We start from the raw sequence: 115,343 nt of genomic DNA on the forward strand, positions 1-115,343 counted from the left end.
GACCACTCGTCGTTAAAATCCGAACGGCTTCGCGTTTGAATTCTTCTGTAAATTCTCGCTGCTTCAATTCTAAGTCTCCTGTCAGTCTTGTCTAACAGAAGCCCTCCACTTTTGAAGGGGAAGTCCAATCATCACCCACCAGATCAGATATGCAGCTCCCTCCCGGAGCGGAGCCTCTCCCGAGATGGAGTGGCTGGCCGGATCAACGTCAGGCAGCTTGTCGCCGGTTACACCCCGCTCAAGGGCGCTGCGCAGCCGCGCACCGGCACTCTTGTCTGGGGGAATATTTCTTGTCATGCTTCACCTCTGCCTCCTAACCCCGCGATGGTGCGATTGTTCCGCAGATTTATGATCAAGCCCCGACCTGTCGCCCGCGCCGCGTCTGGCCCTGCAATATCTCAGGTGAGCAGCTCCGGTCTGCAGCTCGGGTCTCAAGCCTTGTGCAGGCGACGGAAGGAACACTGTGGCGCGTTGGCGGTTGGGCTCTCAAGACGCAATTTCAAAGGCCGCAGGCCACAGCTCCAACCTTGATTGAGAACGCATGGATATAGCCCTGATCATTGGTTACCTGGCTTCGATATGTTCGGTGACCAGTTTCATTCCCCAGGTGATCAAGGTCATTCGGACCGCCGATACCGAAGCCATTTCGACGCGCATGTATACGGTGACAGTTATCGGCTTCGCATTGTGGACAACATTCGGCTTTCTCCGCATGGAATGGCCAATCATTCTCACCAATACGGCCTGCTTTTTCCTCTCCGCCTATATTTTGCTGCGCAAATTGCGCGCGCCATAACAGCAGAGGACACAAGCTTGAGATGGGAAAGACAATCCACTCAACAAGCCGACCCGCATGCCGGTTGGTTTGGGAACCATTGATCGCCGTCCGAGTTGTCTTGGCATCGCCGACCAACCAGCTGCTGGGGTCCCTTGAAGATTGCAACCTACAATGTCAATGGTGTAAACGGTCGGTTTGACGGCTTGATGCGCTGGCTCGAAAAAGACCGGCCCGACATTGTCGGCCTTCAAGAGCTCAAGACGGCCAATGAGAAATTTCCTTCCGAAAAACTCGAAACTATTGGTTATGGTTCTGTCTGGCATGGGGAAAAGGGCTTCAACGGCGTCGCAATCCTTGCACGCGGCGCCACGCCGGTTTTGACACAGCTCGGACTGCCCGGTTCAACACCAGATCCGCATAGCCGCTATATCGAGGCAGCAGTGGCCGGCATTCTGATCGGCTGTCTCTACCTCCCCAATGGCAATCCCGTTCCCAGCCGCAACTTTGACTATAAGCTTGACTGGTACCGCCGTTTCAACGCTCATGCAGAAAAACTTTTGTCTCTGGCCATTCCAGCGGTTCTGCTCGGCGATTTCAACACCATTCCGACCGACCGCGATGTCTACGCGCCTGAGCGTTGGCGCGGCGACGCCCTGTTTCGCCCAGAGGTTCGCAAGGCCTATGCCGATCTCCTCGCCCAGGGCTGGACCGATGCGCTCCGCCATCTGCACCCCGAGGAGACCCTCTACAGCTTCTGGAAATATTGGCGCAGTTCATTCGAGCGCAATGCCGGTTTGCGGATCGACCATATCCTTGTCGATCCCACCCTCGCCAAAGGTCTCCGATCGGCTGAAGTCAGACGCGCGCCGCGCGGCTGGGACCATGCCAGTGATCATGCCCCGGTGATGATTGAGATCGACGACGCAATGCAAGCCAAACCGACGTGACCCCTGTCACGAAGGTGGCAAAGTCCGGAAGCGTTCAACGCCTGGCCCATTGCCGTTCTAACCCTGGCGCTTGCGCGAATACCCTGTCACTTTCAACGAAGCGAAGGCTGCCGCCGGGATCAAAACAGCCTGTCCATGCGTTGTGGTTCTATCCTGGGAGGAGACCATCATGAATGTTGCCAATCTGCAAATTGAAGGCCTGTGTCTGGCGATCGCCGCGCTCAACCGCGCGCTGATCAAAAAGGGGCTGCTATCGCGGACCGAAATCGAAAGCGCACTCCAAACCGCCGAAGCAACCGCCCGCAGCGATGATCGCTTCGTCGAAGACCTCACCCCCGCCCACCGCGATGCCGTGTGTTTTCCAATTCGTGTCCTGCAGATGGCGAACGGCTGTGACAGCGCGGTGCAACCCAGCTTTTCCGAGCTGGCGAAATCGGTCGGGGAAACAAAAAAGCCGTATAATGACATGTTATAATTGCCCAAGGTCAACCGGCGTTTGCGCGTCGATGATTGACTTTTGTGTCTGCGCTTTCCATCTATCCTAACCATGACCAAGTCCAAAAACTGCGATGGTGCGCAAAAGATCAAAAGCTGGACCTTGCCGGTCGAGGCGACGCTGGGCTCTGCCGTCCGTGCCAAAGGCATCTTGCAGCACATAAGGGCTAGGCTTCCGACCAGCCAGCGCAAATCGATCGAGCTTGAATCCGGCACCCTTTGCTTCTGCATGCCGGTTACCCCAGACAGCCTGTCAGCGGCAGCGATCCAAACCATTCAGCAATGCCTGGAGGATATTCGCAACCTGCCGATCATTCCACGGGAGATCGAGGATATTCTGTCAATCTCCGCAAGCGAACGGCATCGATGGCTGAAGGATGGTCGCCTGGTGAGTGCGGGGTTAAGGACGGTTAAGCTGCGCGGGCGGGCCAAAAAAATCAGCTTTCATGTCTATGAGCCCCGTTTCGTCGAGGATATTCTGGATCGAGGCGCACCGGACCTTTGGCGTGTGCAAGACCGGGAAACGGCTGCTGAAAACCGCAGGCGTGCCGCCGCAAAGGCAAAGCACGCCCGCGCCCTCGCCAAAAAGAGCGCTTCCGGCGAAAAGGCAGCCGCGTCAAGGCCCGCGCCACAATTGCGCGGTTGGGAGGAATTCGACGCTGACGGCTTCCTGAAATAGCCTTTTCAAGCCTTGTTGCCATCGCAGCTGCCCGGTCATGGTTTGCATGGCAAGCGGCGCGCCCTCGCCGGGCCTGCGGATGCATCGCGTTGCAGCCCCGCTGTTATCCGACAGGGATAAAGGCAGCGGCCTTTTAACAATTGCCCGCCTAATCCACGAAACATGCGGAGTAGTGACGGCAATAATGCCGGACCACGAACTCCGCCCGCACTGCGTTGATGAGAATATAGCTGGAAAGACCAGTATGGCCACTGTCCTGCAAATCTCTGATTTCGTTGGACAGCACCGCTGCATTGGCGATCATCTGGCTATGAAGCACACTCTCACTCCAATAAATATCGCCACGAAAATCCATCAGATCATCCATGAATACCCGTTTGAAATTCTCTTTGAAGCGTGGAAAAATGAAGTGATCGCTCAATCCGCTGCGGGCCAAAGTGAGCCGGTTGAGTAGACGGTTCTGCTTCAACTCCAGCGGAAGCATCTGTGCGAATTGTGCCAGCCGCGGATCGATGAACGGATTTTTTGGCCAGATACCCTGCCTTAGAAACTAAGGCGCGCGCACAAAGGCCGCCGATAAAGCGCTTTGGCTGACGCCGGTCTGCGGCAAGCGCCGCGTGGGGATCAGCTGATGAAAGAACAACGCCTGGAGCGTCTCTGTGGATTGTGCGGATATGGTCATGGTGGCATCGGATAATTCGGTCAATGTCAGTTCATCCCCGCCAATACCGGTGATCACCAGATCCGGCCTGCCATCCGGCAGCGCATTCAGACATTCCGCAATCCCCTCAGAATACAAATCGTCATAAACACAGATGCAATCGACCGCCTCGGCACAATGGTGTTGCAGCCGGGTAAAGGGTCTACAGACGCTCGAGGCGATGCAGCGATCCGTGCAATCGAGCTGCGACAGCAATTCCTCGCGCCTGATTTTCTGTTGATGTCCGGCATTGCCGCCATGCAGCAAAGCATAGGAAAGAAACGGCATGTCGGCAGCCTTCAGAGCAACGGCGACGCAGGAGGAATCCATTCCGCCGCTGAGTTCGAGGGCAGGCCGCGCTGCGTGCTGCAACACCGCACGACAGCTCAGATTGATCAGATCAGCAAAAAACGCAGTGACATGCGCCCCCGGTCTCAGAACCGATTGTTCCAGGCTGTCGCATTCCATCATTGATTCAATTTCAATCTGGGGCTGACCCAGATGCCAACTTGCAGCCTGACCGGCAAACAACTGTTTCACGCCGATAACGATGGTCTCCTGCGCAAGCTGCGGCCCATAAAGGATGAAGCAACGCAGTTCGCTTCTCGACAGCACCACCTCACCACGCGCCGCAACAACGCCATTATAATCCCAACCGACATTGAACCGATCGGCTTTTGCGGAAACATAAAGGGCGATTGTGGCGTGGGCCGTGCGGACCAGCGTCACCCGCTGCTTATCCGATATATAAATCAGCAGACCGTCGCCCGTGACATTCTGCGCAAAGGCGGAAAGGACTTGCTGTCGCGTCAGGGCTGACAGCACGGGGATGACCACCGATTGTTCCGCCACGATGAAGATCAAGCCGTGCTGGGTTGCAAGCATTGTCCGCTTGAGACAGCGATTATCGATGAGGGTGATACGGTTCAGCCCACATTGCCAGCCAGCCTGGGTTTCGATCCACCCCGCCATTGTTGGGTCCGATACAATCGATATTGCAATCATCGGGATCTCCACCACTACAGAGCTGCATGGAGCAGCCGTGCCGGACGCAGAGGCTATTCCTAGAAAACATAGCCCGCAGCGACGGTGCCGTCCGCCTTGCGTGCAGTTCGCGCTGGCCCCTTGCGCGGTGCTGACAAAAACACCGTTGTGAGAATGTCCATGTCAATTCTCCTTTTTTGTCCGATCGGTCGATGGGCTAATGGGCTGAGGGGCTGAGGGGCCGAATAAGGATGTCCTGCTTAGCTTCGATCATTGCGAGCACTGCCTTATTAACGCATGCTCAGCGTCAAGGATAAACCGCTAGTAATAGTGACCCAAGCTTGACGGGACAGCGCCGCATAAGGGGGGACGCACATGCCCCGGGCGTGCAATGTTCTCGGCAGAGCAAAACGGCTCATCGCGAAGAAAGCGCGATCGGCCCTGTCTTGATCGAACACGGTCTAATATATCCCCTCATTCATGGAGTTACATCAGACCAAAAGGGTGTGCTAGCCTTGTGCTGTGTGGCAGAGCCCACTCTTTCGAGTGGTTGTGCGCAACGTCGCTGGTGCATACCAGGGATGTCATTGACCGGGTTATTGCGAATCTGACTCCGAGCAGTGCATGTCGGTCGGCCTGAGACTGGTTCTCAGGTCGGCCGATGACTGGCGGGTGCGTCGGGACACCACCGGACGTCGGCTCTCTGCCGGGATACCCCCCACAACGTCTGCACTGGTAGCGCCGTGGTGGTCGGATGCAATCGCAGCCGGGATCACGACGCCTTGCATAGGTCCCGGGTTGTTATCCGCTCAGAACCCCGTCTCATCGTCGGAAACAGGTTGACGACCGAGCCTCTCTGTGGATGCATCCGGCATGAAACTGGGACCAACTGTGCGCAGGATGCGCTCTGGCATCGGCTGATAATCAGAAAACACAGGCGCCCCGATTGCATCGCTGGCCTGGGCGGGACGGGAGTCGGGGAGCGGTATATCGAGCTTTGCCAGCAGCTTTGACTGGTGGCGCATGATGAGCTGCGCACGGATTTTGGCCACATAGCCATTCCAGTTGCAGCGCTGAAACTCCCCGCCGCCATGATAGTCATAAGCCGCGGGAAGATCGGCATAGGATTGCCCGGTGGTGACAGACACCATGTCGGCGCTCTCATCCCTGTGATCATTGAGAACATAGACTGCCATAGCCTCCGTCTCGCAGATCATGCGGCATTGCGCCAGAGCAGTCTCCGTTCCCCCCTTCTGCCCATATTGCGAATTGGGGGTTGGGAAATAATAACCATCGGAAAGGCGGACGCAGAATTGCAGGGCGTTTTTCGGACCACGGCGCTTTTTTGGAGCCAGGGCAGCGGGTCGCACCGATGCTTGCTTCACCGCCGTTCTTGGCTGTGCAGCGCGCTGGACACTCCGCACCGTTGCGACGCGACCGCTGTCACGCACCCGCGCGCTTCTGCAATGGGTCTGCGTCGTTGCCCCGAGCTGCTGCTGAACTTCACTGATCTTCATCGCCACCTCGCGGCAGGCATTGAAAAATCCGCTCCGGTCTCCCGACTGGCAGCCGCGCGCACGTTCAATGGACCTCAAAGCAGACAATTGCCGCTGCAGCATCTTGAAGGCCGCGTCATTGGCCGAGTTCTCTTGACCACAGGCTGCGGCACTGACTGCCGATTGCAGCAGAACAAGCCCCAAACCGGCGAGGATGACGGTCGCTTTCAGCATCCATGTCTCACATTTCTGTCTCGTTGATCTGCGGGCCGGCGCGCCTGTCGCGAACGCGCTCCCGCAGCTTGCTCCGGCAAGCCCCAGGCAAAGAAGCGCAACGACCTGTGCTTTCTGCTCGCGCAACAAGACGACACGCTGCCCTGTTCGCAAAGGGGATCGAAACGATCCCGGTATTTGCCCGGCTTTCAATCATGCAGCAACAGCCGGGTGATGATCATGCAGGCGGCGATCTGAACAAGGCCACCGGCCAAGGCACCGTCCAGAAATGGACCGACGATCGACCCGACATCCCAGCCCGTCGCCACTTCGGTATTTCCGAGGATGTGGCTGATCAACTGCCCGCCCGCAACACCCCCGAAAGCCCCAGTCGCAGCATTGATGACGGCGCCTTTGTCAAACAGATGGACCAACTTGCCGGAGAGAGAACCTCCGGCCGCTCCACCCAGAAACTGGATAAGAATTGTCTCCATGCAAAGTCTCTCCACGAGCGCTTTCATCAAATAATGAAGACTGTTCACATGCCGAATAATTAAAAATAGCTTCTTTGTCGCCGAGAATGTCAATTATAGATCCATGAAAATACATTTTTGTTTTCATGACAAGACTTATTTTAGGCAAGTAAAGCTGCCTTTTATATTATATATAACTAATAATATTTTTCTCTAACAAGAATATATGGTTTTATTATTCTCTAATATTGCGCTGAATTGGCGTTGCATAACCCGGCCGCGCCGGCAGCCGCACGCCGGGGTACTTCCCGTCCAGACGGCCTGAAGTGCCTGCCAATAAAGGGATTGTCTGTTGCACGCGCTGCGAAGAGCCAGTCTCCCCAAACCCATCGGAAAACCGTGGCACGCGGACCCGGCCGGCACCAAAGCCGGTGCCGGGCCACCGGCCAAAGCAGCCTTGAGAAGCGATGAGCATCGCGCGCTGTCTTTCGAGATGGCACTCCAGCATCTGGTGTCTTGCTCTGCGCAGTGGCGCCCACACCGGCCAAATCGTCTGCAGCAAGGTTACGCAGCCGATCGACGGGCAGTGCCGACCGGGTAAGACTGTGAGCGAGCGGTGGCTAGGGCATGTTCTTCATCATCTCATGGCTCACCGGCATCATATTCGCATTGAGGTGATGCATCACCCAGAGTGAGCCCGCAAGCGCAATACCCACGATAATCAGCGTGAAGATCAGCGCCATCAATGTCCAGCCACCCTCCGAGCGTGGGCTCATATGCAGGAAATAGACCATGTGTACCACAATCTGCACCGCGCCGATGGCCATCACCAGCATCGCAGTCAATTGCTTGCTGGCGAAGACATCGCCCATTACCAACCAGAACGGGATCGCCGTCAAAATCACCGACAAGACAAAGCCGGTCATATAGCCACTGAAACTGGCATGGATCTCGCCGGTCGCTGTGCCATGCAGGTCGTGCACGCCCTGTTGCATGCCGTGCGGTTTGCCTTTTGTGCTCATCCCAGCACTCCCACCAGATAGACAAAGGAAAAGACACCAATCCAGATCACATCCAGGAAATGCCAGAACATGGAGAGACACATCAAGCGACGTCTATTTTCGACAATCAGCCCATGACGCCTCACCTGCAACATCAGGGTGAGCAGCCAGATGATACCAAACGTGACGTGCAGCCCATGGGTGCCGACCAGCGTGAAGAAGGACGACAGGAATGCAGACCGTCCCGGCCCCGCGCCCTCCGCGATGAGATGGCTGAATTCATACAGTTCAATGCCCAGAAAGATCGCCCCAAAAATGCCGGTAATGGCCATCCAGAACAATGTCGCGGTCTTCTCACCGCGCTGCATCTGCAGCATGGCGAAGCCAAAGGTAATCGATGACAACAGCAACATCGCGGTATTGATGGCCACCAGATTGAGATCAAACAAATCGGCAGGCGACGGGCCGGCCGCATAATTGCGGCCCAGCACTCCATAGGTGGCAAACAGAACCGCAAAGATCAGGCAGTCACTCATCAGATAAAGCCAGAAGCCCAGCATGGTGCTGTTTTCCGGATGATGATCTTCAACCAGATAGAATTGCGGCTTTTCGGCAGTGTCGAGACGGGTCTGGGTCATTGTGTCAACCTACCGGGCCAGAAGTTTGGAACGTGCGTCTTCGGTCACCGCCACAGTCTCGGCGGGGATGTAGAAGTCACGGTGATAGTTGAATGTGTGGCCAATCGCCGTCAGTAGCAAAGCCAGCAAGGACACCGCAGCCAGCCACCAGATGTGCCAGATCAGCGCGAAGGCAAGCACCACACTCAACCCCGCAAGGATCACACCCGCACCGGTATTGCGCGGCATGTGGATGGGGCGGAAGCCGGTTAACGGCCGCTGATACCCGCGGTTCTTCATGTCATACCAACTGTCATGGTCATGAACGACCGGCGTGAAAGCAAAATTATAGTCCGGTGGCGGGGATGCCGTCGACCATTCCAACGTGCGTCCACCCCAGGGGTCTCCAGTGACATCGCGCAATTCGTCGCGCTTGCGATAGCTCACCACCAACTGGATGAGAAAGGATGCGATGCCCAGCGCGATCAGACCGGCGCCGAAAGCCGCCACAATGAACCATATTTGCAGGGAGGAATCCTCAAACTGGCTGACGCGGCGGGTCACCCCCTTCAGTCCAAGCACATAAAGCGGCATGAAGGCAAAGAAGAAGCCGATCTGCCAGAACCAGAAACTCATCTTGCCCCAGAACGGGTCCAGCTTGTAGCCAAAGGCCTTCGGCCACCAATAGACCAGTCCGGCCATCAGGCCGAACACCACACCGCCAATAATCACATTGTGAAAATGGGCGATCAGGAACAGCGAATTATGCAGAACGAAGTCGGCAGGCGGAATGGCCAGCATCACACCCGTCATGCCGCCAATCACAAAGGTCACCATGAAACCGATCGTCCAGTACATGGGCACTTCGAAGCGGATGCGTCCGCGATACATTGTAAACAGCCAGTTGAACATCTTCGCCCCCGTTGGGATTGAGATGATCATCGTGGTGATTCCGAAGAAGGCGTTGACCGAAGCGCCCGAGCCCATGGTGAAGAAATGATGCAGCCAAACAATATAGGAGAGGATCATGATGACGCAGGTTGCGTAAACCATCGATGCGTAGCCAAACAGCCGCTTGCCACAGAAGGTGGCGACCACCTCCGAAAAAATGCCAAAGGCCGGCAGCACAAGAATATAGACCTCTGGATGGCCCCATATCCAGATGAGATTGATATACATCATTGGATTCCCACCAAGATCATTGGTGAAAAAATTGGTGCCGACATAACGATCGAGCGATAACAGGGCCAGCGTTGCCGTGAGGATCGGAAATGTCGCGACAATCAGAATATTGGTGCACAGCGCGGTCCAGGTGAAAATCGGCATCTTCATGAACGACATGCCCGGCGCCCGCATCTTGACGATGGTTGCGATCAGGTTGATCCCCGACAAGGTGGTACCAACCCCCGCCACCTGCAGGCCCCAGATGTAATAATCGACCCCAACGTCAGGACTGTAGTCAATTCCCGACAAGGGCGGATAAGCGAGCCAGCCGGTGCGCGCAAACTCACCGACAAAAAGCGACATCATGATCAACACTGCGCCGCCCGTGGTCATCCAGAAGGAAAAATTATTCAGAAACGGAAACGACACATCGCGCGCGCCGATCTGCAGCGGCACAACATAATTCATGAAACCGGTCACGAAAGGCATCGCCATGAAGAAAATCATGATCACGCCATGGGCCGTAAAGATCTGGTCATAGTGATGCGGCGGCAGGTAGCCTTCATAGCCGTTGAAGGCGATCGCCTGCTGGATGCGCATCATGATCGCATCGGCGAAGCCGCGCAGCAGCATGACCAGGGCGAGGATGATATACATGATGCCGATCTTCTTGTGATCGACACTGGTAAACCACTCATGCCACAGATAGCCCCATAGCCTGAAATAGCTGATCAGTGCCACCACTGCGATGCCACCAATCGCCACGCCGATGAAGGTGACCAGCAGGATCGGCTCATGATAGGGAATGGCCTCCAGCGTGAGCCGGCCGAAAATGATACTGCTAGCACTGTTATCGCCGATCATGATGGACATTCCCGAGGTTAACGTTGTCGGTCGCCGCGGTTTGACGCTCACATCCGTTCAAACAGCGCTTGGCATCGAATTGGTCATGAGCGCCCAGGTCGGAGTCTGATCCGATCCCGCTACTCCATGTTGTGCTGTTGGTGGCCTTGCGGTTGCGCCTGGCCAGGCAGCGTTTCAGCTTCGGTCGAATGGATCGGCAAATTCACAGGCAAGGGTTGCTTGCTATGGCGATTGTCATGTTCAAGCCTTGGCTTGTTGTCATGACTGTCAAGACCGCCGCCTCCCATCTGATCAATATGCATCATCTCGCTCATGCACATCTGACCGGGGCGGACACACATATTGAGAATTGCCTCGTAAAGCCCTTCCTCCACGGCAGAGAAATAGCGCACCGGCTCGCGGATGCTCGGCTTTTCCAGTTTGAGATAGCTATCCCGGTTGAGCATGGTACCGTTCTGCTTCACCTGGGCAATCCAGCTGTCAAAATCCGGTTGTTCAAGCCCGCGAAAGGCAAAACGCATATGCGAAAAACCCTCACCGCTGAAATTGGAGGAAAAGCCCTCAAAGGTGCCGGGCTTGTTGATGACCGCATGCAGCCGCGTCTGCATGCCGGGCATTGCATAGATCATGCCGGCCAGCGCCGGAATGTAGAAGGAATTCATCACCGACGACGCCGTGATCTTGAAGGCGATCGGCCGATCGACCGGCGCCGCCATCTCGTTGACCGTGGCAATGCCATAATCTGGATAAAAGAACAGCCACTTCCAGTCGAGCGCCACCACTTCGACGACCAGTGGTTCGGTTCCGGCGGCGACCGGGCGGGCGGGATCAATCCGGTCAATGGGTCTGTAGGGATCAAGCTTGTGCGTATTGACCCAGGTGATCGCCCCCAAAGCGATGATGATCAACAGGGGTGCCGTCCAGATCACCACTTCCAACGCTGTCGAATGATGCCATTCCGGATCATAGCGCGCGGCACTATTGGATTGCCGGTAGCGCCACGCAAAGTAGAATGTGAGGAAAATGACCGGAACAATGATAATCAGCATCAGGATCGTCGAGATGACAATCAGATCCCGTTGCTGCGCGGCGATGTCACCGGAGGGAGACATGACAACCATGTTGCAGCCCGCCAGCCCCAACCCCACAAGCAGGAGCAGCATCGACTTTCGTGTGAAACTCAAGAATGCGTCCATATTTCATCCGACCTACATTCTGTTCCTTTCCCCATGATAAGGCACAATTGGATTTCGGAAAGTCCAATTTTTCATTTTATACAGATTTCCTAGTAAACCGTGTTTTTGGGCAACTATATCTACTTTTATTTTCGTGTTTTCCTTGATATCGTCATTGCGTGCGACACCATAAGACCATTGATCCGTTTCTCCGGGAGAGTTTCATGAGTTCGTCAGCCACGCCGTCGTCAAAAGGTCTTGAACAAGACGCCCGCCGCATCCACAGCGACGGAAAGCCCCTTTCCCCTGGCAATGTCGCCATCGGTGTTGTCATCGGACGAACCTCCGAATTCTTCGATTTCTTCGTTTACGGCATTGGCTCAATCCTGGTATTTCCACGGCTGATCTTTCCTTTCGCACCCGATCCGGTTACAGCGACCCTGATGTCGTTTGCGGTTTTTTCCCTGGCCTTCATCGCGCGCCCGATCGGCTCCTTTGTCTTCATGTGGATCGATCGACAATATGGCCGTGGCACCAAGCTGACACTCGCCCTGCTGATCCTGGGCGGATCCACCGCCTCCATTGCCTTCCTGCCCGGCTTCGAAACCATCGGATATTGGGCCGTGCTGTTGCTGGCCCTGTTTCGATTGGGGCAGGGCTTTGCACTGGGCGGGGCCTGGGACGGCCTGGCGTCGCTGCTCAGCTTGAGCTCGCCGCCGCAAAAACGCGGCTTCTATGCCATGATCCCCCAACTGGGGGCACCAATCGGCTTTGCGCTCGCCAGCACGCTGTTCGCCTATTTCGTTCATAATCTCAGCGATGCCGACTTTCTCGCCTGGGGCTGGCGCTATCCGTTCTTCGTGGCCTTCGCCATCAATGTGGTCGCACTGTTCGCGCGCCTGCGGATCGTGGCAAGCAGCGAATTCGGCGCGGCAATGGAGGCGCAGGAATTGCAGCCGCGGCCGGTGTTTGAAATGCTCAGCAAACACAGTATCGACGTCATTCTGGGCGCGTTTGTCCCCCTGGCAAGCTTTGCCATGTTCCACCTTGTCACCATCTTCCCGTTGAGCTGGGTGGTCCTCACAGGCGCGCAACCCGCTGAACGCTTTCTGCTCGTTCAGATCGCCGGTGCGGCCCTTGGCATTGTCGGCATTGTGCTGTCAGGCTTCATCGCCGACCGCATCGGTCGGCGCAGGGAATTGATGCTGGGCGCCGTACTGATCGCCATTTTCAGCTTTTCCGCCCCCTTCCTTCTCGATGCAGGCAGCGCCGGGCAGGACGCCTATATTCTGATCGGATTTGGCGTTCTCGGACTGACCTTCGGGCAGTCCTCGGGCGCCGTCTCATCCCGTTTTACCCAGTATTATCGCTACACCGGCGCCGCTTTGACCTCAGATCTCGCCTGGCTGGTCGGCGCGGCATTCGCGCCCCTTGTCGCACTCGGTCTCGCCACCAGTCTCGGCATCGTCTTCATCGGCGGCTATCTGATATCGGGCGCAATCTGCACCTTGTTGGCGCTGAGCATGTCGCGCGTTCTCGATCGTAACGACTGACAAACCTTACGGGGCCGAGGCTCGCGCCTTTGTGCCCCGCCCCTGCGCCACACAGGGCCGTTCTGGCGGCGTCTGTTCTGGGTCCGACGATGCATGCAAGCGATCGGGCAAGGGTTGAGGACGGCGGCGCGGGTTCAATATCAATGCGGCCACCAGACCGATCACCAGACCCCAGAACGCGCCACCAATGCCTAGAAGCGTGATATTGGCCGCACAGGCAAGGAAGGTTATCAATGAAGCTTCGCGCGAGGCAGCGTCCGCCATCGCTCCTGCCAGACTCGTCGCAATAGCGCCGAGCAATGCAAGCCCGGCCAGCAGCGTGATGAAGCTCGGCGGCAATGCCATGAACAATCCTGCCAGGGTGACACCGAATATTCCAACCAGGACATAAAGGCTTCCCGCCGCTATCCCTGCAATCCATCGCTTGGCTGGATCTTCGTGGGCTTCACGCCCGGTGGCAATCGCCGCAGTGATGGCGGCAATATTGAAGGCATGCGCGCCAAATGGCGCCATGACAAGCGATCCAAGGCCGGTTACCGCCACAATGGGATTGGCACTGGTGGAAAAACCGTCATTGCGCAGCACCAGCATCCCAGGCATATATTGCCCGGTCAGCGTTATTACAAACAGCGGCAGGGCAATGGCGAGCGTTGCATTGAGGGTAAAGTGCGGCCAGGTCAACACCGGCACCGCAAATTCGAGCTGCAGTTTGGAGACATCGATCCGGCCTTCAAATGACAGCATCACCAGCCCAGCCAGCAACACCGCAACGATGGCGTAGCGCGGCAACAGCCGCTTGACGACCAAATAAACCATGATCAAGACCGCCGCCAGCAGAGGATCAACGCTCGCCGTCCCGAAGGCGCCGATGCCGAATTGCAGCAATATCCCGGCCAGCAAACCCGACGCGATGCCGGCGGGGATCAGACGAATGACCCTGTCAAAATAGCCTGACAGACCCAGCAGAACAAAAGCCAGGGCCGAGATCATGTAGGCGCCAACGGCTTCCCGATAGGAGGTGGTGGCAAGTGCTGTGACCAGGAATGCTGCAGCCGGCGTCGACCAGGCGGTGATGATCGGGACCCGGTAGCGCCAGCTCAGATATAGTCCGGTGAGACCGACACCCACCGATATCGACCATACCCAGGATGCGGTCAGTTCGGGTCCCAGATTTGCGGCCCGGGCCGCCTGAAAAACAAGAATGAAGGTCCCGCCATAATTGACGATCACCGAAATCAGGCCCGCGACAACCGGATGAATGATATCAGCTGCTTTAATGGATGCGGGTGATGGCTTGAACGACATGAACGGCTTTCTCCAGAAACGATGCGATGACTGGCTTGACATCTAGCCGATCATTGGCCTGATATTTCCAGCCAATATTGGCCGGAGACCCAGACCATTGTTCAAGCATTCACAACTGGAGTCGGTGAAAGCCTGGCTTCGTCATCCAACCCAGGCCAGCATGCCGCTCCACGGTCGCATCCAGCGCGCAATCCGTCAGCTCATCATCGATGGGCGTCTTGAGCGCGGCAAGCCATTGCCTGCCTCGCGCAGCCTGTCGCGCTCGCTCGGCGTGTCGCGGGACACGGTGGAATCAGCCTATGCCCAGCTGCACGCCGAAGGCTTCATCGACCGGCAGGTCGGTCGTGGCAGCTTCGTTGCCCAGACCCCGGAATTGAAATCGCGGCAATTGCGGCCGCGACCCCGTTCCGCCCGCAAGCCATCCGCGCAACTGAGCATGCGCGGCGCGGCGCTGTTCAAGCTTGACGCTGTCACTGAAATCGAAAAGCCAAGGCCTTTTGCGCCCGGTGTGCCGGACACGCGCAGCTTTCCGCTGGCGCTCTGGGAAAGACTGCATCGGCAGGTTATCAAGGAGCTTGGTGCTGATGCGCTCTGCCATGCCGATCCGCAAGGGGTGCAGCCGCTTCGCCAAGCCATTGCGGATTACCTCAATCTTGAACGGGGTGCCCGCACCACAGCCGCACAGGTGCTGATCCTGACATCGTCACAACAGGCATTGTCTTTGTGCGCCACCATGCTGTTTGACCCGGGCGAGCGCATCTATATAGAAAACCCCGTCTATCAGGGCGCTCGCAAGGCATTTGATGCAGCCGGGCTGATCTCGGTACCCGTGCCTTTAGACCAGCAGGGTATGACGCTTGCCGCTATCATCAGCGATCCCAAACCGGCGCGGGGTGTTTTTGTCACGCCATCCCATCAGTTTCCGACCGGCACAACGCTCCCACTGGAGCGGCGACTGCAACTGATCGACTGGGCGCAGCGTCACGACGCCTTCATCCTCGAAGATGACTATGACAGTGAATTTCATTATGCCGGAAAGCCCACCGCCTGTCTGCAGGGGCTCGATACCCATGACCGGACCCTTTATATCGGCACCTTCACCAAATCGCTGTTTCCCGGCCTGCGGATTGGCTATGCGGTGCTGCCACAGAGCCTGGTCAAGCCGATGACCGCCGCGCGCACATTGGGTGACGGTCACAACGCGTCCATCGCCCAATATACGCTGGCACGCTTCATCGAAGGCGGGTATTTCGGCATCCATATTCGCAGCATGCGACGGATCTATGCCCAAAGACTGGAAGCATTGCAGCAGCTGGTTCACAAGCATCTCTTCGAATTCGTCAGGCCACAGGTTCCTGCCGGCGGCTTGCAGATGCCCTGCATGCTGATCTGTGATCTGAACGAACAGACTGTCATCGAGGCGGCGGCGCGGTTCGGTATCGAGCTGGTCGGCCTGTCATCATTGCACGCGGATACAACCGACATGAAAGGCTTTCTGATCGGCTTTGCAGCCTATACGCCTGCCGAACTCGAAGCGGCGATCCACAAACTCGCGGCTCTTTTTCAATCCCTGACGACCAATCGGCATGCCAGCGCGACGGGCAATCCGTCACTGCAGCAACTGGGCGAGCAATCGAACCAGAGATCCGTTTCCCGATAAAGGTGGCGACCAGCGAGATGCCAAATGCGCCACAATTTCGCGAACAGGACTGCGCCGTCCTGCGAAACGCTTTCCACCGCAATGCCGCCACCCAGCTGTTTTATGCTATCAGACACCGATATGGATGTGCGAACAACGGATGGTGGACCATGCAAACGGCAAGACAGCAACTCTTTCCGGAATTCAAGATGCAGGATGTTCAGACCAATGCTGTTCGTTTTGCAGTGATGACCGCCGGGCACGGCCTGCCGATCCTGCTGCTGCACGGCTATCCGCAAACCATGGCTGCCTGGCACAGGATCGCGCCAGCACTTGCTTCCTCGCATCAGGTCATCATCGCAGATCTGCCCGGTTATGGTCGCAGCCGCATCACCGCTGATGCTGAAGGCGCGGGTTCAAAACGCCGCATGGCCGCAAGCCTAGTCGAGATGATGCACGCACTCGGCCACCAGCGTTTCGTGGTCTGCGGCCATGATCGCGGTGGACGCGTCGCCTATCGCATGGCACTCGATTATCCTGAACAGGTGGTTGGCCTGATCTCGCTGAGCGTCGTTCCGACCCCTGAAATGTGGGAGGGCGCCAGCAAATCCTTCGGCTTGGGTGCGTGGCACTGGTTCATGCTTGCCCAACCCGAGCCGCTGCCGGAAAAACTCCTGTCAGGCGATCCGCGCTTCATCATCGATGCAACCCTGACCAAGATGGCAGGCAGCCTCGATCAGTTGCATCCCCTTGCCCTTGACGATTATCGGCAGGCCTTTTCAGACGAAGCAGTGCGGCATGGCATATGCGAAGACTATCGTGCCGCGGCAGGGGTCGATGAAGCCGATGATCTGAACGATCGCGCCGCAGGACGGCGCATCACCGCGCCGGTGCTGGTCTTGTGGGAACAGGGTCAAACCTATGGCGGCGACAGGCAACCGCTCGCCATCTGGGCTGACTGGGCGACAGATGTCGTGGGGCAAGCACTCTGCGGCGGCCACTTGCTTCCAGAGCGCGCTTCCGAGGCCGTTCTTGCGCTGCTCAAACCATTCCTTGCCCGACTGGATCGCGCCTTTGCGCAAAATCACGGCAGTTGAGAAACCGCACCGAGGCTCTTATGGACACACACACCAAAAAAGCGCGATGAAAAAGCCGTAACAAAATTTTGTTTGCCGGGCCTTGCAGAGAAATCTAAACCAAGCGCAGGCCGAACAGCACAGGAGCGCCAGCATGGATTTATCCCCAACCCGTCGTCAGGCATTGATCGGACTGGGTGCAATCGGCGCCGGCATGGTGATGGGCGCGCCCGTCCGCGCCGCCACCCGCAATCTCGCCGTTCTGCATCTTGCAAGCCACGCCCCCAGCTATATCGCTTTTGAACGTGGCTATTTCAAAGATGCCGGGCTCGATATCGCGCTGAAATTCTTCGAAGCCGCCCAGCCAATGGCGGTGGCAATCGCATCGGGGGATGCGGATTTCGGCGTGACGGCAATGAGCGGTGGCCTGATCAGCCTGGCGGACAAGGGCGCAATCAAGGTGATCGGCGGAGCGCTTTCAGAAGAAAAGGGCATCACCGGCAATATCATCCTCGCCTCCAACAAGGCTTATCAGGCTGGCCTCACCGATCCCTCCAGGCTAGCCGGACACAGCTTCGGCATCACCACCGCTGGATCCTCGTTCCATTTCATGGCGCACAAGATTGCAAAAGCCAACAATATCGCGCTTTCCGCCATTCAGTTGCGGCCGCTGCAAAAGCTCGGCGCGGTGGTTGGCGCCCTGTCGACGGGGCAGATCGACGCCTGGGCAATCCAGCCCAATGTCGCACGAAAGCTGATCCGTGACGGTGCGGCCAAACAGATCGGCCTCGTCGCTGACTATGCGCCCGATTATCAGGTCACCACCGCTTTCACCTCCACCCGCAATGCCAGCGAGCAACGCGCCATGACCGAGGCTTTCGTCAAAGCCTATTCCAGAGCCATCGATGATTATAACGCTGCCTTTGTCGACAATCATGCCGACGACGCAGCCCGCGATGATATCGCGCGCATCGTTCATAAATATGTGGAAAGCGACAGCCCGTTTGAAACAGCAAGACAGAACCTGATCGACGGTGCCATGCGGATTAACAAGGGGCTTGCCCTTTCGCTCACCAGCTGCGTCGAACAACTCGACTGGTTCCGCGCCGAGGGCATGGTCAAGGAAGCGGTCACCCAGGAAAAGCTTTTCGACACGTCTTTCGTCAAAACAATCTAACCAAGTGATGCTGCCGCGCTGCACGCAACGGCCAAATGGCGGCAAAGCAACAAGGATCAGGCAGCAAGAGCCCGGCCGGGTCTGCGACCTGTCCTGTCTGGAGTTGAAATGGAACTGCAGCTTGAAAATATCAGCCATAGCTATGGCCCGGTTGACGTCCTCAAGGACATATCGCTGCGGATAGCCGAGGGTCAGATCGTCTGCGTGATCGGTCCTTCCGGTTGCGGGAAATCGACATTGCTGCGCTTTCTGGGCGGGCTGGAACGGCCAAGCTCTGGCAAGGTGCTGGCGCTCGGAACGCCGCCACCAGACTCGCTCAATCCGTTGACTTATGTCTTTCAGCATTTTGCTCTGCTGCCCTGGCGCAGCGTTGAAGGCAATATCCGCCTGGTGCTTGAAGACCACCCTTTGAGCCGTCAGGAAAGGGATCAGATTATCAGCAATGTGCTGGAGCGGACCCGGCTTCTCGACTTCCGCAAAGCTCTGCCCAAGCAACTTTCAGGCGGCATGCGCCAACGGGTGGCAATTGCCCGCGCACTGGCGGTGCGACCAGCCGTGATGCTGATGGATGAACCGCTGTCCGCCCTCGACAGCCAGACCCGCGAATTGCTGATGGACGATCTGGTCACATTGTGGAGCCGGCAACCCTTCACAGCGGTCTATGTCACCCATAACCTCAACGAAGCGGTGCGGCTCGGGCATCGTGTGGTTGTGCTGTCGCGGCGCCCCGGAACAATCCGGGACATCGTTGACATCGACATTCCGCTGGGCGAGCGCCAGCTCGGCGATCCCTTGCTGGAAGACACGCAGAAACAACTCTGGGAATTGATGCGGGCGGAGGCCAGAGCCGCAGATCAGGAGCTTACGCATGGTTGAAGTCACTGCGCTCGAACAACAAGCACCCCTTGTCCGCCCGGTGCCGTTTCGCGGCGGCGGTTTCGCCCCCAGGCCGGTCCGCCATATTGCGCTCACCCTGTTCATCGGCCTCATCGTGCTGGCCGAAGTCGGAACCCGGCTTGGCTTTATTTCCAATCTGACACTGCCCCGCCCCTCCGCTGTGTTCGAAACTTTCGTCCAGCTCTGGCAGACTGGCCTGTTATGGCAACATCTGTTGCCATCTCTGCGCCGCCTTGTCGTGGGCGCCAGCCTTGGCATTGCTGTCGGCATCGGCCTCGGGGTGATGATCGGTCTGTTCAGCTATGTCCGCGCCGGACTGGTGCCGCTCGTTGCGGCCTTGTTTCCGATCCCGAAAATCGCGTTGCTGCCGCTGTTTGTCATCTGGTTCGGTATCGACGAGATGTCAAAATATATGCTCATCGCCTTCGGAACCTTCACGCCGACTGTGGTCGCGACCTATGGCGCGGTCGATAATGTCGATCGATCCCTCATCCGCATGGGCCAGAGCTTCGGTCTTGGCTGGTGGTCGATCGTCCGCAAGATTGTGCTGCCCGGCGCCTTTCCCGCCATCCTGTCAGGATTGCGGGTCTCGATTTCCATCGCCATCATCTTGCTGGTCGCTGCTGAAATGCTGGGCGCGCAGTTCGGCATCGGCTCCTATATTCTGGAGGCCGGATCGCTCTACGACCTCGAAAAGCTCTTTGCCGGCGTTACCATCCTCTCGGTGCTGGGTCTAATCGTCAATGCCATTATCGGACAGATCGAAAGACATTTCCTGAGCTGGCGCGGTTGATCAATCTTCTCTGGGCCGCAATGAAAAGCCGATTGGCGCCCAGTGCGATGCTGCCCCCAAACAGACCGCAACCGACAGAGCTTTTGTGCAGGACGGCCGTGTCGGTTGCGATCCCTCATGCGACGTTGAGCACCGTTTCTGCGGCATGCGCCTGATAGCCCAGGGCTTCCGCCACCGCGCCGTTGGTAATCCGCCCTCTGTGGACATTGAGACCATTGCGCAGATGCTTGTCTTCCGCAAGCGCACGCAAACCCCGGTCAGCCAGCGCAAGCCCGTGATGCAAGGTGGCATTATTCAGAGCATGGGCGGCGGTGACTGGCACGGCGCCCGGCATATTGGCCACACAATAATGCAGGATCCCCTCCACCAGATAGGTGGGATCGGAATGGGTGGTTGGTCTGGCGGTTTCAAAACAACCACCCTGATCAATCGCCACGTCGACGATCACCGCGCCGGTTTTCATGCCCGACAACATATCATGGCTAACCAGTTTGGGCGCGGCAGCTCCCGGTATCAGCACAGCGCCGATCACCAGGTCGGCCGCAAAGACTTCATCTTCAATCGCCTGCAGACTGGCATAGCGCGTATGCACCCGTCCCTGCAGAACGTCATCGAGCTGGCGCAGACGCGGCAGAGAACGATCGAGGATGGTGACATCCGAGCCGAGCCCCACGGCCATCCGCGCCGCATGCAGTCCAACCACACCACCGCCAATAATCGTGGTCTTTGCCGGCAGCACACCCGGGACGCCACCCAGCAGAATGCCACGGCCGCCATTGGCTTTCTGCAACGCGGTCGCACCCGCCTGAATAGACAGACGGCCCGCCACTTCCGACATCGGCGCCAGCAGCGGCAGACCACCGCGATCATCGGTCACCGTCTCATAGGCGACGGCTGTCACACCGGATGCAAGCAGACCCTTGGTCTGCTCGGGATCTGGAGCCAGGTGGAGATAGGTGTAGAGGATCTGGCCTTCGCGCAGCTGCCGCCATTCCTCGGGCTGCGGCTCCTTCACCTTGACGATCATGTCGCATTTTGAGAAAATTTCTGGTGCTGAAGCAACGATCCGTGCCCCGGCCGCACTGTAACTGGCGTCATCGGCGCCGATGCCGGCACCCGCCATCGTTTCCACCAGCACATCATGGCCATGGGCCACGTAGTCACGCACTGCATCAGGCGTCAACCCAACACGATATTCATGGTTCTTGATTTCCTTCGGGCAACCGACACGCATAGACGTTCCTCTCTTCTTGCCCACTTTTCGCGGGTCATTATCGATCCCGAAATCAAAACATCTGCAGCACGCAATGTCCTTGCAAAGAGAATTTGCAACCAATGTTTTTCTGGTGGATTATTGCGCAAACAGCCCTTTATTTCGAAGGTTCTTCGAATGAGCACACTCGACCCGATCGATCTTGCCATCCTCAGGACATTGCAAGCCAATGCTCGCATCACCAATGCAGAGCTTGCGGAAAAAGTCGGCCTGTCGCCTTCGGCCTGTTCACGCCGGCTCGACATTCTGGAAAAGAACCAGATCATTGCCGGCTACCATGCCCGGCTATCGCAAAAAGCTCTCGACTGTCGGATGATCGCCATTGTCCATATTTCCCTGTCGGGCCAATTTGCCAAGACGCTTGCCGAGTTCGAGGCGGCGGTCAAACGTTGCCCCAATGTGCTGGTCTGTTATCTGATGTCGGGCGAATATGATTACATTCTGCGCGTCGCCGCACGCGATCTCGACGATTACCAACGCATTCACCGCGACTGGCTTTCCGCACTGCCGCATGTGGTCAAGATCAATTCAAGCTTCGCATTGCGGGAAATCATCGACCGGCCGAATGTCTGGCCAAACCAGAATTAACTGCGTCAAGCGGCTGCGAAGAGCCCGTCGCAAGCGACGAGCTCTCCCGATGCAGTTATTTCTTGTCGTTTTGACTGGTCTTGCCCGTCTGGCCACCGCCAGACTTCTTGTCTTCATTCTTGTGGCTCTGCTCGCCAGCCTTGACATGCTGTTCGTGGCTTCCGCCTTGCTTGCCGGATGCCTGTTTCTTGCTGTCCTGCTGATTGTTTGCCATGGTCATTTCTCCACACGTACCGGAATGGTACAGCGCCCTAACCAGGCCGGTCGGCAAAAGTTTCACCCTCCCTGTCAGCGTGTCATGCAGCGTACCAAAGTTTCCAAAACCAACAGCGCATCACTTCGTGCTGCCGCCCGCTTTCTGCAGGCGCAAAATCATGGCTTCTCGCCGAGCATCTCCAAGGCCGCCCTATAGCGCGCGCAGCGCTCCGCATCCTCCTGGTGAAGCCGCAGATTATCCCGTAAATCGGCGATCTTGACGGGTCGGGCAATTGGATTGGAGCAGGCGCGCTTGACAAAAGCCAGGTGGTCCTCGTCATCACGCCGGGTGATGGCATTGAGCGCCAATACAATATCATCGTCAAAGCCGAAGGAATAAATATCATTCAATGATGTCGCGGTATGCTCGATCATGTCATGCATGACAGCGAGAATCTGCGTCTCCCTTGTGGTTTGCGCCATCATCACCCGCAAACCATGCAATATATAGGGATCGCCATTGCGATCTTTTTGATCCATATGGGCGGCTGCGGCAACCGCGATCGCTGTTTCCAGATTGCTCACTTGTCTCTCCTGCGCGACAATGCGTTGCTGATGCACTCTTTGCTGCAGCCGTTACCACAAACCTGAGCAAAGATAAATTTGCCGGCGCATGCGACACTCTCTACAGACGGTTTCAAACAGAAGGTGACTCCTGCGTAAAACAGCGTATACTCCTTGCATCGTCACCAACCCGAATATGTAGGCGGTGGCGGCTGAGGGTTTCTTGTGCTCTTGCCTGCTAGCAAGGAGGAGCAGGAATGATACGCCCCGATGATGCATGCAGCGATCTTCAAAATAATCTGTTGGACAATCAGCGGCGCGACAATGATCTGCGCACGGTGCTTGCTCGACGAGCGCAACATTATTCCCCAGCGCCCCGCATGCAAAGACGCATTGTCGAAGCGACAATCGCCCGACTGATCGACGCCCCCGAACAATTATCAAAAGGTGACCCGGATCAGGTGTTGTTTGCAGTGTTGCACCAGGTTGCCGTCGATCTTCTCCATGTGCCGATCCCTTTGCTCCGCTTCCCAGACGCGCCCGTTGAAGCTGCGCAATAGCGACGGTCCAGCCGTCACCCACTTCGCCCGCGTCAGCATTGATCAAAGGTTGTCTGCAATAAACCAAAGTCAGACATGACCGGCCTGCGGCGGAATGATAAAAAGCGCGATCAAACCCAGGGGGAAAAAATGGGGCATGGTGCAGATCTTCACAAATCGGAACTTTTGAACGCGCTGCTCGCCGAAGCCAAAGATGCGGCAGCGGCACCCGATGCAGTCGGGCGCGCAAGCTGGCTCGACCGGATGTCGACGAGCTGTTTCGCCGCTTTGGCGGGTTGCTGTGTGCTCGCGACGCTCATTCTCATCACCACACTTGTGTGACAGAAATCTGTGACATCGCGCTTTGACAGCGGCCGTGCTCATCCTTTTGATTGTTCTGCTGAGCACCGTCCGAAAGCGTCAGAACAGGTGCGAGACCGCTTGCAACCGCATGGGCCAGTCGGTCCTGCCAGCCCAGTCGGTCCTGCCACCCCATTCAGCCCTGCCACCATCGCGCTTGAAAGCCTCGATCCCACCTATGCGTCCTGCGCGGGCAAGCACGCTTTTTCCAACACCCCATCGCCCCTTTGCTCAGCGACCCTTTAAAGCAATCCCGACCATGCGGGTTAACACGCGCGGAAACGTCGCCCTTTTGCACCGCGACCCGGATTGGTGCCAATGACAACTATTTATCCACCCTTATCGATGATAATGCATCCAGCAGTGCAGCAAGGGAACAACAGGTCGATGGGCATTTTCGCGGGTGGCAAAACAACTGTTCTGGTCGTCGAAGACGAAGCGCTGCTGCGTCTTGTGGCAGTCGGCGAACTGGAGGATGCCGGCATGACCACCGTGGAAGCGGAAAATGGCAGCCAGGCGTTGGACATCCTGTCCCGCAACCGCGAGGTTGATATTGTCTTTACCGACATCGATATGCCGGGCGCCATCAATGGCATCGCGTTGGCCAATATCGTGCGGGAAAACTATCCGCATATCGGCGTGATTGTCGTCTCCGGTCTCAGCAATATTGAGAATACCGCGCTGCATGAAGCCATTCCCTTCTTTTCCAAACCCTATGACATGGCGCGCATTATTCAGCACATGCAGGCCCTTGACCCGACGGCCCGACCTGAAGATGTGACCAAAACCGACCGCTGACCGCGATCGCTTGGCATGGGGCTGTGCCGTCGCTTCAACGCGGGCTTTCCCTGATCCGGCGATCCCGTTATAGCAAGACCACGGCAATTGAGGCGGGGGGGAAATGTCTCATTCAACCATCATGCAGGGCCAACCCAACCGGCTTTTTCTCGCCGTGGCCATTGCCATGCTTTTTGTGCTGGCGCCCGTCTCACAAGGCAGGACACACGATCTTCCCGCCTATCAAACGCTGGAAAGCCGCATGGTGTGTGCGCCCACGCAAGTCAGCCAGTCGCCCGGCCAACAGGGCGGCATTCTCCTTGAGCCCGGCAGTCCTGTCAGACTGGTTGACATCACATTCGGGCCTGATCGTCAGCCCTATTTCGTGGTGGATTATGCAACCGGCAAGGGCCTCCAGCGCGCCAATGGCTTTGTCGCTGTCGAAAAAACATCGAATTTCTGCGGGTTTTCACAGCGCTCCGACCATGGCCAGCGCCTTGTTGCACCGCCCAACACCTGTCATCTCGTCGCCGCCCAAACGCCATCGCTCACCGCTTTGAACAGCCAGGCGCAGGCGTTGAACAGCTTCCGTCCGTCGATGGCCGCCTATCTCACGACCGAGGGCCACTATGCGCTGTCGCTTGGCCTGCTCAATATCAAAGCCAGCAGCCGCATTCTGGCGCGCTCAAAGCGCCTGCCGGAAAACAGCCATTGCGCGACCGGCAGCCAATTCATCGCCTCGCTGGTGAAGACCAGCAGCGGATTCGCGCACATGCAACCATCGGGTCACGCCTCGCAAACACAGCAACTTGCCGCCGCACGCGCTCTCATGCAGGCATCGGCCTCGCCGCAAGATGGCAATGGCCTCAAGCAGGCCTGTGGCTTGGGACTGGGCGCGGCATGCAGTCTTTATGCGCAATCAATCTATGATGCGCCCGATCCCGATGGAGATCTGCCTGCGACAGTTACCCATTATGCTTTGCTTGGCTGCATGGGCGGCGACATGCTGGGCTGCAAGCTGGCGATCAACCGTTCCGAGAATAGCTTGGAAAATGCACAGTTTCGGGCGATCGAAGGCGGTACGGGCGATGCCGCCGATCTGGTCACACCCGAACTCGCCAAGCCTGGCTGTGATGCCGGTGATGCGGTGAGTTGCATAGTGCTGGCGCGTGGCACCGCAAGCAGCACCATCCCAACGACAGTCGAGGCAGCCTCCAGTTTTGCGGCCAATTACACCGCATGCAAGGCTGGCATCGCCTGGGTCTGTCGCGACCTCCTCGACAGTTTTGCCGCTGTCATAAGCGCACGCGGGCATGCAGCGTCAGCGACGCCGGACGAAAATTATGCGCTGGCTGCCCTTCTGGAGGAGAGCTGCGTACCAGGCCCTGCACAACCCGATAAAGTGCATTGCAAGCCTGCCTATTATAAATATCGTGATTTCTTACAGGCAACCGAGCCCAGCCGGCGCGAGGCTCCACGCCTGAGCAAGGCCAAAAGCCTGCTTGAACGCGGTTGCGCCAAGGGCGATCCATCGGCCTGCATCGCACAAACCCGGCTTGCAGCGCATTGGGCTTTGGAGGCCCGCAATGAAAGCGCTGCGCGCGCAATATCCCTGTGCGCAAAGCCGACCGAGCAAGACAGTGCCTGCACGGGACTGGGGTCGGCTCTCGATCCGGCACTCGCTGCGTCAGCGCCGGCGCAGTTTGACAGCTATCAGGCTCTTTCCGAGACCTGCCGCAGCGCTGCATCCGCCACGGGAGCCCAGGCCTGCGCGGCTGCCGCCTCCGCTGCTCTGTCTTCCCAAGGGGTGCAGCGCGCCCAACTCGAAGCCATGCTCGACAGCGCCTGCGGCGATGAAACAATCAACGGATGTGAAGCCTTGGCGTCGCTGCTGTTGCACAATTCGAACCAGCAATCCGCATCTCCGCTCATCCCCGACCGCAATGCCCGCGCGCTTTCTGCCCTTGAACAGGGCTGTCGTTTTGACAATGCGCCGGCAAGCACCTGTCTGTCACTGGCCCGGCTGCATGACCGCGACGGTGATATCGCCGCAGCAATGGATGTGTTTGCAAAAGGCTGCGCCGCCGCGATCGAGCAGAGCCGCGGCCGGCCCGAAACCGTCAACCTCTGCTTTGAGGCGACAAAATTTGCTTTGCAGCACAAGACGCAATATCCGGCAGCACTGCAATGGGCGGATTTTGCCTGCAGGGCCGCAGATCCGGGCCTCTCGCCCTATGCCTGCAAGCTGATCGGCAATATTTACGCTCTCGGCCTCGGCACCGATGTCGACACCCAGAAGGCAGCCATGGCCTACCAGACGGGCTGCTTTCATCCATTCGTGTCCACAACCGATGGCGAGGCCTGCATAAAATATGGCGATCTGCTGCTTGCAGCACAGCCACCGGTCCTGCTGGCCGATGACGCCGATGACCCCGATCAAAACCCGACAAGCCTGATAACCGAAGCCTCGCGCGCTTACGACATGGGCTGCATGGACAATATCGAGCAGGCCTGTGCGCTTAACCGCAGATTGCTCGCGGACTGGAGCCGGGGTCGTTATCCGCATGATCGCACCCGCTGCAGTGTCAAGGATGATGCCGGAACCACCCGATCCGCAAAGACCTGTCGCCGGTTTTCATTCTATCAGGCAGCGGCTGAACGCAAACAAAGCCGTCGTCAGCTGCCACTCGACGTCCATGTCTGGCCCGATGGCGATAAGACCGTCATCTATCAGGAAAATGGCCATTGGCTTCTCAACGAAGTCATCACTGAAGGTCCGCAGCTCAAAGCCAGCATGACGTGCTGGCGCAACCCGATTTCAAAACGCAGCTTTTGCGCAACGCCACTGTGACCCGCACCTCTCCCCTCCGTCACGCGCCCCCCACCTCCTGCTGACATTGTCAGGCGGATGTCAGCAGACAGTTACCAGGGCAAAGAGGGTGATTGACGAACAAAACAAGAACACTTAATCTCAGCTCATGGCTTTGATGACCCTGCAACGAAAACTTGAAATCCTGTCGGATGCGGCGAAATACGACGCGTCCTGTGCCTCCAGTGGTGGCGAAAAGCGCAATTCCTTGAAGGGGGGGCTTGGTTCATCCGGTGGATCCGGGATCTGCCACGCCTATGCGCCCGATGGGCGCTGCATTTCTCTGCTCAAGATCCTGATGACCAATTTCTGCATGTTCGATTGCGCTTATTGCATCAACCGGGTTTCCAGCAATGTCGAGCGCGCGCGTTTTTCCGTCGACGAGATTGTCACCCTGACGCTTGAATTCTATCGCAGGAACTATATCGAGGGCCTGTTTCTGTCCTCGGGCATTATCCGATCACCCGACCAGACAATGGCCGACATGGCGCTGATCGCCCGCAAACTGCGGACTCTGCATGGGTTCAAAGGCTATATTCATCTCAAGACCATTCCGGATGCGGCGCCTGAGCTTATTCGGGAGGCCGGGCTTTATGCAGACCGGCTGTCAATCAATGTCGAGTTGCCTCAGGATCAAAGCGTCCGGCAACTGGCGCCGGAAAAGCGCCCGGAAACCATTCGCGCCACCATGGCTCAGGTTCGGCTTGAAGGCGAGGCCGCTTCTGAAAAGACCATCACTGGACGCAAGCCGCCCAAATTCGCGCCCGCGGGACAAAGTACCCAGATGATCATTGGTGCGGACAGCTCCAACGATACCGTGATCCTCAACACTGCTGTGCGGCTTTATACCGGCTACAAGCTCCGCCGGGTCTATTACTCTGCCTTCAGCCCGATTCCCGACGCAACCAGGGCATTGCCTCTGATCAGGCCTCCGCTCGAACGCGAACATCGTCTCTATCAGGCCGACTGGCTGATGCGCTTTTACGGCTATGAGGCCGCGGAAATAACCGCGGGGACCCGCGACGGGTTTCTCGATCTGGACATTGATCCCAAACTCGCCTGGGCGCTACAAAATCGCGGCCAATTTCCGGTCGATATCAATAAAGGATCGCGGGAAATGCTGCTGCGGGTTCCGGGCTTTGGCGTTCGAACGGTCGATCGCATCATCAGCGCGCGACGCCTGCAACCGTTACGGATCGGCGATCTTGTGCGGATCGGAGCGCTGACACGCAAGGCCAAACCATTCATCACCGTCACCGACTGGACTCCGGGATTGATGCTCGACAGTGTGAATTTGCGGCAGCGTTTCATGCCTGCCCCCCAACAATTGAGTTTGCTTTGACGCCCGGCAAGAGAGAGGTTGAAACCGGCTGAATGTCTTTTTGTGCCACCATTGACGAGATTGGACCGATCGACAGCTGGCGAAAGGCGGCACGGCGCGCCATGTCGCATCGTATCCCGCCAGACAGCATGAACTGGAATCCCGCCAACGGTCTGTTTGACGGCGAAGCCTTGCCGCAACATGACGGTCCGCACACAACCCTTGCCTCCAAAGCGTTTCTTGACACCATGCGCAGCGTGATTTGGCACGCCGATCCCGAGCGCTTTCATCTGCTATACCAGGCCTTGTGGCGTCTGGTGCATCGCGACGGCGCGCCATTGTCTGCGGTGGATCCGCTCGGATATCGTCTGATCCGCATGAGCAAGACCGTACGGCGCGATCTGCACAAGATGCACGCTTTCCTGCGCTTTCGCGAAATCACGGCAACAACACAACGCCGGCGCTTCATCGCCTGGTTCGAACCCGACAACAATATCGTCGAGCCAGCCTCAGCATTCTTCGTGGCTCGCTTCTCCGACATGGACTGGACAATTTTGACCCCAAGCCGCAGCGCAGTGTTTGAAAATGGCGTGCTGGAATTTCGGGCCGGTGCGACAAGACCCAATTTGGCGCCGGATGATAGCGAGGCGCTCTGGAACGCCTATTTCACCAATATATTCAATCCCGCCAGAACCAACATCCGCGCGATGCTATCGGAAATGCCCAAAAAATACTGGCACAATATGCCCGAAACGAAACTGATCCCGACCATGCTCAAAGACGCGGAGGCGCGGACCACCAAAATGCGCGAAGCGCAAGCCACCACCCCGCGAAAGGGCGCTGAGCTGATCACACAACGCTATCGCGACCAGTTCCCGGCAGTCGCCGCCACAGCGGATACGCTCGACGATTTGCACCGCGCGATCCGCAATTGCCAGCGCTGCAGCCTTTGCGAACACGCCAGTCAGGCAGTCTGTGGCGCCGGAGGCCGGAATGCCGACATGATGATCGTCGGCGAGCAACCCGGCGACCAGGAGGACCTGAGCGGTCAACCCTTCGTTGGACCGGCCGGCCAGATCCTGCGCCGGCTGATGCAGAAAGCCGATATTGCAGACAAAACCGTGTTCCTGACCAATGCGGTCAAACATTTCAAGTTCACAGCACGGGGGAAAAGACGCCTGCATCAAACGCCAAACCGCGATGAAATCGACCATTGCCGATGGTGGCTCACCCAGGAAATAGCGCTGGTAAAACCCAGGCTTATTCTGGCACTCGGTGCATCGGCAGCTTTTGGGGTGAGCAACAGCTCTGTGCCGATCTCCCGTCGCCGCGGAACCATCGAACAGTTACAGGATGGAACCCGAGTTTTGTTTTCCTGGCATCCCTCCTATATTCTTCGACTGGCTGATCCCTCACGGCAGCAAAGCGCAGAACACGAATTGCTGGCAGACTTGTCACAGGCCAGAGATTTGACAGCAACGCTGGGCCGCGCCGCGTGACTGGCCGCGATTGCTTTGCTATCGCCCAGCGGGCAACCGCATGGCCTCTGCAATCATCTCTGCGTCCGCAGTGCTGATTTCAAACAGTCCAAAACGAAACGGGTCATCCCCAGTTTGACTGTGATCGGGTGAAGGAAAGCCGGTCAAGCATAGGCCTGATCGGCACCTGGCAGGCTGGTAACCAGTTCACATCTCGACGCCAGGGATGAAAACCCGGCGCCATCTCGAGCTGGTAGGGCTGATGATCACAAACATGGCCAATCGTCGTGAATGCCTGTAGGCTCTCATTGCCACCGAGACTTTGCTTCGGCGAATAGGTGGATGCGATCACCACAATGCAACCTCAGCAAAGGCGCCGCCTTGCCGTGACAGACCTGGATGAAGCCGAGCCTTTGCCCAACCATCGCATGCTCAGCCGAAACAGTGGCAATCCAATGCCGAGGGGCAATATTCATTTGTGATCTCCCAGCGCATAGACGCGCAGACGGTGACCGTCAGGGTCGAGCGCGACAAAGCTTCGGCCAAAATCCAGCGTCATGGGTGGCAAGGCAATCGTTACCCCTTTTGAACGCCACTCGACATGGAGCCTGTCGACCTCACCACCACACGCAACCTGGAACCCCAGCTCGCCTCCGCCAGCCCGGCTGACAGGAACCGGCTGCACAGAGGCTTGCGACCACAGGCCCAAACGCATGCCGGATGGCAATACAAACAGCGCAAAGCGAGGGCTGATCTGCTGGGCGGCACGATCAAAAAGACGGTTGTAAAATCGGGCACTTGTCCAAATATCGGCAACGTAAAGCAGAACAATGGGTGATCTCAACGCCGTCGCCAATTCAAACAAGGATGAAGCCGCAGCAGGACCACATGGTCTGCTCGCTGATTGCAACCCTGAATGGCCGGTCGATCCAGCTTGCTCATCACCATGGACTGCCTTCAGCAAGGATTATTGTTGCGATGATCATGCCCGTTCCTTCAGCCGGTTGGTTGACCTGTGTCGAGCTCTGACGTCAACCCCATGCCGCCGACTTGAACCGTGCGATGTAGGGATCCCGGTCAGAGAGCACAACCCCAACTCTTACCTCCCATTTATCCGGGGGTCTTTCAGAGGGGATTGATATTTCGAGACCGCACCGGGAACACAATGCCCGCCCCCGGGTTATACCCTGACAGAAAACAAGGAGGATTTGAGATGGATCACAGCAAACATGTAAGACTGACGGCGTCGGAACTCAATGCGGATGTGCTGGATGGCGCGACCGTCTATGGCGTCGATGACCATAAGATTGGGACGGTTGACCACCTGCATGGCATGGGTCCCGATGCTCAGGTCATCATTGATGTCGGCGGGTTTCTCGGCATTGGCGCCAAGCCTGTCTCGGTTCCCCTGAGCGGCTTCGATTTCATGCGCGATGATGATGGCAATGTTCATGCCGTGACCTCCTGGACCAAGGATCAGCTTAAGGAATTGCCTGAACATCGCGACTAGCATGCGCCCCTCGCGCAAAATGTCTCGCTTGACCGCCGGCGGCTGCCCGATCCGTTTGCAGCGCTTTTGCCGACCAGCGCTCCGGGGTGGGAGCGAGCAACGGGCTTTTCCTCTGGAAAAGGAGGGCGGTCGTCTCGCAAGCCGTCGCTGTCAGCATTCCGCGGTGCCGCCAAACGGCGACGGGCCCAAAATCACCGAAAGGATAAACTGTGACTGATATCACTGATGCCAATATCGTTATTCTCGCAACGGATGGTTACGAACGTTCGGAACTTCGGGTCCCTCTGGAAAAGCTGCGTGAAAGGGGGGCCAGGGTGAAGGTCGCCTCGCCGAAGACCGGTGCCATCAAGAGCTGGGACGATGGCGACTGGGGTGACAGCGTCGATGTCGACCTTGGCCTTGAAGAGATTGCGCTTGAAGATACGCATGCGCTGGTTTTGCCAGGGGGTCAGATCAACCCCGATACCTTGCGCGCCGATGAGGACGCAATGGCTGTGGTACGCGCCTTCCTGCAGTCAGGAAAGATCGTCGCTGCGATCTGCCACGCGCCCTGGTTGCTGATTGAGGCCGACGCCGTCAGGGGCCGCAAGGTTACGTCTTATGGTTCGATCAAAACCGACTTGAAGAACGCGGGCGGTCAATGGGTCGATGAAGCCGTGGTCGCCGATCAGGGCATTATCACATCGCGATCCCCCGATGATCTTGACGCCTTCGTCGACAAGATTGTCGAGGAAATCAGGGAAGGCCGCCACCCCCGTTAAGCCAAACCGCCACGCGCATGGCCGCCGGTCGCCCTGGCGGTCATTGGGCAGCAAGAACCGGAGCCCCGCATGCAAAGCAAGCTTTTATCCAACGATAGCGAGCGCGTCTTCATCCTGGTGATTGAACCGGGGGAGGAAGCTTTCGACGCGATCCGGCATTTTGCCGTCAAGCACGACATCAACGCCGCATCGGTCTCCGCCATCGGAGCGTTTCAAGAAACAATCCTGGCTTTCTTTGACCTTGAAACCCGACGCTATCAGGATATTCCGGTAACCGTGCAAAGCGAGGTTTTAAGCCTGATCGGTGATATCACCTTGAATGAAAAGGGCGAACCGCATCCCCATCTCCACGCGGTGCTGGGCCTTTCCGACGGACAGACACGGGGTGGACACTTCGTCAAAGGCTATGTCCGACCGACGTTGGAAGTCATCATTCGCGAAACACCGGCATCCCTGAGGCGCAGCTATAATCCCGATTTTGGTATCGCACTGATTGATATCGCTCGCTCGGATACGCCTGAGGACGAGCAAATGTTTCTGACCGGGCCACAGGTTTGATATCCGCCAATCGAGAGCGCGGCGCACTCTAAGGCCCGATGCGCTATTCACCGGCAGCCAAGTCTGGCTGTTCCAGAAACGGTCACATTGATCGCGATGAAGCCGCTGGTGAAACCGGTCCGTTGCGGGCAGCGGATGTGACAAGGAGTGACAGTCAAGTACCAACCTTTAAGATGAAATATTGCGAAGACTGGCTCCCCACCCCGTCCTGACCACAATCAGCAGGGAGAGGCTGCTGGTCCCACTTGATCTCATCAAATCGGATCGACGTGCGCATTCAAAGCGCCTTTTGGTCGCGAAAGCCGTTTCAGCCTGCGCGCAAGCGCTGCAAAATCCTCTGAAATCAAGCGCCTTCAATCCGGCTCGCTTGGCGTCCCTCTCCGCGCCGCTTTCTCTGGCTCTTTTCTTGCTCCTTTCTTACTCCTTTCTGGGCCTCCTTGTTGCTGCGATACGCCCGCCAGTTCATTGCTGCCAAACAGACCGGGAGACGCACTCGTCCAATCGAGCTTGATGCATCGAGCTCCCATTGCATGCGGCATGCGTTTCACTCTTCCCCTCTATTGTCGGCCTGCGGCCGCCTTTGATTTTTCTTCGCCCCTGACAGCAGCGATTGATCCCGTCAAGCGGTCCGTGAAGGGCTGCGGTTTTCCGCACCCTTGCCCAGCGGGTAAACCGCTGCGCAACCGTGAAAATCCTCACCCTTCCGCGCCACACCACTTGACTGGCTCAATCCCGGCCGCCGGGCGGGCTTTGCCCCCCCGCTCTGTCCCGGGGAATGTCAGGAGCCATTCCCGGCCAGACCGGCAGGCCTCGCCCAGCGGCCAGGGAAAATCTCAAGGAGAAAGATCATGAGCATTTACAACAAATGCGCCCGCTTCGACCAGAGTCATGCCCTGACAGAGGCGGAAATGCAGGCGCAGGCACCCTCGATCTTTGCAGTCACCGCGCATGCGAGCCGCTCGCAGCAGTTCCGCCCAATACCCACCATTGAAATATTACGCTGCCTTAAAAAGGAGGGGTTTGTGCCCGTCGGGGTCCGGCAATCCGCAAGCCGCAGCTTGGACAAGGCCCATTTCACCAAGCATCTCATTCGGTTGCGCCACGTCGATGACGGCAAGACCTATCATGTCGGTGACAATCTGTGCGAAATCCTGCTCAAAAATGCCAATGACGGTACCAGTCCCTATGAGCTGATGGCCGGTCTCTATCGCATTCGTTGCATGAACTCGCTTGTCACCCAGACCGGCACCATCGACGCCATCCGGGTCAGACATTCCGGTGACGCGGCGCAGAAAGTCATCGAGGGCACCTACCGGGTGCTCGAAGAGGCGGAAACAACCCTGCTGGCACCCCAGCAATGGTCGCAGATCCTTCTCAATCAGGACGAGAAAGACGTCTTGGCACACGGCGCCCACGCCTTGCGCTTTGCCGACAATGCCGGCGAAACACAGACACCGATCAAACCGCAACAATTGCTGCAGCCTCGACGCAGCAGCGATCAGGCCGACGATCTGTGGACCGTCTGGAATATCGTTCAGGAAAATAGCTTGAAAGGCGGCCTTCGCGGCCTGACGCTGGACAAATCCGGCTGCCAGCGCCGCATGAAATCCCGCGCCATTCACAACATCGACCAGGATATCAGGCTCAATAAAGCCCTCTGGCTACTGGGCGAAAAAATGGCAGAGCTCAAGGTCCATGCCTGACGCGCAGGAGACCGCCATTGCCGTCGAGGCAATGGCGGTCTTCACCCTTCGCATTGCTTTGCCAAGGTCACGCGTTGACTGTGACAGAATATGCCTCCACCCTCCGGTGAGCGCTCCGGATGCTCAAAAATGCCCTTCCCCACCCCAGCCCCGGCGATAGCATAGAGCCGCTATCGGCTGGACACCGGCAATGCCCGCAAATAGGTTGATATTCGATATCCTCAGTATCCGTAATCAGCTTGCTTCTGCCGCTCCGAGAGCCTTTGCCCGCGAGGAGAAAGTCAAACTTGTGTTGAGGCGCTGATAGAAAGGATTTCCAGTTCAAGCGGACCCATCTCGACAACATCGCCAACCGCCTTACCCATCAAGGCGATTGCAACCGGGGATCCATGCGACAGCGTGGATCGGGACGGATCGGCTTCATCTTCACCGACAATTCGGAAGCTCTGCTTGCGACCATCCGAGCGCTGAAAGGTGACCACATGCCCAAAGCCGACCACTGCCGGAGATGCCGGCGCTTCAACCAGCTCTGCCGTGTGGATGCGCTCGCTGTAATAGCGCACATCACGCAGCCAAATCGCTGACTGGCGCCGCCTTTCATTGATATCTTCAAGCAAGCTCGCAGCATCAAGACCGCGCTGCGCTGATGTGAGCGCTTCATGCAGCATTCGAAGCCCGGTCTTGGTTACCAGATTGATCCGGCCAGAAACCGGCCGCGGCGGCAGAATTGTCTCCGCGGCAGCTTCCGCACTTTCTTCTTTGACAAATGCAACGCTCAATCAGTCAGGCTCCGTGTTGAGGTATTGTTGAAGAGAATAACCCAAACACGCTTAAAAAGCTGCAGGAATTGTCAGTCGGTTTGCAGGATGGCTGTCTGCTTTTGCGATCGGCGCCCGCCATTGCGCTTAATTGGCACGACACAGGCACACAGCGGCTTTGGAACAAATTAAGAGGCCAGACCGTTTCCCTTGCAACTGGAGCGTTTCGCCATGGCGGGGCCGAAACAAGCAGCAGACGCTCACAAAGCGTCTGCCATGATTGAGCAGGAGGGATTTTCATGCTTCCAAATATCGATCAAACCACCGCAACAGCGCCTGAAAAACTCACCCGGGCGCAGCATAGCGCCTTGCGGGCTATCGCTTTCTTCCGCCGTCAGAGAAAGATCGGCAGCGACTGGCTTGTTGGCGACAAACGGCTGTCCCATCGCATCATCGGACGCCTGGAACAACTCGATCTCGTCGAGGAAAGTGTGATCCGTGGCGAGCCAATGCTGCAGCTCACCATTGTCGGTGAAGCGATGAAGGCCAAGCTGCTGCAGTAGACGCTCCTGTGACAGCCCGGAAGCATATCGTTGCTATATCTTGGCCTTTGCGTTGCCTTGGCAGGTCAGAAGCCAAGTAGCGCGGCTTACCGGCCTGACGCTGGCCAATCTTCTTACGCGCCGCTGTTTGAAAGCCCATGCCAAAGCATCAAGCCGACCGTGATATCCACCGCCGGGAGATCTTTGCGGGGGCGCCATTCAAACCCCGCTTTCGACCGCGCGTTCGCGCCCACGCCAACGGATAAACAGGCACACTCTGGAAACCGCTGCGCCGTGCGCTTATCTCAAGCCATGAGCAACCATCCCGATGAGAGTGGAAACCATGGCAATCGCCCAACACGCATGCCAAGACGAATCTTTAGAGATTGAAATCCTGCCGCCGGAACCGCGCACGGAGGCAACCGCCATTCTATGCGATTGTTGCCGGCAGAAAAGGCCGCCCCATTGCTTTGAGGAGGATAGTTGCGGTCTTTGTAATGACTGCCTCGACTGCGATAGTTTGCCGGCAGACGGCCTGTAGTCCGGACGCCGCATTGCGAGAATATCCCTCCCATGCGCCAGAATTTCGCTGCAAGCGATATGGCGAGGCCATGGCTTGCTCGTGTGCCGACAGTCTGACCTTGCCACGAAGACCGACTTCTTTGCGATGCTGGTCCTGCCCCGCCAATCAAGGGCCATTCTGACGCCCACCCAACCAATCAATTTTTCCTGCAAGATATTGGGCTAACCCGGGCCGTCAACGCGATGATAGTCTTTGGGATATTTTGCGTTCTGCAGGGAAGACATCGATGATGGTCCCCAAATATCTCCGACCGGTGTTTGATCGCGCCGCCTATGGGCCTTTGTCCAGGATGGAAAAGGCCATTCGCTTTGTCGTATTTGTGCCGATCATCTTTGTCCTGCAGCTACCAGCCATTTTATTGCTTCTCGCGTTTGGAGTTTCTTGTGGTATCGGCCCGTTAGAAATCCTTCTAGGTGAAACCAGAACACTAACTTGGCTCAAATTTGGGATGTTTGTGATTACACCCTCTATGTTTCTACTCGGAATATGGGTTAGGAAGTACTTCTTGCCGTTTAGATAGTGGGGAGAAAGAGTAACCGTATTACATTAATCTCTACGCCCGTTGTTAGGTTGGCCGAAAAGGCGTTGATTGGCACCGATAGCCCCCATTCCAGTATTTGATAGCGTCAAATGAGAGGTGCTTAACTGAGCTGCCGCGCCCAAACCGGTTCTCAGCGACGACTGGCTGTCCAGCTGATCGCCGATTTCTTCAAACCAGCGAAACACCCGCCCGGGAAAGCCGGCAATCAGCGAGAATGACAGTTCAATGATCGCAATATAGACAAAGACCATAAAAATTCCGACCACAAGAATGCCGGCATACCAGGCAAAGCCCACCCAGCTGTCAGCGACCAGGGATTGCGAGGAGGTCAGCGCGTAATACATGCCGGCATTCAGCAGATTTCCGGCAATCCGGAAGAGGATCATTCCCGCAACCAGCCCAAATACCATCAGCACCGGTGTCAGCAGCAGCGACAACAACAAGACATAGCCACGACGCGCATGCGCGCTGATAAAGCCCTGTCCCCCCATCGATAGATGCGCAATGGCCCATAAGGGCGCGGCAAAAATCGCCTCTATGATCACAATGATGAACGACAGGATTGCCAGGACCCAGATAATGGAGGGCATCAGCGGCAACACAAAGGACATGGTGCTGCCCAGTGCCATCAGCGCCAACAGTGCGGGACCGATAATCGTCCCCAGCGTGGTGGCGGCACCGCCAATGAATGGCGTTGCGCCAAAGCCGACGATCGCCACTGTCGTCACGGTTGCAAGCGTTGTTAGTTGAATTCCAAACAAAACAACCGCATTCATCGGGTCAATGATGGAAGAACTGGGCGCAAAAAAAGCAACGCTTTCCAGCAGTCCGCCGGCCGGCGGCAAGATATTGGCGAGATCGCCACCATTATCGGCAAAGGCCAGACGCTCGTTGGTAAAAGCCCGGATCCCGCTGCGGGACACCGATTCATTCCACCAGTCCACAGTTCCATTATAGGTCGCAGCAACCTGATTGAGGAATTTGCTCGCGTCGCCCTCCGGGGTTCCAAACCAGTAGGCATAATTGGCCGCATATTGCGATGCGATCGCCGCCATCACCGGTCCACGCGGATTTGACGCAGCGCCAATCGCTCCACCCGGCGTCGTCGTCGGCATCATCGCACCAACCGAATTGGCATCCGACGACAGCCGGGAAACCAGCTGATAATAAAATCCCGCTTGCGACCAGCCCCCATTTTTTACATTGATCGAGAGTTTCTGATCCGAACTGCTCATCGGCGTCAAGATCCTGATATCCTCTGTCTGTGCAAACGCGCCTTCCGCAAGCCGATCAAGCTGCCCCGGACCGATCAATTGGCGCAGCAACTGGCTCTGCGCATCGCGCCAGCGCTTCATATCCCATGCAAGATTGCGATAAGGGGGCAGTGGCTTGCGCGATGAAACCGCTTGCGCCAACTCGACAGCAACCGGTGCGAACTGGTCCGCCATCATCTCCACATTGCTTTGCATGCCGCTCAAAAATGTCGCGAACGACGCGCTGGTCTGCCTGTGCAGATTGTCCTTGTCAGCACTACCGGCTGCGGCCATCCGGCGAAACCCCATCGTTTCGGTGGGCAGGCTTATTTTTCCGCAGGCCCCCGATCGCGATAGCAGCCCGTAATCGAGGACCCGAACACCCGATTGCAGGCTCCATTGCCGCCCAACACCCTCCATTGCCACTCCGCCCTTTGTCACCTCCAGATTATAAACCGCCCGGCAGAGTTCCATGCGAAACAGCGCCTGGAGAAATTGTCCATCCGGGCCGTCAGTGTCTGCCGCCACCACAGGAATCTTCTGCTCGATGATCAGGTCAGCGGTCTGGTTCCAAAAATAGCTCGCCGCAGCCGTACCGACCTTGACACTATAGGCAGCAACATATTGCGCGCCATTGTAGCCACCCGGCATCACCGGTGCGAGGGCCGCTGCCGCAAGCAGAATGCGAATGGGAACCCAGGCGGTCGAATGACGGCTGCCAAGCACTTCACCCTCATTGGCCGTATCAACCGTGGCGGTCACGACATTATAAAGAAAAATCGCCAGACCGATGGTGAAAAACAACACATTGAAGTCGAGAATGAGCCTCGAAATCAACGTCTCCTGATTGGGTCCATCAAACAAGGGGCCAAAGATCATGTTCAGATAGGAATTGGTGCGCGCATCCCCCTGACCGCTCAGAATATCGGCGACATCGAGTTCGCCAGCAGCACAAGCGGTTGCAAAAGCCACGCCAGACGTCGATGCGATCACTTTCAATATCAGCACCTGCATCACTGGAGCTTCGCTTTCCCTCGGTGCCTGCGCGCATGGTCGAGAAAATCCCACAGTGAGCCGATCCGCCGCGCGCGAAGCTGCCATCGACGATAGCCGGCCCGAACGGCCAGAATCCCAAAACAACCCGCGAGAAACAAAAGACTGAACACGCCGCTCAGACTGCAGGAACCACCGACTGAGAACAGCACAAGCACGATCAGACACAGCGTGGCGCCGATCGAAAAAATCAGTTGTTCGCGCCGCCATTTGCAAACTGCCCGGTTCCATTCAGCCGCTCCCAGTTCACCCAGCAGCCGTCCGAACCGTTGTCGCCCGCCATCAGGGTCCTGCGCCCACAACCAGCCTTTTTGTGGCGGCTTCAACAGCATGAACGCACTGAGCCCATACCAGGCAGTCCGCAGCCCCGGATGGCTGCTACCAACCGCATCCGCGTAAAAGCGACTGCGCCAATGCAGATAGCGCCGCAACAGTGCCAATCTGGGTGCCTTTCTATTCTCCCGCATCATCATCCTCCCGATCAAGAAATGACGGAAATCTCTCAGCGACCACTGGCAGGCGCAAGGGGAATGCTTGTCGTCCCCATGTCGCGTGTATCGAGCAAGGTTGAAAGGATCGCAGCGATAGCAGCCGCGTTGCGCCGTTCAAGATCAAATCGCATCCACTCAATCTGCTGGGTGAGCACGGTTGCGAGCAACTGTTCACGTTGCACCGCATTCGGTGACATCTGCGCCATTTGCTGATGCCATTTTGCATTTGCAAAGCGGGAACGGACAAAAATATCGATCGCCTGGAGTTGCGATATCTGTTCACCGATCGCGTAAGGGTAACCCTGCGGCGTGGCCTTCCTCGCCCAGCGGACCAGCGCGTCGCTGCCGGTTGGCGTCACCAGATCGCCGAGATAGCTGATAATTGCATGGGCAGTCGAGCGACGGCTTGCATCGACCTGGCGTGCAGCAACTTGCGCGCGTCCAGCCGGCGTCCGTGCTTCCAGCAAGGTGATCGGCTTGGCTGGTATCGGATCGACGATATTGTTCACCAGCCGAATATGGGCTCCAGCTATGTCCTTTTTCGAGGTATCAAGCGTCATCGCATCCGTGAGCAACCGCACATCAGAGGTGGGATCGGCAAATCCGCCCGCCCCTTTGAACCGGTCGCGATCGGTGATAATCGCGTTCGCCACCGCCAAGCCGCCTTGTACGACAGGCTTGCCGATATCCTCATTGCCATAGGACCAGTTGCGGGACGCATTGGTGACATCCTTGCCGCTCAGACCGGCGCCGCGACCGCTCTGACCAAGACTGAAGATGCCCGAAAGGTCCAGGCATGCAGAGACTGCTGGATCATAGCGCCCACTTTCTGCAAGCCCGCGCGCGATCTGCTTCTCCCGGCTCACCGCATTGACTTGCGCGGCTTCCATGACGCGCTTTTGTGCTTCGGTGGCGCGCAATGAGTAACCACTCAACTGCGCTACCCCATCCAGGATCGTCTTCGCGATCGCCCCGCCGACCTCAGATGTGTGGCCGTTGACGGTCTCGACGCCCTGCTGGACGATGTTGCGAACCCGGCTGCAGTCGCATGCGGCCCTGGCAGGAGACGCCGCAAGCGCGACCACGACGACAAGAATTGCCAAACGACGGAGCAGCCCTGTCATTTTCCACCCCCATAAAGCTTGCGGTAAAGTTCATCGAGAATGCTCTGAGCGTCCTCGCGCGGTCCGGTGTCAGGATCATCCCGACCATAATGACTGATCCCGCCTGCAGGCGTGCTGTAATCAATGTCAGGGCCACCATCTGTCCCGCGACTGTCAAGTTTGAGGGCGTTGAGGCGCGGTGTGGGAAAAATATTCTTCAGTGGCTCGGTCAGCTTGCCGATCTCATTTTCCGCCATCCGGCACAGCTGGTTCTGCGCATCCGAAACAGCACTATTGAACAAACCACGCAAACTCGGCAGGCGAATAGCCGTGTCGAGATTGATATCCATCAAACGGTCAAGACAGCTCAGACCGGCAAGCGGCACCGGCATTTTCAGCGCCTGCTCGCGCCGCTTGACTTCGCCCTCAATACCATTGCGGATCGCCTGCATCAGTTCGTTTCTGGCAACCGGCAGACAGCCGTCCCCCGAATTTGCAAACAGGTCATCATAAGCATGCAGTTTGACCGGCATCAAATTGGCAGCAAGCAGCAGACAGACGAGCAGGCGACGCATCACAACGTTCCTTTCTCTCCCTGAAATGGCGGACGTTCTTCAATCAGCACCCGCCGTAGATTCCCGATGCCTGGAAAGCTGCTGGTTTGGGTGTAGGGGCTCGCCCCGCGCGCCTCAGCCAAGGCGCTATTGCCCGCGCCAACCGACATCCGCTTCATCAGATAGGCCTGCAATTGCGCGCTGGAATGAAACCCGTTGGCTGCCAGATATTCGCGTGGCAAGGAACCAGCGTCAAAGCCACTTGCAACCCAGGTGTTGAAACCCTCCACGCCCAGGAAATGCGCGGCCTGTAACATCCCGTCCTCTGTGATCACGAGACCATCCACCCGCTGTCCAACCAGGCTGCGCGCCCTATCACTCATCGCGGACCAGTTGCGGGTAGCCAGCTCGCCATTGGCGCGATCCTGCAGAGCGGCACCAGCCGGAGAATAGCGCAGGTCGCTCACCGAGCCAACACCGGCAGCCCTTGCCTTGTCGGTAAAAGAATAGTTCGCATAATCCGATTGGCTACCACGTCCTTGATAGCTGAGATAGCCAAGCCCTTCCCAGGTTCCAGCCGTGATCTGATACTTGCCCAGAGCCGAGGAGCCGTTTTGATTCATGACCGAATAGGAGTCTCCGCCCTCAAAGCGTGCCACCGCATCATTGTAGCTCGATCGTCCGAGCCTTGCACTGATGACGAGACAGAGCATGACAAGTGCCAATTTGCCTGGAAGCGCGCGCTTCATTGCCGTTCCCTCCCGGCAATAATTGGCCTTTGCGCGCTGATCGTGAAAACCGGCATTGTGTCGCCGATCCGGTATACAACAAGGCCGTTGACAGCGAGTGTTTCAATCATCGGATTGCCGCTTGCATCGCGTTCGAGCGCCGCACCGCTCTGACCTTCGATCGACTGAAATCGCCCGACGATTTGCGCAGTCTTATCAAGCACGAACACCGGACAAACCAGTTGACCGCAATAAGTCAGACTGGTGACGGATACGATTGCCCCGACGCCGTCATTGACCGGAAAATCGAGGACCGCATATCTGGTCTCCGCGTCACCGGCAGCAGACATTTCTGCCAAGGCCGTCTCGATGCTGGTTCTTTCCTGCGGCTTCATTGCTCGGTAATCAAAGCGATATTCGCGCAGCCCCGGCCTGTAGGCTCCGCCCACCCAGCTCCAAAGCCGCACACCATCATGAATGCCACGCAGCCCCTCCGGGCCGATCGGTCCCAAATGCAAAGCGCTTGCGCGACCACGCCACAATTCAAGCCAGTTTCGGTCGTCATGAAACAATACGGCATAAAGGCAATTCTGATCGCAGTTGCGGTCTTTTGACAGCTGAACTGCCATTTGCTCGAAACCGTCATCCGGCGCTTTAAGCCAAATCCTGCTGGCCTCGACCCAGCGAAACATGCCGCCATACATTTGACGCGCCACCGCTGTTGCCTGGGGATCACTTCCGTCAAACGGCACAGCTCCCTCAAGTTCAAGCCGCAACGGATGCCGCACCTCGCCGACAATCCTGTCGTCGCCGATCCGATCATCGCCGGGCCTTGCGGTTGTCGTCACTTCCATCGCGCACAACAATGCAGCGCAAAGCATCACCGATCTAGACATCGCGAAAACCCCTGATGATTTCGTCGGCAACGCTCCTGATGATGTTGTCACAGACCCGATGATCAATCGCCATGCCGCAGGCCTCCATCTCGGCTTTGCGCGCTTCGAAAAGCGGCGTTGCAGTGCCGTCAGGGAAACGTCTGGCCAGGATTTGCCGGGCTATTTTGGGTCCAAGGGCCGCATAGAGAAGCGCACGCAGCGCACTGTCATCCTGGGTGGTGGAAAGTGCCCAGGTTTCGATCGGGCCGATATCGTTGATCAGCGACTGGATATAGCGCCCGGATTTCAGTTTCATCACCGCCACAAAGGGCGCACCCTGACCGGGCACAGGACCATGCAACAGGCGGAGCGCATCGGTGACGGCATCTGTCAGATGATAGGTCTCAGCCAGCGCCCGCATGGCGTTCTCGGTGGGGACATTGCAGAAGAAGAAATTATTCGCCAGAGCCTGGATTTGCGGATCGAAATCCTCGATCAATTGCGAAGCGTAAACCTGCTGCACGCCGGTCTTTCGACCAATGCGGGCATCATTTTCGTTCTGCTTGCGAAAATGCTGCAAGCCACCTGTGCGATGATATTCATCGTAAGCCAGGCGCTTGTGCATCTGCGCATTGTCACTGACGCGGCCCAGATGATAGGCCCGCACTGCTTGCGGTATCCGCTCATCTTTCAAATCATCCGCATGAAGCCAAAAATCGGTCGTCAATGTATGGCGCGCCAGCATGTACATGACCGCCGATTGGCGCTGCGCATGCGCGCCCGACTGCACCGTCACCGCCTCAAGATCAAAGGCTGCAATCCGCGCATCCGCAACACTAAATCGCGTTGTGCCGGCAAGAAGTGGAAAATCACGACAGGCAGCCGTCACCATTCGCTGAAAGGCCACAACCACCGTCTCGCCGGTCGACTCCACATGCATGTCGCGAAAGGGTTCCTTGACCGTTTCGCGATTGGACATATTAATCAGATCCGCCAATACCGGCACAGCAAAGCGTTGCGCCAGGGTTGCTTCATGGTATTTTCCGTTCTCGAATAAATAATCGACAACCTCATACCAGCTCGTCGCCCTATCGGTGGTAAAGCCCAGATCCTTTAGCGTTCTGTCGACAACCTGACTGTCGCTGCGCGTATAGCGCTTCGGGTTCATCGCGTCGGAAAAATAATCATAGGCCTCCAGAATGGTGGCGCGCGCCAGCGTGGAAATTCCGTCATAAGGCGCGCTCCGGTCATCGCCCGTGCAACATAGACAAATCAGATTGGTGAGATATTCAAGTTCATAGGGAAATGGCCAGCGCATGCCCAGTTGCAGATCGAACGGATTGACGGCATGGCTTTGCTGGTTCTGCAGGCGCAGATGCATCACCTCATGGCGGCGTTTGGGTGGCAATGCCTCCTTGAGCAGACTGATAAATCCCTCGCTGGAAGGACCGATATCGATGATGGAAATGCGGGGAAGCAATCCGGCATGGCTGTCCGAGCGGCCCATCTGCGGTGAAAGCGCAATTGCGAGATTCATGACATTCGACAATGTGGACTTGCCGCTGCCTGGCTGACCGACAATGATATCGACCCACCCCAATTGCAGCGAGGATCCCGGCTGATAGGCCCATGCCTTGCCGTCATGGGTGCGAAAGCGGATGGCGCCGCGGCGCCAGGGGCTCGAGGGCCGGGCAAATGGTGCCAAGGCGAAGGCTTCGGTCAGATAGGCCGAGGCCGCTGGTGCCGTGGAACTGGGGGACAATGCCAAGGCCGAGGCGAGAACACATTCGACCGGATCTCCGACCTGCATGTCAGTCTGACAATTGCCCCAGCCATGAACGGTCTGACGCAGGTTCGCCACATCACAAAGTAACTGCCGTTCATCGCCAGGATCACTCCAGACAGCAAAACACGCCCGCCAGCGTATGACCGTTTCACCGTCGCCATGTCTTTGGCGTGCAGCCTCAAAGGCTCGCCGGATCCGGCCATTGGTAATCCGACTGGTGAAACTGAGAAGGTTGACGTAGTGCTCCTTGAACATCTGACCCTGGAAGCCACCACTGTCCAGCAGCATGGAAACCCGCCAGGACATCCGGCGATGCTGATCGCGCACCCGCGCGATGAGGTCATTGAAAGCGACAATCTGTTCTGGGCCAAGAACAATATCAAAGCCACAAAAGATCTTACTGCCGAATTCAAACACCCGATCGCTTCTGAGGCTTCCAGCTTCGGACATCAGTTGCGCCGAAAGCGGGGGCCACAACAGATGGCTGACGTCATTGCCCAGACACTGTTGGGCGGTACGCGGCATCCTGGCCCGCAAATGATCACCGGGCAGCACAGCCTGCCAATTGTTGGCAGCCGATAAGAACTCTGGATTCAAGATGCCCTTGATCTCGGCAAGCGCTGTGCGGACGCCGAGCAGTTCCAGGTCGAAATCGCAACGCCCGGTCTCCACCAGCAGAGACTGGACCAGCGCCTTGTGACGGGTCAGCAGCGCCTGCAAAGCCCGCACCGGAAATTGGGACTTAAGGGAAGACGGCAATGTCATATCCTCATTGCGCCTGATTTTTGCAGATAGGCTCGCTTCCTCGCGCGTTAACATGGTTGGCCGCGACCAAAGTGCAATATAGGCCCGCTCGCCGCTGAGCTTTGCGGGCAGCCGGGCCAGACGCTCGTCAAGCAGATCAGCAACATCGAGTTCAGCATCGCGCGCCAGCGCAGCGATCCCGCTCAACGTCGCCTGCAATTCATCGCGGGCCACTTCCGGCAGGTGGCCAAACCAGAATTGCAGCGTAAATCCACCCTGGGAGAATTGCGAAGCCAGCGCCAGACGCAACCGCATCATGGCGTCGGACAGCTCGCCGGTTCCTTTGATCGCCCGGCAGCCATCAAGACGGAACAGGCTGAGCAGCGAACCATCATCGCCAATCAGCACAGCATCGTCCTGTGCCGTCACAATACGACAATAATGGACAAGATTTTTGCGCAACAGGGATCCGCCGAGAAAACTCGCCAGACTATCGAGAATGCTGCGGAGGAGAGCGCTCATTTGATCGATCGTAACGTGCCGTCGACGGAGGCCGTTTCCGCTCCCGAACCAAAAAAGGTCGCTACCCCTACCCCGAGATAACTGGGAATGCCGATCAAGCCGGCGGCCACCACAAACGACATGATGGCTCTGCCGACACTGTTATGGGGATCATGCGGATTGCGCCGGTTTTGAAACAGCGTCCACAGACCGAAAATAGCCGCCAGGACACCGCAGAGGAAAGCGAGCGCGCCAATCAGATCCGCAATCGGGCCGATCGAATCCCGCCGCAGATTGGTGGCAATTTCACCAATGCCGCCCTGGCTCTGCTGCGCAAAAGCGGATACCGGCCAGATCAGCGCAAAGACAACAAATGAGAGCTTTGCGCTTTGTGCATTCTTGTTCATCGCCCTGTCCTATTCTCCGAGAAGTACGGTTTGAATGAGTTGAAGAAACGCCGGCATATTCATGGCGCAAATGCCTCCGAACAGATGCGTCAGACCTTTCGACAGCAGCCGTCGATAGGGAAAGAGAGCCGACAGGTTTGCGACGTAAAGGCCGCGGATGAAGGCGAGGAGTCCGATAAACTGGATAATCCTGACGATCGAAACCACGACACGGCGCCCCATTTCGCTTTGTGCAGGCTTGAGCAGCTGCGGCGCATAGGCAAAAACTTCGCTGGCTGCATAGGTCTGCCCCATGCCGAACAGCGTCAACAGGCCGGCAGAAATCACGCTTGAAAGCGAAGCGAATGCGATGGCGAGGATGAGGAGAAATATCGGCCCCTGCCATCCCGCTTGCGACCACCCATGCGGTGCCAGGCGCGGATCATTGACCGCTGCAAAACCGCGCAGCGCGCTGATCGCACAAACAAGACCGACACAATAGACGATCGCGACCACGAGCGACTGCAAAGGCGGCATCAGCGCGGCCAGTCGATCCATGAGTGAAACCAGTCCCTGCATCGATCATCCTCCCTGCACAGCCGGCTTGATCGCGGCTTTGGCGCCACCATCGGCGCTCGAGCGGATATTCTGGCTCTCACTCTGATCGGGCTCGGACGGCTTTGCCGCCGTCACAATCGTCAATTCCGCAGCGCTCCCATGTCGCGGGCGGGTGCGCGTCTGAGCCGCTTGATGCTCCGGTGCTGACGTGGCTCCTGCGCCGGGAGCAAAGGCCCGCGGGGTTGCTTGCAGGGCGAGCAAGGACTGCGACAAGAGCGCATTTTCTTCGCGGATCGCCTGCATATGCGCAATCACCCGGTTGAGAATCCCGTTCTCTGCCGTCAGCACCGCAAAGTCCCGGTGAAGTGCTGCGGTCGCAAGCGTGGTCTTGCGCAGCCGAACTTCAAGGCTGTCCAGCACGCCTTTTGGGACACCCAGTTCACGCGGATTCGCGGGGCGTTGCGCAACAATGTGCGGACGCGGCACAAAGACATTGCAGGCCACCGAGACAATCCCCGAGACCAGTATCGACATAAGCATCTGCCTTACAAAGCCAGCTTCCCTATCCCGTTGCTCCCAAACTATTGCCATTTTCGCCTCACCACCTATAAAAAATTGCCAGAATATATTTGAATAGTGCCGTTTGTTATTTGCTGTGTACTATATCTCACCATCGCTACATTCTAAACCTGTTTGCTATTTACTTATAGCTGTAGAATAAAATGAACAATAAATTGGTATTTGCTAATTACTTGCTATTTTCTATTTTTGGCGCCAGCGCTTGCTTGGCCCAGCAGGCCGGCTGCCGCAGCGCGGGCAATCCATTGTCGCCCTATGCACAAAAGCTGTTGCACGCCGATGGTAGGTGGTCAAAACGCCTGTTCACCTTGGAGGGCATCGACGTCTGGGTGACAATAGCTGACGATGAGAAAGCCATGATTGTGTTCACCACGCCGAACGGCCTGCTGATCCGCGGGAGTATTTTCGGCCCCGACGGGCAGGACATCGTGGCGGCTGTGGTGAGCCCGCAACAGCTCCAGCAATACCGCTCTGAAGCCGGTCTCAAAGACGTCCAAGCGCTGGATGCGGGACGCGGAAGCGATCCTCCTGCGCGAAACGACGGCCCGCCCCCTATGGCTCAAACCACCACAGCGCAAGCGGTGGTCCGCGCTGATGCGGATGATGCAGCCGTTCCGGTTTTCAAAACGCTCGCCCAATTGCGCAGCCAGGCTGATCACTACCTGATGTGGATCGAAGCCAACCGCTTTCGACCCAACGCGCCAGTGCTCTACATGTTTGCCGATCCGCTGTGTTCATACTGTTCCAGATCGCTGCTTATTCTCAAACCCTATCTTGAGCGCGGCGATATCGAATTGCGGCTGGTCCCGACCCCGATTCTCTCGCGGCTTTCCTTCGAGCTTACGGCCAGTTTCGTGCAGGAGCAAAATCCGGGCGACGCCTTCATCCGGCACGCAGCCGGGCCACCTGATCGTTTCAGACAAACCGTCATCCTGCCGCATGATCAAATGGAGAAGACAGTGATCAATGCTTTGGCACGCAACCTTCAATGGTTCCGCAGCAACGGACTGAAGGGGGTGCCCTTCTATCTATACAGATCCGATGCGGGTGATCAGGTCTTTTATGGCCAGATCGATGACAGTCAGATCCAAGCCATTCTGCGCGGCGATAAAGATCGTGAAGGGGGATCGGATTGAACAGTGATTACGGCAGAATTGAATCGGTGCTGCTGCGCGCGGAGGCCTATCGGTTCGCCTATTACCGGATGAGCATGATTGCCCTGGCTGTGACCGCGATCGCCGTCGTCAGCGTTGCAGCCACCGTGGTGCTGGCCGTAAGCCGTCCTTCCCCAGTCTATTTCGCCACCAATAGTGACGGCAGCCTTACCCGCCTCGTGCCGCTCGAACAGCCTGCACTGAGTCCTGCTGCGGTGGCGAATTTTGCCACTGAGGCCGCAACCCGGGCCCTGACCTATTCCTTCTCCAATTATCGTGCGGAATTTGAGGATATGAAACCCTATTTTGCGATCCCCGAAGGCTGGAATTCTTTTGTCGACGCCTTGAACCGCAGCGGGCAGATCGATCTGGTCAAAAAGCAGCGGCTCAACACCACCGCTATCGCCCAGCGCGCTGTGATCCTGCGCGAGGGGCTCGATCGCGCCGGATCCTATCAATGGATCGTGCAATTGCCGTTGCGTGTCACCTATCAGTCGGCAAGCCAGATTGCCGGACAGAACTTCATGGTCACACTGACCCTTCAACGCATGCCCACCCATCAATATCCAAGGGGCATCGCCGTCTTCAACTTCAATGCAGCCCCCGGAGCATGATCATGAGAGTGCTTTTCCTGCCCACATTTTTGCTCTCAGCAAGCATGCTGATACCCGCATTCTCACAGACAGACAGAGCCGTCCCCTTGGCGACTTTGCCACCGCAAGAGCCGCCTGAGGCTGCCGACACGCCACCGCAACGTGAGAGAAAACCAGATGCGGCCCGCTTCGGGCAGATCAGCGCAGATGACGCGCGCAGCCCGACATCCGCGCAGGAACCCCCGCCACCCATTGGCGGCACAAACCGGTTGCTGCATTCACTCGAAGAACTGGACCGCCCGCTGTCGCCGGAAGAAATCACCGCCTATGGCGCCGCACTGCAATCGCTGATGCCCATGCCACCCCAGATGATCCGTGATTTCCGCAAGCGCCTTGATGAAAGCCAGAAGGCCGCTTCCGAACCACCCTCAGGCAAACAACCACAGTTGATCAGCGACGCGATCCGCCTGTCATTAAGCCCAGAAAAGGCGGTTTCACGCATTGCCACCGCGCCTGACATGGCATCGGTCATCAGCTTCTATGATCGCACCGGGCAGGCGTGGCCGGTCGCCTCCTTTGTGGTCGGGCGCGCTGACATGTTTCAGGTCTATGCCTTGCAGGAAGGGTCAAACAAGCTGGCCATCAGTGCGCTGCAGGCACATGGCAGTTCAAATCTGATCGTTTCGCTGGTCGAGGAAAGTCGGCCAATCGTCTTTCATCTGCAGACATCGCAGGCAATCGTCTTGGAACGACGGGATATCACAATTGAAGCCTATGGACCCAACGCTATCCGCAACCCGACGACTGTCTCGGTGCAAGCGGCAGCCAGCAACGGCGTCATGATGGCCTTTGTTGAAGGTTCAGCCCTGCCAAAGGGTGCAGTCAAGCTGCGCAGCACCGATCCGGATATCGACATCTGGGACTATGGCGGCGACTACTATATTCGCACGCCGCATACCCTGATTTCGCCACCCTGGTTCGCGGTGCTCAGCGGTCCGGGCGACATCCATGCCTACCGCATCCACAAGACGCCTGTCGTGTTGATATCGCGCGGCGGTCAGATCACCAAAGTGAGGGTGGAAAATTGACCGAGCAGAATCCGGAGCCTGAAGAGGGTCACCAATCCGCGCAACCAGAGGGGCTCGGTCTTGAGGCGATGGTGATCAAGCGCCGACGACAAAGCCGGAATCGCTGGGTACTTTGTGTTGTCTGCAGCGTCGCAGTCATCGGCGCTATCAGCCTCACATTGTTCAAATCGTGGCACAACGCGCAACTTCAGACCTCGCATATCTCCCGCCCGCCCGGCCTGGATAGTACCCCGGCCGGACCCCAGCTGGTCGAAAGCCCGCGCTATAAGCACAGTCTCGATATCGTCAACCAGCGCGATGCAAAAGCAGCAGCCAGGCAAGGCGAGAGCTTCGTTGCCACGCCTGATGAAGCGCTGCGCGATGTTGATGAACAACCCGAACCGCAACCGGTTTTGCGCAAACCGGTCGCGCCCCCAAATGATCCCGCCCGGGACAAAGAACCACAAAATCAGTCTCAGACCGTCGCCGTCGCAAGACCAGCCCCCGCTGATTCTGCACGGATCCATCAACTGGCGAGCCTGATCGCGACAAAGGCCTCCCTCTATCAGAAAGGCTGGCAATCAAACGGATCCGCCAACATTATCATCCTCAATCAGGATCTGTATCAATCTCCTGCGCGCCGCCGACAACAGCGCAATAGTGATCAATCCGTCGGCGACGTCCAACACCCCTTCATGGCGGGGCAAACCTATATCAATGCCGGCCAGCTGAGTTTTGCGCGGGCCATCAACAGCACCGATTCCGATACCGCCGGCCCAGTGATTGCGGAGATTATCAAACAAGGTCCTTTATACAAGGCGCGACTGATCGGAGGTTTCAAAGAGAACGCGACAAACAACGCATTGGTGGTCGAATTTGAGCGCCTGGTCTTTGCAGATGGAACCCAAACACCCGTCTCCGCCTATGCCGTCGATGCATCAACAGCATCACTCGGCGTTAAGACGGATATCGAACACCGCTATTTCCTGCGTTATGCGCCGCTGATTGCGGCCTCCTTCATCGAGGGTCTGGGATCAACCCTTTCCAACAGCGGCAGTCGCGTGTTGTTCGGCCCGCGCTATGCCATCGAGACACAGGATCAACCACAGTTGCAACAGGGGCTTTATGCCGGTGCAGGCAAAGTGGGTCAGCGAATGGCACGGGATATCGAGGCGTTTGCGCCGAAGGGGCCGCTTGTCAAGCTTGAAGCCGGCAGCTTGATCGGTGTGCTGTTTCTTGAGACTGTGCCGCGATCTCAATCCGCACCCCGATCGCAAGCTGCGACTATGCCATGAACAGCAACGGCGATCTTTATGGCCAACCCATTGCGTGGCGCGAAACCATGCGCAATCCCTCTTTCTTCCTGCTCGACGCGCATTTTGTTTTCGTGCTGCCGTTGTTTCTGTTTCATATCCGGTGGTGGACATTGCTGGTGCTGCTTGTTGCCGTGCTGGCTTTCGTCGCCATGCGGGTCTTCCAATATCGCCCTTCAAGCGCAATGCGCGCGGCTCGCTCGGCTCTTGCCGGTCCTTTACGACCTGCGCAAAGCGGCTATCATGCCCGGATTGCGGTGGATTACGGCTTTGAGTATCGTTTCAAAACCAACAGCCGCCGTTCCAGACGCTAAGGCGGGCGCTTGGCGACCCTGCGCCTTTGGAAACCAGGATCAAAGGCACCGGATGGGGAGAGCGCCGCCTTGATGACCGCTTTTGATCCAGGAACAAATGCCGGCCTTCGCGGTTGTTGTGTGAGATGAGGCGCTGTGTCGACCAGGATTGCGGTCAATGGAAGTTGTTTCAGTTTCTTGCTGCGACCGGTGAAGGGAGCCGCGTCCCAATGGTCCTTTCCGGATCGCGTCACTGCTGCCAACCTTGATACGGCGCGAACAGCGTAATGAGGACAGTCATGGCTCGTGATAAACTGGCAACCTATAAACAAAAACGCGACTTTCAAAAAACCGGGGAGCCAACAGGCGCGGCCAGGATGAAAAGTTCTGGTAAGCAACGCTTCGTCATTCAGAAACATGCGGCGACACGGCTGCACTACGATCTGCGCCTCGAACTGGATGGCGTTTTTAAATCCTGGGCCGTCACCAAAGGACCCTCGCTCGATCCGGACGACAAGCGCCTGGCGGTCGAGGTTGAAGACCATCCGCTCGATTATGGGGATTTCGAAGGCACAATTCCAAAGGGTCAATATGGTGGTGGCACGGTGATGCTCTGGGACCGCGGCTACTGGACGCCCGATGATAAATTAAATGCGCGTGAGGCGCTTGCCAAAGGGGAACTGAAATTCACGCTTCAGGGCCAACGTCTCCACGGCAGTTTCGTGCTGGTGCGCATGAAGAAGGACCGCACCGGCTCCAAACGCACAAACTGGCTGTTGATCAAGCATCACGACCAGTTTTCCGTATCAGGCGATGGTGCTGCCGTTTTGGACGATAATGCCAGCTCCGTTGCCTCCGGCCGATCCATGGAGACGATCGCCGCAGGGAAAGGCAGAAAGCCGCGGCCCTTCATGGCCAAAAGCGAGCATGTTGCGGCAGATGCGGTGTGGGACAGTCGTCAGGGCCTTGCCGCCCAACAACGAGAGACATCCGCTCAAAGAAAGAGAATGCCAGCATCCACCAGGTCCAAGCAGGCAACCATGCCGACCTTCATCCCACCCCAATTATGCGAAACGCGTAACCGACCACCCGCAGGGAGCAACTGGATCCACGAAATCAAATTTGATGGCTACCGGATCCAGATGCGCGTCGACGATGGCAAGGTGACGTTAAGAACTCGAAAAGGCTTGGACTGGACGCAGAAATTCCCGGCCATCGCCGAAAGCGCTGCCCGGCTCCCCAGTGGCATCATCGATGGAGAAATCTGCGCGCTGGACGAAAGTGGAGCACCCGATTTTGCAGCCCTGCAAGCGGCCTTGTCCGAGGGTAAGACCGATGCTTTGGTATTCTTTGCGTTCGATCTGCTTTTCAAAGGCAGTGAGGACTTGCGGCAAATTCCGCTCAGCGACCGTAAGCAGCGTCTTGATCAACTTCTGGCGGGGGCCGACCAGGATCCGCTCATCCGCTATGTCGCGCATTTTAAAACCGGTGGTGATGCGGTGCTGCGCTCGGCCTGTCGTCTTTCGCTCGAAGGTATTGTGTCAAAACAAGCGGATGCGTGCTATGTCTCCGGTCGTTCCGACAGCTGGGTGAAGTCCAAATGTCGTGCAGGGCATGAGGTGGTCATTGGTGCTTATGCGACAAGCAACGGAAGGTTCCGCTCTTTGCTCGTGGGCGTCAATCGCGGCAAGCATTTCGTTTATGTCGGTCGGGTTGGCACCGGCTATAGCGCAAAACTCGTTGCGCAGATTCTGCCGAAACTGCGGACCCTTGAGAGCAAAAAATCGCCCTTTACGGGTCTCGGTGCCCCCAAAGGCGGTGCCGACATCATATGGCTCAAACCGCAGCTGGTTGCCGAGATCGAGTTCGCGGGCTGGACAACAGACGGACTTGTCCGTCAGGCTGCATTCAAAGGGTTACGCGAGGACAAGCCTGCGAAAGATGTGATCGCTGAAAGACCTGCATCGCCGGAAAAAGTCGGTCTCCCCGATGACGGCAAAGCCAGTCCGAATCAGAGCCTGACCGCGCAGGCGGGCCGAAAGCCCAGTGTCATGGGTGTGCTGATTTCCAACCCTGATAAGGCCCTGTGGCCGGATGCAGGCGATGAACGGCCGGTAACCAAGCTGGATCTCGCCAGCTATTATGAAGCGGTGGGACCGTGGCTCATCAATCACATCAAGGGCCGGCCTTGTTCGGTGGTCCGCGCACCCGATGGCTTGCAAGGCGAGCAATTCTTCCAGCGTCATGCCCTGCCCGGCACCTCGAACCTGATCGAGTTGCTGCATGTGTCTGGTGATAAAAAGCCCTATCTGGTGGTGGATCGCGTCGAAGGTCTCGCGGCGATTGCACAAATGGGCGGCGTCGAACTGCATCCGTGGAATTGTGCGCCGCATGAGCCGGAAATTCCCGGTCGCCTGGTCTTCGATCTCGACCCCGGACCGGATGTCGCTTTTTCGAGCGTTATCGACGCGGCCCGTGAAATGCGCGATCGCCTTCACGATCTCGGCCTGATCAGCTTTTGCAAAACCACCGGCGGGAAGGGTCTGCATGTGGTCACCCCGCTCGGCGGCGGAAAGGGCAAAAAACCGACCTGGGTGGAGGCCAAGGGCTTCGCCCACGAGGTTTGCCGGCTCATGGCCGAGGATCATCCACAACGCTACCTGATAAAGATGGCAAAAAGCCAGCGCACAGGTCGCATATTCCTCGACTATCTCCGCAATGATCGCATGGCAACGGCGGTCGCTCCCCTCTCACCGCGCATGCGAGACGGCGCGACCGTATCAATGCCGCTCACCTGGACACAGGTTAAGAGCGGTCTTGACCCCAAGCGCTTCACAATCCGCACCGTTCCAGCGCTGCTGGAAAAGACCACCGCCTGGGACGATTATGGTGACGGACAACGTCCACTGCGCGAAGCGATAAAAAGATTGGCACAATCGCCGAGGCAATCCGGGTAAGTAATCCCCAATAGCAAGCGCTGTGCGGGCAGGCGCCACATCCACAATCCTCAAATCTTTGCCCAGCAAACAATCCGCAAGAACGGGATGAATTCTGCTGAGTTTGGCGCTGCGCACGGGGGCGTGCGCGCTCTGCACTTCGCCTCTCTCAGCTTTTCCGCTATGCGGTCCGAGCGTGCCGATCTGCTTTTGGTCATTGACACCCAGTCGAAGTGTCGACTCCCAAATTGCGGATCCATGCGCACGCGCTTAATACCATGATCAGCTATGAAGGTCGCCTCATGCACCATTCCGGAACACCCGCAAAAGAAGCACTCTGAACAACAGAAGGCGCCTTCGACCATCCAGAGTGCGGCGCTTGAAGCAAGTGCGGGGAACGCCAAGCGTTGCGGCCATTATCCATTTCGCCGCCATTCTGCCAATCACAACTGCGAGGGAACCTATTAGCATATTTGGAAAAGCTGGTCCCGGTGCACGGACGACACCGGGACCAATGCTGGCCATCATGACGGGGATGGACCGGCATAAAGGAGACCTTGGTCTTTTCGTTTGGAGTCAACCGACCAAGGCCCCTGATAGAGAGATGTCGCGGCTCCCTATCAGTTTTTACATCGCCGCAGGAAGTTGCGTGTTCCATACGTTCTTCCTTTGGAGGGATAAGCCACTGGTTTGATAAGTTCAAACCTCTCTTTATTGGTCCCTAGAAATAAGCGGCTTGCCGCAACGGGCCCCCCGGTGGCAAGACTATCGTTCCGTTCGGCATTGCTGTCCTTTCCAGCACGATTGTCCGGCGAACTCACGTTGTTCCGACCAGCCATCGCAAAGAAGCCACGCCCAAGCGGCCTCGGATGTGTTTGCCCAACCCGACCCTTAAAATAGCTGACTTGGGAAGTAGCGAGCCGTCGCTGCCACCACCGACGGCTCGCCTGGCACCGGCTAAGCCGGTGCGACTTGCCGACGTTCAAGCGCCGGCAAACTCAAAACAACACGATTTCTGACGTGAACATGCAGCGTCAAAATTGATCCGCGAGAAAATACCCGCTACTTATTCTCCCGCATGTTGTCTTGCTCAGATTTTTCTCTTGAACTCGTACATCATCGTTCTGTGATAATAAAAACTCCTTGCCAAATTTCATTCGATCGATGATATTGACTTCATCAATCGTGCTTTGTTGTGTTCCTATTATTTATAGTTGGAATTACTGGAATTTGCAGGGGTTACATCATCCCTTTTTCTCGCATTTTTATCGCCTATACTTTTTACCTAGCAATTTATAGGAGATTTCTTGTATCGAGCACTTGTCGTTGAGGACCAGGATCTCATGCGCATGGCTTTGATGGCGGAACTCGAAGCCAATCGCGGGGATGGCTGCGCGCTTGGCGCGCAAACCTTCGAATTGGCCTGCGACCTGCTTGCCTGTCAGCATTTCGATCTTCTGGTTATCGATCCGGGGCTTCCCGGCTTTGATCCAACATCCGTTGAAGCTCGCCTCGCTGTTGTTAAGCAACTTATAGAAGGTTCGCCCCATGCAATCCACATCATTGTCACAGGCTCGGATAGTGCATGTGAGGCCGACGCATGCAGAGCGCTTGGCGCCGCCTTCTACCTGGCAAAAACCGGACTTTATAAAGGGACGCTTGCTCGCATCCTGCGGGAGGTTGACACGGTGGCAGATGCATTCTGTCTCCGGCTGTCCAAGGCAGTGATGACAACGCCGGACTTCCACTGCTCGCAGCTAACGGCACGAGAGCAGGACATCATCAACAGCCTGCTTGGTCGATCGGCAGGGGTTAAGAAAAAGCAGGTTTATAGCGAAATGGCGGAGCGTTTGGCCATCGATGCGGGAACCGTCGAGAAATATTACAAGCAGGCACGCAAAAAGCTCATCAAACTTAATCAGCTGCCAAAAGGAATATGACCAATGACGGTGTTGACAGTTCATGGTGTCAAAGTTCCCATCACGCCGCAGGAAGTATCCCATGTCATCTGGCAGTCCTTGAGCCATGGATCCTATGAGGCAAAAGAGGCAAAATGGGTATTCAAGGCCGTTCGGCCGCATGACCGCGTGCTTGAACTTGGTGCCGGGCTGGGGATCATCTCCACCCTCATCGCATCGATTGAGGGGGTCAAGCTCTGGGCGTTTGAGGCCAATCCTCACACCTGCGCCCTTGCAAAGCGCGTCATCGACGAAAATCACCGCAGCAATATCGTGTTGCAGCAAGGCATTCTCTCTGCAGGTGGCGTTCAGACGTTCGATTTTTACGTGCGCGGGGACTTGTGGATGTCCTCCACCGATATCAATCAAGGACCCTTCAATACAATATTGCAAATCGTCTCAGCCGATATTGATGAATTCATTGCCACGCACAAGGTCAATGTTGTGGTGATGGATATTGAAGGCGCCGAACGCGATCTGCTCGAAAATGCGCAACTGGCTGGCGTCGAACGTATCTTTCTCGAACTGCACGACCATTTATATGGTCTGGACGGGATCCTTCGGATGACACGCGCACTCGCTGCCAAAGGGTTCGCTTATGATCCACGCGGATCGTGCGGGGCATGCGTGCTTTTCGCGAAGGATGATGGTCCGCGCGTCTATGACGATGAGGATTTCGATGACCACGCGCAACGCTAGAGACGCCCTCCTGCTGACGCTCGTGATCTCAACTTTCACCGCCAGTTTCGCGCGCGCAGAATACCTCACCCAGGGGCTGCTAATATCGAACGATACCGGACTGGTAGTCCGTCAGACTAAGATTATGTTTGCAGGAAACACCCCTCATTACATGTAGAATAGAAATTGCGATGGACGCTCCTTGGCAAGAACCGTATCCTCCGGCAGACAAGAGCAGGAGCGCAAGCAGCACAGCCGGGAAAAGTTTGCTGACCACTTTGCCGGGTGGCAACCGTTCTTAACGCAGGTGACGGTGGCTGTTCCCCATCGTTGCTGTGGGCAGTTTGGCATCGCTCGTCGCTGCTGCTTGCAAGCCGAATTGTCACGATCGCTGACATGATCCTCTTATAATGCGGGATGAGAGTTTTGAGCATAGAATTCGAACGAGCCAACGACGACGATGGCACTATTCGGCAGCAGCTGTTGCAACTTCTCATCGCAGAGAACACACGAAATCAAGGCGAAGCCAAAATTGAACGTGAGATCATTCGCATCAAAGACAGCCTGAGCAATGTCACACTTGGCGGAATTTGGACGGAAATACTTTTCGACTGGATGTATGTCGAAGTTCTTTATGTACCAGAGGCTCTTCGCGGTAATGGGTTGGGTTCGCAATTGCTTGTTCAGGCGGAAGATAGCGCACGTTCCAAAGGCTGCGTCGGTATATGGCTCGAAACCTTTGACTTCCAGGCACCTGATTTCTACCGCAAGAACGGATGGGAATTATTTGCCACGCTGCCCCATTATCCAAGAGGCTCCAATCGCCGCTTTCTGCGCAAGCGGTTGGATGACCTGGATGGCGCACAACGATAAAAGGCAAAAACACGCAGTGGAACAGTGCTCAGTTGGTTGGGAAGCCAGATAATCGCCAAAGCAGCAATTTTCATCAAGGCAAGCTCTGGGGTGGTTTGCTCGATGATCGCCTAGGTCCAGGGTTCATTGCGGCTCGTCGTCACCAAAAACAAAATTAAGGTTATCTACGATTGTCTCCTCGCACACCGTTAAAATCGAAACAAAGAAATCACGTTACGTTTTAAATATTAGGAAAATACGTATATAAATAATAACTATCAAAGCTAATCGACTATCATATACAATTCAATATCAATTATTTTTGAGTGAGACAGGATTGATACTTCATATATATAGCAATTTTATATTTATAAGGAATAGAAATATGTTTAATATATATATGAGCCGACCCTGGGAATCGTGCAATACAGATAGTTTCATCGATCGGGTTTATTACTATGGCGGCTCTTCGCTATTCCTGGTCGGCATCCTGGCATCATTCGGTGCTGTGGTGTTTCTGATATTGTCTGTTATGGATTATGATATTCCGACGTTGAATGAGAGCAGCAATATCTATTTCCTGAAGGCAGTATTCTTCGCTGTCGTATGCTGGTCACTCTACAATCTCCTGCCTTTTTGCTAGGTCTGAAACTCCAATCAGTCAAGGAGCATCGAGTAATGCACTGCCTGACTGTAGCGGAACATGGCATAAATTCATTCCGCAGCATCCGTGGCTTATTGGTAATGTAGAAAACGATGGCTTTTTCGTCATCGCGATCATTCGACTTTTGCGTGGCCCTTTGCTGACTGCGCCATTCCTGCAACCAATGGATCCAGCCTTAGAACGATAGAAATAGCGCGAGCAGGGCTGCCTGAGGATCTTTCATAGCTGGGTTGATAGGTGTCCAATGGCCAAGACCAAATTTCGGTGGTCTGCTTCACTCCCAAGCTTTGCCCGGCAAATACTTCTCATTGCATTTGAAAACGCCATTGATGCCGAAGTTCGAGATCGTGCCTCCGCGGTGCTTGAAAGTATGGTTTTACGGTGTCGGCCGTAATTCGTATCTTGCTCACCCGGACGGCGAACGAGGGGGCATTACCGCTAGAACTTATATCAGGCAGCAAAGCGCACGATGCGTGGTTTCGCAGCAAGGTTCTTGAAGCGCTGACCGACACGGACGTCCCGGATGATAAAGTCACTACGCATTTCGAAAACGGCGAGCGCCAGCGCGCCTTAAAGGAGTGGAGCGTTTGCCGTAAAGCTCGCTTGAGCCGCGTTTGCGTTAGCAGATCGGGACGCTATCTTCACCTTTATCGAGGGGATAATTCCCCATCTGCAATCATGGTCGACGAACGCGGATCGCGGCAGCTGTTCGTAGCTTAATTGATTATCCGGTGAGTAGTCGTGCTGGCAGAAGTGCGGGGACGCGAGACTTGGTGATAAACGGTACCCCATACATCTCGGCTAATGCTGTAACACAATCGGCTGTTCGTATCCTCCGTGTTCTTTCATGGCGCACAGGAATGGCCATTGAAGTTGGACGAATACATATAGATTAATGGTTGTACTGAAGCGTTGAGCAGGCAAGCCACTATGAACAAAATTACAGATGCCAGCTCGAATTCATTCAAGGCGACAAATCCGATAGGGGCAAACACTTGACTCTTGCTCAAAAGAATTGTCGACCGCCGCCCCTCTGTTCTAATGAATCCCTAAAATTCTGAGTTTGCTGCTTGAAACTTTTGGAATCGCCCAATTGACTATCGCCTCTTGACGGGGACCACACAGGCGGCTGTAATTACGCGTAAACTCCCGTTCTCTCTCCCCCTTCCAGCAAACGCCGTTGCTTTCGCAGAAGGAAGAGTGGAAGACAAAGTTTTCCACTATGGTTCTCTGATGCCTTTGAACCACGTACTGTCTGACTGCTGAGATACTTCTTGAGAAGTATGCCGTAGGCCACAAGGAGCGTGAACAGAGCAAGCAAAGCAGACATAACAATCGCTGTTGTCAGCAGCCAATCTCTCTGAAATGGTGCGCCCGGAAATCCAGCATTGGCCCAGAGCGGCGCAGCTGACGATTTATAATAGGCAATGATCAGGCGGTGATCGACCATTTCAGAGCCGCGGATCTGGACGCCTTGGCCGATACGGAGTTCCTTCTCAATATAATTCTTCAGATTGCGACCAATCGCGAAGCCGTAATTGGATGCGCGAATAATACCGTCGCGATCAACAAGACCCAACACCATATCCGGTTGTTCTTCAAATCGCTTTAAGAACTTATAAAGATAATGCTCATTCACCAGAACAAGAATGAAACCGTCGAACTGGTGGTTCTCATCATAAATAGTCCCTGAATAGGTCATCGTCTGACCGATACAGCTCTTCGGGGTTTCAATTTCCGCATTTCCCGGATGATTGAAGAAGACCGCCGCAGCTTTGGGTTACCCCATATCGCAACAGGCGTGGCGTGTGTCAGAGTTCGATACTGCAATTTGAGCCGGAAATTTGTTCTATCACTCCCAAAATGCCTCAGACATTCTCCAAAGGCCGCATTATGCCGCCAGTGACTTGTATTTATTGGTGAAATCAAATCCATTTTGGAAGCGGTAGGTGCAAGTTTGAAAACAAACACCAGGAATTTTCAGCACCAGCCGAAGCTGGAACCCACAAAGACCTGACCAGCGATGAACGGACCTAAACCTTCCCTGCATCTGCATCTCACAGCTCCGGATTACCCACGCCACACGTCATTTGCCTTAACTTTGCGAATTTTACCTGAAAGCGGATCAGAAAGACATTGATTGAACTGCTTTTGATTGCGTTTGTTTTACTTTTCACAGAGACTATACAGTATAGAATCGCTGCAATTCATACCGAATAGCTTTTTAACACCGGGGCGAGGAGCATTCGTTGAGCAATCAATCTTTAAGCGCGACAGGCTATGTCGCGCGACCCGGCGTATGGGGCTGGATATTCTTCGACTGGGCGGCTCAGCCGTTTTTTACAGTTGTGATCACGTTCATCTTTGGTCCTTACTTCATTTCGCGCATGGCTGAGACCGCTGAAGCCGGGCAGATTGCCTGGGGTTACGGTTTTGCTGCCGCAGGCTTCGCTATCGCAATTCTTTCTCCTATTCTCGGTTCGATTGCCGATCAGACAGGGTCTCGCAAGCCGTGGATCGGGTTCTTTGCCGTACTAAAGATCGTCAGTCTGATGACGCTCTGGTTTGCAGTGCCTGGCGCAAACCTGTTCTGGGTTCTGCTTGCCTTCAGCATTGCAATGGTTTCGGCAGAGTTTTCCATCGTCTTCAACGATTCAATGATGCCGCGCCTGGTGCCGCGCGAAGAGATTGGCCGCGTTTCCAATCTGGCCTGGGGCCTTGGTTATCTCGGTGGTATGATCGTTTTGATCTTTGTGGTCTTCTGCCTCGCGGCTTCACCTTTAACCGGCAAAACGATTATCGGTATGAAACCCTTGTTCGGGCTTGATCCTGTGCAAGGGGAGGATGCCCGTATAACCGGGCCGATCTCCGCGCTCTGGTATCTGATATTTATTCTGCCGATGTTTCTTTTTACGCCTGATCAGGCGCGCGGAAAGCCCTTGCGACAGGCGCTGGGCAAAGGTTTGTCTGAGCTCAAAGCAACATTAAGCGAGGTTCGTAAACGCCCCGGGATCGCACGATTTCTCATCGCGCGGATGGTCTATCAGGATGGCGTCACCGCGCTTGTTGCTTTGGGCGCAGGCTACGCAGCCTCGCTGTTTCGATGGTCGATCACCGAGATCGGGCTTTTCGGCATGATCATCAATGTCATGGCGATCTTCAGCTGCCTTGTTGCCAGCCGCCTGGATCACCGTTTTGGCTCCAAGACACTTGTCATGATCTCGCTGATGTTGCTGATTTTCTCCTCTTTTGGGATAGTCTCGACCGAACGCGATTATCTGATGTTCGGCATCATGCCGCTTGATTATGCGCCGGCTCAAGGTCTGTTTGCTTCCTCTGCGGAACATGCTTTTCTGATTTACGGCATCATATTGGGTGCTGCCTTCGGCCCTGTGCAGGCATCCTCCCGGTCATGGTTTGCCCGTAGCATCAGGCCTGAAGAAGCAGGCCGCTATTTCGGTATCTATGCCTTGGCAGGGCGGGCAACGAGCTTTGTCGGCCCCTTCCTCGTGGCAACAGTGACCGCGATCACCCATTCAGCCGCAACGGGTATGTCGGTGCTGGTGCTGTTCTTTGCAATTGGCATTCTGCTTGCCGCAAGAACACCTTATCCAGCCGACAGCTAGCGTGGAAGCGACCAGGCTGGCGTATCCTGCAATTGTCAGAGACGAAGCTTGGTTTTTGTCGGGATTGCCGCATGAAAGCGTCCATCGGCAATTTGCACCGCAGCGCCCGCTGCAAAGGCGGCTGAAAGCCATAGCCTCGCAGGAGGCCTGCCGATCTCTGCCGCCAGCATTGACAGTCCTGGGTCATGCTGGCGTGGCAGAATGACGCTTCGATATTGCGCAGCACGAAAAGTCGGCAATCGATGTGCGCGCGTGTCGCCGGTATTGCCTGCTGCAAGCTTGCAGAGAGCAGAATCTTGCTGACTGTTGAAACGCAGCATCCCCTGCCGTTTACTCTTGTTGGCAAAGTTGTCGATGGAATGGACACTAGATCCGTCCGGCCCAGCTGCAACTGTGAGAGCGGGAGATTTTCCCCTGCGTTAACCGCATTCCTCGCGCAACAAAATCTCCCGCTCTCACAGTCCTTCGCTCCCGCTTCGGCTCTGGGTGCAGCGTGGCTTGCGGCCGGCTCCTTTGGTGTCCGTCGACAACGCCAAAAAGGAGTAAAGGCAATGTACGATCTCGTTAACTTCATCCAGATCAACCCTGACAACAACCGCATCACCGGCAATATCGCCACACTGTCCTTTGACATAGACGTTACCGGAGAGCCGCTGTTGAGCAGCAACCCAAAGGCGCCCACCTTCCGCCTCTATGGCCTGACACCACGCATGCGCCGCATTGACATCGGCGGAATCTGGACCAGGCAGAACTGCGAAGGCAATGATTATTTCACGCTCAGTGTCTGTACGGGGCTGGGTCGGTTTAACGCCAATCTTGGACGTTATCCAGGCCAGGACGACGAAACCCTCTATGCCGTCATCGCTTGGGCGTAACACACGAACCTCCTTGCCCCGTTCCAACGGGGCAAGGAGAACAGCTAACCAAGCCGCGGGGCATGCCTTGCCCGGCAGAAGGGGTTTCTCAATCCTGCCTGGATTTGCTCTGTTTTTCGCGCAGCTTGGCAATATAGGCTGCGATGTCCTGATCGTTATCGAGCGTGCCTTCGATCTTGAACTGCACCGTCCAGAGGGCCGGAGCACTAGCCTCTCTATAGGGCGCGGTGAAGCGCTTATCATGCGCTACGCAGACCTTGTAAAGATGATGACCCAGCCCGCAGACCAGACAGCGCACACCCTTGCTGTCGGTACCCAGCAATGTACTGAACTCAGTCGATTTGAATGGCGCTTCTTCATGTCGCTCCTCCACCCATTGCTGATTGCCCTGCAACCCAAATGGTTTTCGCTTCCACATAACATAGCTGGTTTTTCCAAAATAGCGCTCAAGGGTCAGTGCCGTCTCGCCATGATTGACCTGAACAATCAGTGTGGTCCCGACACTGGCCATCAGCGTTTTCAAGGCATCCTGGCCATATTTCTGCGATACTTGCGCCGCATCCTGCAGGCCGAGCACAACGCACACGCCTTTCGATCGCCCCATGGTGATAAATGTCTGAAACTGGTGAATATGTGGCAGCTGCGCCCATTCATCGAGGAAAAACCAGATCCGCCGCAAGTCATTGTCAGCGAGTGATTTGCTGTCCGTGACGGTGTTGATCGCGATGGCATAGAGCGCTGCAATCCAGGCATCGGATAAGGCCGAAAACTGCCCGTCATGCCGAATGATCACTGTTCCGAAACGCGTCTTGTCGCGCAACCAGTCGCGGATCGAGAACAATTGACGCCCCTCATAGCTTGGCCATGCACAGGCCAACATATTCAGCATGCCCATCTGGGCTTCAAGCGTACCGCGCGTCGACATCATCTGGCGGAAATCAGCCTCCAGAAACAGATTTGTTCCGCGACTGTATTTGAGAGCCGTCGCTAACAGACTGTCGTTGTCCTGTCGGGTTTCTTGCAACAGTTCGGCCCACGTCCATTGCTTGGGTCTGGTGGCCATCAGCTTGATGATACAAACAGACAGGATGGCTCGCGCACTATCAGAAAAAAAGCGATTGGTTGATTCAATGACAAGGCGATTGGCGAGCTCAATGGCTTCCTGAGCAACCTTCAGATCGGCCGCGATGTTCCAGACCGCTGAACGACAATCCTGCGGCGCCAGCAAAATAGGGTGATGCCTTTTCCCCTCAACCAGATTGGGCGGAACAATTCGTGTATAGTCACCCTTTTGATCAAAGATCAGAACCTTATCGTTGCGCGCTATCGCTGCGTGGATAAGCCGGGTCATCAAGATGGTCTTACCACCGCCAATCGCCCCAATGATGTTAAAATGACGGGTTTCGCGCGCCAGAGAAAGCGTCCATCCATTGAACATATGCAGTCCGGAAATCTTTGGATAGCGACTTTTTCTCTGCTCAGAATGTGCTGCCCGGAGCAGGTCACGCATCCGTCCGACGCTGAGGCCGCTCACGATGATATAGGATGGCAAGCGCAGGGCATGGTACCAGATTGCAAAACCGACAAGCCCAAGCAAGCAGAGCATCGGCATGGCGATCAGCAGCTGATAGTGAAGCATTCGCTGGGGTGCAGTACCGCCATGCGCAGCAATGGAGGCAACGCAGTCAGACACCGAAATGAGAAGATAGCACCGCATACTCTCAGCCAGGGGCAACCTTGCGCCAGACTGCGACCACTCTCTGAGCCAGTAGCCAAAGACGAAGGCCACCATTGCAGAGATCAGTAGAAAGCAACCGCATATCAGATAGGCTCCCCAGGGCGGATGCGGCGCTTTCTCAATCATCGTCAGACCCTTCTTTTGAAAGGATGTCTCCATCAAAGCTTGTTCGCAAGCGCTCAATCTTCCTTGGCCGTGCGGGTCATTCGTTCGAGATCTTCGTCGGTCACCGCCTCCAGCAGCCGCTCTTTCTTAGCACTGCAAGCCTGACTTTCTTGCGGATCAGCCGGTTTTCAAGCTGTGAAACCCTACCGATCGGCATCGGCCCGAAAGCGTCGCGCCAACTCGCTGAATGCTGCTTTGAAATCAGGCAATGGCAGGTCGGCCAGGCCCGCATCCAATGCGAGTTGTCCGATCAATTGTGCCTGTTTTTTCATGGCGGCTTCGAGCTCTGCGTTCAGATGCTGGATTTCCGCCTGGATCTCGGCAACCGATTTATTTGCACGTAGCCGCGACATCCTCTTTTATCTCTGTGCTGTTGGATCAGGGATATTGTTTATTGTAGACCGAAAACCGGACGGCATCATTCCCTAGAAAGAGGAGATAGATAGCGGCGAGCTTTTCCTAAGAGGACAGGCTGGTTGGGGTAAGGGCGCACTTAGCAGTTTTCTCCTCCAGACCCCACTGCATCTTGGGACAGAATGCTTGCCGTTTCGCCGCTTTGCGCCAGCCGCTATCTTTTATCATGGCGATTTATCACCTGACGCTCAAAGATATCAGTGCAGGACGAGGGCAAAGCATCGTTGCCGCGATGGCCTATCGTCGGGGTGCCCTCGTCGTCAATGAAGCAACCGGGGAACGCAAGGATTTTTCGCACAAGCGCCATATCGTTCACACCGAATTTGCCGTTCCCGCCAATGCGCCGGTCTGGGTCACCAGACTGCTTGATCTACCCGATCATCTGCCATCGCAAAAATTCTGGTCGCAGGTTGAACATTGTAACAGGCGCCTGAATGCTCATTATGCCGATGAAATCGAGATTGCCCTGCCGCGTGAATTCACCATCAGGGAGAACATCGCTTTGGTTCGAGCCTTTGTTGCAGAGCAATTGTCGACACGCGGACTGGTGGCCGACTGGGCCTATCACGACGTTCCCGACAACCCGCATGTCCATATTCTTGTTCAGACCAGACCTCTGACCGATGCAGGCTTCGGTAATGTTGTGCAACCAAACAAGGACGAAAGCGGCGTCCTTTGCCGCCATGCCAATGGCAAAATCGACTATAAGAGGTTCGGGCTTGGCAAACCGGATTTGAACCCGATCCGAGCGGCTTGGGCTTCGGTGTTAAACCAACATTATGCGTTGCATGGACTGGATATCCGCATGGATCACCGGTCATTTCACGATCAGGGTGTCGCTTTGCTGCCCTCGGACCATATCGGAGTTTGGGCAACGGCAATCGACAAGCATGGCGGTATTTCTAAGAGGATTGCGCATAACAGGGCGATCGCCCAAAGCAATGAACAACGGGTTCTGGAGAATCCCGAGCTGATTTTGGATAAGCTCGGCGCCCAGCAATCTGTATTTACAGAAAGGGATATTGCAGCAGAGATCTTTCGTTACACCAACAGCCGGGATGCTTATCAACGGGTGAAACTCCTGATCGGTGCCAGTGAGAATCTGATAGCAATCCGGGCTCCACTTTATGATTGTGCAAGCAACAAGGAACTGCAGCCCGCGCTTTATACCACGCGATCAGTGTTTGAAACCGAACAACAATTGATCGAAAGCGCCAGGAAACTCGCAGGCAAAGGTGCATTCCATGTGCCCGAAAGGCGACTGCAGCTGGCTCAGCTTGCGTTTGAACGCCAGGCTGGCTTTCCGCTTTCGGAGCAACAAAAAGCAATCCTGCGTTATGTCACCGAAGCCAACGCCGTTGCCGCTGTCGTCGGATTTGCGGGTGCCGGAAAATCTTCGATCATGCGTGTCCTTCATCAGGCCTACCAGGCCGAGGGATGCGCTGTATATGGCGGAGCACTTGCTGGTGTGGCGGTCGACGCGCTTAAACAGGCAAGTGGCATTGACAGCCGTACCGTCTGCTCCTGGATGGTCAATTGGGCTCACGGCAAACGCCTTCTTAAGGCGGGTGACGTGTTTGTGCTTGATGAGGCTGGCATGGTGTCCAGTCCGCAGATGCTGGCCATTATCGAACAGGTGCGCCAGGCCGATGCCAAACTGATCCTGCTCGGGGACCATCGCCAGCTGCAGCCCATCATGTCCGGGGCCGCGTTCAGAGGCATCGCCGACGAACTCGGTTATCGAGAGTTGACCGGCATTCGCAGGCAGCGCAACAGCCAACATCGCAAGGCATCCCTGCTGCTTGCCAAGGGAAACACCAGAGCCGCCCTTCAACTTTATCAGCGGCTCGGCAACTTCACCTATGACGCGACACCAGCCCGGACCCAGAACGCTTTGATCCGGGAATGGAGCAACTATTTTTACAAGGGCCAGGACGCGCAGATCCTGTGTCATCGCAACACAGATGTCGACCGGCTCAACGCAAAAGCGCGGGATGCTCTCAAGGCCCGCGGCGCATTGCAAAATGAGTTCGTCGTTCTCACCGGCAAAGGCAGAAAGGCCTTTGCGATCGGCGACCGGATCGTTTGTCTCAGGGGCGATTGGAAAACCGGACTGCGCAATGGAACAAACGCCTGCATTACCGACTTTCAGCCTATGACAGGCCTGATGACGATCACCGCGCAGCATGGCGCAAAAATTCAGTTCTGCGTTGCACGCTATAATGCCTTCGATCATGGCTATGCGCAGACGATCCACAAATCACAGGGCAAGACTGTCAAACACGCCCTGGTCTATCTCACCAGATCCATGGATGCTCAGTTGACTTATGTCGCGCTCACCCGCCATCGGTGCAACCTGCACCTTTACGCAGATCTGGAGGAATTTGGCGACCGGACGGCTCTGCAGCAGGTCTTGTCACGGGATCGCTTGAAGATGGTTTGCTTCCAGCATTCTCACACACAGGACTATGGCGACGCCTTGCGGGCCTTCATGCAAAGGCGCAATATTGGAACCGAACATGACTGGCGTCTTGCCCTGCAAAAAATCATCACGACTTGGAAGCAACGGCTGCGATTGGCAACCGTGCGCTTGAATGTTCTGGGCGAGAAGCTGAATCGATCGATCAGGTGGCGACAACTCTCTTTGACCGGCAAGATTTCGCCGGATACTGCGCGTCGGCTGGAACAGGAACGCAATTCTGGCAACGCCTCCACCCAGCCGATTAAGGCTTATCAGCCGATGCCAGATAGGGTTCGTCAGGTCGCCGCACATCTTAAACAAGCCCTTGATCATGCCGATCGTGTCGATACGAGAAATGCACAATCAAGTCTCTGGCAGACGTGCCGGAATGCGGTCTTGCAGGGACCAAAATCCGAGAGCGTTCGTCGTTATCTCGATGCGTTGGGCGACGTGTCATTGCCATCGCAGGCTGTGGCTGTCGGACGGTGCTTTGACGCAAGCAGGCTGGAATCCTTTCTATCTTGCTTTAACGATAATGCCCGGGCGCAATTGGAAAGCGATTGGCCCGCCATCTACTATCTCTCCCGGGCCCGCATGCTGTTGACCCAGGTCGAAACGGCGGCTGTCACGGCTTTCGACTTTAAAGAACAAAGGCCAATTGCGGCATGCAAGACCAGCCCCAGCCAAAAGCATAGTCTCGACAAGCCGCTGATTCCGGCGCTGACATTTCAAGAGAGCATAAGCGCCATGGCGGCACGCCTGGCGGCGCAGGACCCTGATCTCGGACAGATTGAAAAGCTGATACGCAAAAGCCTTGCGCGATGTTTCAGCAATTCCGCTGCAGTTGCAGATCTTTTCATCAACCATATTCATGCGCAAGGAGCACTGGCGCCTCCCTTAAAGAGATTGGAAAGCCGGCCAGCGGATTTCGGTGACCTTTTGGGAAAGCGTTCATTCCCAGGATGGGCAAACAGACAAAGAGTCCTGGCACAGGCCTCGTTACGTGTCGGTTTGACTGCGCTTGAGAATTATGGTCAGCGCTTCGCGCAACTAACCGAGAGTTTCGGTGCATCAGAGGTGGAATTTCGGAAAAAAATGCAGCAGCCTCTCGCCGATCTTTCGCCTGGCGCGCGCAATTTCCTTGCAGGAGCTGATGATGAGAAAGCGGATCTTGTCGGGCTTGTTTCCACCCAACACGGCAAGCGCGCGCATACGGAAATACAGGCGTTTCTAGCACAGATTCGAGAGCGATTTGCTGACAAGAACTTGACACCTCTTGAAAGCGAACGTTTTCAAAGGGTCATGACAATGCTTGATCCGTGCGCGGCCGAACGATTGGCGTCACGGGTAAGAAATGCCGTTGCCATCGACAATCGCGTGGCCTGGCAATGGCGGGCGTTGCATTTGCAGGAACATCTTTGCCAGCAGACTGCAGACCGGCAGGAAATAGATCTCTAACTTCAGAGGTCCTTGAAAAGAATGACATCAGCTATCAAGCCGGCAGACACCGCGCTTGATAAATGGGAACCGACTGAGCGATGCTTGCAAGCTGTTCTGCCCCAATGACAATGAAAGAAATTTCATTCAAGCCATCAGGCGATCGGGCTTTGCGATCATAGCGGTCGTTCGCATCCCACTCACTCCAAGCGCAATCTGTCTGGTTTACCGCCACATACTGCGCATTCGCGCCCCAACATCAACTCTGACCTGCCGCGTGCTGCGCTCTGCACTTGACGCTGAGAGTTTGGGCCAACTTGTCAGCTCAAAGAGCGGCAACAGAGGCTTTGGGATAAAACGCGTTCTTGACGCATAGACATGCCGATCCCCTTGCGTGTTCTGCCCATAGGTGAAGAAGCGTTGCGGAGTGATAAGGCTCAGGCTATCGCGCGCCCGTGTCATCCCGACATAGAGCAGCCGCCGCTCTTCTTCGAGTTCGGCCGTCGTTCCGGCACCGAGATCCGAGGGTATACACCCATCCACCACATTGAGCATGAAAACCGAACGCCATTCCTGTCCCTTGGAGGAGTGGATGGTTGACAGGATGAGATAATCCTCGTCGAGCAACGGGACGCCCGCCTGATCGCTGGTGGCATCGGGTGGGTCAAGGGTCAATTCGGTCAGAAACCGCTCGCGATTGGGATAGCCGCCGGCAATCTGCTCAAGCTGAAGAAGATCCGACTTGCGGGTCTCAGCATCCTCATGACGACGTTCAAGATGCGGCTCATACCACAGACGCACCTGACCGATTTCCCCAGGCCAACCGCCTTCTGACTTGCGCAGGCCGGAAAGCATCGAGACAAAGGCGGGCCAGTCGTCGCCCGCCTTGGGCGGTGGCGGAATTTCAGCGAGAGATAATAACGGTTCCGGGTCAGCGGCAATCGTATCCAGTATTTTGCCGGCTGTCTGCGGACCAATACCCGGAAGCATTTGCAGCAGCCGAAAGCCCGCCACGCGATCCCGTGGGTTCTGCGCAAAGCGGATCGCCGCCAGCAGGTCCTTGACATGCGCGCTATCGAGGAATTTCAGCCCACCGAATTTGACAAAAGGGATGTTGCGTCGCGTCAGTTCAATTTCAAGCGCGCCACTATGGCTTGATGTCCTGAACAATACGGCCTGTTGCTTGAGCGTGATACCGACCTCGCGATTGGCCAACACCTGCTCGACAATATAATGGGCCTGGTCAGTTTCGTCCCTGACGGTGACGAGCAAGGGACGCTGCTCCGAGCGACGATCCGTCCACAGGTTCTTGGTGAACCGCTCGCGTGCAAGGTCTATCACTCCATTGGCCGCGGCCAGAATGGGCTGGGTGGAGCGGTAATTGCGATCGAGTGTGATGATGTCTGCCGGCGTTGGCGCGAAGGCTTTGGGAAAATCCAGAATATTTCGTATCGTCGCCGCCCGAAAAGAATAGATCGATTGCGCGTCATCCCCGACAACAGTCAGGCCCTGTCCATCAGGCTTGAGTGACAGAAGAATAGAAGCCTGCAGCCGATTGGTATCCTGATACTCATCAACAAGAACATGATCGAAACGCCCGCCAATATCCTGCGCGAGCTGGGGATCAGACATCATCTGCGCCCAATAAAGCAGAAGATCGTCATAATCGAGCACGTTCTGTGCCTGTTTGGCATCCACATAAGCGGCAAACAACTGCCTGAGTTCTTCTTCCCAGCCAATCGCCCAGGGATAGGCTGAATTCAGGATCTCGCCGATGGTGCTTTCAGCGTTAACCACACGGGAATAGATCGCAAGGCAGGTGCCCTTGGTGGGAAAACGGCTTTCTGTTTTCGACAGGCCCAGTTCGTGCCGAACCAGATTCATCAGATCGGCACTGTCTTCGCGATCATGAATTGTGAAATCCACATGCAGGCCGATCTGTTCAGCATAGATCCGCAACAGCCGCGCCCCGATGCCGTGAAAGGTCCCGGCCCAGTGCAGCGCATCCCGCATGATGGCTGCATTCTCACCGAGCACCTGCCGACAGATCCGTTGCACCCGTCGGCCCATTTCGGAAGCCGCCCGGCGCGAAAAAGTCATCAGCAAGATCCGCCTGGAATCCGCCCCCTTGACGATTAAATGGGCAACCCGATGCGCCAATGTATTGGTCTTGCCTGAGCCAGCGCCGGCAATCACCAAAAGCGGACGGCTGACACCAGCCTCCCCCACGCCATATTCCACCGCTTCCCGTTGCCGGTCGTTGAGCTTTTCCAGGTAAGCTGTCATCTGTCCCCGTCGTAAACAAAAATTTCCTGCTGGCGGCCTTCCGGATATCCCCTTGAAACCCTTGCAGGATTCATTCGAACACCGCGCAAAAGCTGTGATCTCGCCGATCCAGACCCGATTGACTCGTGAAAGCAATCGGAACAAATAGGGAACTTATCAGCTTTTACTGAAGCTGCAAACCCCTGCGAGGACCCGTATCGAATGCCCGAGATCGCCGCCAACCCCGTTATTGCAGAACTGCGGTCGCGCATTGAGCGGCTGGAGGGCGGGAATGGGCGACAGCGGCAGGTCCTGCCTTTCGGTCTGCCCGCGCTCGACAGCAAACTGCCGAACGGTGGCCTGGCCCTCGGTTGCCTGCATGAGGTGGCGGGCAGTGGCAATGGTGCGGTGGATGGTGCTGCGGCCGCCTTGTTTACGGCGGGAAAGGGCATGACGAGGGAAGTTGCAATCCGCTTCGTAACGGAAGCTATTGAGCAAGGCAGACTTGTACCTGGTGCTGTACAGTTTACCACCATTCAAGCGCTGGGATAATACCTTCAAAGCGGGTGCAAAGCTGGAAAGCTTCAAGCGCTTCGTCTTCGAGGATCGGCACATAGTCAACGCTCTGATAGTCGAGACCTGCGGAAACCGAATGACCTTCGAGAATCTGGCCATCTTCGTTCTGCAGCAGATAGGTGCGGTTGCCATGCAAAACGCCGGGGCTGCCCACACTCATCGAGGCACAATGCTCAACGCCATCAAGACCGCGATCGCCAGCTTCAACACCCACACTCTTGACCGATGCGTCGTCCAGGAACGGATGGAACAGCCCAATTGCGTTCGATCCGCCGGCGACGGCAGCAACGATCACATCCGGCAAACGGCCTTCCTGTTCAAGAATTTGCTTACGCGCTTCGACGCCATTGACCGACAGGAAAACCCGGCAACCTTATAACAAAATTAAAGTTACGATGCCGTTCAAAAACCAGACTCACGCAAAAACTTGCAAAACATTGTAATTAATGGTGTGTCGGCGCGACCTGCAAGTGTGATGATAGAAGTGGCTCGTTTCATCTGAACGGTTTTAGGCGTTTTGTTCAATTGATTTCCGCTTAATGATGCCTTTCAAAATTATTGTGTAAGCACGTCTTCACGGAGCTGAGGGCAGGGTTTTTCTTGAGGCCGAACACGATGAATAGCCTTTCCCGCAAGGACCATAATCAACTCTATCTAACAAAGCGGAACCTTGCGCTGATCAACCAATCTTGCGTTTACGGCACCAACCGATCCACTCTTACAATCATGATATCCCGCATGTGAACGTTACGTCCAGCTATAGACCGGCTAGCGGTGTTGACGCACCGACAAACTCAGAGTCTAGCCTTGAAAAAATAGCTTTGGTGATATAGGTTACAAGTCAATTACTATCCGTTATCATCAGGAGTATCTCGATGTCTTCTACTCAAGGCATTCGCGTCTATGATAGCGCCGAGTTCACTCAGGAATTCGCAACCGAACTGAACCCTGTACCAATCAAAAAGATATCCAGGACGAAGAGACTTAGCCTTAAAGACAAGGAGGCTTCCAAGGAACGTGCTGCTGCATTCCGTGCAAAGGTCCGCAGATCGATGGCCCGAACTGAAAAGTCGAAACCGAAAATCGATGACGATGAAATGATGGTAGTCCTCGTCGATACACCTGACAGAGCTCTGCGCGAAACGATACGCGATATTGTTGAACATGTACCAGCTATCGTAGAAGCACGACAAAGCAAACTTTCTGAAGAAGCTATTGAGGCCCTCGTATCTGTTTACATGCGCGCGCCGGCAAATGCTGAGGTTGAACGCATGCTGTATGACAGCAATGCAAAGGCCAGAGCGCAGTTTCTTGAGACGTGGCCAGTTCTATCCAGCAAGGATGTAGCAGCGATGGCCGGGCATGGTTCGAAGAACCGGAGTATGACAGCCTCGCGCTGGAAAGCGAAAAACAAGGTGTTTTCAATCAGGCACCGCAGCACGGATTATTTTCCTGCTTTCCAGTTTGAGGAGGGTAAACCGCTTGAAGCTGTTGCGAAGGTTCTCGAACTTTTGGGGAGACAGAAGTCCGGCTGGCAACTGGCGTTCTGGTTTACCTCCCACAATGGCTGGCTGTCAGGCAAACGACCTGTCGATCTGTTGAAAGCCAATGATGCAATAGCGTCGGCAGCAGCCCAAGAGGCGGAGAAAATCATCGGATGATTTCTTCGCCCCCGTCTCCGTTTCCCGCCTCCAATTCGCACGGAAGAGAGGCGGGGACACAATATCATCGCGTTCACAATCAAAAATTCAATAGTCGCTCTTTCAATCCAGGGCTGGGACGTCAGAGTCGTTTTGCCCCGATATTTATTGGCGAAACACCAATCCCAACACAGTATCTTGCAACCGGTTACGAATGTGCAGTTCACGAAACGATCTTTCACGATGTCCCTTTCGATGAGCCAACAAAGACAGTTGGCGTCGACAACATTAAGCCGCTCGCCCACTCGATAGTCGAGTTGAAACGAGACCTCAATTTGGTACCGTTGTTCGCACCGGATCTGGCGAAATGGAATTTGAGTAGGGCGGACCTTATAGACACAACAGCCTCTCATTATCATGTTACTGCTGAATGGGCATTGGCTGTTCATCAGAACAGAACAGACGCCGATGGCTTGATATGGACGTCAAAGCGGTGTGATCCACAACTGGCACTGATGCTGTTTGGTGATCGTGTCTCAGAGGACGATTTCATCGCGATCAAAACAGTCGATATTTATACCAACGTTTCCGAAATGCGGGACATCCACACTTTTGCCGAGCGGGTAGATATTACGCTCGTTTTATAGCGCTCTTTCCACCAAGCGCTTTGGCATAAATGACGACGCCCCTGCTCACGCTGTCAAACGAAATGTTCGACCTTTACGGAGCGCCACGGCGGGGCAACAGTCTTAAATGAGTGTTTAGTCAACAAATATAACGCGAGCGCACAATCAGATCGACAAGAACGTATCGCATTGTGGGCGGCAACCACAGAAGTGCTAAATTTCTTCAAAAATATTAAAGCTTCTCCATTTCCAACAGGCTATTTTCTACAGCCGCGATGTTTAGTCGGAGAGCAGCAATATCATTGCGCATTGCCTTTCCAGGCAATGTACCGCTTTCCACGCGGTCTGCCCAAGCCACGCAATATGACCGATCCCTGCCTGCATCTTGACGAGATTCGAATGAAGGCACGGGATTTCCGCTATAATATCTGCAAAGATCCGCTGAACAGTCTCCAGGTTTCTGACGCGCTGCCCTGGCCATGTTAAGGATAATGAAGCGAAAGCCACGCCTTCGATGAGCGAAACCTGCTACAGGGTTTTCATGATTTCCGCTGACCGTCCCGATTTGTCCGCTACCGTACCAACCCTCTCGCGGCTGTTGCGCCAAGCTCTTTTGCGCGGCAAAATCCGCTGAAATCTGGGGCATAGGCGGTGCCGCAACCTGTTTTCACGTTAACGCTGTACGATGTCTGGTGATGAAGGTTAAAACCTCCATGCACCCCCTCTTGTTTAGCGCTCACTTTCGTGCTTTCTGGTTGTCGGGTTTGAGTGTTTGCAACCGGCCTGTCACGGACAGGGCGATCGGATGCTGCGCTTGATTGGGCGTGCCTCGGGAGAGGCATTTTCGCATGATGAGGGTCATGCGAAGAAAAATTTGGGGCTGGGATGAAATCTTCTTGTTATTCGATGCGTCGCAGCCTTGCGGCGCGAAGCGCGACACTTCTTGGAACAACCGCGCTGACTGCCATTCTTGCAATCAACCCATTGCCGGCGTCGGCCCAGCTTGCCTGGGACGGGACCAATATCACCGCGGGCGCCGACGGCGGGGCCGGCACATGGTCTGCTGGCGCGGCCACCAACTGGGTTGATACCAATGGCAACAATATTGCCTGGATCAATGGCGGTGATGCGGTGTTCGGCGATTTTCCCGGCTCGTCGGGCGCGGTACAAGTGGTTGGCACTGTCGGGGCGAGCTCGCTGACCTTCAACCGCAACACCTATCCCATCTATAGCTTGTATGGTGGAACCGTGCTGGGTGTGGGCGTAGCCGGCACCGAGCTTTATGCCAATGGGTCGCTTGATGTTTCAACAAATCTTGCAGGCGGTGACTGGATAAAGACCGGCACCGGCAATATCCGCTTTCTATCAGCAAATACTTATACCGGCACCACCTATATCAATCAGGGTGCGATCGCGATCAGCAATGCCAACGCGCTGGGAAGCGCTGCGAACGGTACGATCGTCGCATCCGGCGCGGCGCTGATCTTCAACGGAAGTTTCACGGTCGCCAATGAAGCCTTGACCCTTTCGGGCACCGGGATGGGCAGCGGGGCGCTGACAAACAATGTCTCAAAATCGGTCTGGGGCGGTTCGGTCACGCTCGCAGCGGACACGCTGATCAGTGCCTCCGGCGCTGATCAGAGCCTCTCGCTGACAGGCGCGGTCGACAGTGGCGGGCATACACTGACCTTCAATATCGGCTCCAATGCCAACGGTATGATCTCCGGCATCATGTCAGGATCCGGCGCTCTGAGCAAAGCGGGCACCGGGACATTGACACTGAGCGGCGCCAACAGCTTTACCGGCGCCACGACAATTCTCGGCGGCACGCTCCTCTTGGGAGCGCAGGATGTTTTGGCGCAATCATCGACGGTTCAATTCTTGAATGGCGCCTTGGATTTCAACGGTTTCAATCAGACGATCAAGGGATTATCCAGCAGCACCAGTGCGGCCAGTGTGTCGCTGGGCGCGGCCGCTCTTACCGTCAATAATGCTGGTAATTTCAGCTATTATGGCAGCATTTCCGGAACCGGAAGTCTCACCAAATCAGGTGCCGGAATTTTGACATTGGGCGGTGTGACAAATTACACCGGTTCAACGACAATCGATGGCGGTCTTTTGCGGATGGGCGTTGCAAACGCCATCGCGCAGTCGGCAGGCGTTGCGCTTAACAGCGGCACTTTCGATTTGGCCGGCTATAATCAGACAGTCGGCACTCTGAGCGGCAGCACCGGAACCAGCGTGACTTTGGGAACTGCCACGCTGACAGTAGATAACAGCACAAACAGCAGTTTCTGGGGTGGCATTTCCGGAAGCGGCGGCCTGACAAAAACCGGATCCGGCCTGTTGGACCTGCGCGCTACCAACAGCTATTCAGGAACAACTGCTGTGACCGGCGGCACGCTCAGAGTAGGCCCGGGTGCTTCCATCGCCAATTCTTCAGCCATATCGATAAGCAATGGCGGCCAACTTAATTTGAGTGCAACCAACGCTCTCTCCTCAAACGCTGCCGTCAGCCTGAACGGTACCGGTTCCCAGATTGGACTCGCCGCCGATCAACAGATCGGATCACTCGCCGGCACAGCCGGCACGTCGATTTATGTCGATCAAGGGGTGACACTGACGACCGGAACCAGCAATACCAGCTCGGTCTTTTCCGGCAATTTCGGTAGCAATGGCCAGGGAAATCTGGTCAAGATCGGTAGCGGCGGCCTGACCTTGTCCGCTACCAACAACTATAGCGGCAGCACCACTGTCCAGGCTGGATCGCTGATCGTCAATGGCTCCATTGCCGCCTCCTCTCTCACCACAGTCGAAGCCGGTGCCGCCTTGGGTGGCGGTGGCCGGGTTGGAACCACCCTTGTCAAAGACGGTGGCACGCTTGCTGCGGGCGCACCGGTCGGCACGCTGCATATCAATGGTGACCTGACACTCGAGCAGGGGAGCCGGATCGCCTATGAAGCCGGCGTGCCGGGCGTAGACTATTTCACGCCGGGTAATTCCGACAGCCTTTCAGTCGACGGAAACCTCGTTTTGAATGGCGCCAAGCTCAATATCACGGACGCTGGCGGCTTTGGCCCCGGTCTGTACCGCATCTTTGATTACAGCGGCAGCCTGACACTGTCCAATGGCGGCCTGTCAATTAACCAGGCACCAGCTGGCGCGCCACTCACCCTTCAATATCTGACCGCCGCCAAACAGATCAATCTCATCAATGTCGGCAACCAGACGCTTGGGTTCTGGAATGCCAATGGCGCTGCAAGCCCCACGCAATTGGGCGGCGGAAGCGGGACCTGGTCGACAGTCTCAGCGGTCTGGAGCGATGAAAACGGCACACTGACCGCTCCGATGCAGCCACAACCCGGCTTTGCAATATTCGGCGGCAATGCGGGTATAGTGACGATCGACAATAGCGCGGGTCCTGTCCAGGCGACAGGGATGCAGTTCGCCTCCGATGGATACCGGATGACCGGCGATGCCTTGACGCTCATCGCAGACGCGGACCATCCGGCACCCGTTGAAATACGAGTGGGCGACGGCAGTGCGGCAAGCGGATCCTATGTCGCAAGCATCGACAATGCGATTACCGGCAGCGACGGGCTCAACAAGACCGGCGCCGGCACGCTTGTGCTGAACGGAGCCAATGTCTATTCCGGCGGCACGACAGTGTCGGCAGGCAGGCTTTCAGTTTCCTCCGACGCAAATCTCGGCGCAGTCAATGGCAGCCTGACCTTCTCAGGCGGTGTGCTCGAACTGGGTTCCTCCTTCGATCTTTCGACCGGGCGTTCGGTGCAGCTGGGGGCAGCGGGTGGAACCATCGACACCAATGGTTTCAATTCGACCCTTCGTCGCGATATCACCGGCAATGGCGAGCTGGTCAAATCCGGTGCGGGCACGCTGACACTGACTGGCATGAACAGTTTTACCGGCAAGACGCAAATTGATGCGGGCGGAACGCTGGCTCTGGCAGGTCAGGGCCGGATCAATGCCTCCAGCGGTGTCGAAGTCAATGGCACGCTCGATATCTCAGCCGCCGCATCCGCGCAGATCAAGACATTGTCTGGCAGTGGATCGGTTGTTCTTGGCTCCAATTATCTGGGCATAACACAAGCCGCAGGGGTGTTTTCAGGCGCAATCACCGGCGCTGGCGGCGTGATGGTGACCGGCGGCAACCAGGTTCTGACCGGCAGCAGCACATTCTCCGGCACATTGGGGATCTCTGAAGGCGTTGAGGTCCGCATCGGCAATGGTGGCAGCGCCGGATCAATCACCGGCGACATAAACAATTGGGGCACATTGGTGTTCGATCGTTCCGACGCTCTGAGCTATGGCGGGACGATCACCGGTGCCAAGGGCACGCTCGGGGTCACCGGCGGCGGAACTTTGACGCTGACTGGCGCCAACAGCTACAATGGCAACACCATCATCGATCAGGCAACATTGATGATCGGCAATGGTGGGACAGGCGGACGTCTGGGCTATGGCAATACGATTTTTGCCGGTACCGGCGCTCTGGTTTTCAATCGTAACAACAGCTACTCCTATGGAGGGGCGCTGATTGGCAACGGCACTATCAAGCAGATCGGCAGCGGCACCACCATCCTTGCCGGTGACCTGACGCAATTTACCGGACAAACCGAGGTTTCGGCCGGCACGTTGCAGCTCAAAAGCCTTCCCAACGGCGACATGGCGGTGGCAAGCGCGGCGACAATCGATTTCGCCTTGATAAAGGATGCAGTCTATCAGGGCGCAGTGACCGGCAACGGCTTGCTGCGCAAGTCGACCAATTCCCTGCTGACACTCTCCGGCGACAATAGCGGTTTTATGGGCAGAACCCAGGTGGATGCCGGCACTCTGGTCATTACAGGAACATTTGGCGGCGATTACCGTGTCGGAACCGGTGCTGTGCTGATGGCTGACGGGATCATGAAGGGCGGTCTGAGCGTCGGGTCCGGCGGCTTATTGGGCGGAACCGGTGTTCTGGGCGATCTGACCATTGAAAAGGGCGGCGTTCATGCGCCGGGCCATTCCCCCGGCACCCAGACCATCGACGGGGATTATATCAACCATGGCACCTTGCTGGTGGATGTGACACCTGACGTCTCCGACAGGCTGATCGTCAACGGTGCGGTCGATATTTCAGGCGCAACGCTCAGCCTGTTGCTGTCGCCCGCCACAGCCGAGAACTGGAACCCGCTCAACGGTCCTTACACCCTCATCGCAAATCAGGGCAGCGACGCCGTTCTGGGGCGATTTTCCACGGTCAGCAAGAACCTGATCTTCCTCAACGAGACGCTCGATTATGCCGGCGGCGATGGCAATGATGTCACCTTGCAGCTCAAGCGCAATGATGTGGGCTTCGACGATGTCGCAGCCACCCGCAACCAGCGCAACACGGCGCGCGCGATCGCATCGCTGCCTTCCGGACACGCTGTGTGGAACGCCATCGCATTGCAGCCTGACGATCAAGCGGCACGGGCAGCCTTTGACGCGCTTTCAGGCGAAATCCACGCTTCGGCAAAATCCGGCCTGATCAATGATAGCCATTTCCTGCGCGATGCCATCAATGATCGCCTGCGGGCAGCTTTTTCCACGACTGGGGTCAAACCCGAATCCGCGACGACCACCAATCTCGCAGCCTGGGGCCAGGCGCTTGGCTCCTGGGGGCGTTTCAACGGCAATGACAACGCGGCCGCGTTCGACACCTCGACCGGCGGCTTCGTGACCGGGCTCGATACACAACTCGGTGAAGCATCCCGTCTCGGACTGGTCGCCGGATACAGCCATCTGAGCATGCATGCGAAAGACCGCAGCTCTTCGGCTTCCGCGGAAAACTGGCATCTCGGCCTTTATGGCGGCAGCCAGTTTGACGCGCTCAGTCTGCGTGCCGGCGCAGCCTACAGCTTCAGTGCGCTTGAGACGAGCCGTTATGTGGGCATCCCGGGTCTCACCGATTTCCATGATGCCGATTACAATGCATCGACCTTTCAGATCTTCGGCGAACTGGGCTACCGCATCGACACCAGCGTCGCGGTGTTCGAACCCTTCGCCAACCTCGCCTATGTCAAGCTGCATACCGATGGCTTCAGCGAGACCGGCGGGGCTGCAGCGCTGTCAGCAGGCAGCAGTTCGACCGAAACCACCTTCACCACCATCGGCTTGCGCAGCGCAAGCGACTTCACGCTCAATCAGCTCGCCGGCAGTGTGAACGGCATGGTCGGCTGGCGTCATGCCTATGGCGACCTCGACCCGATCACCCGTCTTTCTTTCGAAGGATCAGACAGTTTTCAGATGACAGGCGTGGCGATCGGCAAGAACGCAGCTATGCTTGAACTCGGCTTCGATCTTAACCTCGCTCCCAATACAACATGGGGTGCTGCCTATCGGGGTCAATTCCTGGAAGGGGCGCTCGAGAACGGCTTCAATACCAAACTCGCTGTCAAATTTTAGTGAGACGATGATGAGGCGGCGATGGCAATCGCCGTCTCATCAATGCGCGCGCTGCTATCGGCAAGCCCCTTGGTCATGCCAACAGAACTGACTGCGTGATCGCTTGAGCCATTTTCAACAGCAATCCTTTGTATTGACACCTCTTCGGCCATGCGAAGCGGATAGGGACTATTCACCTTTTTAAACGAAGCGCAGCGTTCATCGGTCAACGGTGCAATTCCCTCCGCTAAACTTTTACCTATAATTTGCCGGCTTAATATTTCTCCGTAGGAGTTGGTATACCCTATAGATTGATGCTCTGTATTGTAAGTACAACCCCTGATTTCAGAAAGTACATCACAGCCATGCAATCGACACTTTCTCTCCATGATTATGATTTGACGCTTCGAGATCTCAACGCCCTCTGCCGGGAGGCTTTCAATCGGGACAGCGTCAATTTTGACAGCGATTTCTTTGCGCTCGGTGCCGACTCCCTGACCTTGGTGGAAATTCAGCTGCTCATCGAAGACAGGTTCGGCATATCGGTCGATTGGCCCGACATATTGCGCTGCCGCAGTGTCTCTTCGCTGGCTTATTTTCTCTGCTCGCAAAACTATCAGGATGAGGCAGCGCCTAAACAAGCTGCATTGGAGGGCGTGACATTCTACTACCGCATCATCGGTAAGCTTACCGCCAATAGCGTCCCCAAGCTGATCATCGGCGGCGGCTTTCAGGACATGTATTCGCTCCCGCATCTTGAAAGCCTGCTGGCTTCAGACGGTCCACTCATTTTCGTTGACGTTCCAGGAACAGGCGCTGCAGACGACATGCCACAGGATGCGAGCTTTCCTTTCCTTGCAGCCTGCATCCATAAAATTCTTGAGGTCGAGACCCTCCAAAAAATCAATCTGATCGGTATCTCCTACGGCGGCTTGATCGCGCTTGAATTTTCATACCACTGGCCACAAAAAATTGCCCATATGATCCTGATTGGGGTTGCTGAAACCCATCCGCCCGCGACCAGAAGAAAGCTCGATCACGCGCTGAGCCTGCTGCAATCGGGCGCCAGAGAACAGGCCGTCGTTGAGATTGTCGAAAGCCTGATGTGCATGGACCAAACCAAAGAGGTGCAACTGCGCGACGATCTCTACAAATTGCTGAAAACCGCTTTGATGTCCTATGCTCAAACACAGCAATCGCGCTTCGAAGCCCTGCGCAAACGGATGACGGAGCGCGCACCGAGGACCACGCCGGTCAAGCTTGCCGCACCGACGCTGTTTGTGACCGGCGAACATGATACCATCACTTTGCCGGAGGATATTGCGGTCTGCGCAGCGCTGTTTGAAACCGCCAGCTTCTACACGATTTCCGAAGCCGACCATCTCGTCTTTATCGAACGACCAACGGAACTCGCCGAAGTGATCATTCGTTTTGTCCATCAAATGGACTTCACGCAAGCCTCCTATCTCACAAGGTTTCACCTGCTTCATGAAACCGCGCTTGCCTGATCGCCAAGCCGATCGAAGAGCCCAAAACTCAAAGCAGCAGCAAGGCGCCCATCCAGCGCCTCGCTCTCGGCCAAGGCGGGACCGACGTCTCGGATATCCGTGTCCGATCGGCCGGATTCAACGGCCTGTGATCTGTCGGCGCGCCCCCAAGGATCAAAGGTCACACGGGCATTGGTGCCCCTGCAGTGACAGGATTTGATCTCAACTAACAGGGCGCTGCGAGCCGGTGAGACACGTTTTTGACGACGGTATAGTGATGCAGCCCTTCCGCACCGCCTTCACGGCCGAGTCCGCTCTCCTTCACACCACCAAAAGGCGTTTCCGCGACAGAGGCTTCCAGCGTGTTGATCGAGACATTGCCTGCTTCAAGGCCCGACATCAGTCGATCGACATTGTCAGCAGAACGCGCAAAACCATAGGCTGCCAGACCAAAAGGCAACGCATTGGCTTTGGCAATGGCTGCCTCAACCGAAGCAACCGGGTTGATCAGAGCCAGCGGGCCAAACGGCTCCTCCGACATCGCCCGCGCATCATCGGACAGTTCCGCCAATGCGGTCGGCGCAAAGAAATATCCGTTATTGTTCAACCGCTCTCCTCCAAACAGCAGTTTGGCACCCTTGACCTTCGCATCCTCGACCAGCATTGCCAAGGCCTCCAGGCGGCGGGCATTGGCAACCGGCCCCATGTCGACGCCTTCCACCATCCCATTGCCGACGCGGATCGACTGAGCCGTTTCGACAAAGGCCGCCGTAAAGCGCTCATAAAGCGCTTCGTGAACAAAGAACCGGGTCGGCGAGGTGCAGACCTGACCGGAATTGCGATACTTGCGGCGTGCCGAGGCGATGCCGGCTGCTACCGGATCCGCATCCTCGCAGACAATCACCGGCGCGTGGCCACCAAGCTCCATCAATGCAGGCTTCATGTGACGCGCGGCAATCTCCGTCAGATGCTTGCCGACGCTCGTCGATCCGGTAAAGGCAATCGCCCGGATCTCTGGGCGTGGGATCAGAAAACCGGAAATATCGGCCGGTATCCCGAATACCAGATTAAGCACGCCGGCAGGCAGTCCGGCATCCACCAGCGCCCGGGCAATATGACTGACCGCCGTTGGTGTTTCCTCCGAGGCTTTCAATACCACCGAACACCCGGCGGCGAGCGCGCCCGCAATTTTGCGTGCCGGCTGGCTCATCGGAAAATTCCACGGCGCGAATGCCGCGACAGGACCGATCGGCTCATGCAGCACGATATAACGAATGCCCGGCGCGCTCGGCACCACCCGTCCGTAAAAGCGAACACATTCACCGGCATCCCACTCGAAGAACTCACAGCCTCGGATCACCTCGAGCCTCGCCTCGCTCAGTGGCTTTCCATTCTCCAAGGTAATCGAACGGGCAATCTCTTCCTGCCGGGCACGCATCAGCGAGGCTGCCTTGAGCAGGATGGCGGCGCGCCCTGCAGGCGCGGTGTTTCGCCAGATCTGGTAACCGCTCCAGGCTGCAGCAACCGCTGCATCCAGATCCGCAGGCTCGGCAATTGCAACCTGGCCGATCTCCGTCTCGTCGGCCGGATTGATGATAGGAAGCGTGTTGTTGGTCTTGCGCCATTCGCCGCCTATGAAAAGCTGCACGTGGGTTTTTTGCATCACAAAGCCTCTGCGATCTAGAAATTCGGGGCCGGGGCCCAATCAGTCATGGGGAACAATGCGTCGCTTTCATTCATGCGACAATCCACGTTAAATCCATATATCCATGATATTATTCTCATGAATTGATGGGCATTTTGAATGGCTTTGTTCAAGCGTCCGCACGCACCGCAGTTGCGGTGTCGCCGCAGAGCGGATTTCAGAAACCGTGTCAGCCGATCGCGCGAATTCCCGCTAGCAACGCTTGCGAAAGCTCTGTTTCGGGCGAACACCACTCCAAAAGAATATCGTAGTGATTGCGGTTCGCGATCTCGATCGGCGTCACCGCCCCGCCGGCCTTTGACCAGCAATCGGCAAAGGCGCGCGACTGGCGCTTGAAGCCGTCCGCCTCATGCTGGGCCCACGCCACAATGATCGGGCAGCCCTGTTGCGGAATGTGGCGGATTGGACTGAGCGCATCAATATCATCCGCTCCAAGCCGCAGCCATTGTTGCGGAAAGGTTGCAGCCAGCGGCGCCAGTTCAAACAGGCCACTGACGGGCATGCCAAATTTGACGACATCGGCTGGGAGCCCAAAACCAGCCTGCCATCCTGTTGCCAACAACGCCGCCGCGAGATGACCACCCGCCGAACTCCCGCCAACGGTAATGCGCTCTCGATCAAGCCCGAAGTGCTGGGCATTGTGCCAGACAAAGCCCAGCGCAGCCCGTACCTCACGGGTTATTTCTGCAAGACTGGCATCAGGCGCCAACCGATAGTCAACGACGACCGTCGCGACACCTTCAGCCGCCAGCATGCCCGCCATCATCGCAGAATCCTCTTTGCTCAGCGCCCGCCAGTAACCGCCATGAATGAACAGGAAAACCGGCAGCAATCGCTGTGAGGCCGGTGGCGCATAAATATCAATCCGCTGCCCGCTCGCCGCATCATACATCACATCCCGATGTTGGCCCCAACGGTCGCGCTGCGCCACACTTTGCGCGCGATAACGCTGCATCTGCGCTGCAAATTCCTCCGCCGAAACCGTGGCCTTGGCATTGTAATCGCGCTCAAGCCGCGCTGGCTCGAAACGTGCTTCCGAAGAAAGAGGGGTCATGGACGAACATCCTTGATCATCATATTTTTTCTCAAACCACCAGGGCTGCGACGCGGTTTTCAATCATTCGCACAAGGCTGAGTGCTGTCATTTCCGAAGATTTGGGATTGGTGCTGAGCGGCGTATTGTCAAAACGCATGTGCATGGTGCCAAACGAACCTTCAGCAAAGATTTCATGCCGGTTGCTATCGGCATCAGGGTCCGCCACCAAAGTCACGCGGGTCCGATCAAGGCCAATTCCCGCAAGCGCCGTGATCACCGCGACATTGGCATTCTGCGGAAAGGCATCTGCTGCTACACGGGCATTATCGCTGAAGATCACCGTGGACCGCGTGATCTCCTCGAGGTCAATCAACTGCGCGGCACGGGTACCCTGCCATGCTTTTGCCGGCTTGGTAATCCGATGCTCGACCCGTTCAACGGGCAGCCTGGCCGCCGCGGCAAGTGCATCAATACCGCCAAGCGCGCCGGGTGGGATGATTAACTTGCAGCCTTTTCCCGCAGCCAATCTCTGCAACTGCAAAAGACAGTCCGCATCGACAAATGCAGATGTCGAAGACACTGCGAAATCCATGCCGTGCGACAGTGCCGCCATGCCGTAGGGAAATACGCTTGAGCGGCCCGCCATTTCGACCACCAGCGTCACCCCCGTCGCGGCAAGGTGATTTGGATCATCGATCAGCAGCGATCCATCCGGCAGATCCGGCCGTGAGACGGTGGCGTCGCGCACGGCGATTGCGGCGATTTCAACCGGACATTTGCGCCTGGAAAGAAGGTCGGCAACCCGCCTGCCGATAGCACCCCAGCCGATCAGTGCAATTCTTTCAGAGACCGACATAGGCATGCACCTTCTCGTAGTCGCGTTGCAGATCCTCGCCGCTGCCCTGCCAGACCGTGCGTCCCTTCTCAAGAATATAGTGGCGATCGGCCAGCCGCTTTAACACGGCAATATTCTTGTCGATCAACAGGATCGACTGCCCCATCTCACGCAAGCGCATGATGCAATGCCAGATCTCTGTCCGGATCACCGGCGCGAGCCCCTCGGTCGCTTCGTCGAGGATCAGCAATTGCGGGTTCGTCATCAAGGCGCGCCCGATCGCCAGCATTTGCTGTTCACCCCCTGACAGCGTACCGGCGATCTGACTGGCCCGCTCCTGCATGCGCGGAAACAGCGCGTAGACTTTCTGCAGATCCCAGGGGGAGACGCGTTTGTTGCGATTGGATGCGGTGGCGACGAGATTTTCCCGTACAGTCAGCGTCGGAAAGATCTGCCGCCCCTCAGGAACAAGCCCCACTCCAAGCCGGGCGACTTTTTCCGGCCTGTAGCGCGTCGTATCCCGACCGGCTATTTCAACGCTGCCGCCCGTCGCTTCGAGCAGTCCCATCATTGTCCGTATCGTTGTGGTCTTGCCCATGCCGTTCCGGCCCATCAGGGTCACCAGCTCGCCCTCTTTCACTTCCAGAAAGACATCGTGAAGAACCTTTGAATGCCCATAACCGGCGCGAAGCCCCTGAATTTTCAGCACAGCTTTTCCTCCCCGCCAAGATAGGCATCGCGCACGGCCTGGCTTGTCCTTATATCGTTCACCGTGCCCGTCAGGATGACACGGCCATACACCAGCACAGAAATGCGATCGGCGAGCGCGAACACCGCCTCCATGTCATGTTCCACAAGCAACATCGTCACCCTGCCCCGCAAGCTGTTGAGCAGTTCGATCATCTCCCGACTTTCTGCCGCCCCAAGACCTGCCATTGGCTCATCAAGAAGCAGCAGTTTCGGCTTGAGAGCCAATGCCATCAGCAATTCCAGCTGCTTGCGACCGCCACTCGACAGATCGCCGGCGCATTTTTCGGCATGATTGGCCAGCCGGCTTGCGGCGAGAATCTCCTCCACCGCCCGCCAGATTGCCCTGCGCCCTCTCACCCGGTCGAGAATCCGAAAATTGTTTCCTTGGCGCATTTGCACCGCCAGCGCGATGTTTTCGCGCACGCTCATTTCGTCGAGCAGCGTGGTAATCTGGAAGGTGCGCCCCAGTCCGCGTGTGACACGTCCGGCCGCACTCAACTGTGTGATGTCTTCACCCATCAGGCGGATCGAACCCGAACTGGGTGTGATTTCGCCGCACAATTGATTGATGATGGTGGATTTTCCTGCACCGTTCGGGCCGATCAGCGCATGAATATGCCCCTGCTCCACGTCGAGCGTGACATGATCGGTTGCAAGAAGCCCGGCAAAGCGTTTGACCAGATCACGAACTTCAAGAAGATTGCTCATGTCCGCACCTCGACTTTGCGCTGTCGCGACAACCAATGCCGAATTCCCCGCCAGCCTCCGACAATCCCGCCTTTTGTTCCCATCACGACAAACAGCAGCACAAGGCCCATGGCAAGCTGCCAATGTTCGGTCCACGAGGCAAGATAGGTCTGAAGAATGAGGAAGGCTGCGGCACCCCAGAGCGGGCCGAAGAAACTGCCAACCCCGCCGAGAATGACCATAACCATCAATTCCCCGGACTTGGTCCAGTGCAATGTGTCAGGGCTCGCAAAACGCATGAAGATGGTCAGAAGCGCACCGGCGAGGCCCGCGCCCATTCCGGCCAGGACGAAACCATAGAGTTTATAGCGATAGGTTTCGATCCCCATGGCGGTCATCCGTCTTTCGCTCTGCCGGATTCCTGTCAGCACCGCGCCATAGGAGGAATGGACGACCCGCCAGAGAAAGCTGAGATAAAGGATCATCGAGACAAGGATGACATAATACATTGTTGTCTTATCGCGCAGGCTAAGGCCGAACAGATCATTGGCCCGCCGCACGATGATGCCGTCTTCCCCGCCATAGGTCTTGAGTGAAACGAACAGGAAAAACAGCATCTGCGCGAATGCCAGGGTTATCATGATGAATTGCACACCGGACGTTCGCAAGGCCAGTGCGCCGATGAGCAGCGCTGCAAGCCCCGAAACCAGCATCGCTGCCGAAACCGTTATCACAAACTGGTCAGAGCCCGGAATGAACCCGAAAAGCAGCGTGTCCTCGGCATGATGAAAATACAGAATACCCACCACATAAGAACCGATGCCGAAAAATGCCGCATGACCAAACGAGACCATCCCTCCATACCCAAGGATCAGGTTGAGACTTGCCGCGGCGATCGCGTAGATCATGATGCGGGCGAGAAGACTTGTGGCAGCATTCTGCCCGAACGCGTCAGCCGCGAACGGAAACAAAGCCAGCACCGCGCAGCCAAAAGCAATGAGCAGCATACGATATGACATGATCTATCCTCCCACCGGAAACAGGCCCCTGGGGCGGAACAAGAGAACGATGGCCATTAGCAGGTAAATTCCCATCGAGGCGATGCCAACGCCCAAAGCATCGGCTTGCGCTGCAGCCATTACATTGCGCAGGAGGCCCGGCAGGAACGCGCGCAGGCATGTATCAATAATGCCGAGCGAGATGCCGGCGATGAACGCGCCTTTGACTGAACCCACCCCGCCAATGACCACGACAACAAAAGTTGCAAGCAGGATCTGCTCTCCCATCCCGACCTGGACGGCAAGGATCGGACCGGTCATGAAGCCCGCAAGCCCGGCAAATGCCGCGCCCAGTGCAAATACCAGCGTATAGAGCAGTCTGATATCGACGCCCAGTGCACGCACCATATCGCGGTTTGTCGACCCCGCCCGCACAAGCATGCCGATACGGGTCTTGTTGATGAAGACATAAAGTCCGGCTGCGACCAGCAGACCGGCCGCAATGATCAACAGCCTGAACGGCGGATAACTCAGGCCATCAAACAGCTCAACAGGCTGCGAGAGCGACGCCGGAAGCTGCGTGAAGATCGGCTGCCGCCCGAAAGTCAGAACGGTCAGCTCATTGAAAATCAGGATCAGCGAGAAGGTCGCCAGCACCTGATCAAGATGATTGCGCTGGTAAAGATTCCGCATGATACCAAGTTCGATGGCAATACCCACCACCATGGCTGCGAGAATTGCTGCCGGCAGCCCCAGCCAGAAAATTCCCGACTGGACCGCTACAAAGGTGCCGATGAAGGCGCCGATCATATAGAGTGAACCATGCGCCAGATTGATAACGCCCATGATCCCGAAGATCAGCGTTAAGCCGGCGGCAAGCAGGAACAACATAACGCCGTAAAGAAGGCCATTGAGAAGTTGTTCGACGATGAGTGTCATTGTGGAAACTGACCTTCAAAACAGATAAAAACTGTGTGGCGCGCAGCCCGGGCGCGCCCGCAACCCGGTTCAGAGCTTGCAAGCCTGCGCGTAGGAATCACCGTAATTCTCAATCAGCTTCTTTTTGATCCTTGTTGTCGGATTGCCATCGTCGCCCGCCACCACATCGACAAGATACCAGTCCTGCAGCGGATGCTGGTTCGGTCCGAAGGCGAAACTGCCGCGTACAGACTGGAACTCCGCCTTGCGCAGTGCTGTGCGCAGCGCGTCGAGATCATCAACACCGCCCGTCTGTTTCAACGCTGAGGCAATCAGCCGGCCCGCATCATAACCTTGGGTGCCGTAATAGGTCAGAGGCCGGTCGGGAAAGGCTGCTTTCCATTTTGTCACCAGCCCACGACTTGCTGCATTGTCGATATCAGGGCTCCAGTGACTGGTCGCCATCAGCCCGATTGCCGCCGTGCCCAGTGATTTGAGAATGACTGCGTCACTGGACGGCTCCGACAGAACCATCGGAACCTTGCCCAACAAGCCGGCCTGCTGATACTGCCGCATGAAGGCAATACCCATGCCGCCCGGATGCGATTGGAAAACCACGTCTGGATTGGCCGCGCGGATCTGTGCCATCTCTGCGGAGTAATCGGTCTGATCAAGCTGGGTGTAGATTTCGCCGGCGATCTCGCCTTTGAAGCCGCGCTTGAAACCGGCGAGTGCATCCTTGCCTGCCTGGTAATTGGGCGCCAGAATGAACGCCCGCTTGAACCCCTCCTGCTCGGCGGCGATCCCGGACGCCTCATGCAGCGCATCGTTCTGCCACGAAACAACAAAGTAATTGGCGTTACAGTCCTTGCCGGCCATGTTGGAGGGTGCCGCGTTGGCGCTGATATAGATACCGTCATTATCAACGATATCGGGTACCGCTGCGCCCAGCACATTGGAGAAAATTATCCCGGTGAACAGCTTGACCCCGTCTTCGGACATGAACCGTTCGGCGATCTGGCGTCCATTTCCGGGCTTGGCGGCATCGTCTTCCACCTTGAGCTCGACCGCGACACCGCCCAGTTTGCCGCCCTCTTCGTCGATCGCAAGCTGTAGGCCGTCGCGGATATCCTGGCCCAGATAGCCACCCGGACCCGACAAAGTCGTTATCACACCAATCTTGACCGGCTCCGCAGCAGCGCTCGTCGCTAGCCCCGACAGAAGTCCGATCAGCAGCAGTTTGTCTTTCATGGTCTTCCCCTTTTGATTTTTTTAGCTTGTTCAAGGAAAGCGCCCGACCTTGCCCGGGCGCAGACGCTTTAAAGCGTCACCCAACCCTCCGGCGGGTTCTTGCCGGGATGGATGGTGCGGCAATGCGGGCAGGTCCGCAGTTTTTCGTCATTGTAGAAGGCAGCGTAAAGGGGCGGCAGATCATCCACGATGGATTCAAGATCGACCTCGGCGCGATGCACCAGCCCGCTGCATTCGAAACAGTACCATTCGACAGCGTCAAGCGCGCCTTCCGGCCGCGCTGGCTCGATCACCAGTCCGATCGATCCCTCCTGCGGTCGCTGCGGCGAATGTCGAATATGGGCGGGCAACAAGAATATATCGCCTTCGCGGATCGGCACGTCATAAAAATCGCCGGTCGCCGTATCGTGCAGCTTCAGCAGCATGTCACCCTTCAGCTGGTAGAAGAATTCTTCGACCGGATCGTCATGATAATCCGTGCGCTTGTTGGGGCCGCCAACCACCGTCACCATCAGCTCCGCATCCTTGAAGACCAGCTGATTGCCGACCGGCGGCTTTAGCAGATGTTTGTGCTCATCAATCCATTTCTGAAAGTTAAACGCGGCTAATCTTGTCATTGTTGTTCCCCTTTTCGGTTTGTCTAGGAAAGTTTCAGATCACAGCGCTCAAACGCCTCCCGGATCGTGCGTTTTTCGGTTTCTGTCAGCTCAAGCATTGGCGCCCGCACAGGTCCACCCACCTGGCCCAGCAATTCCTGCCAGTATTTCTGATGCGCTGTCGGCTTTTCCGCAGGGCGTGTCGCCTTGAAGGCATGACGCAGGCCGTCAAGACTTTTGAACACCGCCCGTGCCTCGTCCGCTTTGCCGGCAAAGGCAAGATCGGTGTAATCGCGCATGCGGCGATCCCTGCCGGTCTGCAATGTGTAGGGTGGCGACGAACACAGATAAAGCTGCCAGCCCAGTTCCAGAATATTATCCAACCATTCCTCTTCCGATGCGGTGGAAACCAGAATGCGATCGCCTGCCAGTTGCGTGAGCTCGAGATACATCGCACGGGGAACCGAATATTTGATCGCCACCACCGTTTCAATGTCGGCCAGGCGATTGCACAATTGGGGGCTCATCAAATAGCCACTATCGGGATGCGACCAGAGCGCGAGCCCGATATCTACACGCGAAGCAATGGTTTCATAATAGCGCAGCAGCGTCTCGTCCTGGGCGCGCAGGAAATGCAGGACTGGCGCGTGAACCACAATATAGTCCGCGCCGCAGGCCTGCGCATGCCGGGCAAGCTCGATGACCACATCCATATTCTGATCCGAGCATGACATGATCGTCTGCGCTTTATCGCCAACCGCTGAAACCGCCAGCTCAAACATCCGCTTGCGCTCATCAACCGACATCGCGAAAAACTCGCCCTGCTTGCCAGCAACGAAAAGCCCGTCAATGCCAAGATCATTGACCCAGTGATCGACGTTCCTGCGAAAGCCGTCTTCGTCGATCGCGCCTTGATCGGTGAAGGGCGTGTTTGCCGCAGCCCAGATACCGCGCATGGTGGCGCGCGAATGTGCCTTGGCATTCTGCCGGTCATATTTCATCGAAAATTCCTCGCTTCAGGCCGGGTCACTCCAAACCCGCTTGTATCTGATCGAGCCTGACTTTCTTTCATTCGGGAAGTATTGTAAGTAGAATATATTCATAAACAAAAACACATAAGTGATTGCATGCGCCCCACATTGCGTCAGATCGAATGCTTCCAAGCCGTCGTCGAACTGGGAAATTTTTCTCGCGCCGCCGAGCGGGTAAAAACCACCCAGGCCAATCTTTCTCATACGATCCGCGATCTGGAGAACGTGCTTGATGCACGGCTTTTCGATCGTACGACCCGTCGGGTGAGCCTGACCGAAGCCGGGCGCGCCTTTGCCGCCGGCGCGTTGGCAGGCCTTGCGGAAATCGACCGTGCGGCCGACAGCGTGCGCGATCTTGGCAAGCTGCGACGCGGTCAGGTCAGTATCGCGGCGCCGCCACTTCTATGCACAACCATCCTGCCACATCTGGTTCGTCGCGTGGCCGATGAACATCCCAATCTGGTGATCAAGATCGAGGATGTCGGGCCGGAAATCGTCATCGAACAAGTGCGCACTGGCCGCTGCGACTTGGGTGTGGGGACGTTTTCGGGCGAGGATTCCGATGTCGAAAGCCAGACGGCGCTTCGCGACCAACTGATGATCTTCGTGTCGCCTCATCATGATTTTGCCGGCTATGATCACGTGTCCTGGTCTCAGCTGGATGATCAGCCGCTGATCACCCTCACCCAGAAAAGCAACATTCGCCTGTTGACCGAGATGGGGTTCGAACAGGCGGGACTGTCGCTCAGACCGCATATGGAAGTCAATCAGATCCACAGCGTCCTGTCGCTGGTCGAGGTGAATGCCGGTATTGCCGTGCTGCCTGCCTATGCATTCACCGCCCTGCGCGGTCGCGGCATCGTGGCACGCCCGCTGACGGCGCCGGCGATCATACGCGAAGTGCGCCTGATTACCCCGCGTGACCGCGAACAATCGGCTGCGACCGCTGCGGTGCGTCTGATCCTGCGCGATCTGTTGCGCCAGATGATCCCCGAACTCCCGGGGAGCGGAACAAGAGGTTGAACCGGCGTGGCGTTTGCGCTTGCGTCATCTGTCGTTGCAGGATCAAATGACAACATCTTTGTTTAGAATCAGCTGAAAAAGACGAATTGCAACGATCAACGGCGGGACGTCGATTGCCACGGCAGTAAGGGAATGCAGCCTCATGAAAAGACATCAGACACTCTTGTCAGCAGCTCTCATCGCGGCTGCGCTCAACAGCACGGCGATCACCGCGGCCTATGCCAAGACGCTGATCTATTGTTCAGAGGCCTCCCCTGAAATGTTTGACGCCGCACAGACGACCTCCGGCGCTGTCTACGACGCTTCCGCGCGCAATCTCTCCAATGGGCTTGTCAAGATCAAGCGCGGCTCCACCGAGCTTGAACCGGGTCTCGCAGAGAGCTGGGAGGTCTCGGCCGATGGCAAGGAATATAGTTTTCATCTGCGAAAGGGCGTGAAGTTTCACACCACCAACTATTTCACGCCAAGCCGCGATTTCAACGCCGATGATGTCATCTTCACCTTCGACCGCCAGGGCAACACGGACAACCCCTATTACAATCAGGGGACCTGGCCGCAATTTGGTGCCTATTCCTTTCCCTCGCTGATCGAAAAAATCGAGCGGGTCGACGATTACACCGTCAAATTTGTCCTGACGCGGCCCGAAGCGACATTCATTCCGAGCCTGTCGCTGACCTTCGCGGTCATTCAGTCCAAGGAATATAGCGATAAGCTGGTTGCCGAAAACCGCATCGCCGAGTTCAGTCAGCAACCGATCGGAACCGGCCCCTATCAGTTTGTTGCCTATCAGAAGGATAGTGCCATTCGTTACCAGGCCAATCCCGAATACTGGGCCGGCAAGCAGAAGATCGACAATCTCATTTTCGCGATCACCCCGGACGCAGCCGTGCGCCATCAGAAGCTCAGTACGGGTGAATGCCACGTCATTGCTGCTCCCAATCCAGCGGATATTGCGGAGATGAAGAAGGATCCTGCCATCGAAATGCAGAACAAGGAGGGTCTCAACCTCTCCTTCCTGGCCTATAATACGCAGCAAAAGCCATTTGACGACGTTCGCGTGCGAAAGGCGCTCAACATGGCAGTCAACAAGCCGGCGATTATCGATGCGGTCTATCTGGGCTCCGCAGTCGTCTCCGTCAATCCCTTGCCGCCAAGTGTCTGGGGCTATAACAAGGCCGTGAAGGACGATGATTACGATCCCGAACAGGCGCGCAAGCTGCTTGCGGAAGCCGGGGTGAAGGATCTCAAGATGAAGATCTGGGCGATGCCTGTGCAGCGACCCTATATGCCCAATGCACGCCGGGCGGCCGAACTTATTCAGGCCGACTTTGCCAAGGTCGGCGTCACCGCTGAAATCGTCACCTATGACTGGGGTGAATATCTCAAGCGCTCGCTCGAGAAAGACCGCGATGGCGCGGTGATGCTCGGCTGGACCGGGGGCATTGCCGATCCCGACAATTTTCTGGCGGCCCTCTTGAGTTGCCAGGCTATCGGCAGCGCCAACCGCGCCAACTGGTGTGATCAGGATTTCGAAAAGCTGATCCAGGCCGCCAAACTGACAACCGACCAGGCTGAGCGCAGCAGGCTTTATGAACAGGCCCAGCTGGTGTTCAAGCAACAGGCGCCGTGGCTGACAATCGCCCATCAGATCGTCGAACAGCCGGTCAGCAAGAAGGTCAAGAACTTCCGGATCGACCCGTTTGGTGGCTATCTCTTCGAGGATGTGGACATAGAGGAATAGGCCCGCGGCGACGCGCGTCACGCAAATTTCTGACAAGCGGGTGAGAGCCCCCGCTTGTTTTCAAGCGCCCCGCAGCAGTCGGGGACGTATACTGACAGGATGCCGAGACTTATAACATGGATATCGTCGAGCGCTTTTTAGCCTATACCCGCATCAACACCACCGCCGTACCCAATGCGGGCAGCCTGCCCTCCAGCCAAGGACAGCATGATCTTGCCCGACTTCTCGCCAATGAGATGCGGGAATTCGGGATGGAGGTCGAGGAGCGCCAGCATGCGATCGTCGTCGGCACATTGCCCGCCAATGTCGCCCAAAGCCGACTGGCGCAGTTTCCCACCATTGCCTGGGTCGCGCATCTTGATACATCGGCCGAATACACGACCGACACGCACGCGCATGTGGTCGATTATGCGGGCGGAGATATTCTGCTCAACAAAGCGACCGGTTCAGTCATGCGGTTGGAGGCGTTTCCCGAGCTTCAGCACTATATCGGTGATAGGATCATCGTCACCGATGGCAGCAGTCTGCTCGGCGCAGACAACAAGTCAGCCATTGCCGAAATCATGCACGCCATGCAGGTTCTGACATTGCATCCAGAGATCGAACACGGCACCATCAAAGTGGTGTTCGTACCCGATGAGGAAATTGGCTTGCTCGGTGCCAAGGCTCTCGATGTCAGCTCCCTCAATGCCGATTTCGCCTACACCCTTGATTGCTGTGCGCGTGGGGAAATCGTCTATGAAAACTGGAACGCCGGAGAGTTTCACCTGACTTTCAAGGGCCAGCCTGCGCATCCAATGTCAGCCAAGGGCAAGCTGCGCAATGCCATTCTCTATGCCCAACAATTTATTGCGATGCTGCCAGCCGGTGAGCGACCCGAATATACCGAGGGTACCGAAGGCTATTATTGGGTCAAGGCGATCCAGGGGAGCGTAGCCGAGACGAAACTCACCGTCGATATTCGCGATTTTACAACGGAAGGTTACGAAACGCGGCGCGCATTCATTGAGAATCTGGCGGCGAGTTTCAACCGGCTTTATGGTGAAGACAGTGTCGGTGTCCATTATAAGGCCGTCTATAGAAACGTCGCCGAAACGCTGCGCGGCAAAAACCACTATCCGGTGCAGATCGCGCTTGAAGCCATGAAAACACTGGGTGTCGAGCCACGGCCTGTGCCGATGCGTGGTGGCTATGACGGCGCGGTGCTGTCGGAAAAAGGCCTGCCATGCCCCAATCTGTTTTGCGGCGCGCATAACTTCCACTCCATTTACGAATTTCTTCCCGTATCCTCCTTACAGAAGGCCTCGGAAATGGTCGTCGAGATCATCAGGACTGCACGAAAAGTCAACGACCCCGTCTGACCGCAGCGGCGGTTACGGGTCGCGTTTTGCATGGAATGCGGCTCAGGACTGCAGACGACCGCCACGCTGAAGGCCATTGCTGCCTTAAAGGCTGGTGCAGGCATTGACCGTGCACCGCGGCCTGAGGATGGCCGGTCGGCGTTTGCGGCCATCCCAGCGCCGGTTAGCGAATTGAAATTTTTCGGGAAAATTGAAGAAACGAGGGATCGTTTCCGCGTCATGGGTGTTGTTATCAGCAATCCATTGTGAGGAATTTCAATGACCAACAACAAAACACCCTACGCGCTGGTGGCCGATGACGATGTCATTATCCGCATGGACGCTGTCGACATTCTGGAGACGGCCGGTTTCCGGGTCAAGGAGGCGAGCAATGTTGAAGAGGCATTGGAATTGCTCGAGGCTGACGCCGATAGGTTTCAACTGCTGTTCACCGACGTCCAGATGCCGCCCAGTGAACTGACCGGCTTTGATCTTGCACGCCGCTGCTCAAAAGACTGGCCACATATCGGGATACTCATCGCTTCCGGCATGGCTCAGCCAGAGGCCGACGAACTGCCAAAAGGCGCGGTCTTTGTGCGCAAACCTTTCAGCGCGAACGTGGTCTATGATCATCTTCAGACCATTCTGCCGGACGGCAAGAAGCCCGAGCCGCTAAAGACGATGGCGCTGTAGCCTATCCTGGCGCCGCCGCTTTGGCCGTGACCGTGAGACATCGGCGTTTGATTGCATGCATTTATCTGCCGAGCTTGATATATTTGCAGACAAACTCAAATTGCGCCTCAATTGGCGAGGGGACAAGGTCAATCGAATAGCCTCTCGCCTCCACGTCCCGGCTTATGTTGACGGCCTTCTCGACTTCGAAAGCCTTATCCTTGTGAGGCTGCGACCAGTGCTGGATTTCGGACAGGGCGCGTGCCTTGGCTGAACGTGCGTCCGGGCAAACCAGCAACACGTTGCGATGCAACTCTCCGAATTCGGCCGGGTCATATCCACCCAGATTGATGAAGAACAGCTTGTTGAGGTCGGAATTCCTGCGGCGGGGCACAATCCGGATGTCATATCCGTCCACATGACGGATTTCTCCCCAACAATCGACATGCAGGCTTTTCGGGTTGCCCCACCATTGATCGCGCAGATCATCATAGCAGTCCTGGGCAATCATTCCGACCGAGAAACGGATGTCATGCAACTCGACATTCGAGCCGCCACAATCGCCACCAATCTGGAACATGAACAGTTTCATCGCGTCTCCTTGTGCGGCAAATCGACCAGCTTCCTGATCAACTTAATGCAGGGAGTCTTGCGTGCAAGGAAATTATCGATTGGCATCATCGCCTTAGGGTGGTTTAGCGGAATGCACACGGGCAGCGGATTGCCTTAACGGATAAGGATGCTCTAAAGTAAGGTTCCAGAACGCAGCAACTGATCATCAGTTCTCTTGCTAGCCAGATGTGAAAGAGACCTTGATGAACAATGAGTTTGCGTTTTTGAACGCAGAAGGACCATCAGCGGAGGACATCCGCAGTTTCGATTGGGACAGCAGTGCACTGGGCGCCCCCTCGCAATGGCCTGAGCCGCTCAAAACAGCATTACAGATGATGCTGGCATCGCATTTTCCCAAGGCGATTGTCTGGGGGCCCGGTTACATCACCTTCTATAACGATGCTTTCCGTCCAATCCTCGGAGCGAAAGAAAACTGCATGGGCAAGTCTTTCAGGGATATCTGGGCGGAGGCCTGGCCTGAAATCCTGCCCATTGTCGAAAAGGCCTATCAAGGGGAAGCAACCTTTATCGAGGACTTTCCGCTGGTCATTAATCGCTACGGATATCCAGAACAATGCTATTTCACGTTCTGCTATAGCCCGATCCGGCTTCAGAGCGGTGATGTCGGCGGAATGATCGATACCGTTGTCGAAACGACCGGAAAGGTCGAGGCTGAAAAGCGCGCCTTGATTTTCAATTCAGAACTCGCGCACCGCATCAAAAACACTTTCAGCATCGTCAATTCAATCGCCAATCAGACATTTATCGATGCCGACAGCGAACAGCGCCACAAATTTACCGAGCGACTGAACGCGTTAAGTCAGGCACATGAGATCTTGCGACTGCATAACAGCGCACAGAGTTCCCTGTCGCAATTGGTGGGCAATATTGCCGCGGCTCTGGGCGTGACAGAGAAAATGGATATCCATGGTCCCGATATTGCGATCGGCTCAAAGGGCGTGGCATCGATTTCGCTGCTCATCCACGAATTGACAACCAATGCCATCAAATACGGCGCGCTGTCAAAGGAGCGCGGTCGCGTGAAGATCGAGATGGAGATTTCCAAGCAGGACGGTACCGAAACCCTGACCCTTCATTGGAAAGAGGTCGGCGGTCCTCAGATCACAGTGCCGAGCCGCAAGGGATTTGGAACCAAGCTGATCCGAACCGGACTGCTCGGCACCGGAGACGTTGTTCTGCGCTACGAACCCTCCGGTCTGGAAGCTGAAATGACTGCACCTCTCTTCAAGCTGCGCGCGAACACGGGAAAAACCTCATCCTGACACAGAATCCGAAACCATCGGGAACCAAGTCTCGTGTCGGTAATTATTATTCAGGTGCACGGGAAGGCTTGTTAAAACGGACAGACCAGATTGGCGAATGAAGATACCGGTTGGCCTCATTTGATGGGACAGCTTTACAGTTCGCGCAATGCCTTGCGCAGGGTCATTGCGCAACTCGACGCGGACACACGAAATGCAGCGATCATCAGCATGTCGGAGGAAGCTGTGCTCCTTCAACAACAACTTGAAGGGCTGGCTGACGATGAAGCGCGTGCCTTTGTGAATGGCGCGCTTGAGGAGAACAGGCGAATTTCCGTCTTGATGCAGTGAGTGAAATCTCACTTCAAAAAGCCACAGGTCAGCCTGTGGCTTTTTGGTTCGTGCGAAATTTCCGGAGGGAAAGCGCGGGCAGGGCAATCAGCCCGATTCGATCGCCCAGCGTTCGTGAGAAATCAGCTATGCAATCGGTGTATATGCTGGATCGCGATCAGAAACTCCGCTCTTGCATCTTCTGGACAGACACCATCGTCGAGAACTGCAATCAGTTTCTCAAGCGGCTTGAGCATTGTTGACGTCATCTCGGCAGGCCAACGATCCAAAATGAAAGCGGCCGCTTCCTCAGCGCTCCTTATATGATTGGTCACGCCATTGATTCCGGCGACCTCAATCGGCTTGTCCCAAAATCTATTCATTGGCCTTCCCTTCCCTTTTAAAACGAGAATGGCAGCGCTTTGTTCCGCGCTGTTCGGCTTACGCCACCATGAAAGCCGGCTATCAATCCAAGGCAGTTTGCTGCGGTTTACATTGTAAGAGCGACTTTTGCTGGGCAGCACCCATTATCGCTGGGCTTTCGTAACCTGCCGCCTTAACCGGTAATCGAATGATGCTGCCGGACTTTGTCCAAACTGCGACAGGCCGCACATGCGGATCAGCAAAGCCGATCGCCCTCTCCAACCGGAATGAAACCAAACGGTGGGACAGAGGCTTTTTATCGGATCAACAATTCAGGATGCGGCGATCCTGTCACAGGATGCTTCCCATACCATCGCGCGCATTGTAAGACATGACCACCGATCTCGGGGCTAAGGGTGGGCCATTTGAAACCGACCTTGAAAAACAAGTTATTGATAGGACTGATATTTCCAAATGTTGAATTTTTTAACTTTCTCAAGCACAGTTTTTTTAATGCGGATCAGTCAACGCAGCAGATGGTGTCGATGGACCCGTCGCTTGGGCAACCGCGGTGGTAAGCCAGGCAAACAATCGCCAATGCCTATGCTTGCGACCATGTTTTTCGGACGTATAACGGACTGAATGCTGTCAGAGCCGGTTTGGCAGCTTCTGTTGCCATTGTTGGTGATCTTAAATAGCTTGACTGACAGATCGAAATCCTTTCCGTGATCATCCACCAATCTCACCTGCTCCCCGCTTCCAAAACAGTGCAAGCCAGAGGTTATAAAAGACATTCATGCATGAGATCATCTGCCCCCATTGCAGCAAGGCTTTCAAGATTGATGAGGCCGGATATGCAGATATCCTAAAGCAGGTTCGAGACTCTGACTTCGAGATGCAGTTGCATGAGCGCCTGGAACTGGCCGAACAGGACAAGCGCAACGCTGTGGAACTTGCTAAGGCCAAAGTCGCCCACCAATTGCAGACCGTCTCCTCAGCGAAGGATTCTGAAATCCAGAAGCTGCAGGCGAAGCTTGAAGCCGGCGAGGTTGCAGGCAGATTGGCTGTCGCCGAGGCTTTGAGTGCGATTGAAAAGCAGCGAGACAGCCTGCTCAACGATCTCGAGAATGCCAGACGCGATCAGGACGCGCTGTCGAAACTCGCCGAGGCAAAGCTCGTCTCCGAATTGCAGAAAGCTGCATCCTCCAAGGACGCCGAGATCCAGAGCCTGAAGGCCAGACTTGATGCGAGTGAGCTTGCACAGAAACTCGCTGTAACCGAAGCGGTCAGTGTCGTTGAAAAAGAGCGTGAGGCACTGAAAAACGGGCTCTCCCGGGTCGAGCTGGAGAAAAAACTGGCCGAAACGGCTCTTCGCGACAAATATGAAACACAGCTCCGCGATCGCGACGAGGCGATCGAACGTTTGCGCGACATGAAGCTGAAGCTGTCGACAAAGATGATCGGTGAGACGCTCGAACAACACTGCGCCACCGAGTTCGACCGCATTCGGGCGACCGCATTTCCCCGCGCCTATTTTGAAAAGGACAATGATGCACGCGACGGTAGCAAGGGCGACTTTGTCTTCCGCGATCGCGACGACACTGGCGCGGAAATCGTCTCGATCATGTTCGAGATGAAGAATGAGAATAGCGAAACCGCAACAAAGAAGCGGAATGAGGATTTTTTCAAAGAGCTCGACAAGGATCGCACCACCAAGGGTTGCGAATATGCGGTGCTGGTTTCACTGCTGGAGCCTGAGAGTGAACTTTATAATACGGGTATTGTGGACGTCTCGCACCGCTACCCGAAAATGTATGTTGTCCGGCCGCAATTCTTCATCCCAATGATCACGCTTTTACGCAATGCGGCAATGAGCTCTCTCAAATACAAGACGGAACTGGCGCTGGTGAAAGCGCAGAACGTCGACATCACCCATTTTGAAGCACAGCTTGACGATTTCAAAACCGCTTTCGGACGGAACTGGCGTCTGGCCTCGGATGGTTTCGAAGAAGCGGTCAAGCGCATCGATGAAGCCATCAAAGACCTGGAAAAGACAAAAGAAGCGCTGCATAAATCAGCAAACAACCTCCGGCTTGCAAACGACAAGGCAGAGGATCTGACGGTCAAGCGACTGACCCGAGGCAATCCGACAATGGCCGCCAAATTTGCTGAACTCAAACCGGAGGACTGATCGAGATCGCAATGATCAGAAATCTGGTCATTTGGGCTGATGTCTGCCGATCCGGCAAGTTTCATCACGCCAGACCCCATCACCTGCGTCTTCCCGATACGCCAATGGGTGCGCAATTGCCAACGCGACCAAGCCGAATTCCATAGGCAGCCAGTCAGTCATTGAGAGCTGTGACGATTGGGGTTGATAAGAGACTCTCGGACCTCACCGTTTTGAGCAAAAAGGATTCCGGCCAATATAAGACAGATTGGGTTGCTCGGCAGCCAATCCGGGTAATCCTGTCGTATAGCGGCGACTGAAGCCGCAGCACCGAAACGAATTTTCTGCCGCACAGCCATTCAGTCCGCGATAGCCCTTGCCTGTCGCCACCATGTTGCTTATTCCCAAAACGAACGGAACCGGCATGAAGAGGATGAGAGAATGGACGATGCAATTATCCGTGTCACCGATCTGTCCGTCCTTTTTGACAATGCATCGGCCTTGGCTGCAGTCAGCGTCTCCATTGCGCCAGGAAAAATCACCGTTATCTGCGGTGCAAACGGTTCGGGGAAGAGTACCCTGCTGCGAAGCATGGCGCGACTACAAGCGCCCTCTCAAGGATCGGTGTTCTTTGAAGGAACCGATATCAGTCATCTGCGGCGCATCGATCTGGCCCGAAAGATCGCGGTGCTTGGGCAGATGCCCGAAGTGCCGGCTGGATTAACCGTGGAGGAACTGGTTGAAAATGGTCGCCATCCGCATCGGCGTTTGTTGTCAAGGCTCGGACCGGAAGATCAAAGATTTATTGACGGTGCAATTGCGCAGGTTGGTCTACAAGACCTGCGCCACAGGCAGGTGGCATCGCTGTCAGGTGGTGAGCGGCAACGGGCCTGGGTTGCGCTGGCCCTCGCACAAGATCCCTCTGTTCTCTTTCTCGACGAACCGACGAATTTTCTCGACATTCGGCACCAGTCTGAACTGCTGACGCTGTTAAAAAAGCTGAACCGGGAACGCGCGCTGACGATCGTTGCCGTGCTCCACGATCTCAACCAGGTGCTTGAACTCGCAGATCATGTAATTCTGATGCGCAAAGGCTGTGTGATGACAACAGGGGAACCTGCAACCGTCTTCACAAAGCAGCATCTCAAACAGGCATTTGATTTCAATATCGATATAACCCAGCATCCGGCTTTACCGATCCCATTCTGCCTGCCGCGCTGGATCAATCCTGACGACCAGCCGTAAAAAATGAAATTGAACGCTGCACCCACGATACGATCGCGCGCTTTCGGGCTTTCGGGAAGCCTGATCATCCTTGGAATTCTGCTGCTGCTCCTTCTGTCCTTGGCAGACCTTGTGACTGGCAGTGGCCAGGTCACGATGCAGGATTTGTTGCTTGCACCCTCCAGACCGCAATCGGTCGCACAGATCATCCTCGAAACGATCCGGCTGCCGCGGACTGTGGCAGCCATCCTTGTCGGCGCGGCGCTGGCGGTCGCCGGGACCATCATGCAGACGATCCTGCGCAATCCCCTTGCCGCCCCCGATATTCTGGCTGTAACCAGCGGCGCACAACTCGCGCTCGTCATATCGAGCCTGTTGTTGCCATTTGCTTTTCCCGCCTTTGCAGCAACCATTTTGGGCGGCGCGATCGGCGGCCTGGTCTGCTTGTCCGTGGGCGGCGGATTTCGCGCGCAACCGGTCAGGCTGGCGCTGGCGGGGGTCGCGGTCAGTCTGGCTTTTTCCGCGCTCACCGCCGCAATCATTCTGACTGCAGACGACCGTGCATCCGGGATTATTCTCTGGTCTTCCGGCATTCTGGATCAGACCGGCTGGAACAAGGTTGTATCGCTTGCCCCGATTGTTTTTGCCAGCATTTTGCTGCTGGTTATGCTTGGCAGACAATTTGATATCATGAATTTGGGCAACGATATTGCCGCAAGCCTTGGTTTGGGAAGAGCCACGGCCATCATTGGGCTTTCACTGTCCGTCCTATTGGCCGGATCTTCTGTCGCCATCGCTGGACCGATCGGCTTCATCGGGCTCGCCGTCCCAAATTTCCTGCGGGCAATTGGTTTGATCAAACATCGCGTTCTGTTGCCGGCTGCATGCCTTTGGGGAGCGGTCGCCTTGTTGGGTGCCGACGTTATCGCGCAAGCGTTAAGCAAGGAAGGCCGGGTCGTTCCAACCGGAATTCTCGCAGCTTGTCTTGCCGCGCCGGTTTTGATCATGATCCTTCGAAAGGTGAAGACTGAGGCAGGCAGCCGCGCCAATCTCTTGCTGGCGAGGGTGCTTTTTGCGCGAAAAGCGCCGCTCTATGGGACCCTGTTGCTGGTATTATCCGCAGCAGTTTTTGCAGCGCTCACATTGGGCGACGGCACACTGGGCCGGCAAATCGATTGGAGTATCGTCTACACGCTGCGCATGCCTCGGGTTTTGATAGCAATCGGCGCAGGGGCCTTATTGGCCGTGGCAGGTTTGTTGCTTCAGGCCGTTACACGAAACCCGTTATCGGGGCCGGAAACGCTCGGGCTTGCGCAAGGGGCCGCGCTTGCGAGCCTGCTCGCGCTCCTGACTGGCTTCGTTCCAGGAAGCCCGCTGTTTGCCCTGTTCGCAGCGCTCGGTGCCGGTTGCGTCATTCTCTCGATATCGGTCCTGGGGCGCCGGTCGTCGCCCGCAAGCATCGCCTTGAGCGGACTGGCGATTGCAGCAAGTCTATCGGCCTTCAGCACGCTTGTGGTGATTGAGGCCAGGCTGCAGGTTGCGGAAGCGCTTTCCTGGCTTGCGGGATCCACCCATGCGCGCAGTTGGCAGGATGTTGAAGCCCTCGCGCCCTGGCTTATCCTTCCGCTGCTGGCATGGGTGCTGGCAAAGCGGCTCGATATCCTCGCCCTCGGTCAGGACGGCGCTCAGGCGTTGGGGGTTGATCCTGGCTCAACACGATTGTGGGCAATGATGCTCGCTGCCCTTTCAGTTGCAGGCGCCGTGGCTGCGGTCGGCGCTGTCGGTTTTGTGGGATTGATTGCACCGCATGCCGCGCGTCTATGCTGTGGCGCACGCTATCGGCATCTCCTGCCAGTCACGGCACTGATCGGCGCGATCCTGACTGTCTTGGCAGATATGCTGGGACGCACCATCGTTGCGCCGCATGAAATCCCGGCCGGCATCGTGACTGCCTTCATCGGCACCCCGTTGTTTATTGTCTTGATGCGCAAACAATCGCGCTAGTGGCTTGAATTTGACGATTGAATCCCGGCTCAGCCCATCAAACAAGCTATGCAGTCGTTGGAGATAATGGCACCGGTAGCTTCGAACGCTGTCTCTTCAGATTGCCAGCGCGCCGGTCGCTTTTTCAACAAGGCGCGCCATTGATCGGGTGGATCCGAATGGCCAGATATCACCACCGATCGTATAGACCTGTTTGGCAGCAACCATCGGCAGAACAGGCCAGATGGCGCTTTGGCTAAGCTCATCAGGCACCGCTTCACCGAGCATCAGCAGTTTGATATCGCCGTTCAGCGAGGCCAGTTCCTCAAGTCCAATTGTCGTAAAGCCGAACGGCTGAGTGCCGAAATCGGCACCGATCGAGAACCCGGCTTTTGTGAGCGTCTTCATGATCAGAGAATTGGAGGTGAAAATCCGCAACCGGGCAACCCCAGGCAGCGGCTGCGCAACGATGAGCTTGACGGAATCGCGGTTTCTTCGTTGAACAGCAGCAAGCCGCTCTTCAAATGACTGCCATTCGGCCTCCCCGAGCGCCGCACGTTCGATGGCTGTTGCAAGCGTTGAAAGATCGCGTTTTGTGGCCGCATAGAAATCTGCGGCATCGGTGCCGGCATCCAGGAGAAGCGTCGGCGCGATTGTTTTCAATCGAGCCGCAATGGTCGCATGGCGCAATGCGGAGGTCACGATCAGATCCGGTTTCAGGCGCATCAGCGCCTCAAGGCTCGGTTGCTGACGCCCCCCAACATCGATGGTGCCACCAAGCGCTTCATTGCCGATCCCCACCCATTGCCTGTAGCCAGCCAGATCAGCCACGCCCGAGGGAACAAGCCCCAATGACAGAACCATTTCTGTCTCCGCCCATTCGAGGCTAACAATTTTGCGGGGTACGTGCGCAGAACTGACGCGCGTGAGCGCGGCCAAAGCCGCACCCACCACAAAGCTTCGACGCGATAAGGCTGCTACCATCGAACACTCGTCGTTGCCACAACGGATCGGCCTTGGCCAAAATAGCACTGGCTGGTTGAATTGCACCCCGCCACATATTTCTTGTCGCCAAGATTATAGGCGTTGACCTGCAAGCGATAGTTTCCGAGATCGTAACGCAGGAACGCGTCAAAGAGTGTATAGGATGGCACGTAGAAAGTGTTGAGCGTGTCGCCCGCCGTCTTGCCGATACGACGCACCCCGCCACCAACAACCAGAGTGCCATCCACGCTGTCTGGCAAAGGCATGTCATAGCTTACAAAAAGCGACTGCTGGTTCTTTGGAACCGTGTAAGGCAGTTTGCCGATCTGAGCCGGATTCTGGCTCTCACTGACTTCCGGATCCTGGAAGCTCAATCCGCCAGTCACGTTCAACCGGTTCCACAGCCTTGCTGTTCCTTCCAGTTCGACACCACGAACACGCACTTCATCGGTTTGGTAATAAATGCCGGAGATACGATTGACGACATTTTGCTGTTCGGCTTCAAATGCCGAGAGTGTAACCGAATAATCCTCGCCTTCCGGCGCGTATTTCAGACCGACTTCCTTCAATGTGCCTGTTGTCGGCTTCAACGGCGTGTCCGCCAGAGTAAGTGTGGGCAGGAACGAGGTCGAATAGAGGGCATAGGGGACAAAGCCTGAATCGAAAATATAAGCCACACCGACGCGACCGGTGAATTTATCGGGATTCTGGTGGTAATCCACGCTGCGGCCAGTAGACAGCGTCGTCTGCTCGGAATCGATGCGGGCAAAATCCTTGCGTCCACCGAGCGTAACGCGCAGATTTCCCGCTTCGATCTGGTCCTGTACATAAATCCCCGTCTGATACTGCTTTTGCAACAGGCGCGTGGTGGGGGAAAGCTTCACGATGGATTTGTCGTAAGTCGGGTTGAACAGGTCTTGCGAAGGACCACTCGCTAAGGCCGTGTGATTGTCCAATCGCTGCCACTGCTGATCAACACCAAACAGCAATGTATGAGACAATGGCCCGGTATCGAAACGGGATTCCAACTGGGTATCAAAGGCGATTGCGTCCAGTTCCGGCTGGGCGAGGTAATTGGTGCGCGGGATCGTATGACCATTCCAGCCACTCGAGGGCAACACGCCGGTGAACAGGTTGCGGTAGTCGGTCTTCATGTGCGCGTAGCGGAAATTCTGGCGCAGCGTGAAAGTATCATTGAAACGATGTTCAAATGCATATCCGACGTAGCCAATCTCCTTCTTGTAAACGGCATTGCCTGGGTCACCGTCGGAGAAATCACGGGCGATGCTCTGCCCTGACGGGCTCGGCAGGACACTGCCATAAGCCGGAATGATGACACCGGCCTGGCCCATATCGTCCTTGAGATAGCCGCCCGATACGATCAGGCTGGTCTCTGCATCGGGACGCCATGCGAGGCTTGGATTGATCGCAAAGCGATTATTCTTGCCAAAATCATAGGAGGTATCGCTGTCGCGGAACATGCCATTGAGGCGATAGGTCAACCGCGGATCATTATTGATCGATCCGGTGGTGTCGAAGCCCAGTTCCTTGCGTCCGAAGCTGCCACCGCGCAGATAGACCTCGTGCGCCGCGTCAGCCCGCGGCTGTTTGCTGACCATATTGACGATGCCGCCAACATTACTCTGACCAAACAAGGCTGAACTTGGGCCGCGCAGAATTTCGACACTTTCAAGCGAATAGGGTTCAACGACGAAGCCGGAGTAACCGCCCGACTGGCTCGCAATCTGCGGAATGCGCAAGCCGTCGAGATAAAGATCTGCGGGGAAACCGCGAACGGTAAAATAATCAGAGCGCACATCGGCACCGTAACGCTGCGCGTTCACATTGGCGCTGTAAAGCATCGCTTCACTCACCGACTGAACGGCTCTGTCATCCATATTATCCCGGGTTACCACAGAAATTGATTGCGGGACTTCACGAAGCGACACATCGCTTTTGGTGGCGGCGCGGCTATAGTCAGCGATATAGCCCTTCGCAGGCGTGCGCGGGCCGGCGCCTCCGCTTGTCTGAACCTCAATGGTATTAAGTTGGATAGCACCCGCTTCCTGAGCCATCATTGGCTCGGCCGCTGCAAGGGTAGCCACCCCTGCCAGGAGCATCGCCTTGAAGAACGCCTGTAAAGAGAAACAATTTGTGTTGTGATTTGTATTTCGATCGCGGGCAGCGGCGCCACTCGTATTCAATTCGGCTCTCCTGGGCGTTCTTCAAGCCAACGAGATATATCCCGCTGACGATTAAGACCGCAGGCTGTGGCTGTCAGTTTTGATGTTGCGCAATCGTGGAATTCAGAATAATTCTAAATTACACACGCATATCAATGCGTTGCGGGTCAGAATATATTCATCATCCCTTGTTGAGTCAGGCCAAACTCGGTTGCAATCGGGTCAGAATTCTGCAATTTCCAACAAATATGACATTTTCAGTCAAATTGGGCCAAATGGACAATACAACGCGACCAAAGCATGCCATTGATTATCAGGACATCCAGCGACCGCTCGCTGTGATGCATCGTGAATATTCAGTAAGTACGAACTTTGGCTGGCACAGCCATCGGCGTGGGCAGCTTCTGTTGGGAAATAGCGGCTACATGACGGCGATGACGGAAGAAGGCGCGTTCATGCTGCCCAGCGGCTATGCAATTCTCATTGCTCCCGACCTCCCGCATGCGGTGCAAACATTCGGCGAAACCAGAATGCATTCCGTCTATCTGGAGGAAAGCACTTTAAGGGGCTTGTGGGGGCCAACACGAGTTCTGAAAGTTTCGGCGCTTCTTGATGCAAGCATACAAGCGCTTGCCAATGAACCCGTGCTCTACGATGAAAACGGCAGAGGACACCATCTTTGCGCGCTTATTCTTGATGAGATTCGCAATGCCGGTCCACAACCATATACGGTTCCGCTCCCTTCCGAAAAACAGCTGCGCAAACTCTGCCGGGATCTGCTCGATAATCCGGGTGATAATCGCACTATCGATGATTGGACTGATAAGGTCGGTATGAGCCGTCGGACGATGACGCGCAAATTTCGATACGAAACCGGCATGAGTTTCATCGAATGGCGACAACGATTGCGGGCCTCCCATGTCATGCGTCGGATTGCTGAGGGTGTACCACTCGCTGTCGCAGGGCGGGAAGCGGGATATGAGAGCCTGTCAACATTGCGCAAACTCCTCAGAACCTGGGCACTTTGAGCTTTTGCACAATAGCTCAACTCAGGCGCATTTCAGCCAGATCACGCTCGCCAAACCTATCGCTATGCGGCAGGGCGCGGCCTCGCACCTTGAAACCGAAGCGCCGTAAGGCCCATCGTGCCTTTAACGCGCGAAAAATGCCTTCTCGCTGCAGTTTCCATGAACGTCAGCATGCACCTGATCGATATTTTCAGCTCTGACGAGCCTGCAGCATATCTGCTATGGCTGCTGTCAACGCTTCTGATCTCGCGCGATCCTTGCCGCCTTCAAACGCTGTGTTTTGGCGTCGATCACGTTTTTTTCCTGGATCAGGATCGCCTTGGCCGTCTTGTCGGTTGCGGCCTTCTGCGTTTCCATCCGAGATAGAACAGGTTTGAAAAGCGTGTTCTTGGACTGTTGTTTCATCAATTCCCTGATCTCCTGTTTCACGAATTGTATTGCGAACGCGCACGGCTCTTTAAGCAACCCACGCCACCGCACTGCAAGACGTTAGACCGCTTCGACCAATCGCTGAAAATTGCTTGCTCGGGATTTGGACACCGGCTGGTTGCCGGTTGGATAAAGCGAAGAATTTCCTCAATCTTGGAGAGGGCGTCGTTCAAGACCGGACGATTTGATGGCCTATGCAATTAAACATCCCTATTCACGATCGGATAACTTCGTTTAGCAGCAAATAAAAAAGGCCGAGCGTGCACTCGACCCTTTAGACGCGATCCTCAGATTCAATGCCAGTACATCCGTGGTCAATGAACAGAAGAAAACTGCGTTACGCAGCCTGAAGATTACAAGCCGACATCTTACCAGACTTACGATCCTGCTCGACATCATAAGTCAACTTCTGGCCTTCTGTCAGTGAAAACAAGCCCGAACGCTCAACCGCCGAGATGTGAACGAACGTATCCGCTCCGCCGTTGTCAGGCTGAATGAAGCCGAAGCCTTTTGTAGAATTGAACCATTTAACTGTTCCGGTGTTCATGATGAACCCTTTCGTAAGATTACACATGACGGCACGACAATGCGTGGCGTAAATTGATACGATTTTTAAAAAGGGGGTTCGTTCAGCGCACCGTGCTAAATGTGCAATAAGCAAAAACTCTTCAACAAAATATCGATGCGCCCCTTATAATAATTCCCCTTGAAATTGTCAAATCAAATTCTAGAGATATTTTAATGAGCGAGTATTTTTCTCAATAAAATCTTTACATACCGAGAAATATTGCTGGAAATTCTATAAAATGATTGACCACAATATTTATGGATCGGTTTCGATTGGTTTGATGAATTTGATCTATGCCGCGGTCGGCCGCGCCAATCTGAAAAAGTTGCGGTTGTAGCAGTCATGGCTGTCAGTCCGAAATAATTGTGGTTGCCGACCCAGACCGAGCGAAGCGAGACCGACCAGAATGACAGTCGACAGGACCAGACCGTTGGGTTCGCGCCGCCTAGCGCGGCCCATTTCCTCAATAGTGAAGACAATCCTGGCAAGCAGCGTATTTGATGCGCGGCCGATCCGTGCCGATTGCAGATTGATCGGTGCGCCGCACCGGAAGACGAGCCCTCCTTTCAAAGTCGCGGCGACATTCACATGACTTTGCAACGACGGACCTAAGGGACCTGCTGGTCGGATTTACGCATGTCGACTTTCGATGAATTTGAGGACCGGCTTGCATCGTAAATTGATGTCAGCGACGCGATTATTGTGTTGACCCGTCAGCCCAGGCGTCGCGGCGCGCAATCTGACTCAATTTGAAGCTCTTCCCTGTCGCCGATCGGCTGTGCGGATGTCGGATTGACATGGATGAATAATTAGGTTGATATCAATATATAGAGGAAGAGTTTGATGGCGTTTCCTGACCACAAGCTTTGGCGTGGCGGGAAATATCGCGATCATCGCGACGCTGGGCCAGTAGGAAAACCTTGCAGGACGGACTGGGCGGCCAGCCCGGTTATGGATGGTTCTGAATGCGACCGACGCGTCAAATTTCAATGGGAGAGACCCTATGAAGATCGTCACCAGCTTGAGCTTTCAAGGCCAATGCCGGGAAGCATTCGAATTCTATGCCAGGGTTCTGGGCGGAAAGATCACCGCGGCAATGCCCTATGGCGACGGCCCGCCTGACATGCCACTGACCGATGAAAAATACAAAACCTGGCTGATGCATTGCTGGCTTGAGGTCGGCGACCAGGCCCTGATGGGTGCAGACATGGATGTGCAATGGGCACGGAACGTCGATAAGCCAAAAAACGGCTTCGACGTCACGTTGCACACACAGGATAAAGCCGAAGGCCAGCGCTGGTTCGAGCAGCTTTCCGAGGGTGGCAAAGCAGTGATGCCGTTCGGCGAAACCTTCTGGTCGCCCGGCTTCGGCTCGCTTGTCGACCGCTTCGGCATTCCCTGGATGGTGAATACCATTCCGGCACCCGACTGGAAGCCAGCCGAGGGCTGAGCCACAATCAAGCAGTAAAACGCCGTCAGTTGCCGATAGCAACGCTATGGGCGCGTGTTGGCGCGCGTTCTGCTCAGGCTTGCAAGCATGCCGAAAACACGTAGGGGGAATAGCATGCGCATTTCCTATCGTTGGATCATCGTGGCTGTCGGCGGGCTTTTGGGATGTATTGCCGCCGGAGCCATGTTCTCGTTGCCGGTCCTGCTGCGGCCAATCGCACAGGAGACCGGGTGGTCGATCACAGGAATATCCTCGGCAATGACGGTCGGCTTTCTCGCGATGGCGGCGGCAAGTATGATATGGGGCAGCCTCTCCGATCGGTTTGGCCCTCGCCCGGTCGTTGTGACAGGCTCGCTCGTTCTTCCGTTGAGCCTCGCTCTGGCCAGCCAGGCAGGATCTCTTGGCGAATTCCAGCTGGCTTTCGGTCTGCTGGTAGGTGCAGCGACGGCCGCCATCTTCGCGCCGATGATGGCTTGCGTCACCAGCTGGTTCGAAACCCGGCGCGGCCTGGCGGTATCGCTGGTTTCCGCCGGCATGGGCATGGCGCCGATAACCATGGCGCCATGGACGGCATGGCTTGTGACAATGCACGACTGGCGCAACGCCATGTTGATAATTGCAGGCGTTGCGGCCAGTCTGATGATCCCTGCAGCATGTCTGCTGCGCAGCCCGCCAGCGATACTGGATAAAGTCCCGGAAGAAATCGTGGCTGATGCGCTCCAGGTGGATATGTCAGTATCGCAAGCGGTACGATCACCACAATTCATCATTCTGATGCTGGCAAATTTCTTTTGCTGCGCAACGCATTCCGGCCCAATCTTCCACACGGTGAGTTATGCGGTGAGCTGCGGCATCCCGATGATCGCAGCGGTTTCGATTTATAGCGTGGAGGGACTGGCTGGCATGTTTGGTCGTATCGGCTTCGGACTTGCCGGGGACCGGTTCGGCGCCCAGCGTGTATTGGTGATGGGACTTCTCGCCCAGGCCTTTGGCGTGCTCGCCTATGTATTTGTCTCGACGCTTGCGCCCTTTTATGCAGTCGCTGCCCTGGTCGGTTTCATCTATGCCGGCACAATGCCGCTTTACGCCGTGATCATACGGGAGAATTTTCCGTTGAAGATGATGGGTACGATCATCGGGGGTACCGCCATGGCGGGCGGCCTTGGAATGTCGACAGGACCACTTCTGGGTGGGCTGGTCTATGACCGCTTCAATTCCTATGTGCTGATGTATGTCGGTTCATGGGGCATGGGGCTGGCGGCCGTGCTGATCCTGATGACGTTTCGCCCCTTTCCAACACGCCAACCCACCATGGCGCCCATTTTAAGAACGGAATGATCCGGCGCTCGCCCTATTCATCGGCGTCAATCAACTCTCGACAACCAGAGATCATAATTGACAGTCGTGTCGGACAGGGTGCGCTTGATGCCATGCTGGATTATGGCCGCACGGCAAATCACCCGGCAGCATTGGATCTCGGAGACTGTTTGTCATACGCAGCCGCAAAATCGAACGGCCTTAAGCTTCCCTATAAAAGCCATGATTTCTCAAAGAGAGATATGGCTTAGCGCGCAAACGAATAGCAGATTTTCAATGTATAAATTACAATAATAGCAATATTCGCCTCTGAACATAATGGGACACAGCTATACGGCCTCGGCAACCAAAAACAGCTTTTTAGAAGCAATGAAACTATCAGTTGATCCATTGACGAAAAGTTTGCAGCAGAACCGGATTATCCGATCGCGCAGCTGAAGCGGTTTTTGACCGTCGTCAACTGGATGGTAAAAGAGCTTTGGGAGCCGAAGCCTTGAGCGTAAGCGGCGTGCGCGCCGCATGGCGTGCCTGCCTGTCAGCCAATTCGTTGCCGATAACGCCTGCATGGCCCTTGCACCATTCCACCGCCACCTGCGGAAAGCGTTGCAGAAGGTCGTCGAGTTCCCGCCATATCTCCCGATCAGGAATCTTCCGCGGTCTCACATGCTGGTTCGCATTGATCCGCCTCCAGCCATTGCTGCGCCAGATGGCTCGCCGGCGATGGCAGCCCTCCATGACATAAACGGAGTCGGTCCAAAGCGTGACCGTGCGCGCCGGTATGGCCGTGGCGATCCAGCGCATGGCATTGAGGACGGCGAGAACTTCGAAACTGTTGTTGGACAGGCCCGACGCGCTGCCAGACGCAGCATATCGCTCAAAGTCGCCTTCATAGACATTGAATGCCCAGCCGCCGGCACGCGAGGCAATGTCGAAAGAGCCGTCGGTATGGATGTGGTAGTTGCTGTCCATATTGAAGTGATAGCATTGCTTCCTGCGTTGATCGAGCACGTTTCTGTCGTGCACGCCGGGGCAGTGCAGCTCTGTGCTGCGGCCAGATAGGCTCCGCCTTTGTCGATGACTTGTCGAGAACACCGTTGTTGACCATGGCTTTCTTTTAGAAACGACGTGCAGCAGCGAGACTTCGGCGTTTGGAGAGCATGAAATCAAGTGTTTGACCGTCACGATCAACAGCCCGGTACAGCTAAGTCCAGCGTTCTTTGACCTTTATAGAGGGCGCGTCAACACGCCATGAGCCAAGCGTTCGATATTTTTGCTTCTGTGCCTCATCTGCAATCTCTGGCGGGTAACGAACAACCCAATGGTGCACGATTGCATGCTCAACCTCCACACCACGTTCGGCCGTATTTCCAGAAGGTCACGTTAGGACGAGGATAACGAATGGAAAAGAAATCGGCGCAAAGGATGACACTTTCAACAAATGAGCTCCTTCGAAAGGGATGCCAATCAGCAGGTCGTCGCGTGTATTTGTTTGATAGGCCCGCGCCAGTATATCAGTCAGATGTCCGGCAGATAAGATCCGGCAGATAGGATAATGCGCGGTAAGGTGTGGTTGGTTTAGAAGATAGGACCCTAATTTTAGTTGTAAGCGAGATGAACTTATGATCAGATCATAGCGTTCGGATCTTCTTAACGTTAACCGTGAAGCATTACGAAAGGGAATTGCATGGAATTGCTGAATCCCCTTGTCGATCCCGATGCAACATTCATCTCGACGGGCAGATTACCGCCTGCCGATCACGTCAAAAGACTTGTAATTGAAGCACATGAGCGGTTCGGCAGCGTCGGACTTGGCAGCAACTCACAAGTATACCCGGCTCTGGCAAGGGTGTCCGAGCGCCTGTTCGGCATATGTGTGGCCGGTGTCGACGGTCAGCTATTCGCCGTCGGAGATGCCGATTATGAATTCACCATTATGAGCGTTTCCAAGCCATTCATTTTTGCGCTGATCTGCGATTTGATCGGCGCAACAGGTGCCCGTGAGCGGTTGGGCGTAAATGCGACAGGCCACGCTTTCAATTCGCTTGCAGGCATC

General features: G+C 56.1%; 100 protein-coding genes and 4 pseudogenes (1 of these 104 running past the window's edge). 53 read left to right on the forward strand and 51 right to left on the reverse strand.

Features of this window, described 5'->3' with window-relative positions; genetic code table 11:
* Positions 1–541: 541 nt before the first annotated feature.
* The 4 genes from ABWV94_RS16810 (at position 542) to ABWV94_RS16825 (ending at position 2,899) form a co-directional block, all read left to right on the forward strand.
* Complete coding sequence (locus ABWV94_RS16810; RefSeq protein ID WP_113496606.1) at positions 542–796, forward strand: SemiSWEET family sugar transporter; 255 nt, start codon at positions 542–544, stop codon at positions 794–796.
* A 134-nt stretch (positions 797–930) separates the two neighbouring features.
* The gene (xth, locus tag ABWV94_RS16815; RefSeq protein WP_353414535.1) at positions 931–1,725 is read left to right on the forward strand and encodes an exodeoxyribonuclease III; all 795 of its coding nucleotides are present in this window, start codon (positions 931–933) and stop codon (positions 1,723–1,725) included.
* Between the two features lie 169 nt (positions 1,726–1,894).
* Positions 1,895–2,200, forward strand: coding sequence for a hypothetical protein (locus ABWV94_RS16820; protein ID WP_353414537.1), 306 nt, complete (start codon positions 1,895–1,897; stop codon positions 2,198–2,200).
* A gap of 72 nt (positions 2,201–2,272) precedes the next feature.
* A complete protein-coding gene (locus tag ABWV94_RS16825; protein ID WP_353414539.1) occupies positions 2,273–2,899 on the forward strand; it encodes a hypothetical protein in 627 nt (208 codons plus the stop codon).
* Positions 2,900–3,047: 148 nt separating this feature from the next.
* On the opposite strand, the gene ABWV94_RS16830 is transcribed toward ABWV94_RS16825, so the two are convergent.
* The 8 genes from ABWV94_RS16830 to cyoA all read right to left on the reverse strand — a co-directional run bounded on the left by ABWV94_RS16830 (position 3,048) and on the right by cyoA (position 11,607).
* Positions 3,048–3,383: a hypothetical protein gene (locus tag ABWV94_RS16830; protein ID WP_353414541.1), complete on the reverse strand. Its 336-nt coding sequence runs from the start codon at positions 3,381–3,383 to the stop codon at positions 3,048–3,050.
* A gap of 66 nt (positions 3,384–3,449) precedes the next feature.
* A complete protein-coding gene (locus tag ABWV94_RS16835; protein WP_353414543.1) occupies positions 3,450–4,604 on the reverse strand; it encodes a hypothetical protein in 1,155 nt (384 codons plus the stop codon).
* Between the two features lie 788 nt (positions 4,605–5,392).
* Positions 5,393–6,313 carry a DUF2865 domain-containing protein gene (locus ABWV94_RS16840; RefSeq protein ID WP_353414545.1) on the reverse strand — a complete coding sequence of 307 codons (921 nt, stop codon included), beginning with the start codon at positions 6,311–6,313 and terminating at the stop codon, positions 5,393–5,395.
* Positions 6,314–6,501: 188 nt separating this feature from the next.
* Positions 6,502–6,786 (reverse strand): hypothetical protein, encoded by a 285-nt coding sequence (locus ABWV94_RS16845; protein WP_113496674.1) that lies wholly within the window; start codon positions 6,784–6,786, stop codon positions 6,502–6,504.
* 599 nt (positions 6,787–7,385) lie between these two features.
* The gene (gene cyoD / locus ABWV94_RS16850) at positions 7,386–7,760 is read right to left on the reverse strand and encodes a cytochrome o ubiquinol oxidase subunit IV (protein WP_353414841.1); all 375 of its coding nucleotides are present in this window, start codon (positions 7,758–7,760) and stop codon (positions 7,386–7,388) included.
* Between the two features lie 23 nt (positions 7,761–7,783).
* A complete protein-coding gene (gene cyoC, locus ABWV94_RS16855; protein ID WP_113496613.1) occupies positions 7,784–8,404 on the reverse strand; it encodes a cytochrome o ubiquinol oxidase subunit III in 621 nt (206 codons plus the stop codon).
* 9 nt (positions 8,405–8,413) lie between these two features.
* Complete coding sequence (gene cyoB / locus ABWV94_RS16860) at positions 8,414–10,411, reverse strand: cytochrome o ubiquinol oxidase subunit I (RefSeq protein WP_353414548.1); 1,998 nt, start codon at positions 10,409–10,411, stop codon at positions 8,414–8,416.
* Between the two features lie 119 nt (positions 10,412–10,530).
* The gene (cyoA, locus tag ABWV94_RS16865) at positions 10,531–11,607 is read right to left on the reverse strand and encodes a ubiquinol oxidase subunit II (protein WP_353414550.1); all 1,077 of its coding nucleotides are present in this window, start codon (positions 11,605–11,607) and stop codon (positions 10,531–10,533) included.
* A 203-nt stretch (positions 11,608–11,810) separates the two neighbouring features.
* Between cyoA and ABWV94_RS16870 the strand changes: the two genes are divergently transcribed.
* Positions 11,811–13,139, forward strand: coding sequence for an MFS transporter (locus ABWV94_RS16870; RefSeq protein WP_113496616.1), 1,329 nt, complete (start codon positions 11,811–11,813; stop codon positions 13,137–13,139).
* A 6-nt stretch (positions 13,140–13,145) separates the two neighbouring features.
* On the opposite strand, the gene ABWV94_RS16875 is transcribed toward ABWV94_RS16870, so the two are convergent.
* Together ABWV94_RS16875 and ABWV94_RS16880 are read right to left on the reverse strand one after the other, a co-directional pair.
* Positions 13,146–14,444, reverse strand: coding sequence for a benzoate/H(+) symporter BenE family transporter (locus ABWV94_RS16875; RefSeq protein WP_353414553.1), 1,299 nt, complete (start codon positions 14,442–14,444; stop codon positions 13,146–13,148).
* Entirely contained in the window at positions 14,413–14,553 is a 141-nt protein-coding gene (locus ABWV94_RS16880; RefSeq protein ID WP_162761670.1) for a hypothetical protein, read from the reverse strand. The genes ABWV94_RS16875 and ABWV94_RS16880 overlap by 32 nt, the downstream gene beginning before the upstream one ends.
* Between ABWV94_RS16880 and pdxR the strand changes: the two genes are divergently transcribed.
* From pdxR to ABWV94_RS16905, 5 genes are all read left to right on the forward strand, one after another.
* A complete protein-coding gene (gene pdxR, locus ABWV94_RS16885) occupies positions 14,542–16,104 on the forward strand; it encodes a MocR-like pyridoxine biosynthesis transcription factor PdxR (RefSeq protein WP_353414555.1) in 1,563 nt (520 codons plus the stop codon). The two genes, ABWV94_RS16880 and pdxR, sit on opposite strands and share 12 nt — an antisense overlap.
* A gap of 149 nt (positions 16,105–16,253) precedes the next feature.
* Entirely contained in the window at positions 16,254–17,180 is a 927-nt protein-coding gene (locus ABWV94_RS16890) for an alpha/beta hydrolase (RefSeq protein WP_353414557.1), read from the forward strand.
* A 133-nt stretch (positions 17,181–17,313) separates the two neighbouring features.
* Complete coding sequence (locus ABWV94_RS16895; protein WP_353414559.1) at positions 17,314–18,336, forward strand: ABC transporter substrate-binding protein; 1,023 nt, start codon at positions 17,314–17,316, stop codon at positions 18,334–18,336.
* A gap of 108 nt (positions 18,337–18,444) precedes the next feature.
* The gene (locus ABWV94_RS16900) at positions 18,445–19,212 is read left to right on the forward strand and encodes an ABC transporter ATP-binding protein (protein ID WP_353414561.1); all 768 of its coding nucleotides are present in this window, start codon (positions 18,445–18,447) and stop codon (positions 19,210–19,212) included.
* Positions 19,205–20,026 carry an ABC transporter permease gene (locus tag ABWV94_RS16905; RefSeq protein WP_113496622.1) on the forward strand — a complete coding sequence of 274 codons (822 nt, stop codon included), beginning with the start codon at positions 19,205–19,207 and terminating at the stop codon, positions 20,024–20,026. Before ABWV94_RS16900 ends, ABWV94_RS16905 begins: the two co-directional genes overlap by 8 nt.
* Before the next feature lie 115 nt (positions 20,027–20,141).
* Here ABWV94_RS16905 and ald read toward each other — a convergent pair whose 3' ends face one another.
* Complete coding sequence (ald, locus tag ABWV94_RS16910; RefSeq protein ID WP_353414564.1) at positions 20,142–21,260, reverse strand: alanine dehydrogenase; 1,119 nt, start codon at positions 21,258–21,260, stop codon at positions 20,142–20,144.
* A gap of 156 nt (positions 21,261–21,416) precedes the next feature.
* Here ald and ABWV94_RS16915 point away from each other — a divergent pair, with 156 nt between their 5' ends.
* Positions 21,417–21,887, forward strand: a complete 471-nt coding sequence (locus ABWV94_RS16915) for an Lrp/AsnC family transcriptional regulator (protein ID WP_113496624.1) — start codon at positions 21,417–21,419, stop codon at positions 21,885–21,887.
* Between the two features lie 55 nt (positions 21,888–21,942).
* On the opposite strand, the gene ABWV94_RS16920 is transcribed toward ABWV94_RS16915, so the two are convergent.
* Positions 21,943–22,101, reverse strand: a complete 159-nt coding sequence (locus ABWV94_RS16920; RefSeq protein ID WP_162761640.1) for a hypothetical protein — start codon at positions 22,099–22,101, stop codon at positions 21,943–21,945.
* A gap of 158 nt (positions 22,102–22,259) precedes the next feature.
* Positions 22,260–22,667, reverse strand: a complete 408-nt coding sequence (locus tag ABWV94_RS16925) for a GTP pyrophosphokinase (RefSeq protein ID WP_113496625.1) — start codon at positions 22,665–22,667, stop codon at positions 22,260–22,262.
* A 236-nt stretch (positions 22,668–22,903) separates the two neighbouring features.
* On the opposite strand from ABWV94_RS16925, the gene ABWV94_RS16930 reads away from it, so the two are divergent.
* A complete protein-coding gene (locus ABWV94_RS16930; protein ID WP_113496626.1) occupies positions 22,904–23,206 on the forward strand; it encodes a hypothetical protein in 303 nt (100 codons plus the stop codon).
* A 129-nt stretch (positions 23,207–23,335) separates the two neighbouring features.
* Positions 23,336–23,527, forward strand: a complete 192-nt coding sequence (locus ABWV94_RS16935; RefSeq protein WP_162761671.1) for a hypothetical protein — start codon at positions 23,336–23,338, stop codon at positions 23,525–23,527.
* Between the two features lie 78 nt (positions 23,528–23,605).
* Here the strand turns inward: ABWV94_RS16935 and ABWV94_RS16940 are convergent, their stop codons facing one another.
* Positions 23,606–23,746: a hypothetical protein gene (locus ABWV94_RS16940; protein WP_353414568.1), complete on the reverse strand. Its 141-nt coding sequence runs from the start codon at positions 23,744–23,746 to the stop codon at positions 23,606–23,608.
* 186 nt (positions 23,747–23,932) lie between these two features.
* Between ABWV94_RS16940 and ABWV94_RS16945 the strand changes: the two genes are divergently transcribed.
* The 4 genes from ABWV94_RS16945 to ABWV94_RS16960 all read left to right on the forward strand — a co-directional run bounded on the left by ABWV94_RS16945 (position 23,933) and on the right by ABWV94_RS16960 (position 30,011).
* Positions 23,933–24,343, forward strand: coding sequence for a response regulator (locus ABWV94_RS16945; RefSeq protein WP_353414570.1), 411 nt, complete (start codon positions 23,933–23,935; stop codon positions 24,341–24,343).
* Between the two features lie 103 nt (positions 24,344–24,446).
* Positions 24,447–27,173, forward strand: a complete 2,727-nt coding sequence (locus tag ABWV94_RS16950) for a hypothetical protein (protein ID WP_353414572.1) — start codon at positions 24,447–24,449, stop codon at positions 27,171–27,173.
* A gap of 136 nt (positions 27,174–27,309) precedes the next feature.
* The gene (locus ABWV94_RS16955) at positions 27,310–28,533 is read left to right on the forward strand and encodes a putative DNA modification/repair radical SAM protein (protein ID WP_162761673.1); all 1,224 of its coding nucleotides are present in this window, start codon (positions 27,310–27,312) and stop codon (positions 28,531–28,533) included.
* Between the two features lie 32 nt (positions 28,534–28,565).
* Positions 28,566–30,011, forward strand: a complete 1,446-nt coding sequence (locus ABWV94_RS16960; protein ID WP_353414574.1) for a UdgX family uracil-DNA binding protein — start codon at positions 28,566–28,568, stop codon at positions 30,009–30,011.
* Between the two features lie 451 nt (positions 30,012–30,462).
* Here the strand turns inward: ABWV94_RS16960 and ABWV94_RS16965 are convergent, their stop codons facing one another.
* A complete protein-coding gene (locus ABWV94_RS16965) occupies positions 30,463–30,834 on the reverse strand; it encodes a VOC family protein (RefSeq protein WP_353414576.1) in 372 nt (123 codons plus the stop codon).
* A 369-nt stretch (positions 30,835–31,203) separates the two neighbouring features.
* Between ABWV94_RS16965 and ABWV94_RS16970 the strand changes: the two genes are divergently transcribed.
* The 4 genes from ABWV94_RS16970 to ABWV94_RS16985 all read left to right on the forward strand — a co-directional run bounded on the left by ABWV94_RS16970 (position 31,204) and on the right by ABWV94_RS16985 (position 34,522).
* The gene (locus tag ABWV94_RS16970) at positions 31,204–31,500 is read left to right on the forward strand and encodes a PRC-barrel domain-containing protein (RefSeq protein WP_112813648.1); all 297 of its coding nucleotides are present in this window, start codon (positions 31,204–31,206) and stop codon (positions 31,498–31,500) included.
* A 209-nt stretch (positions 31,501–31,709) separates the two neighbouring features.
* Positions 31,710–32,261 (forward strand): type 1 glutamine amidotransferase domain-containing protein, encoded by a 552-nt coding sequence (locus ABWV94_RS16975; RefSeq protein WP_353414579.1) that lies wholly within the window; start codon positions 31,710–31,712, stop codon positions 32,259–32,261.
* 69 nt (positions 32,262–32,330) lie between these two features.
* On the forward strand, positions 32,331–32,819 hold the full coding sequence (locus tag ABWV94_RS16980; protein WP_113496636.1) for a PPC domain-containing DNA-binding protein: 489 nt from the start codon (positions 32,331–32,333) through the stop codon (positions 32,817–32,819).
* 848 nt (positions 32,820–33,667) lie between these two features.
* Positions 33,668–34,522 (forward strand): DUF932 domain-containing protein, encoded by an 855-nt coding sequence (locus ABWV94_RS16985; protein ID WP_353414581.1) that lies wholly within the window; start codon positions 33,668–33,670, stop codon positions 34,520–34,522.
* Positions 34,523–34,803: 281 nt separating this feature from the next.
* Here ABWV94_RS16985 and greA read toward each other — a convergent pair whose 3' ends face one another.
* Positions 34,804–35,301: a transcription elongation factor GreA gene (gene greA / locus ABWV94_RS16990; protein ID WP_353414583.1), complete on the reverse strand. Its 498-nt coding sequence runs from the start codon at positions 35,299–35,301 to the stop codon at positions 34,804–34,806.
* 278 nt (positions 35,302–35,579) lie between these two features.
* On the opposite strand from greA, the gene ABWV94_RS16995 reads away from it, so the two are divergent.
* Positions 35,580–35,843 (forward strand): hypothetical protein, encoded by a 264-nt coding sequence (locus ABWV94_RS16995; RefSeq protein ID WP_113496639.1) that lies wholly within the window; start codon positions 35,580–35,582, stop codon positions 35,841–35,843.
* 1,108 nt (positions 35,844–36,951) lie between these two features.
* Here the strand turns inward: ABWV94_RS16995 and ABWV94_RS17000 are convergent.
* The 10 genes from ABWV94_RS17000 to ABWV94_RS17045 form a co-directional block, all read right to left on the reverse strand.
* Complete coding sequence (locus tag ABWV94_RS17000) at positions 36,952–39,192, reverse strand: DotA/TraY family protein (RefSeq protein WP_353414843.1); 2,241 nt, start codon at positions 39,190–39,192, stop codon at positions 36,952–36,954.
* Positions 39,193–39,212: 20 nt separating this feature from the next.
* The gene (locus tag ABWV94_RS17005; RefSeq protein WP_353414585.1) at positions 39,213–39,692 is read right to left on the reverse strand and encodes a hypothetical protein; all 480 of its coding nucleotides are present in this window, start codon (positions 39,690–39,692) and stop codon (positions 39,213–39,215) included.
* A 62-nt stretch (positions 39,693–39,754) separates the two neighbouring features.
* Positions 39,755–40,867: a conjugal transfer protein TraW family protein gene (locus ABWV94_RS17010; RefSeq protein ID WP_353414587.1), complete on the reverse strand. Its 1,113-nt coding sequence runs from the start codon at positions 40,865–40,867 to the stop codon at positions 39,755–39,757.
* Entirely contained in the window at positions 40,864–41,421 is a 558-nt protein-coding gene (locus ABWV94_RS17015) for a hypothetical protein (RefSeq protein ID WP_113496644.1), read from the reverse strand. Before ABWV94_RS17015 ends, ABWV94_RS17010 begins: the two co-directional genes overlap by 4 nt.
* Positions 41,421–42,149, reverse strand: coding sequence for a hypothetical protein (locus ABWV94_RS17020; RefSeq protein WP_353414592.1), 729 nt, complete (start codon positions 42,147–42,149; stop codon positions 41,421–41,423). The genes ABWV94_RS17015 and ABWV94_RS17020 overlap by 1 nt, the downstream gene beginning before the upstream one ends.
* The gene (locus ABWV94_RS17025; RefSeq protein ID WP_353414594.1) at positions 42,146–43,024 is read right to left on the reverse strand and encodes a hypothetical protein; all 879 of its coding nucleotides are present in this window, start codon (positions 43,022–43,024) and stop codon (positions 42,146–42,148) included. Before ABWV94_RS17025 ends, ABWV94_RS17020 begins: the two co-directional genes overlap by 4 nt.
* On the reverse strand, positions 43,017–46,055 hold the full coding sequence (locus ABWV94_RS17030; RefSeq protein ID WP_353414596.1) for a putative type IV secretion/conjugal transfer ATPase: 3,039 nt from the start codon (positions 46,053–46,055) through the stop codon (positions 43,017–43,019). The genes ABWV94_RS17025 and ABWV94_RS17030 overlap by 8 nt, the downstream gene beginning before the upstream one ends.
* Positions 46,052–46,441: a hypothetical protein gene (locus tag ABWV94_RS17035; RefSeq protein ID WP_353414598.1), complete on the reverse strand. Its 390-nt coding sequence runs from the start codon at positions 46,439–46,441 to the stop codon at positions 46,052–46,054. Before ABWV94_RS17035 ends, ABWV94_RS17030 begins: the two co-directional genes overlap by 4 nt.
* 9 nt (positions 46,442–46,450) lie before the next feature.
* Positions 46,451–46,999 (reverse strand): hypothetical protein, encoded by a 549-nt coding sequence (locus ABWV94_RS17040; RefSeq protein ID WP_353414600.1) that lies wholly within the window; start codon positions 46,997–46,999, stop codon positions 46,451–46,453.
* A 3-nt stretch (positions 47,000–47,002) separates the two neighbouring features.
* Entirely contained in the window at positions 47,003–47,512 is a 510-nt protein-coding gene (locus ABWV94_RS17045; protein ID WP_353414602.1) for a hypothetical protein, read from the reverse strand.
* 188 nt (positions 47,513–47,700) lie between these two features.
* Between ABWV94_RS17045 and ABWV94_RS17050 the strand changes: the two genes are divergently transcribed.
* The 10 genes and pseudogenes from ABWV94_RS17050 to ABWV94_RS17095 all read left to right on the forward strand — a co-directional run bounded on the left by ABWV94_RS17050 (position 47,701) and on the right by ABWV94_RS17095 (position 59,661).
* Positions 47,701–48,693 (forward strand): hypothetical protein, encoded by a 993-nt coding sequence (locus tag ABWV94_RS17050; RefSeq protein WP_353414604.1) that lies wholly within the window; start codon positions 47,701–47,703, stop codon positions 48,691–48,693.
* Complete coding sequence (locus ABWV94_RS17055) at positions 48,690–49,325, forward strand: type IVB secretion system apparatus protein IcmL/DotI (protein ID WP_353414606.1); 636 nt, start codon at positions 48,690–48,692, stop codon at positions 49,323–49,325. Before ABWV94_RS17050 ends, ABWV94_RS17055 begins: the two co-directional genes overlap by 4 nt.
* A 2-nt stretch (positions 49,326–49,327) precedes the next feature.
* Positions 49,328–50,392 carry a DotH/IcmK family type IV secretion protein gene (locus ABWV94_RS17060; protein WP_353414608.1) on the forward strand — a complete coding sequence of 355 codons (1,065 nt, stop codon included), beginning with the start codon at positions 49,328–49,330 and terminating at the stop codon, positions 50,390–50,392.
* Positions 50,389–51,666, forward strand: coding sequence for a DotG/IcmE/VirB10 family type IV secretion system protein (locus ABWV94_RS17065; protein ID WP_353414610.1), 1,278 nt, complete (start codon positions 50,389–50,391; stop codon positions 51,664–51,666). Before ABWV94_RS17060 ends, ABWV94_RS17065 begins: the two co-directional genes overlap by 4 nt.
* Entirely contained in the window at positions 51,663–51,998 is a 336-nt protein-coding gene (gene icmT, locus ABWV94_RS17070) for an IcmT/TraK family protein (RefSeq protein WP_353414612.1), read from the forward strand. The genes ABWV94_RS17065 and icmT overlap by 4 nt, the downstream gene beginning before the upstream one ends.
* A 278-nt stretch (positions 51,999–52,276) precedes the next feature.
* Positions 52,277–54,934 carry a DNA ligase D gene (gene ligD / locus ABWV94_RS17075; RefSeq protein WP_353414614.1) on the forward strand — a complete coding sequence of 886 codons (2,658 nt, stop codon included), beginning with the start codon at positions 52,277–52,279 and terminating at the stop codon, positions 54,932–54,934.
* A 1,286-nt stretch (positions 54,935–56,220) separates the two neighbouring features.
* Positions 56,221–56,853 (forward strand): response regulator transcription factor, encoded by a 633-nt coding sequence (locus ABWV94_RS17080; protein WP_353414616.1) that lies wholly within the window; start codon positions 56,221–56,223, stop codon positions 56,851–56,853.
* A 3-nt stretch (positions 56,854–56,856) separates the two neighbouring features.
* A complete protein-coding gene (locus tag ABWV94_RS17085; protein ID WP_353414618.1) occupies positions 56,857–57,570 on the forward strand; it encodes an FkbM family methyltransferase in 714 nt (237 codons plus the stop codon).
* Positions 57,571–57,975: 405 nt separating this feature from the next.
* Positions 57,976–58,422, forward strand: coding sequence for a GNAT family N-acetyltransferase (locus ABWV94_RS17090; RefSeq protein ID WP_353414620.1), 447 nt, complete (start codon positions 57,976–57,978; stop codon positions 58,420–58,422).
* Between the two features lie 941 nt (positions 58,423–59,363).
* Positions 59,364–59,661: pseudogene (locus tag ABWV94_RS17095) on the forward strand (type II toxin-antitoxin system RelB/DinJ family antitoxin).
* Positions 59,662–60,200: 539 nt separating this feature from the next.
* On the opposite strand, the gene ABWV94_RS17105 reads toward ABWV94_RS17095, so the two are convergent.
* Positions 60,201–60,767 carry a cache domain-containing protein gene (locus tag ABWV94_RS17105; protein WP_113496661.1) on the reverse strand — a complete coding sequence of 189 codons (567 nt, stop codon included), beginning with the start codon at positions 60,765–60,767 and terminating at the stop codon, positions 60,201–60,203.
* Between the two features lie 547 nt (positions 60,768–61,314).
* Here ABWV94_RS17105 and ABWV94_RS17110 point away from each other — a divergent pair.
* On the forward strand, positions 61,315–62,691 hold the full coding sequence (locus ABWV94_RS17110; protein WP_353414623.1) for an MFS transporter: 1,377 nt from the start codon (positions 61,315–61,317) through the stop codon (positions 62,689–62,691).
* 35 nt (positions 62,692–62,726) lie between these two features.
* Here the strand turns inward: ABWV94_RS17110 and ABWV94_RS17115 are convergent, their stop codons facing one another.
* On the reverse strand, positions 62,727–63,011 hold the full coding sequence (locus ABWV94_RS17115) for a hypothetical protein (RefSeq protein WP_353414625.1): 285 nt from the start codon (positions 63,009–63,011) through the stop codon (positions 62,727–62,729).
* A 231-nt stretch (positions 63,012–63,242) separates the two neighbouring features.
* On the opposite strand from ABWV94_RS17115, the gene ABWV94_RS17120 reads away from it, so the two are divergent.
* On the forward strand, positions 63,243–63,566 hold the full coding sequence (locus tag ABWV94_RS17120) for a DUF736 family protein (protein ID WP_353414627.1): 324 nt from the start codon (positions 63,243–63,245) through the stop codon (positions 63,564–63,566).
* 88 nt (positions 63,567–63,654) lie between these two features.
* Here the strand turns inward: ABWV94_RS17120 and ABWV94_RS17125 are convergent, their stop codons facing one another.
* The gene (locus tag ABWV94_RS17125; RefSeq protein WP_353414629.1) at positions 63,655–65,430 is read right to left on the reverse strand and encodes a type IV secretion system DNA-binding domain-containing protein; all 1,776 of its coding nucleotides are present in this window, start codon (positions 65,428–65,430) and stop codon (positions 63,655–63,657) included.
* A gap of 182 nt (positions 65,431–65,612) precedes the next feature.
* Complete coding sequence (locus ABWV94_RS17130) at positions 65,613–65,822, reverse strand: TraC family protein (protein WP_113497029.1); 210 nt, start codon at positions 65,820–65,822, stop codon at positions 65,613–65,615.
* A 227-nt stretch (positions 65,823–66,049) separates the two neighbouring features.
* On the opposite strand from ABWV94_RS17130, the gene traA reads away from it, so the two are divergent.
* Positions 66,050–69,802: a Ti-type conjugative transfer relaxase TraA gene (traA, locus tag ABWV94_RS17135; RefSeq protein ID WP_353414631.1), complete on the forward strand. Its 3,753-nt coding sequence runs from the start codon at positions 66,050–66,052 to the stop codon at positions 69,800–69,802.
* 204 nt (positions 69,803–70,006) lie between these two features.
* On the opposite strand, the gene ABWV94_RS17140 is transcribed toward traA, so the two are convergent.
* A complete protein-coding gene (locus tag ABWV94_RS17140; RefSeq protein WP_353414633.1) occupies positions 70,007–72,067 on the reverse strand; it encodes an ATP-dependent helicase in 2,061 nt (686 codons plus the stop codon).
* A 201-nt stretch (positions 72,068–72,268) separates the two neighbouring features.
* Between ABWV94_RS17140 and ABWV94_RS17145 the strand changes: the two are divergent.
* Positions 72,269–72,490, forward strand: a pseudogene (locus ABWV94_RS17145) (damage-inducible protein); the annotation flags it as partial.
* Positions 72,491–72,581: 91 nt separating this feature from the next.
* On the opposite strand, the pseudogene ABWV94_RS17150 reads toward ABWV94_RS17145, so the two are convergent.
* Positions 72,582–72,989 (reverse strand): annotated as a pseudogene (locus ABWV94_RS17150) (tryptophan synthase subunit beta); the annotation flags it as partial.
* A 508-nt stretch (positions 72,990–73,497) separates the two neighbouring features.
* Here ABWV94_RS17150 and ABWV94_RS17155 point away from each other — a divergent pair.
* From ABWV94_RS17155 to ABWV94_RS17165, 3 genes are all read left to right on the forward strand, one after another.
* Positions 73,498–74,283, forward strand: a complete 786-nt coding sequence (locus ABWV94_RS17155) for a hypothetical protein (RefSeq protein WP_353414635.1) — start codon at positions 73,498–73,500, stop codon at positions 74,281–74,283.
* Complete coding sequence (locus ABWV94_RS17160) at positions 74,280–74,909, forward strand: RES family NAD+ phosphorylase (RefSeq protein WP_353414637.1); 630 nt, start codon at positions 74,280–74,282, stop codon at positions 74,907–74,909. The genes ABWV94_RS17155 and ABWV94_RS17160 overlap by 4 nt, the downstream gene beginning before the upstream one ends.
* 864 nt (positions 74,910–75,773) lie before the next feature.
* Positions 75,774–81,338, forward strand: coding sequence for an autotransporter domain-containing protein (locus ABWV94_RS17165; protein WP_353414639.1), 5,565 nt, complete (start codon positions 75,774–75,776; stop codon positions 81,336–81,338).
* On the opposite strand, the gene ABWV94_RS17170 is transcribed toward ABWV94_RS17165, so the two are convergent.
* Positions 81,335–81,547, reverse strand: coding sequence for a hypothetical protein (locus ABWV94_RS17170; protein ID WP_353414641.1), 213 nt, complete (start codon positions 81,545–81,547; stop codon positions 81,335–81,337). The genes ABWV94_RS17165 and ABWV94_RS17170 overlap by 4 nt on opposite strands.
* Positions 81,548–81,715: 168 nt before the next feature.
* Between ABWV94_RS17170 and ABWV94_RS17175 the strand changes: the two genes are divergently transcribed.
* A complete protein-coding gene (locus ABWV94_RS17175) occupies positions 81,716–82,825 on the forward strand; it encodes an alpha/beta fold hydrolase (RefSeq protein ID WP_353414643.1) in 1,110 nt (369 codons plus the stop codon).
* A gap of 205 nt (positions 82,826–83,030) precedes the next feature.
* On the opposite strand, the gene ABWV94_RS17180 is transcribed toward ABWV94_RS17175, so the two are convergent.
* From ABWV94_RS17180 to ABWV94_RS17225, 10 genes are all read right to left on the reverse strand, one after another.
* Positions 83,031–84,467: an NAD-dependent succinate-semialdehyde dehydrogenase gene (locus ABWV94_RS17180; protein ID WP_353414645.1), complete on the reverse strand. Its 1,437-nt coding sequence runs from the start codon at positions 84,465–84,467 to the stop codon at positions 83,031–83,033.
* 211 nt (positions 84,468–84,678) lie between these two features.
* A complete protein-coding gene (locus ABWV94_RS17185) occupies positions 84,679–85,563 on the reverse strand; it encodes an alpha/beta hydrolase (protein WP_353414647.1) in 885 nt (294 codons plus the stop codon).
* Between the two features lie 31 nt (positions 85,564–85,594).
* Positions 85,595–86,401 (reverse strand): aspartate dehydrogenase, encoded by an 807-nt coding sequence (locus tag ABWV94_RS17190; protein WP_353414649.1) that lies wholly within the window; start codon positions 86,399–86,401, stop codon positions 85,595–85,597.
* Positions 86,388–87,089 carry an ABC transporter ATP-binding protein gene (locus ABWV94_RS17195; RefSeq protein WP_353414651.1) on the reverse strand — a complete coding sequence of 234 codons (702 nt, stop codon included), beginning with the start codon at positions 87,087–87,089 and terminating at the stop codon, positions 86,388–86,390. Before ABWV94_RS17195 ends, ABWV94_RS17190 begins: the two co-directional genes overlap by 14 nt.
* Positions 87,083–87,838 (reverse strand): ABC transporter ATP-binding protein, encoded by a 756-nt coding sequence (locus ABWV94_RS17200; protein ID WP_113497057.1) that lies wholly within the window; start codon positions 87,836–87,838, stop codon positions 87,083–87,085. The genes ABWV94_RS17195 and ABWV94_RS17200 overlap by 7 nt, the downstream gene beginning before the upstream one ends.
* Positions 87,835–88,836 (reverse strand): branched-chain amino acid ABC transporter permease, encoded by a 1,002-nt coding sequence (locus tag ABWV94_RS17205; protein WP_113497059.1) that lies wholly within the window; start codon positions 88,834–88,836, stop codon positions 87,835–87,837. The genes ABWV94_RS17200 and ABWV94_RS17205 overlap by 4 nt, the downstream gene beginning before the upstream one ends.
* A gap of 3 nt (positions 88,837–88,839) precedes the next feature.
* Positions 88,840–89,754 carry a branched-chain amino acid ABC transporter permease gene (locus ABWV94_RS17210; protein WP_113497061.1) on the reverse strand — a complete coding sequence of 305 codons (915 nt, stop codon included), beginning with the start codon at positions 89,752–89,754 and terminating at the stop codon, positions 88,840–88,842.
* A 69-nt stretch (positions 89,755–89,823) separates the two neighbouring features.
* Complete coding sequence (locus ABWV94_RS17215; protein ID WP_113497063.1) at positions 89,824–90,984, reverse strand: ABC transporter substrate-binding protein; 1,161 nt, start codon at positions 90,982–90,984, stop codon at positions 89,824–89,826.
* 68 nt (positions 90,985–91,052) lie between these two features.
* Positions 91,053–91,601 carry a 3-hydroxyanthranilate 3,4-dioxygenase gene (locus ABWV94_RS17220; protein WP_353414654.1) on the reverse strand — a complete coding sequence of 183 codons (549 nt, stop codon included), beginning with the start codon at positions 91,599–91,601 and terminating at the stop codon, positions 91,053–91,055.
* Between the two features lie 23 nt (positions 91,602–91,624).
* A complete protein-coding gene (locus ABWV94_RS17225) occupies positions 91,625–92,581 on the reverse strand; it encodes a dihydrodipicolinate synthase family protein (RefSeq protein WP_353414656.1) in 957 nt (318 codons plus the stop codon).
* A 126-nt stretch (positions 92,582–92,707) separates the two neighbouring features.
* Between ABWV94_RS17225 and ABWV94_RS17230 the strand changes: the two genes are divergently transcribed.
* From ABWV94_RS17230 to ABWV94_RS17245, 4 genes are all read left to right on the forward strand, one after another.
* Entirely contained in the window at positions 92,708–93,634 is a 927-nt protein-coding gene (locus ABWV94_RS17230; RefSeq protein ID WP_113497069.1) for a LysR family transcriptional regulator, read from the forward strand.
* A gap of 142 nt (positions 93,635–93,776) precedes the next feature.
* Positions 93,777–95,375, forward strand: coding sequence for an ABC transporter substrate-binding protein (locus ABWV94_RS17235; RefSeq protein ID WP_353414658.1), 1,599 nt, complete (start codon positions 93,777–93,779; stop codon positions 95,373–95,375).
* Between the two features lie 116 nt (positions 95,376–95,491).
* Entirely contained in the window at positions 95,492–96,736 is a 1,245-nt protein-coding gene (gene pepT / locus ABWV94_RS17240; protein ID WP_113497073.1) for a peptidase T, read from the forward strand.
* A gap of 258 nt (positions 96,737–96,994) precedes the next feature.
* Positions 96,995–97,408 carry a response regulator gene (locus ABWV94_RS17245; RefSeq protein ID WP_113497077.1) on the forward strand — a complete coding sequence of 138 codons (414 nt, stop codon included), beginning with the start codon at positions 96,995–96,997 and terminating at the stop codon, positions 97,406–97,408.
* A gap of 61 nt (positions 97,409–97,469) precedes the next feature.
* Here ABWV94_RS17245 and ABWV94_RS17250 read toward each other — a convergent pair whose 3' ends face one another.
* Positions 97,470–97,979, reverse strand: coding sequence for a DUF1543 domain-containing protein (locus ABWV94_RS17250; protein WP_113497079.1), 510 nt, complete (start codon positions 97,977–97,979; stop codon positions 97,470–97,472).
* 223 nt (positions 97,980–98,202) lie between these two features.
* Between ABWV94_RS17250 and ABWV94_RS17255 the strand changes: the two genes are divergently transcribed.
* Both ABWV94_RS17255 and ABWV94_RS17260 read left to right on the forward strand, forming a co-directional pair.
* Positions 98,203–99,282 (forward strand): PAS domain-containing HWE histidine kinase family protein, encoded by a 1,080-nt coding sequence (locus ABWV94_RS17255; RefSeq protein ID WP_353414661.1) that lies wholly within the window; start codon positions 98,203–98,205, stop codon positions 99,280–99,282.
* 90 nt (positions 99,283–99,372) lie between these two features.
* On the forward strand, positions 99,373–99,612 hold the full coding sequence (locus ABWV94_RS17260) for a hypothetical protein (RefSeq protein ID WP_353414663.1): 240 nt from the start codon (positions 99,373–99,375) through the stop codon (positions 99,610–99,612).
* A 122-nt stretch (positions 99,613–99,734) separates the two neighbouring features.
* Here the strand turns inward: ABWV94_RS17260 and ABWV94_RS17265 are convergent, their stop codons facing one another.
* The gene (locus ABWV94_RS17265; protein ID WP_113497085.1) at positions 99,735–99,974 is read right to left on the reverse strand and encodes a DUF982 domain-containing protein; all 240 of its coding nucleotides are present in this window, start codon (positions 99,972–99,974) and stop codon (positions 99,735–99,737) included.
* Positions 99,975–100,750: 776 nt separating this feature from the next.
* Between ABWV94_RS17265 and ABWV94_RS17270 the strand changes: the two genes are divergently transcribed.
* From ABWV94_RS17270 to ABWV94_RS17280, 3 genes are all read left to right on the forward strand, one after another.
* Positions 100,751–102,145 carry a DUF2130 domain-containing protein gene (locus ABWV94_RS17270; RefSeq protein WP_353414665.1) on the forward strand — a complete coding sequence of 465 codons (1,395 nt, stop codon included), beginning with the start codon at positions 100,751–100,753 and terminating at the stop codon, positions 102,143–102,145.
* 420 nt (positions 102,146–102,565) lie between these two features.
* Positions 102,566–103,369, forward strand: a complete 804-nt coding sequence (locus tag ABWV94_RS17275) for an ABC transporter ATP-binding protein (protein ID WP_353414667.1) — start codon at positions 102,566–102,568, stop codon at positions 103,367–103,369.
* 3 nt (positions 103,370–103,372) lie between these two features.
* A complete protein-coding gene (locus tag ABWV94_RS17280; protein WP_113497091.1) occupies positions 103,373–105,352 on the forward strand; it encodes an iron ABC transporter permease in 1,980 nt (659 codons plus the stop codon).
* A gap of 96 nt (positions 105,353–105,448) precedes the next feature.
* Here ABWV94_RS17280 and ABWV94_RS17285 read toward each other — a convergent pair whose 3' ends face one another.
* A complete protein-coding gene (locus ABWV94_RS17285) occupies positions 105,449–106,315 on the reverse strand; it encodes an iron-siderophore ABC transporter substrate-binding protein (RefSeq protein WP_113497093.1) in 867 nt (288 codons plus the stop codon).
* On the reverse strand, positions 106,309–108,519 hold the full coding sequence (locus ABWV94_RS17290; protein WP_113497095.1) for a TonB-dependent siderophore receptor: 2,211 nt from the start codon (positions 108,517–108,519) through the stop codon (positions 106,309–106,311). Before ABWV94_RS17290 ends, ABWV94_RS17285 begins: the two co-directional genes overlap by 7 nt.
* 320 nt (positions 108,520–108,839) lie before the next feature.
* Here ABWV94_RS17290 and ABWV94_RS17295 point away from each other — a divergent pair, with 320 nt between their 5' ends.
* The gene (locus ABWV94_RS17295) at positions 108,840–109,526 is read left to right on the forward strand and encodes an AraC family transcriptional regulator (protein WP_353414845.1); all 687 of its coding nucleotides are present in this window, start codon (positions 108,840–108,842) and stop codon (positions 109,524–109,526) included.
* A 231-nt stretch (positions 109,527–109,757) separates the two neighbouring features.
* Here ABWV94_RS17295 and ABWV94_RS17300 read toward each other — a convergent pair whose 3' ends face one another.
* The gene (locus tag ABWV94_RS17300) at positions 109,758–109,931 is read right to left on the reverse strand and encodes a hypothetical protein (protein ID WP_353414670.1); all 174 of its coding nucleotides are present in this window, start codon (positions 109,929–109,931) and stop codon (positions 109,758–109,760) included.
* Positions 109,932–110,292: 361 nt separating this feature from the next.
* A complete protein-coding gene (locus ABWV94_RS17305) occupies positions 110,293–110,502 on the reverse strand; it encodes a cold-shock protein (RefSeq protein ID WP_079211315.1) in 210 nt (69 codons plus the stop codon).
* Between the two features lie 1,024 nt (positions 110,503–111,526).
* On the opposite strand from ABWV94_RS17305, the gene ABWV94_RS17315 reads away from it, so the two are divergent.
* Complete coding sequence (locus ABWV94_RS17315; protein ID WP_113497099.1) at positions 111,527–111,973, forward strand: VOC family protein; 447 nt, start codon at positions 111,527–111,529, stop codon at positions 111,971–111,973.
* Positions 111,974–112,087: 114 nt separating this feature from the next.
* On the forward strand, positions 112,088–113,311 hold the full coding sequence (locus tag ABWV94_RS17320) for an MFS transporter (protein WP_113497101.1): 1,224 nt from the start codon (positions 112,088–112,090) through the stop codon (positions 113,309–113,311).
* 435 nt (positions 113,312–113,746) lie between these two features.
* On the opposite strand, the gene ABWV94_RS17325 is transcribed toward ABWV94_RS17320, so the two are convergent.
* The gene (locus ABWV94_RS17325; protein WP_113497105.1) at positions 113,747–114,259 is read right to left on the reverse strand and encodes a ribonuclease H family protein; all 513 of its coding nucleotides are present in this window, start codon (positions 114,257–114,259) and stop codon (positions 113,747–113,749) included.
* A gap of 68 nt (positions 114,260–114,327) precedes the next feature.
* Positions 114,328–114,755 (reverse strand): annotated as a pseudogene (locus ABWV94_RS17330) (DDE-type integrase/transposase/recombinase); the annotation flags it as partial.
* A 219-nt stretch (positions 114,756–114,974) separates the two neighbouring features.
* On the opposite strand from ABWV94_RS17330, the gene glsA reads away from it, so the two are divergent.
* On the forward strand, positions 114,975–115,343 hold the 5' portion of the coding sequence (gene glsA, locus ABWV94_RS17335) for a glutaminase A (protein WP_113497107.1). The gene runs 633 nt beyond the window's last position; the window shows 369 of its 1,002 coding nt (coding positions 1–369); its start codon is at positions 114,975–114,977; its stop codon lies beyond the right edge, outside the window.

This window comes from Brucella sp. NBRC 12953 (assembly GCF_040369775.1).
Lineage (GTDB): Bacteria > Pseudomonadota > Alphaproteobacteria > Rhizobiales > Rhizobiaceae > Brucella > Brucella pseudogrignonensis.

Coding starts and splice junctions, on each gene's coding strand:
- ABWV94_RS16835 (WP_353414543.1), bottom strand. CDS start 4,604: ATGATTGCAATATCGATTGTATCGGACCCAACAATGGCGGGGTGGATC.
- ABWV94_RS16980 (WP_113496636.1), top strand. CDS start 32,331: ATGCAAAGCAAGCTTTTATCCAACGATAGCGAGCGCGTCTTCATCCTG.
- ABWV94_RS17140 (WP_353414633.1), bottom strand. CDS start 72,067: ATGACAGCTTACCTGGAAAAGCTCAACGACCGGCAACGGGAAGCGGTG.
- ABWV94_RS17225 (WP_353414656.1), bottom strand. CDS start 92,581: ATGAAATATGACCGGCAGAATGCCAAGGCACATTCGCGCGCCACCATG.
- ABWV94_RS17085 (WP_353414618.1), top strand. CDS start 56,857: ATGACGGTGTTGACAGTTCATGGTGTCAAAGTTCCCATCACGCCGCAG.
- ABWV94_RS17165 (WP_353414639.1), top strand. CDS start 75,774: ATGAAATCTTCTTGTTATTCGATGCGTCGCAGCCTTGCGGCGCGAAGC.
- ABWV94_RS16920 (WP_162761640.1), bottom strand. CDS start 22,101: ATGGCAAACAATCAGCAGGACAGCAAGAAACAGGCATCCGGCAAGCAA.
- ABWV94_RS16845 (WP_113496674.1), bottom strand. CDS start 6,786: ATGGAGACAATTCTTATCCAGTTTCTGGGTGGAGCGGCCGGAGGTTCT.
- ABWV94_RS16945 (WP_353414570.1), top strand. CDS start 23,933: ATGGGCATTTTCGCGGGTGGCAAAACAACTGTTCTGGTCGTCGAAGAC.
- ABWV94_RS17295 (WP_353414845.1), top strand. CDS start 108,840: ATGCATCGTGAATATTCAGTAAGTACGAACTTTGGCTGGCACAGCCAT.
- ABWV94_RS17210 (WP_113497061.1), bottom strand. CDS start 89,754: ATGACACTCATCGTCGAACAACTTCTCAATGGCCTTCTTTACGGCGTT.
- cyoD (WP_353414841.1), bottom strand. CDS start 7,760: ATGCAACAGGGCGTGCACGACCTGCATGGCACAGCGACCGGCGAGATC.
- ABWV94_RS17230 (WP_113497069.1), top strand. CDS start 92,708: ATGCGCCCCACATTGCGTCAGATCGAATGCTTCCAAGCCGTCGTCGAA.
- ABWV94_RS16900 (WP_353414561.1), top strand. CDS start 18,445: ATGGAACTGCAGCTTGAAAATATCAGCCATAGCTATGGCCCGGTTGAC.
- ABWV94_RS17245 (WP_113497077.1), top strand. CDS start 96,995: ATGACCAACAACAAAACACCCTACGCGCTGGTGGCCGATGACGATGTC.
- ABWV94_RS16915 (WP_113496624.1), top strand. CDS start 21,417: ATGAGCACACTCGACCCGATCGATCTTGCCATCCTCAGGACATTGCAA.
- traA (WP_353414631.1), top strand. CDS start 66,050: ATGGCGATTTATCACCTGACGCTCAAAGATATCAGTGCAGGACGAGGG.
- icmT (WP_353414612.1), top strand. CDS start 51,663: ATGAACAGCAACGGCGATCTTTATGGCCAACCCATTGCGTGGCGCGAA.
- ABWV94_RS17105 (WP_113496661.1), bottom strand. CDS start 60,767: ATGACCTATTCAGGGACTATTTATGATGAGAACCACCAGTTCGACGGT.
- ABWV94_RS17270 (WP_353414665.1), top strand. CDS start 100,751: ATGCATGAGATCATCTGCCCCCATTGCAGCAAGGCTTTCAAGATTGAT.
- ABWV94_RS17010 (WP_353414587.1), bottom strand. CDS start 40,867: ATGACAGGGCTGCTCCGTCGTTTGGCAATTCTTGTCGTCGTGGTCGCG.
- ABWV94_RS17300 (WP_353414670.1), bottom strand. CDS start 109,931: ATGAAACAACAGTCCAAGAACACGCTTTTCAAACCTGTTCTATCTCGG.
- ABWV94_RS17285 (WP_113497093.1), bottom strand. CDS start 106,315: ATGGTAGCAGCCTTATCGCGTCGAAGCTTTGTGGTGGGTGCGGCTTTG.
- ABWV94_RS16985 (WP_353414581.1), top strand. CDS start 33,668: ATGAGCATTTACAACAAATGCGCCCGCTTCGACCAGAGTCATGCCCTG.
- ABWV94_RS17025 (WP_353414594.1), bottom strand. CDS start 43,024: ATGTCTAGATCGGTGATGCTTTGCGCTGCATTGTTGTGCGCGATGGAA.
- ABWV94_RS17040 (WP_353414600.1), bottom strand. CDS start 46,999: ATGCAGGGACTGGTTTCACTCATGGATCGACTGGCCGCGCTGATGCCG.
- ABWV94_RS16950 (WP_353414572.1), top strand. CDS start 24,447: ATGTCTCATTCAACCATCATGCAGGGCCAACCCAACCGGCTTTTTCTC.
- cyoA (WP_353414550.1), bottom strand. CDS start 11,607: ATGGACGCATTCTTGAGTTTCACACGAAAGTCGATGCTGCTCCTGCTT.
- ABWV94_RS17115 (WP_353414625.1), bottom strand. CDS start 63,011: ATGCTGCGTTTCAACAGTCAGCAAGATTCTGCTCTCTGCAAGCTTGCA.
- ABWV94_RS16995 (WP_113496639.1), top strand. CDS start 35,580: ATGCTTCCAAATATCGATCAAACCACCGCAACAGCGCCTGAAAAACTC.
- ABWV94_RS17305 (WP_079211315.1), bottom strand. CDS start 110,502: ATGAACACCGGAACAGTTAAATGGTTCAATTCTACAAAAGGCTTCGGC.
- ABWV94_RS17220 (WP_353414654.1), bottom strand. CDS start 91,601: ATGACAAGATTAGCCGCGTTTAACTTTCAGAAATGGATTGATGAGCAC.
- ABWV94_RS17185 (WP_353414647.1), bottom strand. CDS start 85,563: ATGACCCCTCTTTCTTCGGAAGCACGTTTCGAGCCAGCGCGGCTTGAG.
- ABWV94_RS17160 (WP_353414637.1), top strand. CDS start 74,280: ATGATTTCTTCGCCCCCGTCTCCGTTTCCCGCCTCCAATTCGCACGGA.
- ABWV94_RS16905 (WP_113496622.1), top strand. CDS start 19,205: ATGGTTGAAGTCACTGCGCTCGAACAACAAGCACCCCTTGTCCGCCCG.
- ABWV94_RS17035 (WP_353414598.1), bottom strand. CDS start 46,441: ATGAACAAGAATGCACAAAGCGCAAAGCTCTCATTTGTTGTCTTTGCG.
- ABWV94_RS17130 (WP_113497029.1), bottom strand. CDS start 65,822: ATGTCGCGGCTACGTGCAAATAAATCGGTTGCCGAGATCCAGGCGGAA.
- ABWV94_RS16895 (WP_353414559.1), top strand. CDS start 17,314: ATGGATTTATCCCCAACCCGTCGTCAGGCATTGATCGGACTGGGTGCA.
- ABWV94_RS17045 (WP_353414602.1), bottom strand. CDS start 47,512: ATGTCGATACTGGTCTCGGGGATTGTCTCGGTGGCCTGCAATGTCTTT.
- ABWV94_RS16960 (WP_353414574.1), top strand. CDS start 28,566: ATGTCTTTTTGTGCCACCATTGACGAGATTGGACCGATCGACAGCTGG.
- ABWV94_RS17255 (WP_353414661.1), top strand. CDS start 98,203: ATGAACAATGAGTTTGCGTTTTTGAACGCAGAAGGACCATCAGCGGAG.
- ABWV94_RS17015 (WP_113496644.1), bottom strand. CDS start 41,421: ATGCGTCGCCTGCTCGTCTGTCTGCTGCTTGCTGCCAATTTGATGCCG.
- ABWV94_RS17180 (WP_353414645.1), bottom strand. CDS start 84,467: ATGCAAAAAACCCACGTGCAGCTTTTCATAGGCGGCGAATGGCGCAAG.
- ABWV94_RS17315 (WP_113497099.1), top strand. CDS start 111,527: ATGAAGATCGTCACCAGCTTGAGCTTTCAAGGCCAATGCCGGGAAGCA.
- ABWV94_RS17060 (WP_353414608.1), top strand. CDS start 49,328: ATGAGAGTGCTTTTCCTGCCCACATTTTTGCTCTCAGCAAGCATGCTG.
- ABWV94_RS16870 (WP_113496616.1), top strand. CDS start 11,811: ATGAGTTCGTCAGCCACGCCGTCGTCAAAAGGTCTTGAACAAGACGCC.
- ABWV94_RS17235 (WP_353414658.1), top strand. CDS start 93,777: ATGAAAAGACATCAGACACTCTTGTCAGCAGCTCTCATCGCGGCTGCG.
- ald (WP_353414564.1), bottom strand. CDS start 21,260: ATGCGTGTCGGTTGCCCGAAGGAAATCAAGAACCATGAATATCGTGTT.
- cyoC (WP_113496613.1), bottom strand. CDS start 8,404: ATGACCCAGACCCGTCTCGACACTGCCGAAAAGCCGCAATTCTATCTG.
- ABWV94_RS17125 (WP_353414629.1), bottom strand. CDS start 65,430: ATGATTGAGAAAGCGCCGCATCCGCCCTGGGGAGCCTATCTGATATGC.
- ABWV94_RS16970 (WP_112813648.1), top strand. CDS start 31,204: ATGGATCACAGCAAACATGTAAGACTGACGGCGTCGGAACTCAATGCG.
- ABWV94_RS16825 (WP_353414539.1), top strand. CDS start 2,273: ATGACCAAGTCCAAAAACTGCGATGGTGCGCAAAAGATCAAAAGCTGG.
- ABWV94_RS16930 (WP_113496626.1), top strand. CDS start 22,904: ATGATACGCCCCGATGATGCATGCAGCGATCTTCAAAATAATCTGTTG.
- ligD (WP_353414614.1), top strand. CDS start 52,277: ATGGCTCGTGATAAACTGGCAACCTATAAACAAAAACGCGACTTTCAA.
- ABWV94_RS16955 (WP_162761673.1), top strand. CDS start 27,310: ATGACCCTGCAACGAAAACTTGAAATCCTGTCGGATGCGGCGAAATAC.
- ABWV94_RS17325 (WP_113497105.1), bottom strand. CDS start 114,259: ATGGACAGCAACTACCACATCCATACCGACGGCTCTTTCGACATTGCC.
- ABWV94_RS17215 (WP_113497063.1), bottom strand. CDS start 90,984: ATGAAAGACAAACTGCTGCTGATCGGACTTCTGTCGGGGCTAGCGACG.
- ABWV94_RS17200 (WP_113497057.1), bottom strand. CDS start 87,838: ATGAGCAATCTTCTTGAAGTTCGTGATCTGGTCAAACGCTTTGCCGGG.
- ABWV94_RS16880 (WP_162761670.1), bottom strand. CDS start 14,553: ATGCTTGAACAATGGTCTGGGTCTCCGGCCAATATTGGCTGGAAATAT.
- ABWV94_RS17320 (WP_113497101.1), top strand. CDS start 112,088: ATGCGCATTTCCTATCGTTGGATCATCGTGGCTGTCGGCGGGCTTTTG.
- ABWV94_RS16875 (WP_353414553.1), bottom strand. CDS start 14,444: ATGTCGTTCAAGCCATCACCCGCATCCATTAAAGCAGCTGATATCATT.
- ABWV94_RS16890 (WP_353414557.1), top strand. CDS start 16,254: ATGCAAACGGCAAGACAGCAACTCTTTCCGGAATTCAAGATGCAGGAT.
- ABWV94_RS17265 (WP_113497085.1), bottom strand. CDS start 99,974: ATGAATAGATTTTGGGACAAGCCGATTGAGGTCGCCGGAATCAATGGC.
- ABWV94_RS16820 (WP_353414537.1), top strand. CDS start 1,895: ATGAATGTTGCCAATCTGCAAATTGAAGGCCTGTGTCTGGCGATCGCC.
- pepT (WP_113497073.1), top strand. CDS start 95,492: ATGGATATCGTCGAGCGCTTTTTAGCCTATACCCGCATCAACACCACC.
- ABWV94_RS17280 (WP_113497091.1), top strand. CDS start 103,373: ATGAAATTGAACGCTGCACCCACGATACGATCGCGCGCTTTCGGGCTT.
- ABWV94_RS17190 (WP_353414649.1), bottom strand. CDS start 86,401: ATGTCGGTCTCTGAAAGAATTGCACTGATCGGCTGGGGTGCTATCGGC.
- ABWV94_RS16935 (WP_162761671.1), top strand. CDS start 23,336: ATGGGGCATGGTGCAGATCTTCACAAATCGGAACTTTTGAACGCGCTG.
- ABWV94_RS17250 (WP_113497079.1), bottom strand. CDS start 97,979: ATGAAACTGTTCATGTTCCAGATTGGTGGCGATTGTGGCGGCTCGAAT.
- ABWV94_RS17275 (WP_353414667.1), top strand. CDS start 102,566: ATGGACGATGCAATTATCCGTGTCACCGATCTGTCCGTCCTTTTTGAC.
- ABWV94_RS17020 (WP_353414592.1), bottom strand. CDS start 42,149: ATGAAGCGCGCGCTTCCAGGCAAATTGGCACTTGTCATGCTCTGTCTC.
- cyoB (WP_353414548.1), bottom strand. CDS start 10,411: ATGATCGGCGATAACAGTGCTAGCAGTATCATTTTCGGCCGGCTCACG.
- ABWV94_RS16830 (WP_353414541.1), bottom strand. CDS start 3,383: ATGCTTCCGCTGGAGTTGAAGCAGAACCGTCTACTCAACCGGCTCACT.
- ABWV94_RS17205 (WP_113497059.1), bottom strand. CDS start 88,836: ATGTCATATCGTATGCTGCTCATTGCTTTTGGCTGCGCGGTGCTGGCT.
- ABWV94_RS16810 (WP_113496606.1), top strand. CDS start 542: ATGGATATAGCCCTGATCATTGGTTACCTGGCTTCGATATGTTCGGTG.
- ABWV94_RS17155 (WP_353414635.1), top strand. CDS start 73,498: ATGTCTTCTACTCAAGGCATTCGCGTCTATGATAGCGCCGAGTTCACT.
- ABWV94_RS17120 (WP_353414627.1), top strand. CDS start 63,243: ATGTACGATCTCGTTAACTTCATCCAGATCAACCCTGACAACAACCGC.
- ABWV94_RS17050 (WP_353414604.1), top strand. CDS start 47,701: ATGAACAATAAATTGGTATTTGCTAATTACTTGCTATTTTCTATTTTT.
- ABWV94_RS17030 (WP_353414596.1), bottom strand. CDS start 46,055: ATGAGCGCTCTCCTCCGCAGCATTCTCGATAGTCTGGCGAGTTTTCTC.
- ABWV94_RS16840 (WP_353414545.1), bottom strand. CDS start 6,313: ATGCTGAAAGCGACCGTCATCCTCGCCGGTTTGGGGCTTGTTCTGCTG.